The 110,453-nt window shown below is 64.1% G+C and carries 104 protein-coding genes (1 of these 104 cut by a window edge); 54 read left to right on the top strand and 50 right to left on the bottom strand.

Annotation, left to right across the window (positions count from 1 at the left end; translation table 11 throughout):
- Positions 1–110 precede the first annotated feature (110 nt).
- Positions 111–1,016 carry a LysR family transcriptional regulator gene (locus tag AC6H0N_RS03210; protein ID WP_497572610.1) on the bottom strand — a complete coding sequence of 302 codons (906 nt, stop codon included), beginning with the start codon at positions 1,014–1,016 and terminating at the stop codon, positions 111–113.
- Positions 1,017–1,153: 137 nt separating this feature from the next.
- Here AC6H0N_RS03210 and AC6H0N_RS03205 point away from each other — a divergent pair, with 137 nt between their 5' ends.
- The 10 genes from AC6H0N_RS03205 (at position 1,154) to arfB (ending at position 9,572) form a co-directional block, all read left to right on the top strand.
- Positions 1,154–2,044 carry a pirin family protein gene (locus tag AC6H0N_RS03205; protein WP_497572609.1) on the top strand — a complete coding sequence of 297 codons (891 nt, stop codon included), beginning with the start codon at positions 1,154–1,156 and terminating at the stop codon, positions 2,042–2,044.
- A gap of 88 nt (positions 2,045–2,132) precedes the next feature.
- Positions 2,133–2,759, top strand: a complete 627-nt coding sequence (ycaC, locus tag AC6H0N_RS03200) for an isochorismate family cysteine hydrolase YcaC (protein ID WP_497572608.1) — start codon at positions 2,133–2,135, stop codon at positions 2,757–2,759.
- Positions 2,760–2,835: 76 nt separating this feature from the next.
- Positions 2,836–3,387, top strand: a complete 552-nt coding sequence (locus AC6H0N_RS03195) for an antibiotic biosynthesis monooxygenase (RefSeq protein ID WP_497572607.1) — start codon at positions 2,836–2,838, stop codon at positions 3,385–3,387.
- Positions 3,388–3,415: 28 nt separating this feature from the next.
- Entirely contained in the window at positions 3,416–4,330 is a 915-nt protein-coding gene (locus AC6H0N_RS03190) for a pirin family protein (RefSeq protein ID WP_497572606.1), read from the top strand.
- A gap of 73 nt (positions 4,331–4,403) precedes the next feature.
- Positions 4,404–5,300: a hypothetical protein gene (locus AC6H0N_RS03185; RefSeq protein ID WP_497572605.1), complete on the top strand. Its 897-nt coding sequence runs from the start codon at positions 4,404–4,406 to the stop codon at positions 5,298–5,300.
- Between the two features lies 1 nt (position 5,301).
- Complete coding sequence (locus tag AC6H0N_RS03180) at positions 5,302–6,054, top strand: hypothetical protein (protein WP_497572604.1); 753 nt, start codon at positions 5,302–5,304, stop codon at positions 6,052–6,054.
- A 284-nt stretch (positions 6,055–6,338) separates the two neighbouring features.
- A complete protein-coding gene (locus tag AC6H0N_RS03175) occupies positions 6,339–8,024 on the top strand; it encodes a diguanylate cyclase (protein ID WP_497572603.1) in 1,686 nt (561 codons plus the stop codon).
- A gap of 48 nt (positions 8,025–8,072) precedes the next feature.
- The gene (locus tag AC6H0N_RS03170; protein ID WP_497572602.1) at positions 8,073–8,924 is read left to right on the top strand and encodes a putative RNA methyltransferase; all 852 of its coding nucleotides are present in this window, start codon (positions 8,073–8,075) and stop codon (positions 8,922–8,924) included.
- 13 nt (positions 8,925–8,937) lie between these two features.
- Positions 8,938–9,162 (top strand): VF530 family protein, encoded by a 225-nt coding sequence (locus tag AC6H0N_RS03165; protein ID WP_497572601.1) that lies wholly within the window; start codon positions 8,938–8,940, stop codon positions 9,160–9,162.
- Complete coding sequence (arfB, locus tag AC6H0N_RS03160) at positions 9,159–9,572, top strand: alternative ribosome rescue aminoacyl-tRNA hydrolase ArfB (protein WP_497572600.1); 414 nt, start codon at positions 9,159–9,161, stop codon at positions 9,570–9,572. The genes AC6H0N_RS03165 and arfB overlap by 4 nt, the downstream gene beginning before the upstream one ends.
- Before the next feature lie 8 nt (positions 9,573–9,580).
- Here arfB and AC6H0N_RS03155 read toward each other — a convergent pair whose 3' ends face one another.
- The 3 genes from AC6H0N_RS03155 to AC6H0N_RS03145 all read right to left on the bottom strand — a co-directional run bounded on the left by AC6H0N_RS03155 (position 9,581) and on the right by AC6H0N_RS03145 (position 15,055).
- Positions 9,581–11,875 carry a TonB-dependent receptor gene (locus AC6H0N_RS03155; protein ID WP_497572599.1) on the bottom strand — a complete coding sequence of 765 codons (2,295 nt, stop codon included), beginning with the start codon at positions 11,873–11,875 and terminating at the stop codon, positions 9,581–9,583.
- On the bottom strand, positions 11,872–13,971 hold the full coding sequence (locus AC6H0N_RS03150) for a sensor histidine kinase (RefSeq protein ID WP_497572598.1): 2,100 nt from the start codon (positions 13,969–13,971) through the stop codon (positions 11,872–11,874). The genes AC6H0N_RS03155 and AC6H0N_RS03150 overlap by 4 nt, the downstream gene beginning before the upstream one ends.
- Positions 13,972–14,035: 64 nt before the next feature.
- Positions 14,036–15,055 (bottom strand): LysR family transcriptional regulator, encoded by a 1,020-nt coding sequence (locus AC6H0N_RS03145; RefSeq protein WP_497572597.1) that lies wholly within the window; start codon positions 15,053–15,055, stop codon positions 14,036–14,038.
- Positions 15,056–15,601: 546 nt separating this feature from the next.
- Between AC6H0N_RS03145 and AC6H0N_RS03140 the strand changes: the two genes are divergently transcribed.
- The 7 genes from AC6H0N_RS03140 to AC6H0N_RS03110 all read left to right on the top strand — a co-directional run bounded on the left by AC6H0N_RS03140 (position 15,602) and on the right by AC6H0N_RS03110 (position 25,611).
- On the top strand, positions 15,602–16,825 hold the full coding sequence (locus AC6H0N_RS03140) for an efflux RND transporter periplasmic adaptor subunit (protein WP_497572596.1): 1,224 nt from the start codon (positions 15,602–15,604) through the stop codon (positions 16,823–16,825).
- Positions 16,822–20,013, top strand: coding sequence for an efflux RND transporter permease subunit (locus AC6H0N_RS03135; RefSeq protein ID WP_497572595.1), 3,192 nt, complete (start codon positions 16,822–16,824; stop codon positions 20,011–20,013). Before AC6H0N_RS03140 ends, AC6H0N_RS03135 begins: the two co-directional genes overlap by 4 nt.
- A gap of 11 nt (positions 20,014–20,024) precedes the next feature.
- Complete coding sequence (locus AC6H0N_RS03130) at positions 20,025–21,536, top strand: efflux transporter outer membrane subunit (RefSeq protein WP_497572594.1); 1,512 nt, start codon at positions 20,025–20,027, stop codon at positions 21,534–21,536.
- A gap of 467 nt (positions 21,537–22,003) precedes the next feature.
- The gene (locus tag AC6H0N_RS03125) at positions 22,004–23,659 is read left to right on the top strand and encodes a TRIC cation channel family protein (protein WP_497572593.1); all 1,656 of its coding nucleotides are present in this window, start codon (positions 22,004–22,006) and stop codon (positions 23,657–23,659) included.
- A gap of 147 nt (positions 23,660–23,806) precedes the next feature.
- Entirely contained in the window at positions 23,807–24,214 is a 408-nt protein-coding gene (locus AC6H0N_RS03120) for a COG4315 family predicted lipoprotein (protein ID WP_497572592.1), read from the top strand.
- A 111-nt stretch (positions 24,215–24,325) separates the two neighbouring features.
- On the top strand, positions 24,326–24,904 hold the full coding sequence (locus tag AC6H0N_RS03115) for a sigma-70 family RNA polymerase sigma factor (RefSeq protein WP_497572591.1): 579 nt from the start codon (positions 24,326–24,328) through the stop codon (positions 24,902–24,904).
- Positions 24,901–25,611, top strand: a complete 711-nt coding sequence (locus AC6H0N_RS03110; protein ID WP_497572590.1) for an anti-sigma factor — start codon at positions 24,901–24,903, stop codon at positions 25,609–25,611. The genes AC6H0N_RS03115 and AC6H0N_RS03110 overlap by 4 nt, the downstream gene beginning before the upstream one ends.
- A 64-nt stretch (positions 25,612–25,675) precedes the next feature.
- Here the strand turns inward: AC6H0N_RS03110 and AC6H0N_RS03105 are convergent, their stop codons facing one another.
- On the bottom strand, positions 25,676–26,212 hold the full coding sequence (locus AC6H0N_RS03105; RefSeq protein WP_497572589.1) for an NADPH-dependent FMN reductase: 537 nt from the start codon (positions 26,210–26,212) through the stop codon (positions 25,676–25,678).
- Between the two features lie 215 nt (positions 26,213–26,427).
- Here AC6H0N_RS03105 and AC6H0N_RS03100 point away from each other — a divergent pair, with 215 nt between their 5' ends.
- Positions 26,428–28,122 carry a DUF945 family protein gene (locus AC6H0N_RS03100; RefSeq protein WP_497572588.1) on the top strand — a complete coding sequence of 565 codons (1,695 nt, stop codon included), beginning with the start codon at positions 26,428–26,430 and terminating at the stop codon, positions 28,120–28,122.
- 57 nt (positions 28,123–28,179) lie between these two features.
- Here AC6H0N_RS03100 and AC6H0N_RS03095 read toward each other — a convergent pair whose 3' ends face one another.
- A complete protein-coding gene (locus AC6H0N_RS03095; RefSeq protein WP_497572587.1) occupies positions 28,180–28,674 on the bottom strand; it encodes a hypothetical protein in 495 nt (164 codons plus the stop codon).
- Positions 28,675–28,879: 205 nt separating this feature from the next.
- Here AC6H0N_RS03095 and AC6H0N_RS03090 point away from each other — a divergent pair, with 205 nt between their 5' ends.
- The 3 genes from AC6H0N_RS03090 (at position 28,880) to AC6H0N_RS03080 (ending at position 30,245) form a co-directional block, all read left to right on the top strand.
- Positions 28,880–29,482 carry a DUF6498-containing protein gene (locus tag AC6H0N_RS03090; protein WP_497572586.1) on the top strand — a complete coding sequence of 201 codons (603 nt, stop codon included), beginning with the start codon at positions 28,880–28,882 and terminating at the stop codon, positions 29,480–29,482.
- 129 nt (positions 29,483–29,611) lie between these two features.
- Complete coding sequence (locus AC6H0N_RS03085) at positions 29,612–29,902, top strand: nucleotidyltransferase family protein (protein ID WP_497572585.1); 291 nt, start codon at positions 29,612–29,614, stop codon at positions 29,900–29,902.
- Entirely contained in the window at positions 29,895–30,245 is a 351-nt protein-coding gene (locus tag AC6H0N_RS03080) for a HepT-like ribonuclease domain-containing protein (protein ID WP_497572584.1), read from the top strand. The genes AC6H0N_RS03085 and AC6H0N_RS03080 overlap by 8 nt, the downstream gene beginning before the upstream one ends.
- 134 nt (positions 30,246–30,379) lie before the next feature.
- Here the strand turns inward: AC6H0N_RS03080 and AC6H0N_RS03075 are convergent, their stop codons facing one another.
- Positions 30,380–31,384 (bottom strand): alpha/beta fold hydrolase, encoded by a 1,005-nt coding sequence (locus AC6H0N_RS03075; protein WP_497572583.1) that lies wholly within the window; start codon positions 31,382–31,384, stop codon positions 30,380–30,382.
- A gap of 584 nt (positions 31,385–31,968) precedes the next feature.
- Between AC6H0N_RS03075 and AC6H0N_RS03070 the strand changes: the two genes are divergently transcribed.
- A complete protein-coding gene (locus tag AC6H0N_RS03070; protein WP_497572582.1) occupies positions 31,969–32,421 on the top strand; it encodes a PA2169 family four-helix-bundle protein in 453 nt (150 codons plus the stop codon).
- 295 nt (positions 32,422–32,716) lie between these two features.
- Positions 32,717–33,643 carry a 2-dehydropantoate 2-reductase gene (locus AC6H0N_RS03065; RefSeq protein WP_497572581.1) on the top strand — a complete coding sequence of 309 codons (927 nt, stop codon included), beginning with the start codon at positions 32,717–32,719 and terminating at the stop codon, positions 33,641–33,643.
- A 13-nt stretch (positions 33,644–33,656) separates the two neighbouring features.
- Here the strand turns inward: AC6H0N_RS03065 and AC6H0N_RS03060 are convergent, their stop codons facing one another.
- Complete coding sequence (locus tag AC6H0N_RS03060; RefSeq protein ID WP_497572580.1) at positions 33,657–34,562, bottom strand: LysR family transcriptional regulator; 906 nt, start codon at positions 34,560–34,562, stop codon at positions 33,657–33,659.
- Positions 34,563–34,671: 109 nt separating this feature from the next.
- Here AC6H0N_RS03060 and AC6H0N_RS03055 point away from each other — a divergent pair, with 109 nt between their 5' ends.
- Both AC6H0N_RS03055 and AC6H0N_RS03050 read left to right on the top strand, forming a co-directional pair.
- The gene (locus AC6H0N_RS03055; protein ID WP_497572579.1) at positions 34,672–35,313 is read left to right on the top strand and encodes a glutathione S-transferase family protein; all 642 of its coding nucleotides are present in this window, start codon (positions 34,672–34,674) and stop codon (positions 35,311–35,313) included.
- 10 nt (positions 35,314–35,323) lie between these two features.
- Positions 35,324–36,316 carry a pyridoxamine 5'-phosphate oxidase family protein gene (locus AC6H0N_RS03050; protein WP_497572578.1) on the top strand — a complete coding sequence of 331 codons (993 nt, stop codon included), beginning with the start codon at positions 35,324–35,326 and terminating at the stop codon, positions 36,314–36,316.
- 10 nt (positions 36,317–36,326) lie between these two features.
- Here the strand turns inward: AC6H0N_RS03050 and AC6H0N_RS03045 are convergent, their stop codons facing one another.
- The 13 genes from AC6H0N_RS03045 to phnC form a co-directional block, all read right to left on the bottom strand.
- Positions 36,327–38,522, bottom strand: a complete 2,196-nt coding sequence (locus tag AC6H0N_RS03045; protein ID WP_497572577.1) for an OsmC domain/YcaO domain-containing protein — start codon at positions 38,520–38,522, stop codon at positions 36,327–36,329.
- Between the two features lie 244 nt (positions 38,523–38,766).
- A complete protein-coding gene (locus AC6H0N_RS03040) occupies positions 38,767–39,192 on the bottom strand; it encodes a hypothetical protein (protein ID WP_497572576.1) in 426 nt (141 codons plus the stop codon).
- A 221-nt stretch (positions 39,193–39,413) separates the two neighbouring features.
- On the bottom strand, positions 39,414–39,650 hold the full coding sequence (locus AC6H0N_RS03035; protein ID WP_497572575.1) for a hypothetical protein: 237 nt from the start codon (positions 39,648–39,650) through the stop codon (positions 39,414–39,416).
- 74 nt (positions 39,651–39,724) lie between these two features.
- On the bottom strand, positions 39,725–40,489 hold the full coding sequence (locus AC6H0N_RS03030) for a hypothetical protein (RefSeq protein WP_497572574.1): 765 nt from the start codon (positions 40,487–40,489) through the stop codon (positions 39,725–39,727).
- Positions 40,490–40,946: 457 nt separating this feature from the next.
- Positions 40,947–42,827 carry an ATP-dependent nuclease gene (locus AC6H0N_RS03025; protein ID WP_497572573.1) on the bottom strand — a complete coding sequence of 627 codons (1,881 nt, stop codon included), beginning with the start codon at positions 42,825–42,827 and terminating at the stop codon, positions 40,947–40,949.
- A 457-nt stretch (positions 42,828–43,284) separates the two neighbouring features.
- A complete protein-coding gene (locus AC6H0N_RS03020; RefSeq protein ID WP_497572572.1) occupies positions 43,285–43,515 on the bottom strand; it encodes a hypothetical protein in 231 nt (76 codons plus the stop codon).
- A gap of 12 nt (positions 43,516–43,527) precedes the next feature.
- On the bottom strand, positions 43,528–43,731 hold the full coding sequence (yidD, locus tag AC6H0N_RS03015) for a membrane protein insertion efficiency factor YidD (RefSeq protein ID WP_497572571.1): 204 nt from the start codon (positions 43,729–43,731) through the stop codon (positions 43,528–43,530).
- An 83-nt stretch (positions 43,732–43,814) separates the two neighbouring features.
- On the bottom strand, positions 43,815–43,949 hold the full coding sequence (locus AC6H0N_RS03010) for a zinc ribbon-containing protein (RefSeq protein WP_497572570.1): 135 nt from the start codon (positions 43,947–43,949) through the stop codon (positions 43,815–43,817).
- A gap of 111 nt (positions 43,950–44,060) precedes the next feature.
- Entirely contained in the window at positions 44,061–44,621 is a 561-nt protein-coding gene (locus AC6H0N_RS03005) for a peroxiredoxin (protein WP_497572569.1), read from the bottom strand.
- A 272-nt stretch (positions 44,622–44,893) separates the two neighbouring features.
- Positions 44,894–45,886 carry an NAD(P)-dependent oxidoreductase gene (locus AC6H0N_RS03000; RefSeq protein ID WP_497573238.1) on the bottom strand — a complete coding sequence of 331 codons (993 nt, stop codon included), beginning with the start codon at positions 45,884–45,886 and terminating at the stop codon, positions 44,894–44,896.
- A 5-nt stretch (positions 45,887–45,891) separates the two neighbouring features.
- Positions 45,892–46,701, bottom strand: coding sequence for a phosphonate ABC transporter, permease protein PhnE (phnE, locus tag AC6H0N_RS02995; protein ID WP_497572568.1), 810 nt, complete (start codon positions 46,699–46,701; stop codon positions 45,892–45,894).
- The gene (phnD, locus tag AC6H0N_RS02990; RefSeq protein WP_497572567.1) at positions 46,698–47,564 is read right to left on the bottom strand and encodes a phosphate/phosphite/phosphonate ABC transporter substrate-binding protein; all 867 of its coding nucleotides are present in this window, start codon (positions 47,562–47,564) and stop codon (positions 46,698–46,700) included. The genes phnE and phnD overlap by 4 nt, the downstream gene beginning before the upstream one ends.
- The gene (gene phnC, locus AC6H0N_RS02985) at positions 47,561–48,433 is read right to left on the bottom strand and encodes a phosphonate ABC transporter ATP-binding protein (RefSeq protein WP_497572566.1); all 873 of its coding nucleotides are present in this window, start codon (positions 48,431–48,433) and stop codon (positions 47,561–47,563) included. Before phnC ends, phnD begins: the two co-directional genes overlap by 4 nt.
- Positions 48,434–48,544: 111 nt before the next feature.
- Here phnC and AC6H0N_RS02980 point away from each other — a divergent pair, with 111 nt between their 5' ends.
- Positions 48,545–49,420, top strand: coding sequence for a LysR substrate-binding domain-containing protein (locus AC6H0N_RS02980; protein ID WP_497572565.1), 876 nt, complete (start codon positions 48,545–48,547; stop codon positions 49,418–49,420).
- Positions 49,421–49,450: 30 nt separating this feature from the next.
- On the opposite strand, the gene AC6H0N_RS02975 is transcribed toward AC6H0N_RS02980, so the two are convergent.
- The 6 genes from AC6H0N_RS02975 to AC6H0N_RS02950 all read right to left on the bottom strand — a co-directional run bounded on the left by AC6H0N_RS02975 (position 49,451) and on the right by AC6H0N_RS02950 (position 55,074).
- Positions 49,451–50,278: a penicillin-insensitive murein endopeptidase gene (locus AC6H0N_RS02975; RefSeq protein WP_497572564.1), complete on the bottom strand. Its 828-nt coding sequence runs from the start codon at positions 50,276–50,278 to the stop codon at positions 49,451–49,453.
- A gap of 41 nt (positions 50,279–50,319) precedes the next feature.
- The gene (locus AC6H0N_RS02970) at positions 50,320–51,510 is read right to left on the bottom strand and encodes an alpha/beta hydrolase family protein (RefSeq protein WP_497572563.1); all 1,191 of its coding nucleotides are present in this window, start codon (positions 51,508–51,510) and stop codon (positions 50,320–50,322) included.
- Between the two features lie 123 nt (positions 51,511–51,633).
- The gene (locus AC6H0N_RS02965) at positions 51,634–52,188 is read right to left on the bottom strand and encodes a hypothetical protein (protein WP_497572562.1); all 555 of its coding nucleotides are present in this window, start codon (positions 52,186–52,188) and stop codon (positions 51,634–51,636) included.
- Between the two features lie 313 nt (positions 52,189–52,501).
- Positions 52,502–53,458 carry an SdiA-regulated domain-containing protein gene (locus AC6H0N_RS02960; RefSeq protein WP_497572561.1) on the bottom strand — a complete coding sequence of 319 codons (957 nt, stop codon included), beginning with the start codon at positions 53,456–53,458 and terminating at the stop codon, positions 52,502–52,504.
- Between the two features lie 106 nt (positions 53,459–53,564).
- Positions 53,565–54,071: a cupin domain-containing protein gene (locus AC6H0N_RS02955; RefSeq protein WP_497572560.1), complete on the bottom strand. Its 507-nt coding sequence runs from the start codon at positions 54,069–54,071 to the stop codon at positions 53,565–53,567.
- Positions 54,072–54,180: 109 nt separating this feature from the next.
- A complete protein-coding gene (locus AC6H0N_RS02950; RefSeq protein WP_497572559.1) occupies positions 54,181–55,074 on the bottom strand; it encodes a LysR family transcriptional regulator in 894 nt (297 codons plus the stop codon).
- A gap of 17 nt (positions 55,075–55,091) precedes the next feature.
- Between AC6H0N_RS02950 and AC6H0N_RS02945 the strand changes: the two genes are divergently transcribed.
- The gene (locus tag AC6H0N_RS02945) at positions 55,092–55,976 is read left to right on the top strand and encodes a LysR family transcriptional regulator (RefSeq protein WP_497572558.1); all 885 of its coding nucleotides are present in this window, start codon (positions 55,092–55,094) and stop codon (positions 55,974–55,976) included.
- A 1-nt stretch (position 55,977) separates the two neighbouring features.
- On the opposite strand, the gene AC6H0N_RS02940 is transcribed toward AC6H0N_RS02945, so the two are convergent.
- A complete protein-coding gene (locus tag AC6H0N_RS02940) occupies positions 55,978–56,376 on the bottom strand; it encodes a tautomerase family protein (protein WP_497572557.1) in 399 nt (132 codons plus the stop codon).
- Positions 56,377–56,509: 133 nt separating this feature from the next.
- Complete coding sequence (locus AC6H0N_RS02935) at positions 56,510–57,946, bottom strand: aldehyde dehydrogenase family protein (RefSeq protein ID WP_497572556.1); 1,437 nt, start codon at positions 57,944–57,946, stop codon at positions 56,510–56,512.
- Between the two features lie 151 nt (positions 57,947–58,097).
- On the opposite strand from AC6H0N_RS02935, the gene AC6H0N_RS02930 reads away from it, so the two are divergent.
- Complete coding sequence (locus AC6H0N_RS02930; protein ID WP_497572555.1) at positions 58,098–58,718, top strand: LysE family translocator; 621 nt, start codon at positions 58,098–58,100, stop codon at positions 58,716–58,718.
- 35 nt (positions 58,719–58,753) lie between these two features.
- On the opposite strand, the gene AC6H0N_RS02925 is transcribed toward AC6H0N_RS02930, so the two are convergent.
- Positions 58,754–59,509 carry an SDR family NAD(P)-dependent oxidoreductase gene (locus tag AC6H0N_RS02925; protein ID WP_497572554.1) on the bottom strand — a complete coding sequence of 252 codons (756 nt, stop codon included), beginning with the start codon at positions 59,507–59,509 and terminating at the stop codon, positions 58,754–58,756.
- 175 nt (positions 59,510–59,684) lie between these two features.
- On the opposite strand from AC6H0N_RS02925, the gene AC6H0N_RS02920 reads away from it, so the two are divergent.
- Together AC6H0N_RS02920 and AC6H0N_RS02915 are read left to right on the top strand one after the other, a co-directional pair.
- The gene (locus AC6H0N_RS02920; RefSeq protein ID WP_497572553.1) at positions 59,685–60,605 is read left to right on the top strand and encodes a LysR family transcriptional regulator; all 921 of its coding nucleotides are present in this window, start codon (positions 59,685–59,687) and stop codon (positions 60,603–60,605) included.
- A gap of 104 nt (positions 60,606–60,709) precedes the next feature.
- Entirely contained in the window at positions 60,710–61,498 is a 789-nt protein-coding gene (locus AC6H0N_RS02915; RefSeq protein WP_497572552.1) for an enoyl-CoA hydratase/isomerase family protein, read from the top strand.
- 15 nt (positions 61,499–61,513) lie between these two features.
- Here the strand turns inward: AC6H0N_RS02915 and AC6H0N_RS02910 are convergent, their stop codons facing one another.
- Complete coding sequence (locus tag AC6H0N_RS02910) at positions 61,514–61,675, bottom strand: DUF1127 domain-containing protein (RefSeq protein ID WP_497572551.1); 162 nt, start codon at positions 61,673–61,675, stop codon at positions 61,514–61,516.
- 160 nt (positions 61,676–61,835) lie between these two features.
- Here AC6H0N_RS02910 and AC6H0N_RS02905 point away from each other — a divergent pair, with 160 nt between their 5' ends.
- Positions 61,836–62,444, top strand: coding sequence for a carboxymuconolactone decarboxylase family protein (locus AC6H0N_RS02905; RefSeq protein WP_497572550.1), 609 nt, complete (start codon positions 61,836–61,838; stop codon positions 62,442–62,444).
- Between the two features lie 91 nt (positions 62,445–62,535).
- Positions 62,536–62,796, top strand: a complete 261-nt coding sequence (locus AC6H0N_RS02900) for a hypothetical protein (protein WP_497572549.1) — start codon at positions 62,536–62,538, stop codon at positions 62,794–62,796.
- Positions 62,797–62,861: 65 nt separating this feature from the next.
- On the opposite strand, the gene AC6H0N_RS02895 is transcribed toward AC6H0N_RS02900, so the two are convergent.
- Complete coding sequence (locus AC6H0N_RS02895) at positions 62,862–65,111, bottom strand: glycosyltransferase (protein ID WP_497572548.1); 2,250 nt, start codon at positions 65,109–65,111, stop codon at positions 62,862–62,864.
- Positions 65,108–66,172, bottom strand: a complete 1,065-nt coding sequence (locus AC6H0N_RS02890; protein WP_497572547.1) for a lysylphosphatidylglycerol synthase transmembrane domain-containing protein — start codon at positions 66,170–66,172, stop codon at positions 65,108–65,110. The genes AC6H0N_RS02895 and AC6H0N_RS02890 overlap by 4 nt, the downstream gene beginning before the upstream one ends.
- A gap of 74 nt (positions 66,173–66,246) precedes the next feature.
- On the opposite strand from AC6H0N_RS02890, the gene AC6H0N_RS02885 reads away from it, so the two are divergent.
- A complete protein-coding gene (locus AC6H0N_RS02885) occupies positions 66,247–67,359 on the top strand; it encodes an NADH:flavin oxidoreductase/NADH oxidase (RefSeq protein ID WP_497572546.1) in 1,113 nt (370 codons plus the stop codon).
- A gap of 73 nt (positions 67,360–67,432) precedes the next feature.
- Here AC6H0N_RS02885 and AC6H0N_RS02880 read toward each other — a convergent pair whose 3' ends face one another.
- From AC6H0N_RS02880 to AC6H0N_RS02865, 4 genes are all read right to left on the bottom strand, one after another.
- Positions 67,433–68,380 carry a YcjF family protein gene (locus tag AC6H0N_RS02880; RefSeq protein ID WP_497572545.1) on the bottom strand — a complete coding sequence of 316 codons (948 nt, stop codon included), beginning with the start codon at positions 68,378–68,380 and terminating at the stop codon, positions 67,433–67,435.
- Between the two features lie 62 nt (positions 68,381–68,442).
- Positions 68,443–70,944, bottom strand: coding sequence for an ABC transporter permease (locus AC6H0N_RS02875; RefSeq protein ID WP_497573237.1), 2,502 nt, complete (start codon positions 70,942–70,944; stop codon positions 68,443–68,445).
- On the bottom strand, positions 70,934–71,623 hold the full coding sequence (locus AC6H0N_RS02870) for an ABC transporter ATP-binding protein (RefSeq protein ID WP_497572544.1): 690 nt from the start codon (positions 71,621–71,623) through the stop codon (positions 70,934–70,936). Before AC6H0N_RS02870 ends, AC6H0N_RS02875 begins: the two co-directional genes overlap by 11 nt.
- Before the next feature lie 178 nt (positions 71,624–71,801).
- Positions 71,802–72,461 carry an outer membrane protein gene (locus tag AC6H0N_RS02865; RefSeq protein ID WP_497572543.1) on the bottom strand — a complete coding sequence of 220 codons (660 nt, stop codon included), beginning with the start codon at positions 72,459–72,461 and terminating at the stop codon, positions 71,802–71,804.
- A 363-nt stretch (positions 72,462–72,824) separates the two neighbouring features.
- On the opposite strand from AC6H0N_RS02865, the gene glxR reads away from it, so the two are divergent.
- On the top strand, positions 72,825–73,712 hold the full coding sequence (gene glxR / locus AC6H0N_RS02860; RefSeq protein WP_497572542.1) for a 2-hydroxy-3-oxopropionate reductase: 888 nt from the start codon (positions 72,825–72,827) through the stop codon (positions 73,710–73,712).
- Positions 73,713–74,000: 288 nt separating this feature from the next.
- The gene (pyk, locus tag AC6H0N_RS02855; RefSeq protein ID WP_497572541.1) at positions 74,001–75,419 is read left to right on the top strand and encodes a pyruvate kinase; all 1,419 of its coding nucleotides are present in this window, start codon (positions 74,001–74,003) and stop codon (positions 75,417–75,419) included.
- A gap of 64 nt (positions 75,420–75,483) precedes the next feature.
- Here pyk and AC6H0N_RS02850 read toward each other — a convergent pair whose 3' ends face one another.
- Positions 75,484–76,092: a Crp/Fnr family transcriptional regulator gene (locus AC6H0N_RS02850; RefSeq protein WP_497572540.1), complete on the bottom strand. Its 609-nt coding sequence runs from the start codon at positions 76,090–76,092 to the stop codon at positions 75,484–75,486.
- A gap of 333 nt (positions 76,093–76,425) precedes the next feature.
- Between AC6H0N_RS02850 and oxc the strand changes: the two genes are divergently transcribed.
- From oxc to fdhF, 4 genes are all read left to right on the top strand, one after another.
- The gene (oxc, locus tag AC6H0N_RS02845) at positions 76,426–78,144 is read left to right on the top strand and encodes an oxalyl-CoA decarboxylase (RefSeq protein ID WP_497572539.1); all 1,719 of its coding nucleotides are present in this window, start codon (positions 76,426–76,428) and stop codon (positions 78,142–78,144) included.
- A gap of 302 nt (positions 78,145–78,446) precedes the next feature.
- Positions 78,447–79,703 (top strand): formyl-CoA transferase, encoded by a 1,257-nt coding sequence (gene frc, locus AC6H0N_RS02840; protein ID WP_497572538.1) that lies wholly within the window; start codon positions 78,447–78,449, stop codon positions 79,701–79,703.
- A 405-nt stretch (positions 79,704–80,108) separates the two neighbouring features.
- Positions 80,109–81,809: an NAD(P)H-dependent oxidoreductase subunit E gene (locus AC6H0N_RS02835; protein WP_497572537.1), complete on the top strand. Its 1,701-nt coding sequence runs from the start codon at positions 80,109–80,111 to the stop codon at positions 81,807–81,809.
- Between the two features lie 42 nt (positions 81,810–81,851).
- Positions 81,852–84,674, top strand: a complete 2,823-nt coding sequence (fdhF, locus tag AC6H0N_RS02830; protein ID WP_497572536.1) for a formate dehydrogenase subunit alpha — start codon at positions 81,852–81,854, stop codon at positions 84,672–84,674.
- Positions 84,675–84,760: 86 nt separating this feature from the next.
- Here fdhF and AC6H0N_RS02825 read toward each other — a convergent pair whose 3' ends face one another.
- On the bottom strand, positions 84,761–85,747 hold the full coding sequence (locus AC6H0N_RS02825; protein ID WP_497572535.1) for an NAD(P)H-quinone oxidoreductase: 987 nt from the start codon (positions 85,745–85,747) through the stop codon (positions 84,761–84,763).
- A 335-nt stretch (positions 85,748–86,082) separates the two neighbouring features.
- On the opposite strand from AC6H0N_RS02825, the gene frc (AC6H0N_RS02820) reads away from it, so the two are divergent.
- The 8 genes from frc (AC6H0N_RS02820) (at position 86,083) to AC6H0N_RS02785 (ending at position 95,074) form a co-directional block, all read left to right on the top strand.
- Positions 86,083–87,330, top strand: a complete 1,248-nt coding sequence (gene frc, locus AC6H0N_RS02820; RefSeq protein ID WP_497572534.1) for a formyl-CoA transferase — start codon at positions 86,083–86,085, stop codon at positions 87,328–87,330.
- Positions 87,331–87,481: 151 nt separating this feature from the next.
- A complete protein-coding gene (locus AC6H0N_RS02815) occupies positions 87,482–87,793 on the top strand; it encodes a hypothetical protein (protein WP_497572533.1) in 312 nt (103 codons plus the stop codon).
- Entirely contained in the window at positions 87,738–89,639 is a 1,902-nt protein-coding gene (locus AC6H0N_RS02810; protein WP_497572532.1) for a DEAD/DEAH box helicase family protein, read from the top strand. The genes AC6H0N_RS02815 and AC6H0N_RS02810 overlap by 56 nt, the downstream gene beginning before the upstream one ends.
- 53 nt (positions 89,640–89,692) lie before the next feature.
- On the top strand, positions 89,693–90,376 hold the full coding sequence (locus tag AC6H0N_RS02805) for a DsbA family oxidoreductase (RefSeq protein WP_497572531.1): 684 nt from the start codon (positions 89,693–89,695) through the stop codon (positions 90,374–90,376).
- 521 nt (positions 90,377–90,897) lie between these two features.
- Positions 90,898–91,908: a Bug family tripartite tricarboxylate transporter substrate binding protein gene (locus tag AC6H0N_RS02800; protein ID WP_497572530.1), complete on the top strand. Its 1,011-nt coding sequence runs from the start codon at positions 90,898–90,900 to the stop codon at positions 91,906–91,908.
- Positions 91,909–92,051: 143 nt separating this feature from the next.
- Entirely contained in the window at positions 92,052–92,573 is a 522-nt protein-coding gene (locus AC6H0N_RS02795) for a tripartite tricarboxylate transporter TctB family protein (protein WP_497572529.1), read from the top strand.
- A 128-nt stretch (positions 92,574–92,701) separates the two neighbouring features.
- Positions 92,702–94,171, top strand: coding sequence for a tripartite tricarboxylate transporter permease (locus AC6H0N_RS02790; protein ID WP_497572528.1), 1,470 nt, complete (start codon positions 92,702–92,704; stop codon positions 94,169–94,171).
- 81 nt (positions 94,172–94,252) lie between these two features.
- On the top strand, positions 94,253–95,074 hold the full coding sequence (locus AC6H0N_RS02785; RefSeq protein ID WP_497572527.1) for a cytidylate kinase-like family protein: 822 nt from the start codon (positions 94,253–94,255) through the stop codon (positions 95,072–95,074).
- Between the two features lie 39 nt (positions 95,075–95,113).
- On the opposite strand, the gene queC is transcribed toward AC6H0N_RS02785, so the two are convergent.
- The 6 genes from queC to AC6H0N_RS02755 all read right to left on the bottom strand — a co-directional run bounded on the left by queC (position 95,114) and on the right by AC6H0N_RS02755 (position 99,547).
- Complete coding sequence (queC, locus tag AC6H0N_RS02780; protein ID WP_497572526.1) at positions 95,114–95,803, bottom strand: 7-cyano-7-deazaguanine synthase QueC; 690 nt, start codon at positions 95,801–95,803, stop codon at positions 95,114–95,116.
- 12 nt (positions 95,804–95,815) lie between these two features.
- The gene (gene queE / locus AC6H0N_RS02775; protein WP_497572525.1) at positions 95,816–96,481 is read right to left on the bottom strand and encodes a 7-carboxy-7-deazaguanine synthase QueE; all 666 of its coding nucleotides are present in this window, start codon (positions 96,479–96,481) and stop codon (positions 95,816–95,818) included.
- 18 nt (positions 96,482–96,499) lie between these two features.
- Entirely contained in the window at positions 96,500–97,219 is a 720-nt protein-coding gene (ybgF, locus tag AC6H0N_RS02770) for a tol-pal system protein YbgF (protein ID WP_497572524.1), read from the bottom strand.
- Entirely contained in the window at positions 97,219–97,788 is a 570-nt protein-coding gene (pal, locus tag AC6H0N_RS02765) for a peptidoglycan-associated lipoprotein Pal (protein WP_497572523.1), read from the bottom strand. Before pal ends, ybgF begins: the two co-directional genes overlap by 1 nt.
- 38 nt (positions 97,789–97,826) lie before the next feature.
- Positions 97,827–99,095, bottom strand: coding sequence for a Tol-Pal system beta propeller repeat protein TolB (gene tolB, locus AC6H0N_RS02760; protein ID WP_497572522.1), 1,269 nt, complete (start codon positions 99,093–99,095; stop codon positions 97,827–97,829).
- 113 nt (positions 99,096–99,208) lie between these two features.
- Positions 99,209–99,547: an energy transducer TonB gene (locus tag AC6H0N_RS02755; RefSeq protein ID WP_497572521.1), complete on the bottom strand. Its 339-nt coding sequence runs from the start codon at positions 99,545–99,547 to the stop codon at positions 99,209–99,211.
- Here AC6H0N_RS02755 and AC6H0N_RS02750 point away from each other — a divergent pair.
- A complete protein-coding gene (locus AC6H0N_RS02750) occupies positions 99,546–100,151 on the top strand; it encodes a hypothetical protein (RefSeq protein WP_497572520.1) in 606 nt (201 codons plus the stop codon). The two genes, AC6H0N_RS02755 and AC6H0N_RS02750, sit on opposite strands and share 2 nt — an antisense overlap.
- On the opposite strand, the gene AC6H0N_RS02745 is transcribed toward AC6H0N_RS02750, so the two are convergent.
- Genes AC6H0N_RS02745 through ybgC form a run of 3 tightly spaced genes read right to left on the bottom strand, consistent with a single transcriptional unit; the run spans position 100,108 to position 101,655 of the window.
- Entirely contained in the window at positions 100,108–100,515 is a 408-nt protein-coding gene (locus AC6H0N_RS02745; RefSeq protein ID WP_497572519.1) for an ExbD/TolR family protein, read from the bottom strand. The genes AC6H0N_RS02750 and AC6H0N_RS02745 overlap by 44 nt on opposite strands.
- 19 nt (positions 100,516–100,534) lie before the next feature.
- A complete protein-coding gene (gene tolQ, locus AC6H0N_RS02740) occupies positions 100,535–101,209 on the bottom strand; it encodes a protein TolQ (RefSeq protein ID WP_497572518.1) in 675 nt (224 codons plus the stop codon).
- Positions 101,206–101,655, bottom strand: coding sequence for a tol-pal system-associated acyl-CoA thioesterase (gene ybgC, locus AC6H0N_RS02735; protein ID WP_497572517.1), 450 nt, complete (start codon positions 101,653–101,655; stop codon positions 101,206–101,208). The genes tolQ and ybgC overlap by 4 nt, the downstream gene beginning before the upstream one ends.
- 242 nt (positions 101,656–101,897) lie before the next feature.
- Between ybgC and AC6H0N_RS02730 the strand changes: the two genes are divergently transcribed.
- From AC6H0N_RS02730 to AC6H0N_RS02710, 5 genes are all read left to right on the top strand, one after another.
- On the top strand, positions 101,898–102,929 hold the full coding sequence (locus AC6H0N_RS02730; RefSeq protein ID WP_497572516.1) for an STAS domain-containing protein: 1,032 nt from the start codon (positions 101,898–101,900) through the stop codon (positions 102,927–102,929).
- Positions 102,930–102,956: 27 nt separating this feature from the next.
- Positions 102,957–103,496, top strand: a complete 540-nt coding sequence (gene hslV / locus AC6H0N_RS02725) for an ATP-dependent protease subunit HslV (RefSeq protein ID WP_497572515.1) — start codon at positions 102,957–102,959, stop codon at positions 103,494–103,496.
- Entirely contained in the window at positions 103,493–104,821 is a 1,329-nt protein-coding gene (hslU, locus tag AC6H0N_RS02720; protein ID WP_497572514.1) for an ATP-dependent protease ATPase subunit HslU, read from the top strand. Before hslV ends, hslU begins: the two co-directional genes overlap by 4 nt.
- A gap of 93 nt (positions 104,822–104,914) precedes the next feature.
- A complete protein-coding gene (locus tag AC6H0N_RS02715; RefSeq protein ID WP_497573236.1) occupies positions 104,915–105,790 on the top strand; it encodes an AEC family transporter in 876 nt (291 codons plus the stop codon).
- Positions 105,791–105,803: 13 nt separating this feature from the next.
- Positions 105,804–106,115, top strand: coding sequence for a putative signal transducing protein (locus AC6H0N_RS02710; protein WP_497572513.1), 312 nt, complete (start codon positions 105,804–105,806; stop codon positions 106,113–106,115).
- A 6-nt stretch (positions 106,116–106,121) separates the two neighbouring features.
- On the opposite strand, the gene AC6H0N_RS02705 is transcribed toward AC6H0N_RS02710, so the two are convergent.
- Both AC6H0N_RS02705 and AC6H0N_RS02700 read right to left on the bottom strand, forming a co-directional pair.
- A complete protein-coding gene (locus tag AC6H0N_RS02705) occupies positions 106,122–106,898 on the bottom strand; it encodes a slipin family protein (protein WP_497572512.1) in 777 nt (258 codons plus the stop codon).
- The gene (locus AC6H0N_RS02700) at positions 106,895–108,259 is read right to left on the bottom strand and encodes an NfeD family protein (protein WP_497572511.1); all 1,365 of its coding nucleotides are present in this window, start codon (positions 108,257–108,259) and stop codon (positions 106,895–106,897) included. Before AC6H0N_RS02700 ends, AC6H0N_RS02705 begins: the two co-directional genes overlap by 4 nt.
- Before the next feature lie 221 nt (positions 108,260–108,480).
- Here AC6H0N_RS02700 and AC6H0N_RS02695 point away from each other — a divergent pair, with 221 nt between their 5' ends.
- A protein-coding gene (locus AC6H0N_RS02695; protein WP_497572510.1) for an AsmA family protein crosses the window boundary here: on the top strand, positions 108,481–110,453 show its 5' portion. The gene runs 199 nt beyond the window's last position; 1,973 of the gene's 2,172 nt are visible here — the first part of the coding sequence; the start codon lies at positions 108,481–108,483; its stop codon lies off the right edge, out of view.

The raw sequence follows: 110,453 nt of genomic DNA, 5'->3' as shown, positions 1-110,453 counted from the left end.
GTGGCCTTGATGATGATCATGAATCGCATGACGTGCTTCCTTTACGGGTGGGTTCGTTGAGTAGTCGACGCGGCCGCCGCAAGTTCGACATCGACACGCAAAATATTTGCTCAGTCTTCAACCAGCTTTGCGAAGCGTTCGGCCAGATAGTCGATCAGCGTGCGCACCGCCGGCAGCAGGCAGCGTCGCGACGCATACACGGCATGGATGATCTCGCGGCGCGGCGCCCAGTCCGGCAGCAGTCGGATCAGGCTGCCGTTGGCGAGGTCGTCGCGCAGCATCAGGTTTGGCAGCTGCACGATGCCCACGCCGGCGCATGCGGCGCTGCGCAGCGCCACCATGTCGCCGGTAATCAGGCGCGGGCGGTGGTGCAGTACCGCGTCGGCGCCGTCGGGACCGAACAGGGTCCACACGTGTTCGTCCTGCGGCGGGCCGAGCGACAGGCTGGGGAAGGCCCCGAGGTCGGCCGGGCCGGTGGGCTGGCCGTGGGCGGCGATGAGCGCGGGGCTGGCGACCAGGCATTGCGTGCTGTCGGCCAGTACGCGCATTACCAGATCACTATCGGCCAGCGGCGGCGGACGCACGCGGATCGCTAGATCAATCCCTTCGCCTACCGGCGACACCCGGCGGTTGGTGGCTTCCAGCTGCAGCGATACGCGCGGATATTCGGCCAGGAAGTCGGCCAGCATGCTGCCGACGTGCACGTGCAGCAGCGTGATCGGGCAGCTGATGCGCACGGTGCCGGCCGGTTCGGCGCGGGTGGCTTCCACGGCCTCGCGCGCGGCTTCGGCCTCCACCAGCATCGCGCGGCAGTGCTCGTAGAAGGTCTGACCCAGTTCCGTGACCGAAAAGTGGCGCGTCGAGCGCTGCAGCAGGCGCGCGCCCAGGCGATCTTCAAGCAGCGTGATGCGGCGGCTGAGCTTGGACTTGGGGATGCCGGTGGCACGCTCGGCCGGCGCAAAGCCTCGGTTTTCGACGACGCGCGCGAAGTAGTAGAGGTCGTTCAGGTCGTCCATGTGTGTCTCTCGTTTTCCGTTTGCGGCTTATTGTTCCATTTATAGAACACTGATGACGAATTTTGGGGTCTTCTCACCATGTCGTCTCACACCTAAAGTGACAACACGCAACACGAACCGCACACAAGGAGACGAACATGAAGCGAGTCCAGGGCATTTTCAGCGCACCGCGTGGCCATTGGGTCGGCGATGGCTTCCCGGTCCGTTCGCTGTTCGAGTACCGCAGCCAGGGCAAGGCACTGAGCCCCTTCCTGCTGCTCGATCACGCCGGCCCGGCGCATTTCGACGCGACCAACGAGCAACTCGGCGTGGGTCAGCACCCGCACCGTGGTTTCGAGACCGTGACTATCGTGTATGCCGGCGAGGTGTCGCATCGCGATTCCACCGGCCAGGGCGGCCTGATCGGTCCGGGCGACGTGCAGTGGATGACGGCCGGCGCCGGCATCCTGCATGAAGAGTTCCACGGTGAAGGCTTTGCCCGCAAAGGCGGCGAGCTGGAGATGGCGCAACTGTGGGTGAACCTGCCGGCACGCGACAAGCTCACGTCGCCGGGCTACCAGGCCATCCGCTCGGCCGACATTCCGGTGGTGACGCTGCCTGATGGCGCTGGCACGGCCCGCATCATCGCTGGCGAACTCACCGGAAAACGCGGCCCGGCCAATACCTTCACGCCGATCAACGTGTGGGATCTGCGCCTGACGGCTGGCGGCGTGGCGGATCTGCCGCTGCCCGAGGGCTGGACCACCGGCATCGTGGTGTTGCGCGGCACGGTGCTGGTCAACGGCCACGCGGTGGCTCGCACCGATCAAGTGGTCGTGCTTGAGCGGGAGGGAGCAGGCGTAACACTTGAGGCCAACAATGATGCAGTCGTGTTGTTGCTGGCCGGTGAACCGATCGACGAGCCCATCGTCGGCTACGGCCCCTTTGTGATGAACAGCGAGGCTGAAATCAGGCAGGCCATCGAAGACTTCAACAGCGGCCGCTTTGGTGGCATTGCGCAAGCAGAAACCGCTGAGACAGTGAGTTGAACCCGACGCTCGGCCCGAACGGGTCGAGCGTCAAACCCAGCCGCGCTGGCGGCACCCCAACCCCAAGAGAGCAAACAAGGAGAACACCATGAACAAGCCCTACGTAAAACTCGACAAGAACAACGCCGCCGTACTGCTGGTGGACCACCAGGCCGGTCTGTTGTCACTGGTGCGCGACATCGACCCCGACCGCTTCAACAACAACGTGCTGGCACTGGCCGACGCGGCCAAGTACTTCAAGCTGCCGACCATTCTCACGACCAGCTTCGAAGACGGCCCCAACGGCCCGCTGATGCCGGAACTCAAAGAGATGTTCCCGGACGCCCCCTACATTGCCCGCCCCGGCCAGATCAACGCCTGGGACAACGAAGACTTCGTCAAAGCCGTGAAAGCCACCGGCAAGAAGCAGCTGATCATCGCCGGCGTCGTAACCGAGGTATGTGTGGCCTTTCCGGCGCTGTCCGCCATCGAGGAAGGCTTCGAGGTCTTCGTCGTCACCGACGCCTCCGGCACCTTCAACGAACTCACCCGCAACTCCGCGTGGGATCGCATGAGCGCTGCCGGCGTGCAGATGATGACGTGGTTCGGTCTGGCCTGCGAACTGCACCGCGACTGGCGCAATGACGTCGAGGGCCTGGGCACGCTGTTCGCCAACCACATCCCCGACTACAAGAACCTGATGACCAGCTACTTCACGCTCAAGGGCGGCAAGTAAGCTGCAGCAGGCACGGTCGGCGGGATGTTCCGCCGCCCGTGCCAGAATGCGTCGTACCTTTCAGGAGCGTGTCTGCATGAGCACCCCCGCCGATCCCGCCGCCGACGAAACCGTCACCGGCATCATCGTGCATCACCCGCGCGCCGACGCCCGCGACGAGTACGAGCAATGGCTCACCGATATCCGCGAGACCTGCAAGCAGTTTCCCGGCTATCTGTCGACAGACGTGATCCGCCCCGTCGGAAACGTGCCGAACTACACCGTGATCATCCGGTTCGCCGGCGTGAACGCGCTGCGGGCCTGGATGGAGTCGCCCGAGCGGCGTGAGCACCTGCAGCATATTGAGCACGCGTTGGAGCGGGCTGATCGCTACGAAATCCGCAGCGGCCTGGATTTCTGGTTTGCGCCGCCGGCGGTGAAGCCGCCGAAGCGCTGGAAGCAGTATCTGCTGACCCTGTCGGCGATCTTTCCGCTCACCGTCATCGTGCCCTGGGCGCTCGGCCCGCTGATCGCCGGCGTGCCGTTGCTGGCGGCCAAGGCGCTGGTCGCCGTCGTTATCGTGGCGCTGATGGTGTACGCCATCATGCCGCACTACACACGCCTCGTATCCCGATGGCTATACCGTTGAATTCTTGCCCGCTGGAAGGAGCATGCCCATGAGCAACATCACCCAGGAACTGCACGACGATTGCCCCTGCGTCACCGGCTGTGGCGCCATTCAACTCGTGCTCAAGCCGCGCGAGAAGGATCTTGGCGGCTTTTCGGTGCGTCGTCTTCTGCCGACCGCACGCCACAAGATGGTCGGCCCGTGGATCTTCTTCGACCACATGGGTCCGGCCGATTTTCCGGCCGGCGAGGGCATCAACGTGCGCCCGCATCCGCACATCAACCTCGCCACCGTCACCTATCTGTTCGAAGGCGAAATCCTGCACCGCGATTCGCTTGGCAGCCTGCAGGCCATCCGCCCCGGTGACATTAACCTGATGGTGGCTGGCCGCGGCATCGTGCATTCCGAGCGCGAGCGCCCGGAAGTCACCGCTGAGCCACATCGCCTGCACGGCCTGCAGCTGTGGTTTGCGCTGCCCGAGGCCGACGAGGAAGTCGAGCCGGCCTTCCTGCACTACCCGTCAGCTGACATTCCGCGGGTCGACGTCGACGGCGTGTCCGCGCGCGTGATGATGGGGACGGCGTATGGCGTGACGTCGCCGGTGCGCACCTACGCCGGCGCGCTGTATGTTGAGGCTCACCTCAAACCCGGCCAGAAGCTGGTGTTGCCGCAGGCCACCGAGCGCGCCTTGTATGTGGCCCACGGCGAGCTCAAGGCGCGCGACATGGCGTTGCCCGAGCACTCGATGGCGATTCTCGACAACACGCCGGGCGTCGAGGTGGAGGCCGTTGCCGAGTCGCGCATCGCGCTCATCGGCGGCGACCCGGTCGGGCAACGCTTCATCGACTGGAACTTCGTCTCCAGCAGCAAGGCGCGTATCGAGCAGGCGCGCGCCGACTGGAAGGCCGGGCGATTCCCGAGCGTGCACGGCGATACCGAGGAGTTCATCCCTCTGCCGGACTGAGGTTTTTGCGACGGGCGCCCCAGCGGTTATGCTGTTGGGGCTAAAAGGGCGCCTTCGCGTCGGGCGGGAATGGATGTCGAACTGGTTGTCTTCCTTGCTGGCCGCGCGCGGCGGGCGTTCGTCGATGCTTGATCTGTATGTCGATTCGCGTCCGCATTTCCTGCAATCGAAGGGCTACATCCTGCGCCATGCCTTGAGCCGGCTGAACTCATCAGGCCTGCCGCATCGCGTGCTCGACGTTCTCGATCCCCGCTCGCTGGGGCGGGCGGCGGTGCTGCACGTGGACCTCACCGATGTGCCCACGCCGTTTGACCGGGTGCATCAGTTCTACGACCGTTGCCTCAACGGCCGGGCCTTGTCGATCGACCGGCGAACCTATTCGCCGGCGGTGCTCACACGCGAAGACCACTATCGTGGTCCGGTCATCGTCAAGAGCGTGTTCAACCACCGCGGTTTGCCCGAACTGCGTTTTGCGATGCGTCGCGGCTTTCTGCGCAGCGGTTCGTCCTCGGCTCGCAGGCGTCTGCGCGAGCAACTGTGTCCACCCTACGGACTGTACGAGTCTGCCGAGCAAGTGCCGACTGCGGCGTGGGCCGATCCGGCACTGCTCGTCGAGCGCTTCTTGCCTGCGCGACTGCAGACGCCGGTGGTGAAACATCGCTATGACTTCATGCTCGATGCCGAACTCCACACTTGTGCCAGCTTCGACTCGCTGCTGTGCACGCCGGAGAGCATGACCCGCGTCGAGTTCCTGGACTCGGCACCGGACGTGGTGCGCGCGCTGCGCGAGAGGCTTCATCTGGACTTCGGCTCCATCGACTATTTCATGGTGGATGGCCAGGCTTGGCCGATCGATGCCAACAAGACCACCACCTTCACCCGCGATTGGGCCGATCAACAGCCCGAGATCGCTCGCTATCTTGATGCGGTGTCCGACCGGCTCGAGCGGTTTGCGAGAGGGAACGACTGACGTGAACGATGTTATGCACCCGCGCCGCGCACGACAGACCTTCGGCGACGACTTCGTGTTCGAGTTGAGTGCCCGTCGCGGAAGCGGGCAACTTGCCGCCTTCGCTCACCGCAGTGCCTGGCTGATGATCAGCGTCAAGAATCCGGCGTTTTCCAACCGGCTGGTGGACGGTTTCTGTCGGCTTGTAGGTGAAGTTGGCTTTCCTTCAGCCTGCGTGACCATCGTCGACACGCCTTACATCGCCAATATTCGCGCCAACCAGCACGATGAGACACGCGCGGCGGCCGAAGTCGACAAACTACGGCGCATCACAGCGGAACAACTTGCCCGCTGCGAACGGGTTCTGCGCCGCTACCCCGCGTCCGGCATCTCGCTGCGCCCGTGGGCTGAGCTGGAGCCGAGCATCCCGCAGTGGATGAATGACGAAGTGCACGATGCATTCCATTCCGAGACCCGCTTTCGCGCCGACGTACTTGAGCGCACCCGGGCAGCGGTGCCGGCGGAGGTCCCCGACGAGCGACTGCCGCAGTTCGCGCAGTTCCTGGTGCATGAACTGCCGGTGCTGGCGGGCCTTTATTACCTCGATCGCAACAGCATCGTGGATGTCTATCCCGGTGAGAACCCGGATCTCGTCTGGAACATCGAGCACGGACACTACGCACGGGAACTGCCCGGCATCACTGCGCTTGCACAGGCATCCGAGGGGCTGGCCTACGTCGATTTCCGCGAACGGGCAAAGGTGGACCTTCCTTGACGCGGCCCAAATCTCAGGCCTTCCTGCTGTGCAGCCGACCCGCTGCCTCTGCGGGGCACGTGCGAAGGTGATGTGCCGGCGAAACCGCCGGCATCGCCGGCACCATATGCTCCAACACGCCCAACCTCACGTCTGGCTCAATAATCAACGTCGATCGGCGGCCAAGTGAAGAGCACAAGCGGATCCCGCCGCGTGGCCCTGCAACACGGGCTATCAGTTTTGTCCTACGCGTGACGGGGTTCTGGCGTTACCCTTTTGGCAATTCCCTGCCTGTCTCGGTCTTCATGCGCCCACTCCTCGGCTCCTTGCGTTTCCGCCTCACGCTGTTTTTCGGTGCGCTGGTGCCCACCCTGGCGCTGGGGGTCAGTCTGCTGGTCGGGCATCTTGCATCCGGCTACATGACCCGAACCAGCGGCGACGGGCTGCAGACGGTTGCCCGCTCCATCTCCCGCACCATCAGCAGCAGCCTTAACGAACGAACCCGCGAGATCGAATTGCTGGCCGGCTCGCCGTTGCTGGTCAGCGGCGACTGGCAGGACCCGTCGCTGCGCGAAGCGATGGATGACATCACGCGCACCTATCGGCCCTATGCCTGGCTGGGGCTGGCCGATGTCGAGGGTAAGGTGGTGGCGGCGGCCGAAGGCATGCTCGAGGGCGGTGATGTGTCGAAGCGCCCGTGGTTCATCACCGGACGCGAGCGGGTGTTCATCGGCGACGTGCATGAAGCCTTGCTGCTTGCGAGCCTGCTCGACAACGACAGCAGTGAGCCCCTGCGCTTTGTCGATTTCGCCGCACCCGTGCGCGACCGGCAGGGGCAGTTGCGCGGCGTGGTCGCAACCCACCTGCACTGGAGCTGGATCAACGGGGTGGTTGCCGCGGCGCTGCCTCAGGCGGCGGAACGGAGCGGCGTGCAGGTCTTCGTGCGCGACGCTCAGGGCAATGTGCTGTATCCCTTCAATCGTGCCGGCGAACTCCTGATCTCGGCCGACCTGCTGCCGGAGAGCGGCAGCGGGCTGGTGCGTTGGCCCGACGAGGTCTTGTGGCTGACTACCGCGGCGCCGGTGGCCGCGCCGACGGAGGGCGATCTGGAGTGGCAGGTGGTGCTGCGCCAGCCGGTCGAAACCGCGCTGGCCGAAGTGGCCGAGTTGCAGCACATCCTGCTGTGGTTGGCGGTGCCGGTCACCCTGCTGAGCATGCTGCTGGCGTGGCTGCTGGCCGGCAGCTTCAGTCGGCCGATCGAGGAACTTGCAGCGGTGGCGCGGCGCATTGACGACGGCGACGAGACGGCCGACTTTCCCGAGCGCAGCGACATCGACGAAGTGCGTCTGCTGACCGCCTCGCTGCGCGGCATGACGGCGACCCTGATGCGCCGACGTGCGGAACTGATGACGACCAATCTGTGGCTGGAGCAAAAGGTCGAAACCCGCACCGTGGAACTGCAGGACGCCAACCGCCGACTCGAAATGCTGTCCGCCACCGACCCGCTGACGGGCCTGGCCAACCGCCGCCGCTTCGATGAGGTGCTCGAACATGAATGGGCGCGCGCCTGCCGGATCGGCGCGCCGCTGGCCGTCATGCTGCTCGATATCGATTTCTTCAAGCAGTACAACGACACGCTTGGCCATCAGGCGGGCGATGATTGCCTGAGGGAAGTGGCCTCCATCCTCGCGGCCAAGGTGCGTCGCGCCGGCGAACTGGTGGCGCGCTACGGCGGTGAGGAATTCATCGTCATTGCCGCCGGCGCCGACCGTGAGCGCGCCAACGAACTGGCCGAATCGATTCGCGCTGCCATCGAAGAGGCGGCGATGGCGCACGCGGGCAGCGCCGCAGGCGTCGTCACCGTCAGCATCGGCATTGCGGCAGATGTTCCGCAGCGCGATGCGCGCGCCGAGGATTTCGTGGCGCAGGCTGATGCGGCGCTCTACCGCGCCAAGCAGGGCGGCCGCAACCGCATCGAATGCGCCGCCTGAAGATCTGCCGCTGGCACAATGGCGGGCCGCGTCCGCAGTGAACACCCGATGTCCGGCATTCACCCGTTTCCGTTTCTTGCCTGCCCGCTCGACGGCGCTGCGCTGCAGCGCGACGGCGGCGCCTGGCGCTGTCCGTCGGGTCACAGCTTCGACATCGCGGCACACGGCTACACGCATCTGCTGCCGGTGCAGAACAAGCGCTCGCGCGATCCCGGCGACAGCAAGGAAATGGTCGCGGCGCGCCGGCGCTTTCTGGAATCGGGTGCCTACGCGCCGATTGCCGATGTCGTAAATCGCGCCGTTCTGGCCGATGCGCCGCGCGGCGACACCGTGCATTGCCTCGATGCTGGCTGCGGAGAGGGCTATTACCTGCGCAGTCTGTCGGCCGCAGCTACAGGCCACACGCTGTCGCTGCTTGGCCTCGATATCTCCAAATGGGCGGTCCAGGCGGCGGCGAAGCGTGACAAGCAGACCGCCTGGGTGGTCGGCAGCAACGCCCGCCTGCCGGTGCTTTCGGGCACGCTGGATCGCGTGCTGTGCATGTTCGGTTTCCCGGTTTACGCCGAGTTTTCGCGCGTGCTCAAAGCCGGTGGCGAGTTGCTGCAGGTCGATGCCGGGCCGGATCACCTGCGCGAACTGCGCGAAATCATCTACCCCGTACTCAAGCCCGAGCGCGCGGACGAAGCGGTGGTGCCGGCCGGCTTCAGCCACATCGAAACCCGCTCCGTGGGTTTAACACTGGCGCTCGAAGGCGCCGAGCGCATTGCCGATCTGCTGGCCATGACCCCGCATCTTTACCGCGCCAATGCCGAAGGCCGTGCCCGCGCCGCAGCGCTGACCTCCATCACGCTGACCGTCGATGTGCGCATTGCGCGCTTCGCGCGCAGCGCCGCCACATGAGACAGTGCACGCCATGACGACCCAGCCCAACAACCCGCTCCACGGACTTACGCTGGAGACAATCCTGACCGAGCTCGTCGCCCGCTACGGCTGGGACGGGCTCGCCCAGCGCATTGCCGTGCGCTGTTTCATGAACGAGCCGAGCATCGCCTCCAGCCTCAAGTTCCTGCGCCGCACGCCGTGGGCGCGCGAGCAGGTCGAGGCGCTCTATGTGGCTGGCCTGAACGCGCGCAAATGAGCCGCGAGATCCCCTTTTCCGTGCCGCTCGAAGAAGTCGAGATCACCGCCATCCGTGCGCAGGGGGCAGGCGGGCAGAACGTGAACAAGGTGTCGAACGCGGTGCATCTGCGCTTCGACATCCGCGCCTCGTCGCTGCCCGAAGAGCTGCGCGAGCGCCTGCTGGCGCACGACGACCGGCGCATCACGCGCGAAGGCGTGGTGGTCATCAAGGCGCAGAAATTCCGCAGCCTCGAAAAGAACCGCGCCGAAGCCCTGCGCCGCCTCGAAGACCTCATCCGCGCAGCGGGCCATGTGCCGCGAACGCGCGTGGCAACCCGCCCGACGCGCGCCTCGGTGAAACGCCGACTGGAATCAAAAACCCGCCGTGCCGGCATCAAGGCCGGGCGGCGGGCGCGTGGCGACGACTAGCTGGCGGCTTACATGCGCAGGGTCAGGCTCAGGCCGAGCATGCGCGGCTCACCGATCATTACGCCGTAGTCCCCGCCGCCGTTGAGCGCGTAGGTGGCGACGGTGTGCCGGTGGTCGGTGAGGTTGCGTACCCACAGGGTCAGATCCCAGTGGCGGTCGCGCAGCCCGATGTGGGCGTCGACCAGGCCACGCGCATCGACGTAGCTGCCATCGCCTCGCTCGGTCGTGCCGTAATAGCCGCTGCGCCAGTGGTAGTTCAAGCCGGCGTGGAAGGTCTGCCCGTTGCCCAGAGGGTGTTCATGGCTCAGCTTGGCGAAGGCTGTCCAGCGCGGTGCCTGGGCCATCTGCTTGCCACTGAAATCGCAGTACAGCGTGCCCGAGCCGGGCGGGCAGGGCGCGTCATCGAAGTCGACGTAGCGCGCGTCGTTGTAAGCCGCGCCAAGCGCCAGACGCAGGCTTTGCGAGAGGTCGAAAGCCGACTCCACTTCCACGCCGCGCGAGCGCACATGTTCGACGTTGATGAGATTGTTCATCAGCGGAATCAGCGGCGACGACTCCGGGTTGTAGGACAGCGTCTGATAGTCGCGAATGTCGGTCTGGAACAGCGTCATGCGCAGGTGGCCCTGACGCCGCAGCGCGAGCGTGATGCTGGCCTCCAGACTCAGACTGCGTTCGGCGTCGAAGGTCGGGGAGACGGGGCCGCTGACCGGCTCCGAGTTGATGCCGCCGGGCTTGTAGCCGGTGGATGCGCCGAAATCCAATTGCACGCCGTGCCGCGGACGGAAGCTCGCGCGCAGCGCGCCGTCCAGGCTGTTGTCGCGTTGCCCGGAGCGCCCGGCGGTTTCGGCGCCGAGCAGCATGCCGCGCAGCTGCTCGGCCAGCGTGACCAGCGACGGCACCGGCGGGACGGGCTGTAGCCCGCTGATCTGCCGAGCGCGCGTGGCGCTCTTGTGGTCGCGGCTGTAACGCAGGGTGCCGGTCACGTCGAGGTCGTCGCGCGGCGCCCAGTCGAGCTGGCCGAACAGAGAGCGGGTTGTGGCGGTCTGCCGGCCCGGCGAGCTCACCGTGGCGCCGTCGAGAATGTTGGCCAGCACGTCGGGCGGAATCGGCGGCAGCGCGACGCCGACCGTAAACCAGCGCGCGGCGTCCGGGCCGTAGGTCAGGCGGCCATTGCGCGTGCGGGATTCGCGCAGGTAGTAGGCGCCAACGCGGTAGTTCAGCGTCGGCGCCAGTTCGCCCTCCAGACGCAGTTCCTGGCTCCACTGCTCGTGGTCGATGTTCCAGGTGCCGACTGGCGCGATCGCCAGATCGATGCTGTCGAGGTCGTAGCGTGTGCCGTAACGCCAGTTGCGCCAGCCGGTGATGCTAACCAGACGCTGGCCCCCGGGCAGGTCGAATTCCAGCTGCAGGGTGGCAGCGTCCTGATCCATCTGAGCGCGGTTGCTGCCGTCTTGCGCGACCGTGCGCTGGCGCGGATCGGCCGGCGGCAGCGTGTGGCCGAGCGCGGCGGCGCGCGCCAGCGTGGCGGGGCTGTAGCGCGTGGCGATATAGGCGCAGCAGTTCTCGTCGAGCCGGTTGCGCTCGAGCGTCAGCCGCGCACGCACGGGCGCATCGGGCTGCCACAGCAACTGCCCGCGCAGGCCATTGTGGCTTTCGTTGTTGATGTCCTGACCCGAGGCGCGGTTGTGCACCAGGCCCGAGCGGTGCTGTGTGTAGGCCGAGAAGCGCCCGGCGAGCACGCCGTCGATCAACGTGCCGCCGACCACCGTCTCGTAGCTCTCGAAGCCGTGTGTGCCGCGCTGCATGCGCAGTTCGGCTTCGTCATGCCACTGCGGTGCGCGCGTGCGCAGGTGCACGGCGCCGGCGCTGGTCGCCGGGCCGGGGCCGGCCAGTGACGGGGTGCGCTGGATGTCGACGGATTCGATGTCGTACAGCCGCTTCGGGAACATGCCCTGGCGGCCCAGCACAACGCCGTCCATCGTCACGCCGACGCTGCCCGACAGGCCGTCGTTGTACGACGTGGTGCCGAGACCGCGAACGAATACGCCGGTGTTGCGGTTGTCGGGGCGTGTGAGCTGCAGCGATACCGTGTGCGCAGACAGGTCCGCCGCAGAGGGCGCGGGCGAGTCGGCAAACGCTTCGCCGTCGATGCGCGTGGTCGATGGCGCGTCGCTGCTCCGGTCTGCGGTCGGCTGGACGGTAACGGCCGGCAAGGTCGTTTCGACGACGGCGTCTGCGGCGCTCGCGAGCCCGCAGCCCATCAGGCCCATCGCAAGCGCAGCACGGTGCACAGCCGGTTTCATGTAGCGCCTCCGCCGGTATCGGGTGCCGCATCGCGCGGCAGGTACAGCAGAAAGGTCGAGCCGCCGCCTTCGCGCGGAGGCGCCAGCTCTACGTCGCCACCATGCCGGCGCGCGATCTCGCGGGTCAGGTACAGCCCCAGCCCGGTGCCATCCGGCTGCCGCTCGGCATCGACGCGGAAATAGCGATCAAACAGCAACTCGCGCGCGTCGTCGGGAATGCCGGCGCCGCGGTCGCTGACCTCGATGATCACCTCGTCGGCCGACGTGTACAGGTGAAGGTCGACGGGCTGGTCGGACGGCGAGTACTTGAGCGCGTTGCCGACCAGGTTCGACACCGCGATGTCGATCAGCTCCGGGTCCACGGTGACGAGCACCGCTTCGTCCGGCACGTGCACGCGCACGCGCAGCGCGGCCTCACCGGTGGCCATGCGGTTGTTCAACGTGGCGCGCAGGTCATGCGCGCGCAGATACAGCCGCGACGGCGCCGACAGGCGGTCGCGCGTGAGCATGTTGTGCGCCAGGCTGCTCAGCCGCGAAACGCTGTGGCGGATGCGCTCGATACGCTTGGTGAACAGCGGCGGTACTTCGCGCAAACCGCTGGCCAGCGATTGTGCCGCGGTGTCGATAACGGCCAGTGGCGTGCGCAGCTCGTGCGACAGCATCGCCAGCAGCTGGCGCTCGCGGTGTGCGGTGCGGCGCTCGCCCTCCAGCGTTTCACGCACGCGCAGTTGCGCCGCGGTGCGCTCGTCGATCTCGTGCATCAACTGCAGGTTGGCGGTGCGCAGTTCGAGCGTGCGGTCTTCGATGCGCTGCTGCAGTTCACGCTCGTGAGCCTGCGCCGCGCGCAGTGCGGCGGCTTGGGCGCGGTGGCGCAGACGCTCGTTGCGTCGCGCGCGGCGGGCCAGACCGAGGTTGAGCAGAATCAGATGCGCCAGCGCACCCAGATGCGGCAACTGGTCGGAAATCACCGGTGAGAACGCCTGCATGCGTTGGGCCAAAGAATTGGCTAGCAATCCGAGCAGCAGCGGCAGCAACGCCAGGGCATAAATGCGCACGCTGCGGTGGCGCAACAGCGCATGCAGTGTCATCACGCTGCCCAGAACGATGCACACCAGCGACATGCGCAACATCGTGCGATACGGCGAAAAGCCCAGCTCGATATGCATCACTGCGAGCACACCAAGCACGGCGAAGGCCGCGATGGCCAGTTGCCCTACCCGGTACAGCAGCGGGTAATAGAGGCGCATGCGGAAGGCATCGAGCAGAAACAGTGTCAGCAGCGCGCCGCTGGCGGCAAAGCTGCCCGCGGAGAGGGATTCGTGCAGCCACGCGGGCATGCCCGAGAGCCATTGCGGCAGATAGCCTCCGACAGTGGAGCTGTAGGCGGCAATGGCCAGAATCGCGCAGGCATAACGCAGGTGAAGGCGGTCTTGCTGATGCAGCCAGAACAGCAGGTTGACCGTGGCGGCCAGAAACAGCATGCCGAGATACAGCCCGAACAGCGCGTAATCGCGGGCCACAAAGCGTGACCATTCGGTGACGTCGAGCAAAGTGATTTCCGGCGTCAGCGTGCGCACGCTGTGCAGTTCGAGGAACCACGGTGCGCCGGGATTCTGCGTCGGCGACAGCACAAAGGCCGCTGAGCGGTAATCCACAGCGCCTTCTGCGGCGGCGCCGTAGCGCAGACGGGTGTGTGCCTCGAAGCCTTGCGCGGTGGGTGTGTAGAGCGTGATCTGTGGCAGGTAGGTCGGGAGGATGGCGAGCACGTGATCGCGTTCGCCTTCTGGCAGGCAGACACGCAACCACAGCGGGTCGTCGGCGGAGATCCGTGGGCGGTGGCCGGCCAGAGGTTCGAACGCCTCAGGCGGCATCGCTGCGACTTCTTCGATGGAGTGCACGGCAGCGGCGTTCTGCAGCACGAACACCCCGGCCGGCAGTCTGCCGTCGGCGCCCACGCTGCCGGGGCAGGAGGGGGCGGCGCTGGCGGCGGTCATCGCCAGCATCAGCACGAGCGCCAGCAGCGTCGCGATGACGCCGGACCGGACTCCGCTCCGAGTCGGCTTCTTGCAAACCTTGGTTACCGCCGCTTCTGCCATGCCCGGCCTTGCGCGCTGTCCGATCAAGCCGGAATGGTACTGCACCGAAGTCGGCAGCTTCCTCTCAGAGCAGGCTCTCGGCGGTGTTCTGCTGATCAACGAAGTCGCGCACGGTGAAGCCGCCCACCGCTGTCTTGTCGCCAGCGAAGCGGCATTCGCCGCGGTCCAGCGTCGGACTGTTGTTCATCAACGGGCAACTGCTGAACAGTTCGCTGACCCAATCCACGAACGCGCGCACCTTCGGCGACAGATGGCGGTTTTGCAGATAGACGACCGACATCGGCATCGCAACGGGCTTCCACTGCGAAATCACCTCCACCAGCGTGCCCGCCTGAAGGTGCTCCTGCACCATGAAGCCCGGCGCCTGCAGCATGCCGAAGCCCTGCAGGCCGCAGGCGAGATAGGCATCGCTGTCGTTCACCGCCACGGCACCGTTCACCTTCACCGCCACGGCCTTGCCGTCGATGACGAAATCCCAGTCGAAGACCTGGCCGGTGCGCGATGCGAAGTAGTGCACCGCCTTGTGGTTGGCAAGTTCCTCGATGGTTTTGGGTTCGCCATAGGTTTCGAGGTAGCGCGGCGCGGCGCAGGTAATGAACTGCAGCATGCCGATGCGTCGAGCCACCATGTTCGGGTCTTTCAGCTCGCCAATGCGGATCACGCAGTCCACCGCCTCCTGCACCATGTCGACGGGCCGGTCGGTCATGCCGATCACCAGGTCGATATCCGGATAACGCGTGTGGAAATCGCACAACATCGGCATCAGGATCAGCCGGCCAACCGAGGTCGGGACGTCGATGCGCAGCCGGCCCGATGGCCCGCGCGCGCTTTCCGAGAAGGTTGCCTCGGCTTCCTCCACGTCCGCCAGGATGCGCAGGCAGCGTTCGTAATAGGCCGCGCCGTCCGGCGTCAGGCTGATCTTTCGCGTCGTGCGGTTGAGCAGGCGCACCTTCAGCCGGCGCTCCAGCGCCTGAATGGTCGTCGTGACGGTGGCGCGCGGCATGCCCAGGCTGTCGGCGGCCTGCGTGAAGCTGTTCACCTCGACCACCCGCGTGAATACCTGCATGGCCTGGAATCGATCCATGGCTGAACTCCGGAGATTGTTCGTTCTGAGCAAACAGACCGTTCAGTTCGGCCGCGTTCGTTCGTGAATCGCAAATATACGCCGATCAAAGTCCGGCGGGCAGAGCTGCGTCGACGCCGTGTTTCACTCAGCGCCCTCGAGTGCGTGCCCTACGGTTGCGCCGCGCAATTCCTCAGGGCAGATGCGTGCCCTGCGGCGCTTGCCCGACCGGTGAGGGCGGCGAAAACAATGCTGTCACGTGCGCGTGTTCTGCTGCGGATCGAGCGCGCAATTCACCGGCTTGCTGCGGCTTTGGCCGTGGCCGAAATGTCATGGAATCGACCGGTTTGCCTCTCGTGCGGATCGCGTGCGTGCGCGATGCTGCATCGCGACATGGCATTTGGGCGACGGCCGAATTTGGGCCCCATTTTGCATGGATTGTTCGTCATGCACGAACAGTGTTACCAAATTCTCGATATTTATTTATCCGACTAAAAGACTCAACATTGTCGCCGACCCCGCCGTCATGGGCGGCGTATTCCGAATTCATCGACAGGGATTATTGATATGTCACTCACACGCAAGCGTCTTGTCATCGCGCTTTCCGCCGTGACCATTGCGGTGATTGCCGCGGTGGGCGCCTTCCGCGTTCACGCCGTGGCCGACCCCGCGGCCGGCGCCGCACCGCAGGCCACGCCGGTGGACGTGGCCACCGTTGTGCATCGCGGCATCATTGACTGGCAGGACTATTCCGGCCGGCTCGAAGCGGTGGATTACGTGGCCATCCACCCGCAGGTCTCCGGCACCATCACCGAAGTGCATTTCCGCGACGGCAGCCTGGTCGAGGCCGGCGCGCCGCTGTTCACGATCGACCCGCGTCCGTACGAAGCCGCGGCCGAGAGCGCCGAAGCGCGCGTGACGGCAGCCGAGGCGCGTGCCGCCTACACCGCCTCCGAACTGGAGCGCAGCAAGCGCCTGATCGCCGACAACGCCATTGCGCGGCGCGACCACGACCAGCGCGTGAATGCGGCACGCGAAGCGGCCGCCGAACTGCTGGCGGCGCGTGCCGAGCGCACTGCGGCGCGGCTCGATCTGTCACACACGCGCATCACCGCGCCGGTGGCGGGCCGCGTGTCGCGGGCTGAAGTCACGCTGGGCAACCTGGTGTCGGCCGGCACGACTTCGGCGCCGCTGACCACGCTGGTGTCGGTGGCCACGCTGTACGCCTCGTTCGAGGTCGACGAGCAGAGCTACCTGAAGCACATCCACGGTGCCCTAGTGCGCGGCAGCCGCATTCCGGTGCTGCTGGGCCTGGCCGATGAGGAACACTATCCGCGCGTCGGCATCGTCGACTCCGTGGACAACCGCCTTGATCCGGCCTCCGGCACGATCCGCGTGCGCGCCGTGTTCGACAACGCCGACGGTATGTTGCTGCCTGGCCTGTACGCCCGTGTGCGCCTGGGTGGTGCCGAGGAGCGCGTCGCCACGCTGGTCGATGAACGCGCCATCGGCACCGACCAGAACAAGCGCTTCGTGCTGGTCGTCGATGCTGAAGGCCGCGTGCATTACCGCGAAGTGAAGCCCGGTCCGGTGATCGACGGGCTTCGCGTGATCGAAAGCGGCCTGGAAGAGGGCGAGCGCATCGTCGTCAATGGCCTGCACCGCGTGCGCCCCGGCGCACTTGTGGCGCCGCAGGATGTGCCGATGGGCGGCTCGGCTGCCGCACCGGCCGCGCCCAAGTCGGCGAACGGCACGGTGGCCGGCTCGGATGAAGGACGCATCCGCACATGAACATCTCCAAATTCTTCATCGACCGCCCGATCTTCGCGGGCGTGCTGTCGATCCTGATCGTGCTGGCCGGTGCGCTCTCGATGTTCCAGTTGCCGATCTCGGAGTACCCCGAAGTCGTGCCGCCGTCGGTGGTGGTGCGCGCGCAGTTCCCCGGCGCCAACCCCAAGGTCATCGCCGAGACGGTGGCCGCGCCGCTCGAAGAGTCGATCAACGGCGTCGAGAACATGCTGTACATGCAGTCGCAGGCCAACAGCGACGGCAACCTCGCCGTGACCGTGCACTTCAACCTCGGCATGGACCCCGACAAAGCCCAGCAGCTGGTGCAGAACCGCGTCGCGCAGGCCATGCCGCGCCTGCCCGAAGATGTGCAGCGCCTGGGCGTGACCACGGCCAAGAGCTCGCCGACCATGACCATGGTGGTGCACCTCACCTCGCCGGACGACCGCTATGACATGACCTATCTGCGCAACTACGCGGTCATCAACGTCAAGGACCGCCTGGCGCGTCTGGAAGGCGTGGGTGAGGTTCGCCTGTTCGGTTCCGGCGACTACGCCATGCGTGTTTGGCTGGACCCGACCAAGGTCGCGCAGCGCGAGCTGACCGCGGGCGACGTGGTGGCCGCCATCCGCGAGCAAAACGTGCAGGTCGCCGCGGGTGTCATCGGCGCCTCGCCGACCGGCATTGACGTGCCGCTGCAGCTTTCCGTGAACACCCAAGGCCGCCTGCAGACCGAGGAAGAGTTCGCCGAAATCATCCTCAAGACCGCGCCGAATGGCGCTGTCACGCGCCTGGGCGATGTCGCCCGCATCGAGCTGGCGGCGTCCGAATACGGTCTGCGCTCGCTGCTCGACAACAAGCCGGCCGTGGCCATCCCGATCTTCCAGACACCGGATGCCAATGCGCTGGACGTGTCTGACCGCGTCCGTCAGACCATGGATGCGCTGGCACGTGATTTCCCGTCGTCCATCGAATACCGCATCGTCTACGACCCCACGCAGTTCGTGCGCTCGAGCATCAAGGCTGTGATCCTGACGCTGCTCGAAGCCGTGGCGCTGGTGGTGCTGGTCGTCATCATCTTCCTGCAGACCTGGCGCGCTTCGATCATCCCGCTGCTGGCGGTACCGGTGTCCATCATCGGCACCTTCTCGCTGATGCACATGTTCGGCTACTCGATCAACGCGCTGTCGCTGTTCGGCATGGTGCTGGCCATCGGCATCGTGGTGGATGACGCCATCGTTGTGGTCGAGAACGTCGAGCGCAACATCGAGGCCGGGCTGAGTCCGCGCGACGCGACCTACCGCGCCATGCGCGAAGTCAGCGGGCCGATCATCGCGATCAGCCTGACGCTGGTGGCGGTGTTCGTGCCGCTGGCCTTCATGACCGGCCAGTTCTACAAGCAGTTCGCGATGACCATCGCGATCTCGACGGTGATCTCGGCCTTCAACTCGCTGACGCTCTCGCCGGCGCTGTCGGCCATGCTGCTACGCGGCCACGATGCGCCGCCCGACGCACTGACGCGCGGCATGAACCGCGTCTTCGGCGGCTTCTTCGCGCGCTTCAACCGCTTCTTCGGGCGTGCTTCCGAGAGCTACGGCCGCGGCGTCACCAGCGTCATCGCGCGCAAGGGCCGCAGCATGGTCGTGTATGTGCTGTTGCTGGGCGCCACCGCAGGTCTGGCCTACGTCCTGCCGGGCGGCTTTGTGCCGGCGCAGGACAAGCAATACCTGATCGGCTTCGCGCAACTGCCGCCGGGCGCTTCGCTCGAGCGTACCGACGCGGTGATCCGCGAAATGGGCGACATCACGCTCAAGCATCCGGGCGTCGAGAGCGCCGTGGCCTTCCCCGGCCTGTCGATCAACGGCTTCACCAACAGCTCCAGTGCCGGCATCGTGTTCGCCACGCTCAAGCCGTTCTCCGAGCGCAAGGGTGAGGGCATGTCGGCCAACGAGATTGCCGGGGCGCTCAACGCGCAATACGCCGGCATTCAGGAAGCCTTCATCGCCGTGTTCCCGCCGCCGCCGGTGATGGGCCTGGGCACCATGGGCGGCTTCAAGCTGCAGATCCAGGATCGCGCAGCGCTTGGTTATGCCGAACTCGAAGCGGCCACGCAGGCCTTCCTCGCCGCGGCGCAGAAGGCGCCCGAACTGGGGCCGATGTTCACCAACTACCAGGTGAACGTGCCGCAGCTCGACGTCGATCTCGACCGCGTCAAGGCGCGCCAGCTCGGCGTGCCGGTGACCGAGGTGTTCGACACCATGCAGGTGTATCTGGGCTCGCTGTACGTGAACGACTTCAACCGCTTCGGCCGTGTGTATCAGGTGCGCGCCCAGGCGGATGCCGAGTTCCGTGACCGGCCGGAAGACATCGGCCAGCTCAAGACGCGCAACGCCAATGGCGACATGGTGCCCTTGTCGTCGCTGGTGCGCGTCACGCCGGGCTTCGGGCCGGAAATGGTGGTGCGCTACAACGGCTACAACTCGGCCGACATCAACGGCGGGCCGGCACCGGGCTATTCGTCCAGCCAGGCCGAAGCCGCTGCCGAGCGCATTGCCAACGAGACGCTGCCGCGTGGCATCCGTTTCGAATGGACGGACCTCACCTACCAGAAGATCCTCGCCGGCAACGCGGGTATCTGGGTCTTCCCGCTGTCGGTGCTGCTGGTGTTCCTGGTGCTCGCCGCGCAGTACGAGAGCCTGCGCCTGCCGCTGGCGGTGATCCTGATCGTGCCGATGGGCATCCTCGCCGCGCTCGCCGGGGTGTGGGCCACGGGTGGTGACAACAACCTGTTCACGCAGATCGGCCTGATGGTGCTGGTGGGGCTGGCGTGCAAGAACGCCATCCTGATTGTCGAGTTCGCCCGCGAGCTGGAGATGCAGGGCATGCAGCCGATCCCTGCCGCCATCGAGGCCAGCCGCCTGCGTCTGCGTCCCATCCTGATGACGTCCATCGCTTTCATCATGGGCGTGGTGCCGCTGGTGCTGTCGTCCGGCGCGGGCTCCGAGATGCGTCAGGCCATGGGCATTGCGGTGTTCTTCGGCATGATCGGCGTGACCTTCTTCGGCCTGTTCCTCACGCCGGTGTTCTACGCCTTGCTGCGCACGCTGGCCGGCGCCCGCCCGTTGCACTCGGCCGCACCGCATGAGGCTCCGCTGACCGTGCCGCACGTTGCGCCGAACTCCGCGAATTGAAAGGAATCCGCATGACGATTTTTGAATCCCGGCTCCCCGTGGTGTTTGCCAGCGTGCTGGTGCTCGCTGGCTGCTCGCTGGCGCCCAAGTACGAAGTGCCCGAGGTCGCCACGCCCACCGCCTTCCGCCACGCCGAACCGCTGGCGGCCGGCGAGGCCGGCTCGTGGAAAACCGCCGAGCCTTCCGAGGCCGCTGCGCGCGGCGAGTGGTGGAAGATTTTCGACGACGCGGTGCTCGACGCGCTGCAGGCCGAAGCCCTCGACGCCAACCAGGACTTGCGCGCCGCCGCCGCCCGTCTGCAGCAGTCGCGGGCCGTGCAGCGCAGCGCCCGCGCCGACCGTTTCCCCACCGTTGATGGCGGTTTCGGCCCGACGCGTCAGCGTCCGTCGCCGGCCTCGCAAGGCCTGCCTGAAGACGCCGACACCGATCCGAACACACTGTGGCGCGCCCAGCTTGGTCTGTCCTACGAGATCGACGTGTTCGGCCGGGTGGCCAACAGCGTGTCGGCCGCCGGAGCCGAACTGCAGCGCGACGAGGCGCTGTTCCGCTCGGTGCTGCTGGCGCTGCAGGCCGACGTCGCGCACACCTATTTCCAGCTGCGCGAACTCGACGCCGAGCAGGCCATCTTCGCCAACACGGTCGCGCTGCGGGCCGAAGGCCTGCGCCTGATGGAGCGCCGCTTTGCCGAAGGCTTCATCGGCGAGCTGGACGTGGCGCGCAGCCGCACCGAGCTGGCTACCGCGCAGTCCGAATCGCTCGGTGTGCAGCGTCAGCGCGCGGTTGCCGAACACGCGCTGGCCTTGTTGCTCGGCCGCAGCCCGGCGGACTTCCGCTTCGGGCCGCAGCCGCTGCAGCGCATCACGGTCAGCGTGCCGGCCGGTCTGCCGTCGGAACTGCTCGAACGCCGTCCCGACATCGCCGCCGCCGAGCGCGCGATGGCCGCCGCCAATGCCCGCATCGGCGTGGCGCGTGCCGCCTTCTTCCCCAGCCTCACGCTGACCGGCGCGGCTGGTTTTGAGTCCGGCGAGCTGGGCGACCTGTTCCAGTGGAGCAGTCGCACCTTCCTGCTCGGCCCGGTGGCCGGCACCATTCTGTCATTGCCGATCTTCGACGGCGGTCGTCGCCGCGCTGGCGTGGATCGCGCGCTGGCGGTGTGGGAAGAAGACGTCGCCACCTACCGCCAGACCGTGCTCAACGCCTTCCGTGAAGTCGAGGATGGCCTCGCCGGCCTGCGCATCCTGTCCGAGCAGACCCGCGCGCAGGACACCGCCGTGGCCGCCGCCGATCGCGCCGTGGAGTTGTCGCGCGTGCAATACCGTGAAGGCGCCGTGAGCTATCTCGACGTCATCGAGGCCGACCGCAGCGCGCTGACGCAACAACGCGCCCGCGTGCGCCTCGACGCCGAGCGCGCCCGCACCGTGGTGTCGCTGATCCGTGCGCTGGGCGGTGGCTGGAATGCACCGCGCACCGCTGCGGCGGACGGAGGTGTGACGCTCACAGCGTCCGCCAGCGCTTCGCGCTAAGGCGTCGTTCCCAGGGTGCGTGCCGCCGAGGCACTCACCCTGGGCTACGCAGGCCGCGGGCAGCTTCCCGTCGGCGGCCCGATCCATCCCACAGATCCCCCTCAACACCCCATCCGGTTCGCATTGCCGGGTGGGGTGTTATTCCGTCCAGGGGCGGATATCGGTGGTGTCGCCCAAAGCCGTCACGCTGCGCGCCCGAACATCGACACAAGCGGCCGATGAAGCAGTAACCTGCACGCGCGGCTTGGGGCAGAAGCGATTAACGCTGCGACCGGGCGTCACGCGCCGCGTCACAACGGGTGGCCGCCACGAGGGCATCGCGATGGCGATGCAGGAAATTGGAGGTGGGTGTTGCGCTCATGTATGTTCTACAGATCGAGCTCCGCAAAGGCGCTCGCCCGGTGACGCTGAAACAAGCTCTGCGCAACCGATCGTGCCGCGCCGTATTGGCCCTGCTGGCGTGGCTCATGTGTTTCCTTCCCGGTCTCGCGTCCGCCCAGCCCGACACGCTGCGGCTGCAACTCGGCTGGCTGCATCAGAGCCAGTTTGCCGGCGTGTACATGGCGCTCGCGCGGCGTCATTTCGAGGCCGAAGGCCTGAAGCTCGAGCTGATCGAGGGCGGGCCGGGCATCTCGTCCATTCAGTCGCTGCAACGCGGCGACGCCGATCTGGCCATCGCCTGGCTCGACACCGCGCGGGCTGCCGGGCCGGGGCCGCAAGCCGTCAATATCGCGCAGATATTCAGTGGTTCGGCGCTGATTCTGGTGTGCCACATGCGCTCCGGCATCCTCACACCGCAAGACATCGCCGGCCGCGAAATCGGCACCTGGAACATCGGTGACGATGCCTTTGTGCGTCAGCTTCTCGAGCGCCTCGGCGTGCCGGCCGACTCGCTGCGCTTCGTGCAGCAACGGCCGGACGGCGCCGACCTGATCGACGGCACGCTGCCCTGCGCGACGGCCATGACCTACAACGAGTACCTGAAGATCCTCGCCGCCGGCGTCGACCCGTCAGAGCTGCTTGTGCTCGACCCCGACGCCCTCGGCTTGCCGCACATCGAAGACGGTGTTTACGTGCTGCGCGATCGCCTCGCAGACCCCGCCTTCCATGCCGCCGTAACCGGCTTCGTGCGCGCCTTGCGCAAGGGCTGGCACGAGGCGCAAATCGCCCCGACGCTGGCGCTCGAATCGGTGTTGCGCATGAATCCCGAACTGCAGCGCGATCACCAGCAGCAGATGCTCGAAGCCATCCTCAACGTGATTCCCGAGCGCAGCCAGTTCGGCTACTTCGATCTCGCGCGTCTGGATGCTTCCGCGCCGCCCGAAAAGTCAGGGCACGCCGACGCAATGTGGACCCACTCGGTGTGGAACGCGCTGCTGCAGCAAGAGGGCCGCGCCCAGGCGCTGACGCCGGCCACGCGCTACTACGCCCAGAGCGTGCTCGACATGCCGGCATTCAAGGCCTTGTTCCTGATCGGCATACTGACCTTTGCGCTGGCCGCCGCGCTGGAAGGCATCGCGCATGGCTACGATTTCTATGGTCGCCTCGTGCTCGCTTTCCTCGCCAGTCTGGGCGGCGGCACCCTGCGCGACCTGCTCATCGGCGAGGCGCGCCAGCCCCTGTTCTTCGTTGCCGATCCGATCTATCCGGTGGGTGTCCTGCTGATCGTCATGGCCGCCTCGTTCATGACCATGTTGCGGCCCGACATTCACCACACTGCGCGATTCCGCTCGGTGAAGCACTGGGTCGATCTGGTCGGCTTCTCGGTGCTTGCCGTCGGTGGCGCAACCATTGCCATCGCCGCCAACATGCCCTGGTACTGGGCCCCGTTCTGCGCGGCCATGACGTGCGCGGGCGGCGGCGTGTTGCGCGACATCGTCATCAATCGCGAGCCCGGCACGCTGAAAGGGCTGATCTACGAGGAAGTGGCCATCGTCGGCGGTGTGCTGCTGGTGGCCGGCATGTGGCTGGCCAACCACTTCGAGGCCAGCCCGACCGGCGTCTATCTGGCGATCGGCATTTCCACGTTGGCAACCGGCGTGCTGCTGTTTGCCGTCAAACGCTTTGGTCTGCGCTACCCGCAAGGCCTGGGCAACCTCAACGCGCCCGACCGCGCGAACTAGGGCCGTGCGACACGGGCCGCTCCGCGCTCCGTGTCGCCGGCTCACGCCTGCCGAAATATTTTTTCGCTACCCCTGTCTCCAATCGTGGTTCGCCTTCGTATATGTCTTCGAGCGTGTGCTCGTATTCGACATTTCAAGGAGAACATCATGAACCTCAAGACCTTCGCTGCTGTTGCCATGCTGTGCGCCACCCCGTTCGCGTTTGCGCAATCCGTCACCCAGAGCAACGGCATGATGGCCGACGCCGACGGCCGCACCCTCTACACCTTCGACAAGGACAGCGCCGACCAGAGCAACTGCTATGACGGTTGCGCCGCCGTGTGGCCGCCGTTCATGGCCAAAGAAGGCGCAACGGCCAAGGAAGGCTTCAGCATCGTGACGCGCAAGGACGGCGGCAAGCAGTGGGCCTACAAGACCATGCCGCTGTACTACTACACGCCGGACACCAAGCCGGGCGACGCCAACGGCGACGGCAAGGGCGGTGTGTGGCATGTCGTGAACATGGGCAAGCCTGCCGCTGCTGCCTCCAAGAGCAGCTCGAGCTACGGCTACTGATTGCCGCCGGGCGCCGGGGCGTGACGAATGCATTCCCCGGCGCTCCGTGGCTTGACGTATGCATGTGCGCACGTCACATTCGGGCCTCGCCCAGCGGAGCCCGAACCCCCGATGTCCCGATCTTCTGACGCCCCCGACCTGCAGCATTTGCTGTCGCGGGTTTCCCTTGGTGACCGCAAGGCGTTTCGTGAGTTGTACGACGTCTGCGCGCCCACGCTGCTGGGCGTAGCTCTGCGTCTGCTGCGCCGTCGCGACCAGGCCGAGGACGTGTTGCAGGACGCCTTCGTGGCCGTCTGGCACCGCGCCGCCAGCTATTCCCCGCAAGCCAGCCAGCCCATGACCTGGCTCACCGCCATCGTGCGCAACCGCGCGCTCGATCTGCTGCGCGGGCGTGACCGCGACGCCGTTGAAGACGGCTCCAGCGGAGACGCCGACGAACGCCTCGCCGGGCTCGAAGACGACAAGCCCGGCCCCCTCAACCTGCTCGAACAGGCCGCCGATACGCTCCACATCCGCGGTTGCCTGGACGCCATCGACGGCCCGCAACGCCAGTGCCTGGCGCTGGCCTATTACCACGGCCTATCGCACTCCGAACTGGCCGGCCACCTCGGTGCGCCGCTGGGCAGCGTCAAGGTCTGGCTGCGGCGCGGCATCGACCGCCTGCGCCGCTGTCTGGAGGCGCTGGCATGAACTACGACAAGCCCGAACTCCTCGACAAGCTCGCCGCCGCCTATGTTTTCGGCACGCTCTCCAGCCGCGCGCGCCGCCGCTTTGCACGCCTGCGGCGCACCCTGCCGGCCGCCGACGCCGCAGTGCTGGCATGGGAAGCGCGCACTGCAGCGCTCGCTCAGGCGGTCGAGCCGGTCGCGCCCTCGCCGCAGCTGTGGCAGGGCATCGAGCGCCGCCTCGACGGCGCCAAACCCGCCGCTAAGCGCTCGCGCCACTGGTGGCAACCGGCCTTCGGTTTTGCCTTCGGTGTGTTCGCCGTGGTCGCAACGCTGCGGCTGTACCCGCCGGGTATCGACGCCGTGCTGCCGCCACAGGCCGAAGTCCCGACCAAGGGCTACGTCGGCATCCTGCTCGACGAAGCCGGCGTGCCGACCGTGCTGGCCAGCTCATCGCGCCACGGCCGCCACATGTTCGTCAGCATCAAGCGCCCGGTCGCCGTACCGGACGGCAAGGTGCTGCAGCTGTGGGCCGTGCCGAACAACGCCGCGGCCTTCCCGCTCGGCACCGTGCAACCCGAAGGCCAGACCGTGTTCGAGATGGCCGGCACGTCCGAAGAGTTGCTCAAGGACGTCACCCGGCTGGCGGTTTCCATCGAAGACGCGCCGGCCAGCGCCGGTGACGAGCCGTCACCGTTCGTGGTTTCGGGTCACTGCGTAAAGCTCTGGTAACGACTTCCGGCTTGTGGGGAACGGCACCGTCGGTGCGCCCCCGCAAGCCGAAGCAAGGCGTCGTCTACTTGTTGCTCGCCACGCGCTCGGCCAGCACCTTCATTTGCTTGCGGATGAGCTGCGTCAGCTTTTCGTCGGTGAGGTTGCCGTCCTCGTCAAAGGCGCCGGCAAAGGCGTTGGCGAAGATCTCGGGCTTGTTCAGCGGGCGCATGTCGAGGGCGACGCATACCTGGCGTGTGTGGTACTGCGAACGCGAAGTGCCCATGCCGCCGCCGGCACCCATCATCGCCACCGGCAGACCGGCCAGCAGCACGTTGTCCGGCTCGCGCGAAGCCCAGTCGATGATGTTCTTCAGGGCCGGCGCCATCGAATAGTTGTACTCGGTGCACCCGAACACCAGCGCGTCGGCCTCGCGCAGTTGCTCAAACACGCGCTGCACGGCTGCCGGCTTTTCGGGGTGGTCCTGCACATAGAACGGAATGTCGCCCAGCTCGGCGATCTCCATCGTCACGCCTTCCGGCAGGTTGGCCGCTGCTGCGCGCAGCATGCCCTTGTTGGTGGATTTCGGGCGAAGACTGCCTGCGATGCCTAGAAACTTCATGAGGTGCCCCTCCTTGTAAAATGAATTTGCGACGATTCGCCGTGTCACGGGCAGACAAACCCCGCGGCCAAGCGTTCATATCGGGCCGGCGTTGTCATGGCTGGCGAGTCGGCAAATAACTTTACAGCGCGGCGGCACGTGGCCTCACAATTCCGTTGTTATATTTCGTTCGCGCGTCAGTCTGCACGCGCGTTCCCTGACCTGCGGAGTCCCACATGAAGAAAATCCTGCGCATCGCCGCGGCACTGGCCGTGCTGGTGGTGGCGTATGTACTGATCGCGTTCGTAATCGGTCGCGTGATCGTGTCCGAAACCGAGCGTTTTTCCGAGGCGCTTGCGCAGCAGGAAGGCGTGACCGTGCACCGTCTCGACTACGAGGCGGGCCTGTTCGACGGCGTGCTGCGCTACGACTTTGACTACGTTCCGCCGGCCGACGGCATGCTGGCCGCTACCGAGTGGACCGGCGTGCGCAATGCGCGCGGCGAGATGGCGGTGCGTCACGGGCCGTGGGTTGGCAACGGCGTTGCGCTGGCTGCGGGCGATGGTCGTGTCGAAGTGCCGGTCGAGCTGCGTTCTGCGCTGCCGGGGCTGGAGGCCGACAAGTCGCTGGTCGACGTGACGCTGCGCTATCACTTTGATCGCTCGGTGCGCGCCGACTTTGTCTGGCTGGAGCACGAAGGCCCGGTGGTACTCAATGACGGCCTCGATACGCGCGGCACGGCACGCCTCAAGGGGGCTAACGGCTGGGCGCAGTTCGATTCGTCGCTGAGCTGGCTCGACTTCAACTACGGCGTCGAGGCTGCGCTGGTCGAGACCACGGCGCCGGTCGAAGAGGCGGCGCGCATGTCCTTCAACGGCCTGCGCGTGCAGGGCGAGCTGGAGCGCGTCGACGCGAACTGGACCGGCACGCTCAACACCGGGCTGGACGGCTTCGAGTTCGTCAGCCGCGACGGTGTCCTGCGCGTCGAGCAGCTGCTTGGCGATGCCTTGCTGGGCGTTGTCGGCACGGCCGAGGGGCCGCGCCCGAGCGTCAAAGGCAACATGACGCTGCGCTCGTTCAACGTCGAGGCCATGGGCGAGCACCCTGGCAGCCTGCGCGTCGGCAATGTGCGCGCCGAGGCCGATCTGCTCGAAGACTGGCCGCAACTGTGGAGCGGCACTTCCAGCCTGCACGCCAGCAATATCGAAACCGTCAGCGTCGGCGTCGACGTGCGCACCGAGTTCATGAGCCTCGAGTCCGACACCACGCGCCGCGGCCCGCTGCTTGATCAGACTCTCACGTTCAAGCTCGGCCCCATGCTGTGGGGCCAGACGCGACTGGGCGGTGGCCGTCTGGCGCTGTCGCTGAAGGGTATGGATGGTCCGTCGCTGAGCCGTCTCGTCGAAGTTGCCGCGCTCAACGCGCAGGTTCCGCCGCAGGCGACCGATCAGCAGGTCGAACAGGCCATGATGTTGGCCGCCGAGGCGACCTTCGTCGGCACGCCCGTGGTGTCCATCGACCACGCCGGCCTCAGCGTGCTGCAGGAAGACGACATCCGCAGCAATCTGGAGCTGTCGCTCACCGAGTCCACGCTGTCGCCGGTCAACTGGCTCGAACTGCCCGAGCGCCTGAAGGTGCAGGGCGGCCTCACGGCGAAGCTGGATGCGGTCAATCAGCTCTTCCGGCTGGCCGCCGAAGCCGAGCACAAGGGGCAGGGCCTCGACGCCGCAGCCGTGCGCGACATCGCCGACACACGCTACATGGAGTGGCTGCAAGGCATGCGTGACCTGCCTTACGTCACCGTCACCGCCGACGCCGTCACGTCGGATGTCGGCTTCACGGGCGACGTGCTCACCTTCAACGGCCAGCAGGTCGATCCCATGCTGCTTCTGCTGATGCTGGCGATGTTCGGCGAGGCGCTGGGGCAGTAAGCGCAACAAACTTGCAACGCCCCCCGGAGGCAACCGCCTCCGGGGGGCGTTTTCGTTTTATGCCGTGGTCCCGCGAATGGCGCGCAGCTTGCTGTCGGCCATTGGCCGTAGTAACAGCCCTGCGATTGTGCAAAGCGCAAAAACCAAAAGCTCAATCGGGCTGAAAAGCCCAGCGATCGTCAAGTACGCCGGCGGTGCGAGCATGGCCGCCGCATAGACGGTGGACTTGGGTCTTGCTGCAAACGAAACAATCAGCCAGATGGCAAAGGACCCCCAGGCCGGATGGATTGGCTCTGATAGTCGGGGAGGGAGGGGACTTTCCTTGTTGCGGTGTTTTCGATTCAACTCTTCAAGCTCGGCGTGCGCTCGCGCAGTGGCTGCGTCCAGTTCTTCCATCGAGTAGGTCTTTGACAGAAGTTCTTCCTTGGACAAGGTTCTTGGTTGTGCAAGAGAGTGATTGAAGTCGGTCACAACTGTGCTTGTCCAGCCCGACAGCACAGAGCAGGCCAAGCCGATCAGAAAGAACAGTAGTCCTGTTTTCAGTTTTCTCATTCGTCATGACGTTCGATGTGCAGCACGGTGAAGATTCGCGCGAGTTGCGCAGCCGAGGGATTGGATGGCGTTGCGATAATGGTTGAAATCCCATCGTTTTGAAACCGCCGTGCAACCTGACGCCGTTTTATGCCATTCGGCGGCAGGCCGTCGTCATGCCATGGGCACTACAATGCCCGCACCGACCTGTGTGGAATCACCCCGCATGAGCCCGTCCGCCCGCAACCTGATCCTCGCCAACGCTGCCACGCTGCTGCTGGCCATTGCATTTGAGTGGGACGTCGGCTGGCTGATGTGGCCGTACTGGATCCAGAGCGTCATCGTCGGCTACTACGCCTGGCGGCGCATGATGTCGCTGCGCGATTTCAGCACCGAAGGCTTCACCTCCAACGGCCGGCGCGTGTCCGAAGACGAAGCCGGCAAGCGCTCGACCGCGCGCTTCTTCGTCATCCACTATGGTTTTTTCCACGTCGGATATCTGGTGTTTCTGCTGGCCGAACACAGCGTGACGGTGCCGCTCGAAATTGCCGCACTGCTCGGCTGCGGCCTGTCCTTCGTACTGTCGCAACGCGAAACCTGGGCAGCCCAGCACGCCGCCGATCTGCAGGGCCGGCCCAACATCGGTTCCTTGATGTTCCTGCCCTATCTGCGTGTGCTGCCGATGCACCTGGGCATCATCCTCACCGGCTCGCTCAGCGGCGGTGCCGTGGTGCTCACCTTCTTCGTCGTGCTCAAGACACTGTCCGATCTCGGGCTGGACTATGCGGATCGGCGCATGGCGGCGAAGGTGAAGCCGGCCACTTCGTGATCCCATGCGTGAGGTTTGTGCCAGAAGGAATGGTCGGCCTGAAACCTGCCGAGCTCATTTCCGCGCGCTAGAATGCCTCATCGCCAAAGCGCGTGACCGTCTGAGTCTGCGCTTACCGGAGGCCACCCCATGAACAGGCAGCACATCCTCGATTTGTTGGAGCGCTCAAAGCCCGAACTGCAAAGCCGTTTCGGTGTGGAGCGTCTCGCCCTGTTCGGCTCCGCTGCCCGCAACGAGGCTACCGAGGACAGCGACGTCGACGTGCTCGTCGCCTTCGATGGCCCCGCAACTTCCCAACGCTACTTCGGTGTGCAGTTTTACCTGGAAGACCTTCTGGGCCGCTCAGTCGACCTGGTCACGGAAAAGGCTTTGCGGCCGGAACTGCGTCCCTACATTGAACGGGACCAGATCAATGTCTGAAGTGCGGGCCTGGCATTTCTACGCCGAGGACATGATTCGGTTCGCAAACGCCGTACTCAGCTACACCCGCGGCATGGAGCAGAAGGACTTCGTTGCTAATCGTCTGGTGTACGACGCATCGCTGCGTAATCTCGAACTGGTTGGTGAAGCCGCGACACACATCCCGGCGCATATCCGGGAAGCTCACCCGTCGGTCCCATGGCGCATGATCGTTGCCACGCGCAATCGATTGATCCACGGTTATCTCGGGGTAGATGACGACACCTTGTGGAGCATCGTTTGTGATGATCTCCCGTCCTTGGTCGAGCATCTGAATGCTTTGCTTGGTGGAGATGTCGCCTGACGTTCGTCGGTTGGCTGCATGTGCTGGTTTACCGACAGGGCAGTAAGTTGCGCTGAACGTGTGCAGGAAAGAAAAAGGCGCTGACTTCGGCTTGAAGTCAGCGCCTTTTCAATGGCTCCGCTGCAACGAGCCGATCAGTTGCGGCTCAGCAGTTCCAGCAGGTCGGCGTGGAAGCGCTTCGGGTCCTGCACCTGAGGCGAGTGGGCCAGATCCGGGTAGAGCTTGAGCTTCACATCCGGAATGCGCTCGGCCACGTCGCGTGCCATGGCGGGGTAGTCGCCCAGCTTCTTGCGCTGGTCTTCGGGCACCAGGTGTTTGCCGATGGCGGTGTTGTCGTGTTCGCCGATGATCAGCACGGTCGGCACCTGCAGGCGGTGAAACTCGTGATACACGGGCTGCGTCAGGATCATGTCGAAGGTCAGCGCCGAGTGCCAGGCCACCGTCTCCTTGCCCGGCCCGTTGAACATGCCGGCCGACATGTCCACCCAGCGGTCGAACTCCGGCCGCCACTCGCCGTTGTAATAGGTGGTGCGCTGGTAGTTCTTGATGCCTTCGCGCGTGGTCTTGAGCTGGCCGGCGTACCAGTCATCCACGCTGATGTAGGGCACGCCCTTGGCCAGCCAGTCTTCCAGCCCGATCGGGTTCACCAGCACCAGTTGCTCCACGCGCTGCGGATACAGCAGCGCATAGCGGGTGGCCAGCATGCCGCCCATCGAATGCCCCATCACCACGTGTTCCTTCACGCCCAGGTGATCGAGCAGTGCGGCCGTGTTGTGCGCGAGTTGGTGGAAGCTGTACTGATAGCCGTCGGGCTTGGTCGAGCGGCAGAAGCCGATCTGGTCCGGCGCCACCACGCGGTAGCCGGCCTCGGTCAGTGCCTCGATGCTGTCTTCCCAGCTTGCTCCGCAAAAGTTCTTGCCGTGCAGCGCCACCACGGTGCGGCCATTGGCCTTGCCGGTGGGCTTCACGTCCATGTAGTTCATCTGCACGTCCTTGCCTTGGGACGTGAAGGCAAAGCTGCCCACCGGATGCGGGTAGTCGAAGCCTTCCAGGTTGGGGCCGTAGGACGGCGCGTTGGCCAGCGCCATGGCCGGGGCGCAGAGCAGGGCGGGGATGAGCGGGCGAAGCCAGCGATGCATGGGGAGCCTCCGTGTTGTTGTGTGAATGCCGCGCCACTACACGCGGCCTTGCTCTGGCAGCGTGGCGCGGCAAATGTTCCGGATGCGCGCACCTGATCTGGCATGACGGATGCGACAGCAAGCCACGTCGCCGGGCAAATGAAAGAGCATGTTTTGCGGCGCCGGCCGATTCCCCGCTTTCTCCCACGCCGGCTCGTCGAGCCGTCGGCTGCGGTCGCATCGCGGCGCTGCCTTGGGCATGGCCCGCAACGCCGCTTTTCAGCGCCTGCAGCTCCCTCCGCGGGTGCCGCGCGGCCCGCGGAAACCTCAGCCGTGGCCGACTGCGGTGCCCTTAATAACTTTGTTTCATCTGCCTCCGCCCACGCCTTTCGGATCGTCGCGGCTGCATGTTTGAATGATTTCAGGCGCTCAAGACCATATCTGCCAGCACTTGCAGTCTGGACCGAGCGACCGGACGGGCAATCGAATCCAGATTGGTCGGCGGCCGATGGTGTTGGCCTCCAACCCATCGGAAACGGGTAGTCGAGCTCACGGCAAGGCTGCCGCGCCCCGCGCCATTTCCATCATTCCCAAGGAGAACCTGAATGGATACGAAAGGCACGATTTCTGTACTCAACGACCTGATCGAAACCAGCAAGGACGGCCAGGCCGGCTTCATCGAATGCGCCAAGGACGTGGAATCCGCGCGCCTCAAGTCGGTAATGACCGCCCGCGCTCGCGAATGCGCCGACGCCGCCGAGGAACTGCAGCGGCTGGTACGTGCCCTGGGCGGCGAACCCGAAACGGACACCAGCCTGAGCGGTGACATCCATCGCCGCTGGGTCGGCCTCAAGGAGCTCGTCACCGGCAAGGACGACACCGCCATCCTGAACGAATGCGAGCGCGGTGAAGACGTTGCCAAGAAGAGCTACAAGGAAGCCCTTGAGAAGGATTTGGCGCCCGATATCCGCGCAGTGGTGGAGAAGCAATACCAGGGCGTGCTGCGCAACCACGACCAGATCAAGGCGCTGCGTGACGCAGCGCGCGCAACCAGCTGAGGGCTAAGCCCTCGCGCTGAAGTGCCGGTCAGACGCGACTCCGCGTGTCTGACCATGCGTCAGCAGCAGTGCAGCGCAACAGAAAGGGCGCGGACTCCATTGCGGACTCCGCGCCCTTTCTCCGTCTGGTCGTCACGGCCTGCTTCGGGCCGCCGGCTTCAGCTGATGTCGAGCAGAACAAATGCGCGCCTGAATCAGGCTGCCCGCCGCTCCAGCAGCTTTCAGTCCGCGCCGCGCCCTACCGGCCACAATGCCCCGCATGCGCCACATCCGGCGGAGCAAGGGCGGGCCTCACATGAAAATACTGATCCTGGGCGCTGGCGGCATCGGCGGTTATTTCGGCTTGCGGCTGATCCAGTCCGGCGCCGACGTCGACTTTCTCGTCCGCCCCGCGCGCGCCGAGGCGCTGCGCCGCAACGGCCTGGTGCTCAAGAGCCCGCTCGGCGACGCGCATTGCCCGGCCAACGCCGTGACCTCCGTCACCGATGCGCCCGGCACCTACGGTCTCGTGCTGCTCTCGTGCAAGGCCTACGACCTGGATGCCGCGATGGACGCCATCGCCCCGGCGATGCAAGGCGGCGCGCTGGTGCTGCCGCTGCTCAACGGCTTCGCGCATCTGGCGCAGCTCGATGCACGCTTCGGCCGATCGGCCGTGCTGGGCGGTGTCGCGCACATCTCGGCCACCCTCACGCCCGACGGCGAAATCCACCACCTCAACACCCTGCATCGCATCTACGCCGGCCCGCGCGACCCCGCCACCGCCGATACGGCCCATGCGCGTCTGCAGCCGCTTGCCCATTGCGGCATTGCCTTCACCGAGTCGCCCGACATCGAAGCGCGCATGTGGGACAAGTGGATCTTCCTCGCTACGCTTGCCGCGGCCACCGGCGCGCTGCGCGCCAGCATCGGCAGCATCCTCGAAACCGGGCAGGGCAAACACATCGTGCTTGCGCTGCTGGACGAATGCCTTGCTGTGGCGGCCACCACCGGCCACCGCCCTGAGGCCGCTCAGTTAAACACCTACCGCGATACGCTCACGGAGGCCGGCTCGCCGCTCAAGGCGTCGATGCTGCGCGATCTCGAAAGCGGCGGGCGCACCGAGGGCGAGCATGTGATCGGCGAGTTGGTGAAGCGCGCCGAGGCGGCGGGTGTCGAAGTGCCGCTGCTGCGCTTTGCGCTGGCGCATCTGCAGGCATACGAAGTGCAGCGCGAGCGGGCCTGAGGCCGCTCTGCCTTCAGCGGACCGCGCCGCCATGCTGCTGTTCGCGCAGCTCGCGGGTGATCCAGTCGATGAAGGCACGCGTGCGCGCCGGCAGCAGCCGCGCATGCGGATACACCACATGCACCGGCATCGGCGGCAGTTCGAAGTCTTCCAGCAACACGCGCAGTTCGCCGCGTGCGAGGGCATCCGCCACCTGATACGAGATGAACATGCCCGGCCCCTGGCCGGTCACGCAGGCGTCGACGGCCGGCGCGATCTGGTTGAATTCGAGCCGGCCGGCCGCAGGCACCGAGAACGTCTCGCCGCCCTCGGTGAAGTGCCACCACGACGCGGTGCTGCGCGTGAAGCACACGCAGGAATGGGCGAGCAGATCGCGTGGATGCGCGGGCACGCCGTGGCGGCGCAGATAGTCGGGTGACGCGACCACCAGCCGACGCAAGCTGCCGACCTCCCGCGCCACCAGCGACTGATCCTCCAGCGCGCCGATGCGCACGCCCACATCAATGTGCTCGTCGAGCAGGTTCACCACCCGGTCGTGCAGTTGCAGGCTAACGCGCATCTTCTCGAACTGCTGCACAAAGCGCGTCACCGCCGGCGCGACATGCAGCGTGCCGAACATCACCGGCGCGGTGACGGTGATCGAACCGCTCGGCTCGATCGCGCCGCTCACCAGCAGGGTTTCCACCTCCGCAATGTCGGCCAGGATGCGCCGGCCGTTCTCGACGTATTGCCGGCCTTCGTCGGTCATCGACAAGCGCCGCGTCGTGCGGTTGAACAGCCGCACGCCGAGTTGCGCCTCCAGTGCGGCCAGCGTGCGCACCACGGCGGGCAGCGACAGGTCGAGGCGGTCGGCCGCGGCGGTCAGGCTGCCGCCGTCGGCAATCTCCACCGCAATCTGCATGGCCTTGAGCTTGTCCATTGCGCGCTCCTGCGATTCATCCGGTTATTGCAAGAGTGTAGTCATTCCGCGGCATTTATTTACCGATCGTGCTGGAAAACAATGGGCCACCTCAACCAGGGAGCACACCATGACCGCCGCCAACACCCTTCGCGCCACTCCGGCCCTCACGTTGCACGGCTTTGCATTGTCTGGCCATGCGCATCGCATCGAGCTGTTCCTGTCGCTGCTCGGCTTGCCCTTCGAGCGCATCGACGTTGATCTGGCCGGCGGCGCACACAAGCGCCCCGAATTTCTTGCCATGAATGCCTTCGGCCAGGTGCCGGTGCTGCAGGACGGCCCGCACACCCTCGCCGACGCCAACGCGATCCTGGTCTATCTCGCGCGCCAGTACGGCGCCGGCCACGCCATCGACTGGCTGCCCGAAGCCCCGCATGCCATGGCCGAGGTGCAGCGCTGGTTGTCGGTTGCGGCCGGGCAGCTCGCCTTCGGCCCAGCGCGTGCGCGCCTCAAGGTGGTGTTCAAGGCAGATGTGGATGCGGAGGACGCCCGCAACCGCGCCGCACAATTGCTGACGGTGATGGACAGCGAACTGGCCCGGCGCCCGTGGCTCGTGGGCAATACGCCGACGCTCGCCGACGTGGCCAACTACAGCTATGTCGCCCACGCGCCCGAAGGCCACGTTTCGCTCGATCCCTACCCGAACGTGTGTGCATGGCTGGCCCGAATCGAAGCGCTGCCGGGCTTCGTGCCGATGCGCAGCGCCGCCTGAGGAGACTGCAATGGACACGCAACCGGACACCAACCCCGCCGGCCTCGCCCGCGGCTTTCATGCCGGCGAAATCGCGGTGCAGGCCCGCACCGGTGCGGCCGCCAAGATGGCCGAGCTTGGCCCGCGGCTCATTCGCGACCACATGCCCGAGCAGCACCGCGAGTTCTTCGCGCAACTGCCGTTCATGCTCGCGGGCGGGCTGGACGCGGCCCGTCAGCCCTGGGCCACGCTGCTCGCCGGCCCGCCCGGTTTCGTCGATACGCCGGATGCGCAAACCCTGCGCATCGCCGCGCAACCCGGCCCGCAAGACGCGCTGGCCGGCGCATTCACCCGCGGCGCGCCCATTGGCCTGCTTGGCCTGCAGGCGCACACCCGCCGGCGCAACCGTGTGAACGGCGTCGTCGCTCAGTCGGGCGATTCGGGTTTCGACATCGGCGTGCTGGAGAGCTTCGGCAACTGCCCCAAGTACATCCAGGCGCGCGAAGCGCAGCACGTAGCGCAAGCGCAGCCGCAGGGCAGCGTTGTTGAGTCAGCGCGGCTGGACTTTGAAGCCCGCCGCATCGTGGCCGGGGCGGACACCTTCTTCATCGCCACCGCCCACCCGGATGCCGGCACGGATGCTTCCATTGCCTACGGCGTGGATGTCTCGCACCGCGGCGGCAAGCCGGGCTTCGTCCGCATCTCGCTGGATGCCGATGCCGACCTGCTGACCATTCCGGATTTCACCGGCAACGCCTTCTTCAACACGCTGGGCAACATCCAGCTCAACCCGCGAGTCGGTCTGCTGTTTGTGGATTTCGATGGCGGTCAGCTGGTGCAGATCGCCGGCACCGCGACCATCGACCACGACAGCCCCGAGCTTGCGCACTACGCCGGGGCCTTGCGCCTGCTGCGCGTGCGCATCCACGCCGTGCGCCGGCTGGCCGGCGCCATGCCGCTGCGCTGGAGCAAGCCGGCCGAGTTGTCGCCGCATCTGGCGGCGACCGGGGAATGGCCGGGCTGAGGTCGTTGCCTCAGCCGGCCGCCGCCGTGCGCGCCGCGTGCAGCTTCTTGTAGCTGTCGATGCGGCGCTGGTGGCGGTCAAGGCCTTCGAGCTTCATGCTGGTCGGCGTCAGGCCGAAGAAGCGCACGCTGCCGTCCACCGAGCCCATGGCCGCGTCCATCTTCTCGTCGCCGAACATGCGGCGGAAGTTGGGCTCGAAATCGGCCAGTTCCAGCTCGTCGTCCAGCACCACTTCCAGCACCACGTTCAGCGCCTGGTAGAACAGCCCGCGCTCCGCCGTGTTCTCGTTGTACTGCAGGTAGGCTTCCACCAACTCCTTGGCCTCTTCGAGCTGCCGCAGCGCGAGGTGCACGAGCAGCTTGAGTTCCAGAATCGTCAGCTGGCCCCACGCCGTGTTCTCGTCAAAGTCGATGCCGATCAGCGTGATGATGTCGGTGTAGTCGTCCAGCTCGGCCTCTTCCAGGCGCTGCAGCAGCGCTTCCAGTTGGGCGTCGTTCAAGCGGTGCAGGTTGAGGATGTCTTCGCGGAACAGCAGCGCCTTGTTGGTGTTGTCCCAGATCAGGTCTTCGACCGGATACACCTCGGAATAGCCCGGCACCAGAATGCGGCAGGCCGTGGCACCGAGCGTGTCGTACACCGCCATGTACACCTCGTGGCCCAGGCCTTCGAGAATGCCCAGCAGCGTGGCGGCTTCCTGCGCGTTGCTCTCCTCGCCGTGGCCCGAGAAATCCCACTCCACAAATTCGTAATCGGCCCGGGCACTGAAAAAGCGCCACGACACGACGCCGCTCGAATCGATGAAGTGCTCGACGAAGTTGTTGGGCTCGGTCACCGCGTTGCTCTCGAAGGTCGGCCGCGGCAGGTCGTTCAGGCCCTCGAAGCTGCGGCCCTGCAGCAGTTCGGTGAGGCTGCGCTCCAGCGCCACTTCCAGGCTCGGGTGCGCGCCGAAGGACGCAAACACCCCGCCCGTGCGCGGGTTCATCAGCGTCACGCACATCACCGGGTATTGCCCGCCTAGCGATGCATCCTTCACCAGAACCGGAAAGCCCTGCTTCTCCAGCGCGTCGATGCCGGCCTGAATGCTCGGGTACTTGGCCAGCACCTCGGCCGGCACGTCGGGCAGGGCGATTTCGCCTTCCAGAATCTCGCGCTTCACCGCCCGCTCGAAAATCTCGGACAGGCACTGCACCTGCGCTTCGGCCAGCGTGTTACCGGCGCTCATGCCGTTGCTCAAATACAGGTTGTCGATCAAGTTGGTGGGGAAGTACACCACCTCGCCGTCCGACTGGCGCACATACGGCAGCGCGCAGATGCCGCGCGCCACGTTGCCCGAGTTGGTGTCGTACAGGTGCGAGCCGCGCAGCTCGCCGTCGGGGTCGAACACGCTTAGGCAGTGTTCATCCAGCAAATCATCCGGCACGGCATCGTCCGCGCCCGGCGCAAACCAGCGCTCGTCCGGGTAATGCACGAAGGCCGCGTTGGCAATCTCCTCGCCCCAGTACTGGTCGTTGTAGAAGTGATTGCAGTTGGCCCGCTCGATGAACTCGCCCAGGGCCGACGCCAGCGCACTCTCCTTGGTGGCGCCCTTGCCGTTGGTGAAGCACATCGGCGAGTGCGCATCGCGAATGTGCAGCGACCACACGTTGGGCACGATGTTGCGCCACGACGCAATCTCGATCTTCATGCCCAGCGCCGCCAGGTTGGCCGACATATTGGCAATGGTCTGCTCCAGCGGCAGATCCTTGCCGGCAATGAAGGTGCTCGCGTCCGTATCCGGCGTGAGCGTGAGCAGCGCCTGCGCGTCGGCGTCGAGGTTCTCCACCTCCTCGATGATGAAGTCCGGCCCCACCTGCACCGCCCGCTTCACCGTGCACCGGTCGATGGACCGCAGAATGCCCACGCGATCCTTCTCCGACACATCCGCCGGCAGCTCCACCTGAATCTTGATGGTCTGTTTGTAGCGGTTCTCGGGGTCGACAATGTTGTTCTGCGACAGGCGAATGTGCTCGGTCGGGATGTCGCGCGCATCGCAGTACAGCTTCACGAAGTACGCCGCACACAAGGCGGAAGAGGCGAGGAAGTAATCAAACGGCCCCGGCGCCGAGCCATCTCCCTTGTAGCGGATGGGCTGGTCGGCGATTACCGTGAAGTCGTCGAACTTGGCTTCGAGGCGAAGCTTGTCGAGGAAGTTAACCTTGATTTCCATGCGGGGGAGTCCTGAGAGGCGGGTGGGGCGAAGGGGCCATTATCGAGCGGTTGGAAGAAACGTCTCGGTACTTCGCTTAAGACGCACATGGGTTTGACGGAGCGAAAAAGGGGCGACTCCGAGTCGGAAGTGGCGCGGACAGGATAAACGACACCGGCTCGCTGAGAGGGTTGATGCTCATTCTGAGACGAAAACTCCGAAGATATCGTTTAACTTCAAACGGACTCGGGAGCGGAGGGTTGCCTCACTCTCCTCTATTTAGCTCTTTCTTCAATTGCTGCGCACGATCGGCCCATCGCTCCTTCTCCTCAAGAAATTTGGCTGCACCGGCCGCATTGGTCAATTCCGCGCGACGCAAAAATTCGCCATACATCGCTTCCAGACGCGAAGCAGCGCGCAAGAGCTTCCGTGAGTCTTTACCACGCATGACATGAACTACCGTTGGGGTATTCCGACCGAAAGGCCCCCTACCTTCCCACTCGTCACGGAGTACTTGGAGAGTTTCGTCGTGCATGCTGACCATATTAGAGTCCCAGAGAAACCAGTTCGTGTACGCCCAAAGCGATGTCCAAAAGTACACCGTGGCTCCAATGCCAAGCCAGCGACCGGCAGCGCCTACTTCAAATGCAAACCAGATTGCGATGAGTATCGAAATCCCATTTGCGATCATGAATTTTCCAGGAGTCATAAACTTCCAGCTAAGCGAAAGTTGACGCACACGGATTGCGCCTAGAGTCTCGAACCGGAGCCCTCGAAAGCCGACATAGGTGAGGCATGCGTAGCGAATCAATGGGGTCAGTGTCGTTGATCTCTTGCAGGACGGCTGTGCGGGATAGGGCGCAAAATCAACCACTCTGACCCCATTGGTCTTGGCTCTGTGGATTTCAATCCTTACCTTGGCACAATCAATCGTCGTTCGATGAATTCGCCGACCGACATCTGCGGATCTGTCGAGGCGGCCAGTCGCGCTTGGCTGTAGACGCTTTGCGTGACTTCGATTTCCTTTGCTTGCAAGCAGCGCTCAAAATTCAGTCGAGCGACTCCTTGGTACGAAGCGTCGCCCTGGAAGAGTTGTCCGAGCTTTGTCGATGCACGCGTTTTGTACGCAAGACGTTCGAAGAGATTCATTACGATGTTTCCAAAAAAGCTCAACCTTCAAGATCAATAGGGTCAGTGTCATTGATCCCACTGCTCGTTAGATTCTAATTTGCGGAGATGCAAAGTCCGATGTCATCTGTCAAGCGTCCAATAGCCACCTTAAGTCGCTCAAACTCTTCGGCGCTAATTTTTGGGGCATCCACTTCGGAGTTTAGGGTCAAGGTATTTCCTTCTGGTATTTGAACCGAATCGGATTGCCCGGCTGGTTGGCTCTTTATACTATTCTGCAAATGACTCTGAAACTGTTCAAAGTTTGGTGCGGTGCTTACAGCTCTTTTTCTAAGCCTGTCAAACAAAACAAACTCAATCCTATTCAGGGCTGAGTTAAGCACGGATACTGCGAAGTCATGTGCCGTGCCACTCCCTGATGGAGGTCTGATATATTGCAGTGCTGTTTGATGGTTAATCCCCTCTGCAAGCCCATGTATGCAATATGTCGCACCAAACGCTTTCAGGTATGCGTCGTTCTGCTTCTCCGTGCCGTAGTAACTTGAGAGAAGAGCGGATACTCCAGCCGTTAGCGCGCCGAGCCCCGCGGCAGGAAGCGAGTGAGCTACTGCGCCAATGGTGCCAACGGTCCCGGCTGCAAGATTGACTTCTCCAAAAGTCCACTCTTGCTTTTCCATTCCTGCGACATTGTCTAGTTTCTCGGCCGTTCGCCTACGGCTCAAATCAACGAACTCTTGAATGGTCTTGGCGCCTGATATTTCAGTTGGATTGTTCAGAGTCGGTCGTAAGGTGGAGCAGGCGCTTAGAAAAATAGCAGATGATAGTGTGGTCGCAATGGCAAATACTTTTGTCATTTTCATCTTGATCTCCGCATAGTGACTGAGCCGAAGCTGTTTCCTTTCTTGCGCGTTCTGGCTAGAGGCAAGTGTCGCAGACCTATCTCTCCTGAATTCTGTCGAATTGCAATGTCTGACACCAGATTGCTGAGTACAACTTCAAGACCTGATTCTGCGCACGGAGCTGATCAATGCGCCACGGTATAAATTCAAGACCTGACCCCAGTTCCTTCTGAGAACTTGCCGAGAACTTCTCGCATGTCCATTTGCTGACTTTTTGCTTGGTCTAGTTGGGGCAGCACCGAATAATTTCTGGTGCACGCAGTTGCTAACGCGGAGAGCGCTAAAAGCCAGAGCAGTCGTGTTACTCGACTTCGCATCTCAGTTCCTCAATGCAAGATCAATAGGGTCAGTGTCATTGATCCCTGGCCGCAGGGTTAAGCAGCGAAGAACGCAAAATCAATGACTCTGACCCTATTGATCACCGACCTTTTGCTTTGGCCAGAATTTTCAAGAGAAACTCAGGTGTTGTACCTTCAGATTCAAGCGTTGCTGTCCGGTAGGCGAGCTGATTCTTCGCGAGACTGACGCCTGATGAAGTTTCAATTCTTTCGCAAGAAACGCCCCACTCTATCCAGTTGTTTGACAAAAAGTCTTCAAGGTGATCATTAAAAATTGCGGTCTCTTGAGCAATGATCGCAGACGGGAAGTCTTCCTCTTCTAAGCTGAAGTACTTGAGCAGAAGCCGATTGGCTGCCACATGATTTCTCCGCTCTTCATCTATCTTGTCCATAGTCTTCCCATTGGCGGTCGCCCTTGCTTCAAATCCACTATCAGCGTCGAAGAGCGCATAGACCGGGATGCCGATTAGAACAAGGATTGCATGCACGAGCGGGATCGATGTTTTGCCTCCGACTGGGACGATGGCGACGCCCGCTGCCTCCAGTGAGCCAAGAGAGGACCTATCCTCAATGCCGTAGAAAACCGAAGCCTCAGTTGTGCCTTCGACGAGGAATGCGCGATGTGCGAAGAGTGCCACGGAAAGTTGATTCGCCACGACGCCATCGAGCTGGCGGCTGACCATTTCTGCGTTTAAGACTCCATGCAGCTTTTCCTTTACGTCAGCTACTGTGGCTAGGTGAACAGTAACTACGGGACTGTCGTCAGACGATCGTGTCAGCCGCCTGACTTGGTCGAAGTGCCGAGCCTCAAGAAAGTACGGGCTATGTGTCGCATAGGTTACTTGTATGCGTTTATCGGCATTCTCGGCGAGTGACCGAAGCACCTTAGCAAAGGTCTGGGCTTGGATTGGGTGTTGAAAAAGTTCCGGCTCCTCTATCGCTAGGCAAATCACTCCATCTTCCGATGCCGCGCCAGACTGAGCCAATAGTTGGAGTGCGGAGATTAAAAGCGTGCGCTGAAATCCATGGCCCTGACGTTCGACCGCCGTTTCGGTTGCGCCATCAAGAACTGCTACGTCGAATGTAGTTCGGGGTGCCTTCAGTTCTACCTCAGCGGGTGTGACAGTGACCGCCCTGCCCGGCGAGTAAGATGCGACAACCTCATTGAGTTGAGTTGTGATGGCATCGAGTTGTCCCTTGAATTTTTCTTTATAGACTTGCTGTTGTCTCGTGCGAGACTCTTCGACAATTCGCGAAATTTCCTCATCGGCAGCGGCGCGATTTACCGACCGCTCGAGGATTCTGCCAATGATGCTCGACTTTCCATCGATTGATTCTTCGCTTGCGCGAAGGTCTGCAGTTACGAGGACGAAGTCGAAGAGGCCGCTCATCTTGCCACCGCTATTAAAACCGAAAAAATTGGTTTGCAATGCTTCGGGGGCATCCACAAGCTGGTCCGTGTGAGCAGCTTCCCATGTAGTTATTGCTTGCTCAATAGCCGCAGCAGTATTGGCGGCAGGCAAACCCAAGCCGGGATGGCATGTGCGCAGAGCGGTATAGAGTTCCTTCTTCGCGGCCGCGCTGCTTGCTTCTTTGAGTGCGTTGAACTCCGGGAAACTCTTCGCATTGGCTGAGAGAATATCGGCGCCAGCGGGTGACCGACGCTTCCAGGCGGTAAATGAGGCGACCCCTTCTGGTACATATTTCCCAAGAGCTTCACGATCCCTATCCGTCAGGTCAGCGAATGTGATCTGAACCTCGATGTCTTCGTCAATCGCGCCCGAAGAGCAATCCTTGTCAGTCAGCGATCCAGGTCTTCCGTTGAAAAACCAGTCGAGTGCGCGAAGCACGGTGGACTTCCCTGCACCGTTGGGTCCAATGAAGGTGGTGACGGAGTCGAAAGGAATCTGGACGTCCTTCAAGGCGCGAAAGTTTTTGATTCGGACGGTTTGGATTTTCATCTTTTTCTACAGCTTGTGAGGTGGGCCGACATACATGCCGCTGGAAGTCTGTTGGGTATAGGATTTTGCCGGCCCCTATCGCACATGGAGCCCGTTAGCCTTTAGACGACCAGCCATCCCTTACTTCTGGGTTCCGCATAATGTATGCATTTAAGCCGTCGCCGGCGTCTGCAAGCGATTTCATTTTGTTGATGTGAGTCTGTCCAACTTTGGAAGCGCGGTATTCATAAATCAGCGGCCCCGAAAACCTTACCGTTATCCAGTCGTCGCCATAATCATAGGCTGTGACTCCAGAATCTCCGTTTACGTCGCGATATGGTTTCATAGCTAATTCCTTTCTGAGTTTAAGCGACAACATTGACTCGATTTGTCGGTTAGCGATTATGTTTGGTTCTGAATTTAGACGCGGATGGGGCTTTGCGCGTATTGACGATTTAGTAGTTGTATTTTCTGGATCCTATTCTGATTTTCGGAAGATGGCCATGTCGTATCGAACGTAACTGGCTTTTCCGCCAAGCAAGGCGGATAGGCATCCCGGTTGAACTTCAATGTTCACATTGTTGATCTGAACGAACTCCCAGCCGTTCTGAGCCCCTTGATTAATCAACTTCTCAAGTTGGTTGCTGACGTCCGTGGCAGTTTGACTGTTTTTTATCTTTCCGATGAACGGAATTACGCGATACGTCATTGAGGTTCGCTCCTAAGGGTGGTCAATGCCGCCATTTGGTGGGCGGCAGCGAATAAGGCGCTTTATTCCTTTTGAAATGCCAGATCTTATGCCATGTTTGTCAATGGAAATAAGCATGTACTGTGAGCAAGATGGTTCAAATCGACAGCAGCGGCGAAGCCTCTTCGGAGCTGTGCGCTGATACAGTCGGATTGCCAAAATGGCAAGTTTCTTCATGAAGAGGAGGTCCCGCTTCTGTGGTGGCGTCTTAAGGGCGGTTAGTGCCGTACTTTGCTCTAACCGCCCTTGATACGGCTGACTTATGGGCGGTACTGAGTGCCATTGCATCGGGGGCAGGGTGGCAGTGTGTCCGTGTGGTCATCTAGAACGACCGTCTGCCCGCACTTGGTGCAAACGTACCGTCCCTTTCCAGGCTTTTCTCCAGTTGAAGACATCGTGTTCTCCTGTGGTTATGCCCCGTGCTTGCGATTCGCCACAGGGGGACATTTCTGTGACGTTTGTGCATGAAGACGTTGAGGTTTACACGTACCTCGCCTCCAACCGGCTTAGCGACTTTGGCGTAGCCACTCCACCGTCTCCTCCGCGCTCCTATCCGGCGGAAACACCGGATAAAACACCTTCACGATATTCCCGCCGTCGATCACCAGCGTCAGCCGCTTGTACAGCTCCACGCCTTCCACCTCAAACGTCGGCAACCCCAACGCCGCCTTCAGCTTCAACCCCTCATCCGACAGCAACTGAAACGGCAGATGCAGCCGCTCGCGGGCTTCTTGCTGGTCGTCGGTGGTTTGCGTGCTGAGGCCGAATACGCCGGTGTTGAGTGCCTGGAGTTCGGCGTAGTGGTCGCGGAAGCTGCAGGACTGCGGGGTGCAGCCGCGGGCGCCGGGGATTTCGTTCCAGCCGTCGGGCAATGTGCGGTCGGGGCGGCCGGTCATGGGGTAGATGTAGACCACGTGCCGGCCGGGGAGGCGGGCGAGGTTCACCAGCGTGCCGTCGGTGACGGGCAGGGTGAGGTCGGGCAGGGTCATGCCGGTGAGGTGCGCGGCGGCGCCGTCGTCTTGCGGCACGGGCAGGTCGTCGGGCAGGGTGGTGAGGCCGCTGGTCATGGCGCGTTCCGCTCAGGCAGGCCTCAACCTTAGCGCAGCTTTCAAAATTAATCAGATATGCATTGCGTGTGGGGGTGACATCGTTCCGGGTTGGGGGCGGCGGTGGGGAGCGGCGTGCAGTTCGTAGGGGGATTGGCGCAGCGTCATCTGCCGGATGGTGGTGCTTCGGCGGAAGCTTCATCCGGCGCAATGCGCTGCGCTTATTGCGCCCTACCTGGGGTGGGGTGCGGGTTGCGATCCGACGTCCGCGGGGCGGGCCCGCGGACGGTGGATCAGGCGGCCAAGGGATGCGGCAGGTTGATTGCGTCGCAGGGGTGCTCGCCGTTGAGCACGGCGATGATGCTGTCGGCGGTGCGGTGCTCGATGGCGAGGCGTACGTCGCGCACGGCGGAGCCGAGATGGGGCGTGAAGAGGGTGTTGGGCTGTTGCAGGAGCAGCTGCGGAATTTCGGTCGGCCGGTCCTGCACGCCCCAGTCTTCGCACTCGAACACGTCGGCCGCATAGCCGCCGAGCTGTCCGGCGGCGAGCGCGGCGGCAACCGCCGCTTCGTCGACGACCGAGCCGCGCCCGATGTTAATGAGCAGTTGCCCGCGTTTGCCGTGGCGCAGTGCCGCGGCGTCTACAAGGTGGCGCGTGGAAGGCGTGAGCGGCAGGGCGACGAAGACGAAATCGGCGGCTGCCATGGCGGCTTCGAGCTTCGCAGGCTCGGCTGCGCGGTGACGTGCGGTGGCATCCACGGAGAGGATGCGCGCGCATTCGAAGCCCTGCAGCCGATCGATGATGGCGCTGCCCACACGGCCGGCGCCAAGCACGGCCACGGTGGAACCCCTCAGGCCCATGCCGTAAAGATGGGCGCGCCAGCCCGTGTAGACGTCGCGGCGCACGTAGGCGTCGCCCTGCTTGACGTGGCGGGCCAGCGACAGTGCGAGCCCCACTGCCAGTTCGGCCGTGGGTTCGGTGAGGAGGTCCGGCACGATGGTCAGCCACACGCCGTGGCGCGTGCAGGCTTCGACGTCGTAGGCGTCGTAGCCCTTCAGCGCGCAGGCGACGATCTCCAGTTCGGGGGCACCGGCAAGCAGCGCCTCGTCGACGCTGTCGGTCATGAAGCCCATCAGCGCATGGGCAGAGCGAAGCTTGGTGGCGAGCACGTCCGGCGCCCAGGGCTCCACGGATTCGTTCATGTCGACATGGGCATGCGCTTCCAGGCGGCGACGCACTTCGTCGTACAGCGGGTTGGTTACGACGATTCTTTTCTTGGTGTTCATTGCGTTCACTTGAGCTTTTTCCTCAGGGTTGAGCCGATGCCGTCTACGACGATGACGCAGGCCAGGATGGTGAGCAGGATGGCGGCGACTTCGTCGTACTTGATGAGGCGCAGTGCAGCCATCAACTCGAAACCGATGCCCCCGGCGCCGACGATGCCGAGGACTGCGGATGCACGGAAGTGGTATTCCCACCGGTAGATCGTGATGTCCGCGAGCTGGGGCAGCACCTGCGGCAGCACGGCGTGGGTGATGACCTGGAAGCGCGTTGCGCCCGCCGCGTGGGCGGCTTCGAGCGGCTTGGGGTCGACGTGCTCGATGGCCTCGGCATAGAACTTGGCGACCATGCCGACCGAGTGGAAGGCGAGCGCCAGCACGCCCGGCAGCGCGCCAAACCCCACTGCCGCCACGAACAGGATGCCGAGGATGATCTCGGGCACCGAGCGCAACGCGGCCAGCACCGTGCGCGTGATGCGATACAGCAGCGCGTTGGGCGTGGTGTTGGGCGCCGCGAGAAGCGCCAGCGGCAGCGATGCGATCATTGCCAGCGCGGTGCCGGCGATCGACATCGCCAGCGTATCGACCAGCGGGCGGATCCAGTGGTGCCAGCGTGTGAAGTCCGGCGGCACCATTTCGGAGGCGAGCTGCGCGATGGCCGGCGCGCCTTCGATGAAGCGGCGGGCGTCGAAGAAGCCAGTGATGGCGAGCGCGACGAGACACGTGACGACGATGCTCGCCACGAGCCCCAGCGTGCGCCACGACCGTGACCGCGCCGCAGCCAGGATGTCCGAATAGGAGGCGGCTGCGGTCGTCATCATTTCACCTTCGCCAGATCCATCTTCAGCACCGTGGCGGTGTCGCGCAGGATGTCGTAGGCGCTGTCGTCGGTGGCGTGGAAGGCTTCGACGCGGAAGGCTTTGAGCACCGCCTCGTCCTTCATGTTCAGGAAAGCCGCGCGCAGCGCCTGCTTCAGCTCGGGGTCCAGGTCGCCCTGCATCACGATGGGGTAGTTGGGAATGGGCGCGGACAGGTCGAGTTGCACGACCTTGGCCGGGTCGATGGTGCCGCGGGCCACGAGGGTGTCGAAGATGGCTTTCGACAGCGCCCCGGCGGGCACCTGCCCGGCCTGCACCGCCCGCGCTACCGCATCGTGCGTGCCCAGATGAACCGGCTTGTAGTCCTTTTCGCCGTCGAGCCCGGCCTTCTTGAGCAGGTGCGCGCGCGGGGCGAGATGGCTGGACGTGGATGCCTGGTCGCCGAATGCAAAGGGCTTGCCGCGAACATCTTCGAGCGACTTCACCGGACCGCCCGCGGTGGCGATGAGGACCGAGTTGTAGGTGGGCGAGCCGCGCTCGACACCCACCGCGAAGGGCTCGATGGCGGACGCCCGCGATTTGGCGAGCACGTAGGAGAACGGCCCGAAGTAGGCCACGTCGATGCGGCCGAAGCGCATCGCCTCGATCATCGACGAGTAATCCGTCGTGACGATGATCTCGATCTCTTTCTTCAAGGTCGTTTCAAGGTAGGACTTCAGCGGCTGGGCGTTCTGGATCAGCGTGGCGGCGTTCTCGTCGGGCAGCAGCGCGACGCGCAGCCGGGAAGGGTCCTTGGCATGGGTCAGCGAAACCCCTGCGAGCATCGAGAAGGCCAGGGCGGCGGCAACAAAATTGCGGCGGTTCATGTGGAAGCTCCTGCAGTGAGAAAGAAGGGATGGGCGGGCGCGGGGCTTGCGCTCCGGCTGGATGAATTCGGCTCGTAGAGCGCGATGGCGGCTTCGGAACTGAGCTCGGCGGGCGCGCTGTCGAAACAGATCGCCCCGCCTTTGAGCCCGATGATCCGGTCGGCAAACCTGCGCGCGAGGTCGACCTGATGCAGGCTCACGACGGCAGTGAGCCCGTCGCGGCGGCAGATGTCGTGCATCAGGGTGAGGAGGTGTTCGGCGGTGGCCGGGTCCAGGCTGGCGACCGGCTCGTCGGCGAGCAGGATGCGCGGTTGCTGCACCAGCGCCCGCGCCACCCCGACGCGTTGCTGCTGTCCGCCCGAGAGCTGGTCGGCGCGATCAAGTGCGCGGTCGAGCAGGCCCACCCGCTCGATGGCGGCCAGCGCCCGCTCCTTATCCTCACGCGACCACGGACGCAGCGTGGCCAACGCGTGGTGGTAGCCGAGACGGCCCATCAACACGTTGGTCAGTACGCTGAGGCGGCCGATGAGATGGTGTTGCTGGAACACCATGCCGGTGCGCCGGCGGTGCAGGCGCAAGGCGCTTCGGTTGGCGAGCGTGCCGATGCCATCCACGTGGACGCTGCCGCCGGTGGGCGTGACCAGGCCGTTGAGGCAGCGCAGCAGCGTTGATTTGCCCGCGCCCGAGGCGCCGAGTAGCACGTTGAATGAGCCGGTTTCAAACGCCACGCTGCTGCGCAGCAAGGCACGCGTGCCGTTGGGGTAGCTGACTTCGAGGTCTGCAGTGCTCAGGGCAACGGACGGCGGCCGGGGGGACGGCTGAAATCCGGGGCCCCGCGTGTCTGCAGTGGTCTTCAAGAGTGCTTGCATCGCATCCGACTCCTCTTCGAGGTGGTGGGGATGCATGCATTGTCGGGAGCGCATGTGACAGAGGTATCAATCAAACCGTCACATCGGCCGACTAACCTATCGACCAGATCTATGAGTGCACCGACCTCCTCCGAACTCAAGGCATTTGCCGCAACCGCCCGCACCGGCAGCATGTCTGCCGCGGCACGGCTGCTGGGTATTCGCCAGCCGACCGTCTCCGCCCACATCGCGAGCCTTGAGCAGCTATGCGGACTGGAGCTTTTTCATCGACGCGGCCGCGGTGTTGTGCTGACCGAGTTCGGCACCCTGCTGCAGGAAGCAACCAGCCGCATCTACCGCGCCGAGGAGCAGGCGGCGCAGCTGTTGCTGAGTGCGCGCGTGCATTTCCAGGGCCACCTGCGCATCGGCGCGATTGGCCCGTACAACGTCACGCCGATCATCAAGACCTTTCGCGCGGCCTATCCGGGTGTGCGGGTGAGCGTGCGCATGGGCGATTCGCGCACCATCGTCCAGCGCCTGCTCGACTACGCCGACGACGTCAGCGTGCTGTTGCAGAACATCGACGACGCCCGCGTGGTCTGCGTGCCGTTCCGGCGCCAGCCGCTGGTGGTGTTCGCGCCGCGCAACCACCCGCTCACGGATATCCCCGACCTGAGCATCGGGCATCTTGCAGGGCAGGAATTCGTGCTGCGCGAAGAGGGCTCGCGCACGCGCGCCGTGTTCGAGGCCGGCATGGCGGACGCGGGCGTGAACATCCGCTGCTCGCTGGAAATGGGAAGCCGCGAGGGCGTCAAGGAGGCTGTCGCCCAAGGCCTCGGGTTGGGCGTGGTGGCGGCTACCGCGTTTGCGCCGGATGACCGGGTGGTCGTCCTTCGGGTGAAGGGACTCGACCTGTCGACCCACGTGCATGTGGCCTGTCTGCGCGAGCGGCACGCGTCTCCGCTCATTGCGCGCTTTCTTGAAGCGGCGGAGGCGGTGCAGAACTGAGGTGTCGTCGGCGCGTGGCGGGCCAGGCGCTCAAGGCGCCCTGAACACGGCGTGGCAGGCGGGTGGCAGCTCTCGGATCGGCAGCACTTCGGATGCCTTGCGTGGTGTCGGGGCGATGTTCTCGCAGCCGTCACCGGGGGGCGGCTCGGGCTGGTCGATGCATTCGTGGGCCCCGGGCGGGCAGCGCAGGCGCACGTGCAGGTGTTCGTCGTGCGCGGGCCAGGGGCGGAGCTTGCGCAGCCAGCTGCGATCGGGCCAGTCGCGCTCGCAGGCGTCGCGCTTGATGGCGGCGTCGACAAAAACGCGGGCAACGCGCGGGTCGTCGGTGGCGAGGTAGATGAGCTGCGCGTGTTCGTTGGTCCAGCGCTCGTCGAGACGGCCGTCTGCGTTCACGAGGATGGGCTGGCCGATGGCTTCGCGCTGCTCGGGCGGCAGGCGCGGCAGGTCGAGCCGGAACCAGACGTCGACGTCGAGCCCGCTCTGGTGGCTGACGTGGCCGTATGACATGGGGCCGCCGCGCGGCTGCGCCATGTCGCCGACCAGGATCGGGCCGAAACCGACTGCATTCACGCGACGGCCAAGATCCTGCACGTACTCGATGAGGATGGGGTGGCCGAAGTGGCGGCGACGTTCGAGATCGACAGCCTGGTAGCCGGTGCCTTCAAGTGGCAATTGTTCGGCGCCGAGCAGGCAGGCCGCGCCGTGCGCGCCGATGATGCGCGGCGGGCCGGGGATGGGGCTGCTCACCGTAGACCAGTCGTCGAAAGCCTGCGCGGCCGAGGCGCCCAGAAAGGCAGTGGCGAGGACGAGTGCGGGCACGAACGCTCGCGCCCGCACCGAAGTGCGGGTGGAGGGCATGGGTCAGGCTTCCTGCTTTGAGTGGTGAATGGCGCGAGCGCTCATTGCTGCTGCGCTGCGAGCCATTCGAGGCCCGGGCGGTAGAGCATGTCGTGCTCGCCGTCGAACAGCACCAGTTCGGCCGGGCCGGAGCGCAGGTACAGCAGCACTTTGGCGTCGGCTTCGGCGAAATGCGCGAAGTCGCGCTCGCCATGCGTGGAGCGTGCGAGCAGTTCCTGGGGGACCTCGCGTTGCTCGAGGACGTGCTGGATGTGTTCCGGCGCAATGCGATCGGCCTCGTCGGCAAGGTCGTTGAAGGCATGCAGCGCGTGATCGGGCGGCACGTTCGGGTCGTTGATGCCGTGGGCGATCAGGATGCGCAGTTCGCCCGCCACGTCGGACATGTGCGCGCTCGGGCTGCGCTTCACGCATTCCTCATACGCCGGCGTGCCTTGTTGCGGGGCGCCGCCGCAGGCGTCAGCGATTTCGCCAGCGTACTTCTCGCCGCGTTCGTCGTTCCACTTGTGCCACGAGGGCAGGTCGTACACCGGCACCCATGCGGCGATGCCGGCGAACTCTGCGGGGTTGCGGGCGGCCAGGTGCAAGGCATTCATCGCGCCGCCCGAGTAGCCGAGCAGATAGACGCGGGAAGCGTCGACGTTGGCGTTTTCGCGGGCGTACTCAAGCGCGTCCTCCATGTCAGAAATGGCCAGATCCGACGCGGTTGATTCCGGGCGCCCGTCGTTCTGTCCGCGGAAGTCCGGGTGCATGAACACCCAGTCGTTGGCGACGGCAAACTGCGCAAGCGGGATGTCGATGTTCTGCTGGTAGTCGGCGCTCCAGCTGTGCAAAACCAGCAACAGCGGCTTTTCTGCTTCCGAACCGGAGTTGTAGAACAAGGCGGGCTGCGAGGCATCGTCAGCCGAGGAGGAGATCTCGATTTCCTTGATTTCGGGGACTTCGTCGCGCCAGGTGGCGACGTCGGCGGCCGTGAAGCCACCCGGGTAATTGGTTACACGCAGATGCTCGGAGGGATGCTGGAGATCGGCTGTGCCTGCATCGGGCGATGCGGCTGCCGGCGGCGCGGCTGGCGCGGCCGCGTCAGTCGAGGGAAGGCCGCTCTGTTCAACGCGAGGCGACGATTCGTCGCAACCGGCGACCAGGAATGCGCTCAACGCGAAGGTGAGTATCAGGGCGGGGGAGAAGCGCGAATTTGTCGCGCCTGGAGGTGGGGAAGGCTGACGAATGTTCATGTGGATGTCTCCTTTTCCGTCGGGAATGCCGGCGGCTACCGCCGGACGGGTCTGCGAGGGCTGCGGAGGTGGGGTGATGCGAAGCCCGGCGCGCCGTGGGGTGGCGCGGCCGGGCTGGGTGGATCAGAGGCTGCGGACGACGCGGTCGCTACCGGCTTCGAGCACCCGCAGTGCTTCGTCGGTTTGTTCGGCGTTGCGGGGGTGGGCGATGACGGCCCATTGACCGTGTTCCAGCGCTTCGCGCACGACCATGATGACGCGGCCGTGATCGGGCCGGATCGACACGGCACCCCCGATCAGCAGGCCGAAGGTGAGGCCGAAGCCGGCAAAAATCGCAAAGCTCAGGAGCGGCGAACTGACGATGGCCTGGACGCTGATGACCAGCATCACGCCGAACAGGATGATGCCCAGAAACATGCCCAGCAGGCCGGCGGCAAGGTGCGACTTGATCAGCGTGCGCCAGATGCCTTGCGACTCGGGCTCAAGTGCGCGCCCGACGCCCGATGCATAGCTTTCAGCACTGTCGGAAGGGCCCAGCACGCGCACCTGGGAGGGCTGCAACGGTGATTGTTCGACCAGACTTTGCGCTGCCCGGCGCGCCACCTCGTTGGAACTGAACAAGCCGGCAACCTTGGTCACCGAGCGCTCGCCAAAGAACACAGATTTGAGATTGAACATGATGTCCCCCCGTCCAATGCTGAATGAGGATGCCGGCGGCCGCGATTGCGTTACACCGAACCTCAGAACAGGCGAAATCGGCACCTGCTCATGCGCTGTTCGCCATGAGTACACCTTGGGACTTGCCCGACCCCGAATCAAGCACAGGGGCGGCTTCAAGGGTTACGTATTGTGTTTGCCGCGGCAGGATGCGGAGCGCGCGTGAAGAAGTGCCGGTTTGCGTAGGCCAGATAAGCGCAGCGCAGCTGCCGTTGGGCGTTTGGGGATGTGTTGCAGTGGGACGTCAGGTGCGCCGCCGGGCGGCTTACCTGACCTACGGGGAGGGCGCGGTATTCGCCTGTTTTGCCCAGCGCGCCGGCACGCTGCGCTCGAAGCGGTAGAACAGGTTGGGCTCGGACATGACGTAGATCGTGCCGTCGGGGCCGACGGCGAGGCCTTCGGCCTGGGGCACGCGCTGCTTGAGGCCATGGAAGCCGCGCCACATCGGCAGCATGCTGACCGGGTTGCCGGCGGGGTCGTATTCGACGATGAGGGCGGATTCGTCGCTGAGCAGCAGCAGGTTGCCGGTGGGCTCGTGCATGGTGAGCGAGGAGAGGTCGGTGACGAACAGGCCGCTGGCGTTGGCGGGGCGCCATTCCTTGATCTGCAGGTTGAAGTTGGCGCCGCTGAGCACGTCGGGCAGGCCGGAGACGGCGAGTACGCGCATCGGCGCCTTCTCCTGGCTGATGAAGAGGCGCTGCCCGGCGCTGTCCCACGAGATGCCCTCGAAGCCGAGGTTGTTGCTGGCGCTCAGCGAGAGGCCGAGTCGGGCGGTGTCGCCGACGTCGACGCGGGTGGTGTCGGGGCTGATTTCGACGCGGAAAACGGCCTGGTCGCGCTCATCGGCAATGGCAAAGATGCCGTCGCGAATGTGCGTGATGCCTTCGGGATCTTTGGTGCCGACCAGCTCGATGCTGCGCAGCAAGCGTCCGTCGGTGTCGAGTTCGAGGATGGCTTTGGGGTTCTTGTTGGTGATCGAGAACAGCGTGCCGGTGTGCTCGCTATAGGTCAGGCCCGAGGCGTTTTCATCGACGCCCTCGACCGGCAGGCCATCGATGGTGACGCGGTAGTGCGGCAGCCACACGCCGGCGTCCTGCCACTTTTCGGCCTGCGATTGCATGGCAAACCAGTGCCAGGCGATGCCGGGCAGCCGGTAGTGCCACGCGGCCACCGCAGAGAGGGTGAGTACCAGCGCGGCGAGGCCGAGCGTCCATTGTTTCTTGCGTCGCATTCGGGAATCCGGTTCGCGGGAGAGGCCGCATCTTGCGACAGCGAACGTCAAGGAAAGGTCACGAGGTGTTCGAGGAAATGTCAGCCGCCATGGTGACGCGCCGATGTTACGGTTTTGGACGGGAGGGACCCGTCCAGTAATCCTGCGCGCCGGAGGCGTCGCCGAAGTAATCAAAGCTGCGCGCGGCCTTGTCGCCGCCGGGCGCGCTGCCGGCAATTACGCCGAAGCAGCCGCGCTCGGGGTAGAGCAGCACATCGGGCTCGATCATGGTGCTGACCACGAGGTATTCCAGCGCGCAGTCGCCGTTGTTGATGAGCTGATGCGCATGCGCGGCGCCGGCCGGAGCACCCAGACAGTCGCCGGGGCCGACGTCGAAGGCTTCATTGGCGATGCGGTAACGGCCCGTGCCGGAGAGGATGAAAAGCAGCTCGTCGTTGGCCAGGTGAGCGTGCAATGGCCACGCGGCCTTGCCCGGCGGCACGCTTACGCGGCGTGCGCCGAGGCGGGTGAGGCCGAGCGGCGCGGCGAGTGCGGCGTGGCGTGCGGCGTGGGTGTGGCCGTCGTTGTGGCTGTGCCAGTCGAGGTCGGCGGGGTGCAGTATGGGCGTGGTCATGCGGTGACTCCATGGGCTCACCACGAGCATGCCCGCTCGCTGGCGGCATGCGCCGCAAATATGCTTGCCGCAATGTCAGCGGAATTCAGCCCGCGTGGCGCCGGGCGTGTCAGGCTGCCGAGAATTCCTGCCCGAAGGCCAGCAGGTGGTCGAGCGTGCGGCGCGCCAGCGGCTTCAATTGCCCGCGCGGGGTGAGCTCGATGGTGTAGTTGCCGGCCGCCAGGCGGCCGGGGTGGGCCGGGCGCAGCAGGCCGGCCTCGACATAGGCCTGTGCGGCGAGCGTGCCGACCAGCACCGGGCCTTGCCCGGCGAGGCAGGCTTCGACCGCGCTGACCGGATCGTCGAAAGTGACGGCGTAGCGGTGATCGGGCACTTCGCCAAACACCGACTCCATCCACTGCAGCCAGCACGCCGAGGTGTGGCGCACCAGCGGACGGCGGGTGATCTCTTCGGGTGTGAGGTCGCCGTGGCGCACCTCGGAGGCCGCCACGAAGGCGCCGACCGTGCCGTGATGCAGCAGCTGGGCGTTGGCGCCGGGTGGGGCGACACCGAAGTCGATGAACAGATCGGCGTCGGGGTTGGCGGTGACGCCGGGCACGCGGTTGGTGCTCAGCTCGAAACGCAGGCCGGGCACGCCAAGGCGCGCGCGCAGACGCGGCAGCAGCGGCGTGATCCAGGTGGCGCCGATCACCGGCGGCACGTCGAGGTGCACGCGCTGCAGGCTGTGCGTGCGCAGTGCGCTGGTGGTGTCGCGAAAGTCGGCAATCAGGCGCGCGAGTTCGGCATGGCAGGCTTCGCCTGTGGCGGTGGCGGCAATGCCGCGCCCGCGCCGCTCGATCAACGGCACGCCCAGCGCCCGCTCGATCTGGCGCAGGCGGTGGCTGACCGCCGACGGCGTGACCGACAGTTCGTCTGCCGCGGCGGCGACGCTGCCGAGACGGATCACGGCTTCCACGGCCACCAACTCCAGCAGGGGGAGATCGCGCAATAATGAGTGCTTCATCGAGCCAGGTCCTCCGGATGACGAATGTACCTCTTCCGCCCTTGCATGCGCTCGTCGCGTTCGAGGCGCTGGTGCGCAACGGCACGGTCGCGCAGGCGCTGACCGAATTGGGCGTGACGCGCGCGGCGCTGGCCAGTTCGCTGACGCTGCTTGAAGAGCGCACCGGCCTGCGCCTGCTGGTGCGCCACACGCCGTCGGTCGAGCTCACTGCCGAGGGTGCGGCCTATTACCAGGCGGTGTCGGTGTTTGCGCGCGGCGCGGCCGATACGTTGCACGCGCTCGACTGCGGCCGCGAAACCGAAATCCGCCTGGCGGCGAGTCCCGGCGTGGCACGGCTGTGGCTGGCGCCGCGGCTGGAACGACTGCGCGAGGCCTGCCCCGAGGTGGCTTTCAATGTTGGCGTCAGCGAGGCGCTGTCGGATCTCGACCGCAACCAGTGCGACATCGCGATCCGCTACTGCAGCTTCGATCCGCACGAGCCCGAGGCGCGCGAGTTGTGGGCCGAAGAGCTGGCGGTGATCGCGCCGGCCGCGCAGGTGACGGCGCTGGGCATGGCCACGCCCGCCGAACTGGTGTCGGACCACGCGCTGCTCGAACACCCGGCCTTCTCGTGGCGCGGTCTGACCGAGCGCTTCGGCCCCGTGCGCCGCATGCGCGAGCCCGACATGGTGTGCCACGACATGTACGCCATCCTGATGGCCTGCGCACGCGGCGAAGGCCTCGCCCTGCTGCCGCAGCGGCTTACCCGCAGCATGCGCCAGCGTCTGGGTCTGGCCGTGGCGCATCCGCTGCGCGTGCCGGCCAAGAGCTATGTGCTGCTGCTGTCGACTGCCGGACGCGAACGCCCGGTGGTGCGTGCCTGTGCCGACGTGCTGGCGGCGCTGGCCGATACGGCCGGCTGACTCACAAGGCCTCGGCCGCAGCGCGGCGTTCGGCCTGCGTTCGCCCGTCGTAGCCCCAGTCGGTGGCCGCGAATTCATGCACCACCACATAGGTCGCCTCGGGCAATGCGCCAAGCGCTTCGCCCAGCGCCGCGTGCATGGCGCGGATCATCGCCACCTTCTCCGCGACGCTATTGGTGCCTGCAGTGATGTGGATGTCGCAGTGCGCCGCGCATTGCCCGGCCGGAATCGGCGCGGCGCCGATGGTCCAGCCGGCAGACGGCACGGACTGGAACAGCACCGAGGTGACCTCGTGGCGCTTGCCCATCAGCTCGAAGATCAGGTCGGTGGCGCGGGCGCACAACTGCTGTTGCAGCGCGGCCGACGGCGTGGCGGTGGTGGTGATGCGGATGAAAGGCATGGCGGCTTTCCTGTTGTTGGTGCGGCGGTTGAAAGGATTTTCGTAGGGCAGGTAAGCGCAGCGCACCTGCCGTTGGGCGTGTGAGCTTGTGCCGCGGCCGATGTCCGATGCGCGCCTGCGGCATTTGCCTGACCTACGTGGCGTGAACGGGCATCTGAAAGGATCGCGTCTCCAGAAACTCCTCGATGCCGTAGCGGCCGAGCTCGCGGCCGAGGCCGGACTGGCGGAAGCCGCCCATTGGTGCGGCGACGTTGAAGGCGCCACCGTTGATGTCGATCTGCCCCGCCACCAGACGCGCGCCGAAGGCTTCGGCGTATTCGTCGTCACCGGCCCACACCGCTGCAGCCAGCCCGTAGCGCGTGCCGTTGGCAATGCGTGCGGCGGCGTCTTCGTCGCCATCCGGGTAGGTGAGGATGGCCAGCACCGGGCCGAACACCTCGTCCTGCGCCAGCGCGCTTTCAGGCGCGACGCGGCCGAACACGGTGGGCTGCACGTAGTTGCCGCCCAGACCCGGTGGCGGTTCCAGGCCGCCGCACAACAACTCGGCGCCGTCGGCCAGTGCGCCGCCGATGTACTGCCGCACGCGCGCCGCCTGCGCGGCTGACACCAGTGGCCCGAGCTTGCTGGCTTCATCCGCCGGGTCGCCGACGGTGAGCGTGGCGGCGGTGGCCACGGCGATGCGCGCGGCCTCGGTGTACAGCGATTGCGGCACCAGCAGGCGCGTGAGCGCATTGCAGGTCTGGCCGGAATTGAGCATGCAGCGATTGACCGTGGCGCGCACCGCTGCGGCCAGATCGGCTCCGGCCAGCACCACCGAAGCCGACTTGCCGCCCAGTTCCAGCGACACGCGCTTGATGCCGCGCGCGGCACTGCCGGCCACCAGCTTGCCGGCGGCGGTCGAGCCGGTGAAGGAGATCGCGTCGACGTCCGGGTGCGCGACCAGCGCTGCGCCGGTGCTGCGCCCCAGGCCGGTGACGAGGTTGAACACGCCGGCCGGCAGCCCGGCGGCGTCGACCACTTCGGCAAAGATGCGCGCATTGAGCGGGGCCAGCTCGGAGGGCTTGAGCACCACCGTGGAGCCGGCCGCCAGGGCCGGCGCGACCTTGGCCGCGATCTGGTGCAGCGGGTAATTCCACGGCGTGATGCAAGCCACCACGCCGACCGCCGTGCGCGCAACGCGCGAGTGATCGATGCGTTCCTCGAACGCGAAATCATCCAGCGCGGCCGCCGTGGCCTCGAACACCTCGACCGGCAGCGTGGCCTGGATGCGCCGTGCCATGCGTATCGGCATGCCCATTTCGGCGCTGATGCACTGCGCAATGTCTTCGGCGCGTTCGCGCAGCCCGTCGGCGATCCGTCGCAGTGCGGCGGCACGTTCGGCCGGCGCGGTGCCGCACCAGCCCGGCAGCGCTTCGCGGGCGGCGGCAACGGCGGCGTCGACGTCGAAGTAAATTGCCGCCGGTACGCTGCCGAGCGCCTGGCCGGTAGCCGGGTTGAGTACCTCGATGCGCTCCGGGCCGACGGTGTCGCGCCAGCGTCCGTCGATGTAATGGGTGGTGTGCTGTTGCATGCGCAGCCTCGTGCTCGTGAAGTGCAGACCATGCTGCGCGCATGAAGTGGGGTGCGCCTGAATCCTGCGGCCGCGCAAAAAACCGGATTTCAGCAGTGCGCCAGGGCCTGCGCGTTAGCCTGCAAGCTGGCCTTCTCCGCCCGTGATTCCGATGACCGTCGCCGGCCTTGCCTCGCTGTTCCTGACGCTCGCCACGCTCGCTGCCGTTCCCAGTGTGAGCGTGCTGACGGTGGTCGCCCGCGCCGCTGCGGGCGGATTGACGCATGGCGCGTTGGCCGCGCTCGGTGTGGTGGTGGGCGACGTGATCTACATCCTGATTGCGCTGTTTGGCCTCACCGCGCTGATGGAACTGATCGGCCCGTGGGTGCACGTTCTGCGTTGGGCCGCTGTGTTGTTGCTCGGCCTGTTCGCGTGGTCGCTGTGGCGCGCGCCGCCCGTCGCCGGCGTCGAAACTGCGCCGGCCGGACGCGGCGCCAGCTTCGCCGCCGGGCTGCTGGTGACGCTGGCCGACGCCAAGGCCATCGTGTTCTATCTGGTGCTGTTTCCGGCCTTCGTCGAGGTCGGCTCATTGGCTGCGGATGACATGCTGGCGGTGCTGCTGGTGGCGGTCCTGGCGGTGTTTGGCGCGAAGATGGTCTGGGCATTCGCCGCGCAGGAGGCCGTGCAGCGCATCGGCGCCGGCCGCACCCGCTGGATCAACCGCGGCGCGGCGCTGGTGCTGGCGGGGGTTGCGGTGTTGGTATTGCTGGGCGGTGTGACCATGCTCATGTGATGACGCCGCCGGACGCGCGCCCGGCGGCGGTGGGCTTACAGCTTGACACCGCCCGAGGCTTCGATGCGTTGACCATTGATCCAGCGGTTGTCGTCGGCCAGCAATGAGGCCACGACTCCGCCGATGTCGTCCGGCAGTCCGACGCGTCCCAGCGCGGTCTCGCCCGCGATGGCGTTCTTCACCTCCGGGGTGTCGCGCACCAGACCGCCGCCGAAGTCGGTTTCGATGGCGCCCGGTGCGAGCGTGTTGACCGTGATGCCACGCGCGCCCAGTTCCTGCGCCATGTAGCGCGTGAGCACCTCGACGCCACCTTTCATCACGGCGTAGGCGGCAAAGCCCGGCATCGAAAAGCGCGTGAGCCCCGACGAGACATTGAGAATGCGTCCGCCGTCGTTGAGCAGCGGCAGCAGCGTCTGCGTGAGGAAGAACGGGCCCTTGAGATGCACGCGCATCAGCTCGTCGAACTGCGCCTCGGTGGTGTCGGCATAGCTGGTGTAGGTGCCCATGCCGGCGTTGTTCACCAGAAAGTCGAAGCGTTCGCGCTGCCAGTGCTGCTGCAGCGCCTGGCGCACATCGGCTGCAAAGCGGGTAAAGCTGCTGCTGTCGCCCGCGTCGAGTTGCAGCACGGCAGCCTGTGCGCCGAGCGTGTTTACTTCGGCGGCGGTGGCTTCGGCCTCGGCGCGCTGGCTGCGGTAGGTGATGATCGAGTGCACGCCGCGTCGGGCAAGGTGCAATGCCATGCTGCGGCCAAGGCCGCGGCTGCTGCCGGTGATGAGGGCGATCGGGTTCATGTCGGGCTCCGTGAGTCGTTGAACGAAAGGCGCTGGAACAAGGCAGAGGAGGCTCGTCCAGCCACGGGGCCAGTGTATTGATGCGTTTAAAGCAGATAAATCGTCTGAATGTTGAAATTCTGTTCGCAAAAAATGGACAATTGCGCCTCGGACCATCAACGAAAGGAGCTGGCCCATGGACCAGATCGAATCCATGCGCATCTATGTGCGGGTCGCCGAGCTGGGCGGCTTCACCGCCGCGGCAGACGATCTGGGGCTGCTCAAGACCTCGGTCTCGAACGCCATCCGGCAGCTTGAGGGAAAGATCGGCACGCGCCTGCTGCACCGGACAACGCGCAAGGTACAGATGACGCAGGACGGTCAGCTCTACTACGAGCGGTGCAAGGATCTGCTGGCGGATCTCGACGAGTTGCACACGCTGGTGGGTTCGAGCGGGCCGTCGGACGTGCGCGGGCGCTTGCGGGTGGACTTGCCGCTGGCCGCGGCGCGCGATGTCGTCATTCCGCAGTTGCCGGCTTTTCTGCAGCGCCACCCGGAGCTTGATCTGGAACTGAGCAGCACCGATCGGCGCGTGGACATCGTGCGTGAAGGTTTTGACTGCGTGCTGCGGGTGGGCGCCATCGGTGAGCAGAACGTGGTGGCCGTGCCGCTGGGCGAACTGCACCAGATCAACTGCGCCAGCCGCGAATACCTCGCCACTCATGGCGTGCCGCAGTCGCTGGACGACCTCGCCGGGCATCGCCTGATCGAGTACGCGCAGACGTTGGGCAGCCGGGCTGCGGGCTTCGAATATGTACCGGCGCCGGGCGAGGCTTCGGTGTTCGTGCCGATGTCAAGCGCGCTGACGGTGAACAACTCCGACGCCTACCGCCAGGCCTGCCTGGCCGGGCTGGGTATCGTGCAGATGCCCAGCTACGGCGTGGTGCAGCAACTGGCCGACGGCACGCTGGTCGAAATCCTGCCCGAATATCAGCCCCCGCCGTTGCCGGTAACGCTGATCTATGCCCACCGCCGCCACCTGCCACTGCGCGTACGCGCCTTCATCGACTGGCTGCGCCCGATTCTGACCGAGCGACTGGGTACGCGCGCTGCGTGAATTTCCCTGTGCCGGCAGCCATCACCTCTCAGGCTTGCGCCATGCCAGGCGCCTAGAGTCCTTGCGACGCCCAGTGGAGGCGTGACACTGCAAGGAGGTTTGCCATGACCGGTACGAATTCTCTGCTGTTCGAACTCAATGCGCATGGCGTTGCGCTGGTGACGCTCAATCGCCCGGCGGTGCATAACGCCATCGACCCCGACATGCTCGAACGGCTGTCGAACGTGCTGGCCGATGTCGCGGCCGACGACGCGGTGCGGGCCGTGATCCTGACGGGTGCCGGGGAGACGGTGTTCTCGGCCGGCGCCGACATCCGCTACCTGAATCACGCCTCGCCGCTGGCCGTGCGCGAACTGGCGATGCAGGCGGTGCGCGTTACCGGCCAGCTTGAGAATCTCGGAAAACCGACGGTGGCGGCGCTCAATGGCCACACCTTTGGCGGCGGGCTGGAGATTGCCGAAGCGTGCATGTTGCGCGTGGCGGTGGAAGGCGCGCGGCTCGGGCACCCGGAGGTGCGCATCGGCGCTGTGGCCGGCTTCGGCGGCACGACGCGACTGGCGCGGCTGGTCGGCAAGGGGCGCGCGGCGGAGATGCTGCTGACCGGCCGCGCGATCGACGCCGACGAGGCCTTGCGCATCGGGCTGGTCACTGCCGTGGTGCCGCCTGCTGCGCTGATGCATGAGGTCGGCACCTTGCTCGACAGCGTGCTGGCGCAATACCCGACCGCCGTGCGCCTGACCTGGGAGGCGCTGCACCGCGGCCTCAACCTGTCGCTGGAAGAATCCGCCATGCTCGGCGCCGACTACTTCGGGCTGGCCGCCACCACCACCGAATTCCGCCAGGGCACGCGACGTTTTCTGGACAAGGGCGCGGTGCGCGAGCCCGCACATTGAGGTCACAGGCGTGGCTCAGGCACGCCAGAATGGCTTGTCGGCCTCGCGCAGCGCGTCTTCGCGGCGGATACCGATGTCGCGCAGCATGCGTTCATCCAGCCGCGCGAGCACGGCGCGGCAGCGGGCGCGGTGGCGCATTCTGCGCAATGCGTGGAGGAGGCGGCGCAAGGCGGGCATGCTGGTTTCCGGACGAAGTGGACTTCATGTTCCGGTCGCGCTGGCGGGCTTGCGTGAAATCCCTTGTCGCGGCGCCTAGCGCGCCTCAACCCGCGGACGGCGGCGTCTGCGATGCTTGTGCCGGGCGGCATACTTGCCTGGATCGAACGGGAGAAATTTGATGACGACGCACAACACGATCGCGCAGGGGTTTGGCGCCGACACCGACGAGCGCATGCCGATGTTGCCGCTGGACACGCTGGATGCGGCGCAGCGCGTGGCGGCCGACGCGTTGATGGCCGGGCCGCGCAAGGGGGTGAAGGGGCCGTTCATTCCGCTGCTGCGCAGCCCGAAACTGCTCGACGGGCTGGCCCGTACCGGCGAGACCTTGCGATTCGGCTCGGTGCTGCCCAAACGCGTGACCGAGTTCGTGACGCTGGTCGTGGCGCGCCACACGGCCAACCAGTTCGAGTGGGCGATCCACCACCCGCTGGCGTTGGAGGCCGGCACGGCACGCGAGACGCTGGACGATCTGGCGGTGGGGCGTTGGCCGTGTTCGATGTCGGCGGATGAATCGGCCGCGTGGGATTTCACGCGCGAAGTGCTCGATCACCATGGCGTGTGTGACGCCACTTACGCCGATGCCTTGGGCCGCTGGGGAGAGCAGGGCGTGGTCGAGCTGACCGCGTTGATCGGCTATTTCGTGTGCGTGTGCTGGGTCATGAACGTGGCGCGCACGCCGGCGCCGAGTGTGCCGGCGGGCGGGGCGCTCAAACCGTTTCCGGGCTGAGCGCGGACGGCGCAGTGCTGCCTTCTCGGGCGGAGTTAGTATGTCAGCTCGCTTCCGGTGTCTGGAAGAGGTGCAGGGCAGGAGGTGTGCGATGAAGTTTTCGCGTGGTTTGATGGGTTTTGCAGCGTGTGGGGCACTGATCGTGCTGACGGGCTGTGTGGTGCAGGGCGACACGGTGTCCGCAAAGGGGCCGGGCCAGCAGGGCGTCGGGATTCCGCCGGGGCACATGCCGCCGCCGGGTAAGTGCCGCATCTGGCATCCCGGCATGCCGCCGGGTCAACAACCTCCGCCGGGGGATTGCCGTGATCTGATGCATCGGGTTCCCCCCGGTGCGGAACTGGTGCGGGGCTAAGCGTTTCCAGACCGGCGGTGATACCGCCGGTTTTCATTTCAGGGGTGTGTGATGTGCCGCGGCCGTCACGGCCGGGCTTCCGTGTCCGGCGATTCCGGCGCGTCGCGCTTGGCCCGCTGCGCCAGGGTTTCGGCGTAGAAGCCGCGGATGCGCGTGGCGAAAGCCTCGATCGAGTGATCGGCGGCAAATGTCAGTGCGTTGTCGGCCAGCTCGCGGCGCAGCTCTTCATCGGTGAGCAGTTCAGCCACGCGTTCTCCCCAGCGCGCGTGGCTTTCGGGCGTCTTGAAGCCGTTGTGGCCGTCGCGCACGACGTCGTCAATGCCGCTTGAACGCACCGCGACCACCGGCAGGCCGGCGGCCATGGCTTCGAGAATGACCATGCCCTGGGTTTCGGACTTTGACGCGAACACGAACACGTCACCCAGCGCGTACCACTTTGACATGTCTTCGGGCGGCACCGCGCCGACCAGCGTGAAGCACGTCTGCAGACCGAGGCGGTCGATGCGCGCCTGCAGGCGCTGGCGGTCGTGGCCGTCGCCGATCATCAGCATGCGGAAGGGCTGCTTGCAGCTGCGGCGCAGGCGCTGAATCGCGTCGATCAGGAAGTCGATGTTCTTCTCGTCGGACAGACGCGACACGCTGACCAGCACGCGCTCGTCACCGATGCCGAGTTCGCTGCGCAGGCGCTCGACTGCGGCGGGGTCGACGTCGCGCAGGCGCTCGTATTCGATGCCGGTGGGCTGCACCAGGGTGGGCGTGGTCACGCCGATCATGCGCAGGTATTCCTCGGTCGAGTCGGTCGGCACCACGATGCCGTCGCAGCGGTTGGCAAAGCGCCGGATCAGCACGTGCGAGATCAGGTTGCGAAACAGCGCGCCGGGCAGCGGCACGAAGTGGGCGTAGTGCTCGAGCCGCGTGTGATACGTGTAGATCACCGGCACCTTGAGGCGCCGTGCGACGAAGACGCCGAGCCAGCCGAGCCAGAACGGGTGGTGTACGTGAATGATGTCCGGCGCGAATTCGCGCACGCGGCGGCGAATGAACGGCAGGAAGGGATTGGCGATGCGGAATTCGCGCCGCTCGCCGAGCGCGAGCAGTGACGGCACGCGCAGCACGTCGGCCTCGCGCTCGGGCTGGCGGCGGTAGCGCGGCGCGATGACCATTACCGCGTCGCCGAGAGCGCTCAAGCCGGCCTTCAGGCGCGCAATGGAGATCGGCACGCCGCCGATGAAGGGCAGGTAGTTGTTGGTGAACATCGCCACGCGCAGTGGCCGCGTGAGCCACGGCGTGGCGTCGACGTCGTAGTCCGGGTAGTAATTGCGGCCGACGAAGATCGCGCTGTGCAGCTTGAGCGCGATCAGCGCAAAGGCGGCGACGATCAGGAAGAAGTTGACGAAGCCCACGTAGAACAGCGAGTAGACGAAGAACCACAGGCTTTCGAGCTGTTTGAGGATGGGGTGCTCACCCACTTCGACGCGTTCGACCTGATGGGTCACCGAGCCGTCGGCGCGCTTGTCGACGCGCACGAAGTGGTAGTAGCTCTCTTCATCATTGAGCACCAGACCGCCGGCGCCGCCGGTGACGATGAACAGCGTATCGCCGATGCGCTGCTCGTCGTAGAGCGCGAGGTTGGTGGAGAACACCATGTCGATGCGGTGGCGCTCGACGGCGGCGAGCAGCGCATCGCGGAAATCGTCGGGCAGGTAGTCGTCGTCGGTGGCGAGCAGCGGCTCGTCGGCCGGCCGCAGCACCGGCTTGCCGATGAAGATCAGGCGCGCGGCGCTGGTGTCGTTCTCGAGCAGGTCGTCCATCCAGCGCAACTGCCAGCCCCACGGCGTCTTGCCGGTGCCGTCGAGGAAGATCATCCGCGTGTCGCCGAAGCGCAGCGTGTAGAAGTGCGGGCCGAAATGCTCGTAGAAACGGAAGCTGCCGAAGTTGCTGAACTCGTTTTCGCCAAAGGTCAGCAGCCACGGCACGGACAGCCGCCCCAGCGTGCCCTCGAGCGCGCGGTACTTGTCTTCGCCGCCGCCGCTGACGGCATTGCCGGCCGACACCACGAAATCCACTCCGGCGTTGCGGATCATCGGCACGAAGCGCCGCTCGAAGATGCTGACGGAATTTTCGATGTTGCCGACTACCGCAAAGCTGAACGACTCGCGCTCGCCCAGGGCATCGCGGATGTGCTCGACCTGCTGGGTGTGCAGGGCCCGCAGATCGGGCAGCATGAAGTTCAGATAGGCCTTGTAGCCGAGCATCGCGGCGATGATCAGCAGGCAGGCGTAGTAGGTCAGGCGGCGTCGCAGCGGGCGGCTCATGCGTTCTCCGTTGCGCTGCGCGCAAGCCGGCGGCCGAGCAGCACCAGGCCGATCAGCATGCCGATGTGAATGGTCAGAAAGCGCCACGCCAGCGTCACCAGAACCAGCTCGCCCGGGCCCAGCACGTTGGAAAAGAAGGCACCGAACACGCCTTCGGAAATGCCTGCCGCGCCGGGTGTCGGAGCAAAGTACATGACGAAGGTGGTGACCAGCGCCAGCCCGGCCGTGGTCAGCCAGGCAGTGTCGTGGCCGAGCGCGCCGACCAGCAGCGCCGGAAAGCTGAACAGGCAGGCGAGGAACAGCAAGGTGCTGCCCACCGACAAGGCGACCAGATGCGGCGGGCCGGAAAGGTACTCGCCAAAGCCGGCGGCAAAGCGTCGCATCTCGCGCCGCAGCGCAAACTGCAGCCGCCAGTGACGATGCGCGCCCACCAGCCCGGCGCGGCGCAGGCCGCCCAAAATGCTGCTCACGGGTACGATCAGCCAGCGCGTGCGCAGCACCACAACGGCGAAGAACAGCACGTAAAGAGCGACCAATGTGGCGAGTATCGGCGCGATGCGCGCCAGCAGCGCCTCGCCGTCCGACGGCGCGCCGAAGACCAGGAACAGCGGCGTTCCGACGAAGATGACGGCGGTGGCGAGCACCGTGCGCAGCGTGGTTGCGGCGGTGGCGTGGCCTACCGGTACACCGTGTTCGCGCAGCATCCACACCTGCGCGACGCCACCCCCGGTGGCCATTGGCGTGACGTTGGAGAAGAACAGGTTCACGAACACCAGGCGCGCCATCGCCGCGGGCGGAATGCTGTGCCCGAGCGCGCGCAGCGTGTAGTGCAGGCGCAGCCCGTCGGACACGAAATACAGCGCCAGCAAGCCGGCCGTAGCGGCGAGCACCGACGGTGCGAGCAGGCGGCTATCGAAGCTGAATTCGCGCCCGGCGAATTGGTCGAACACCGCCCACGCGCCGGCAACGGAGAACGCCACGAAGAGCGCCCCGAACAGGATCAGGCGACGTCGTGGCGAAGAGTCGGCAGGGCGGCTTTGCGGCGTTTCCATTGCGGGCATGATACCGGCGCGGATGGCGCCATCCGGGGTAGAGTGCGCATCGCTCTGCCACTGTTTTGTATGAGAGGGTTTCGATGAGTCCGTTGTTCACTCCGCTGCGCCTCGACGGCTTGCAGCTTGCCAACCGCATTGTGGTGGCGCCGATGTGCCAGTACTCCGCCGAAGACGGCTGCGCGACCGACTGGCATCTGATGCATCTGGGTCAGATGGCCATGTCGGGTGCCGGCATGCTGATTCTGGAAGCCACCGCGGTGCGCGCCGAGGGGCGTATCTCGCCGCAGGATCTGGGCCTGTATTGCGATGCCAACGAGGCCGCGCTGGCGCGCGTGGTCGGCGCCGTGCGCAGGTACGCCGATCTGCCGCTGTGCGTGCAGCTCGCGCATGCCGGACGCAAGGCCTCGAGCCGCGCACCGTGGCTGGGAGGCTCGATGGTGCCGGCGGACGAGGGCGGCTGGCAGCCGCTGGCGCCGTCGCCGCTGGCGCATGGCAAGGAAGAGCCGCCGCCGGCCGAGTTGGACGGCGCCGGCTTGCGTGAGATTCGTGATGCCTTTGTTGCCGCTGCGCAGCGTGCCGCGCGGCTGGGCCTGGACGCCATCGAGCTGCACGCGGCGCATGGCTATCTGCTGCACCAGTTCCTGTCGCCGCTCTCGAATCAGCGCACGGACAGCTATGGCGGCTCGCTGGAGAACCGCATGCGCTTTCCGCTGGAAGTGTTCGACGCGGTGCGCGCGGTGTTCCCTGCGGGCAAGCCGGTCGGCGTGCGCATCTCGGCCAGCGACTGGGTGGACGGCGGATGGGACGTGACGCAGAGCCTGGAGTTTGCCGCGGCACTGGAGGCGCGCGGCTGCGCCTTCATCCATGTATCCAGCGGCGGTCTGTCGGTGGAGCAGAAGATTCCGCTCGGGCCGGGCTATCAGGTGCCGTTCGCGAAGCAGGTTCGGCAACAGGTGAAGATGCCGGTGATCGCGGTCGGCCTGCTGACCGAGCCGGAGCAGGCCGAGGCGATTATTGCAAACGGCGAGGCCGACATGGTGGCGCTGGCGCGCGGCATGCTGTGGGACCCACGCTGGCCGTGGCACGCGGCAGCCAAGTTGAGCGGCACGGTGAAGGCGCCCCCGCAGTACTGGCGCTGCGAGCCACGCGAGTTCAAGGGTGTGTTCGGCGACACCACGACTGGCCAAAGGTAAAAGCAAAAGCCCCGGATTCCGGGGCTTTTGCTTCGTATGTTAGTGCTTCGCTGCGCTCGCAATGACAGGCATATCAGCCACGCAGGCTCGACGTGATCTGCGCCAGATCGACGGTGCGCGCCTTCTCGGCGATCTGGCCGGCATATTGTTGTTGCAGGCCTTTTGCCTGGCCGAACCATTCGGTGAACTCGGCCTTCAGCGCGGCGGTGTCGAGCTTGCGACCACCGCCGTAGTAGCTGACCGCGATCTTGCCGATGGCGTAGGTGGTGGCGAACGAGAAGGCGGCGCCCGTGGCGGTGCCGCCGACGCCGCGACCCAGCCCGCCGAAGACCTTGCCAAGCAGGCCGCCGACCAGCTTGCGGCCGATCTGCTCGACGTACTGGCCGGTCATGCCGACGCCGGCTGCGGCGAGGAAGTCGGTGATGTGACCGCGGTCCAGCTCGTAGCCGTGGTTCTTGCCGATGCGATACACCAGCCGCAACTGCAGCGGAATGATGGCCATCGAGGCCATGGACTGCGGCAGCAGCTCGAGTGCGCCGTTGAGGATGGACGCGTTGAGGATCATGCGGTCGAGTTCGGCACGATCCGGCCCGCTGGCCGCAGCGGCGACCGGCGCGACTTCGGTCGGCAGGCTGCCGGCGACCGGCGCTTCGGCGACCTCTTCGGCCTGATGCACGGTGGCTTCGGCCTGGCCGTGGTCGAGCTTCAGCGCGGTTTCCAGGCGCTGCAGGAAAACGGTTTCGGCGGCGTCATGGCGGCCGTCGGCCTCGACCACGCCGACCGCCATTTCGAAGGCCAGCTGGCGCAGTTCGACGCTGTCGAGCGCAGCGGCGGCGTCTTCGAGGCTGGCGCGGCCGAGCAGCACGTCCTGGTAGAGCTTCATGAAATCGATGTCGGCTGCGTCCCCGAGCGATTCGGTTACGCGGCGCACGTGTTCGCGCTCGGCGCTGTCCTTGCGTCCGTCGGCGAAGGCGGCCATCAGGCTGATGGTGACGATGGCGCGGGCGTGTTGCGGGTTCATCGGGTGTCCTCGTGAGGTGGGTGTTCAAAGCCTAAACAAGACTGCATCAGGAATTCATTTGTTCAACTGCTGCGCAACAGCGTGGCGGGTGTCAGGCGCAGCTGGCGCATCAGCCAGTGCGCCCCCAGTGTCAGTGACACGCTGGCGACGGTGAAGGCCACGGCTGCGCCGGGCCACCAGGTGATGGGGGTTTCGAGCCCGATGCGCCAGTGCAATAGCATGGCTGCCAGCGCGCCACCGGCCAGCGACGCGAAGGCCGAAGTGACCAACGCGAGCAGCAGATACTCGAGGTGCAGACTGGCGCGAATGGCCGACAGGCGCGCGCCGAGCGTATGCAGCAGGGTGGCCAGATAGACCTGCCGAACGCGGTTGGCGGTGACCACGCTGACCAGCACCAGCAGGCTCGCCAGCAGCGTCACGCCACCGATGGCGGCCAGACCCGCGGCGGCACCGCCGAGCAGCGAGCGCGCTTCGGCCAGCAATGCGCCGGTGCGCACGGTGACGACGTTGGGTTGCTCGGCGGCGATGCGGTTTTGGGCGGCGAGCGCTTCACCCGCGTCCATCCAGGCCATGCCGACGTAGCGGGTGATGAAGGGGTCGAGCGCGCCGTCGGAGAAGATGGCCTCCAGCCACAGCCGCGACTGAAAACGTCGCTGACCGTAGATGGCAACCAGTTCGGCCTCAAGCGGCTGACCGCCGATGTTGAATGTCAGCCGGTCGCCGACCTGCAGGCCGAGCTGGTCAGCCTCGCGGTCTTCCATTGCCACCACCGGCGGGCCGGCGTAATCGGCCGGCCACCAGGCGCCGCTGCGCAGCACGACATCGTCGAAGTTGTCCTGCAGGTGGCTCATCTTGTGTTCGTCGCGCGCTTCGCGGCGGCGCTGCGGATCACTGCTGTCGGCCAGCGCTTCGTCGCCGACACGCGCCAGACGGCCGAGCACCAGCGGCGCGACGGACAGGCGTTCGAGGCTGGGCGACTCGCGCAACAGGGCTTCGAAATCGGCTCGCTGGGTGGGCGAGACGTCGTAGAACACCAGCGCCGGCGCGTTCTCGGGCACCGTGTCGTCGATGGTCTGCAGCAGCGCCAGCACGACCAGCGTCGAGGCCACCAGCAGCGTCATGGCCGAACCGAGCGAGAGCAGCGTCGGGCGCAGCGGCGAGTCGTTGCGATACAGGCCGGACAGCGCAAGCCGCAGCGCGAAACGGCCCGACAGACGCGGGTCGTCGGCAAAGCGTCGGGCCAGCGCGCGAAGGCCGCGCACGACGCCTTCGAGCAGACCCAGCAGCGCCAGCAAGGCGACGACAAAGGCCGCACCGAACAGCGGGTCGGGCATGGCGAAGATGACCAGCAGCGCGACCGCGGCGGCGCCGGCCAGCGTGGCGTTGCGCCAGCGCGCGGGCAGATGCGTTTTCACGCCTGAAAGCCCGCGGAACAGCGCGGCGGGGCTGACCGACAGCGCTCGCCCGAGTGCCGGCAGCGCGAACACCAGCGCGGTGAGCACGCCGAACAGCCAGGCCACGGCAAGCGGCGCGGCCAGCGCGGCCCAGGTCGATTGCAGCGGCAGGCGCTCGGCCATCAGGCTGCCGCCGGCCAGCGCGAGGGCGCCGCCGGCCATTACGCCGACCAGACTTGCCGCGGCGGCGAGCATGCCGATCTGCAGCAGCACGAGGGCCGTGAGGCGGCCGTCGCGCAGGCCGACCGCGCGCAAGGTGGCGAGCGTGCCGAGCTTGCCCTGCAGCCAGGCCTGCACGCTGTTGAACACGCCCAGCCCGCCGATGAACAGCGCGGAAAAGCCGATCAGCAATACGCCCGAACCGATCTGGCCGAGCACTTCGCCGAGGCGCGCGTTGCGTTCGGTGAAGGTACGAATTTCGGCTTCGGACTGCGGATGCGCGTCCATGAAGGCTTCGCGCCAGTCGCCCGGTGCGATGTCGCTGCGCGCACGGTAGCGGAACTCCGGCCGCGCGCCGGGCGCGAGCAGACCGGTGGCCTCCAGCGCCTCGGCGCCGATCAGCACCGGCGGGCCGCGCCAGTCGGCATTGAGGCTGCGGTCGGGCTGGCGCAGTGTGATGGCGCGCACTTCCATCTCGGTAAAGCCCACTTCGATGCGGTCGCCCACCGTGAGATCCAGCCGCGAGGCCACCGCCGGATCGATGGCGAGGCCGTGCACGCCGTCGCGCGGCGCCAGCACTTCAGTCAGGCTGGCGGCGGGTTCGAGCACGAGCTCACCGACGAGCGGATAGGCCTGATCAACGGCCTGCAGCTCGACGAGCTGGGCGTCGCCGGCTTCGCTCATCAGCATGGTGCGGAATTCGACCAGACGCGAGACCGTGCCGCGCTCGCTCATCCACGTGACGATGTCGTCGTTCAGCGGCGCGCGGCTGCGTACTTCGACGTCGCCGCCAAACAGCGCGCGGGTATTGGCGAGCAGCGTGTCGCCGACCTGGCGGTAGATGCCGCCGCTGGCGGCGATCAGCGCCACGCCCAGCGCCAGGCAGGCGCAGAACACCCACAGCGTGCGGCTGGCGCCGCGCAGGTCGCGCCAGGCCAGCTCAAGCAACATGCGCACGGGCGCCTCCGGCGTCTTCGACCAGGCGGCCGTCGGTGAGCCGCAGCACGCGGTCGCAGCGGCGCGCGAAGTTCATGTCATGCGTAACCAGCACCAGCGTCGTGCCGGCCTCGCGGTGCAGATCGAGCAGCAGTTCGCCAATGGCGCCGCCGGTGCGGTCGTCGAGGTTGCCGGTGGGTTCGTCGGCGAGCAGCAGCTTCGGCGCATGCACCAGTGCGCGGGCGATGGCGACGCGCTGCTGCTCACCGCCGGAGAGTTCGGTGGGGTGGTGATGCAGGCGGGCGCCGAGGCCGACCTGTTCGAGCATGGCGCGGGCGCGTTCGCGGGCGTCGCGCCGGCCGGCGATCTCCAGCGGCAGGGCGGCGTTGTCGAGCGCGGTGAGGCTGGGTACGAGATGGAAGGACTGGAACACGATGCCCATGCGGTCGCGCCGCAGGTCGGCCAGCGCGTCGGAATCGAGACTGTCGAGCGCTACATCATCGAAGAACACGCGACCGGCGGCGGGGCGTTCGAGCCCGGCGAGCAACAGCAGTAGCGAGGTTTTGCCCGAGCCGGACGGGCCGGCGATGGCAATGCGCTCGCCTGCGGCGATGTCGATATTCACGCCGCGCAGGATGTCGATGCGCGTGGATTCGAGCGTGTAGTGCATGGAGAGATCTTGCAGTCGGATCATCGGGCGCTCTTGTGAGGGGACGCGGTACGGACTGCGGGATGCTGCTTTGGTTCGGCGCGGCCGCACGCGGAAGCGGCGTGCGAGGCCGTTTCGCGGGCATGCGGGGGCGGGGTGTAGCGCGCCGCGATGGCACTCGACCAGCCTGCTCGGCAGGCTGATGGCGGCGCTCAAAGAGTGGTCAGAAGTCGCGCATGAGGCCCAGATACCAGGCCGCTTGCCGGGGCTTGTCGCGGATGCGTTCGATGACTGCCCCGCCCGCGTCGCGCGCTTCGTAGCGCAGTTCGCGATAACGCGTTTCACGGTAGCCCATACGCGCACTCCAGGCGTCGCCCAGCCGCAGGCTGACACCGGCACCCAGCACTACGCCGGGGCGCCAGCGCTTTTCGTCGTAGGTGCTGTCGGGGCTGGACCATTTGCGCTCGTGGATTCGCCCCACGGCAATGCCGGCCTCGGCAAACACGGCGAATCGATCCGACAGGTGATAGGCCGGTTGCAGCGTGAAGCTAGCGGAATAGGGGATGTCGTAGCGCAGGGACGCCGGTTCGCTCGGGATGCGTAGCCGCCACCGCGTGTCGCTGACCGCGAGGCGGGCTTCGACCGCGAGCGAGAAATCCGGCGAGAGGCCCCAGCGGTGGCCGGCGAACACCGCGCCCGCGCTGCCGCGGGCGCGGTTGACGAAGCTGCTGCCGGGCGTGCCGTCCGGTTCGTAGTAGTGCGGCTCGAAGCGCAGGCGCTCGCGTGCCACCTCGATACCGCCATAAAAGCCTTCCGCACTGGCATTGGCTGACATCAGCATGCCGGCCGCCAAGCTGCCGATGAGTATGGTTGGGAATCGCATCGAGGGACCTTCCGTTCGTGACCTGACGCGATGATAGGCGTGGCCTGGAGTGGGTGTCCATGCATGGTTTGAAGGGCTGTCGATACCTGGGGTATCGGATCAAGCGATATTTTGTGTTCTTATCAAAGCCGCCATTTGCCTTTAACATGCATGCCACACAATTCCCTGCGCCGTTTACGGCTAGGCTGCGGAATGATTGCCTGCGGGGGGTTTTCCGCATGGCTACCGGAAAGCGCCGTCGTCTGGTGCGCTCCGGCAAGGTGTTCGCCGTCCGGGGCGCGTCACATGACACGCCGCGGACTGATCCGGAAGCCCTTCGGCTGGCCGGATCCGGTATTGAACTGAACGTTTATGGAGAATGACATGGCTAAAGTTGGATTCATTGGTCTCGGCATCATGGGCGCCCCGATGGCGGGCCACCTGCAGGCAGGCGGTCATCAGCTGTTCGTGCACGACGTCAAGGCCCCGCCGGCCGACCTGATCAGCGGCGGTGCGACGGCTTGCGCCAGCGGCGCCGAAGTGGCCAAGAACGCTGACATCATCATCACGATGGTGCCGGATACTCCCCATGTCGAAGCCGTGTTGTTCGGCGAAAACGGCGTGGCCGCCGGTCTGTCCAAGGGCAAGATCGTGGTCGACATGAGCTCGATCTCGCCGATCGCCACCAAGCAGTTTGCCAAGCGCATCAACGAGCTGGGCTGCGAGTACATGGACGCCCCGGTGTCGGGTGGTGAAGTCGGTGCGAAAGCCGCTTCGCTGACGATCATGGTTGGTGGTTCCGACGCGACCTTCGCAACGGTCAAGCCGCTGTTCGAAATGATGGGCAAGAACATCACTCTGGTCGGCGGCAACGGCGACGGTCAGACCACCAAGGTGGCCAACCAGATCATCGTGGCGCTGAACATCCAGGCTGTTGCCGAGGCGCTGCTGTTCGCCTCCAAGGCCGGTGCAGACCCCGCGAAGGTGCGTCAGGCGCTGATGGGTGGCTTCGCCAACTCGCGCATCCTGGAAGTGCACGGTGAGCGCATGGTCAAGCGCACGTTCAACCCGGGCTTCCGCATCGAGCTGCACCAGAAAGACCTGAACCTGGCCCTGCAAGGCGCCAAGTCCATGGGCGTTTCGCTGCCGAACACGGCCATGGCCCAGGAGTTGATGAACACCTGCGCCGCCAACGGCATGTCTGGCCTGGATCACTCGGCGCTGTGCCGTGCGGTCGAGCTGATGGCGAACCATCAGATCGCCCAGGGCTGATCGACCTATCGGGGCGGGCAGCCTGCGCCGCCCGCCCCGACGGCCGCATTCGATGAATGCGGCCGTTTGTATTTCGGGCTTCGTACGCGCGGAGTCCGGGTGCCGGACGATAGGTCTGGGTGCCAAAGAAAGGGAGGAAGTGGTTGGTCGAGGGCATCGCGGGCCGCGACCAGGTGTGATCCGGCGCGTGGCGTCGGCAACGTGGTCGTCATGATGACGGCGTATGTTGCGCGAGGTCATGCAGCCGATCCAGCAATGAACAACAACGTATTCATCAGGACAACAACAATGCGACGCGAACGTAATGCCCGAATCATCGCCACACTGGGCCCGGCGAGTTCCAGCCCGGAAACCATCGAAAAGCTGTTTGAAGCCGGTGCGGACGTGTTCCGCTTCAACTTCAGCCACGGCACCCACGAAGACCACAAGGCGCGCTACGACGTAGTGCGCGAGGTCGAGCGCAAGGTCGGTCGTCCGATCGGCATCCTGGCCGACCTGCAGGGCCCGAAACTGCGCATCGGCACCTTTTCGGCTGGCCGCGTCGTGCTGCAGTCCGACGCCGAGTTCACCCTCGACCGCGACACCACGCCGGGCGACGAGACCCGTGTCTGCCTGCCCCACCCGGAACTGTTCGAAGCGGTCGCGGCAGGTCAGTCGCTGCTGCTCGACGACGGCAAGCTGCGCCTGCAGGTGCTCGACAGCAACGGCACGCAGATTCGCACGCGCGTGGTCACCGGCGGCCCGCTGTCGGACCGCAAGGGCGTGAACGTGCCCGACGCCGTGCTGCCGATTCCGGTCCTGACCGAAAAAGACCGTCGCGACCTCGATTTCGCGCTGTCGCTGGGCGTGGAATTCGTGGCGCTGTCTTTCGTTCAGCGTCCGGAAGATCTGCACGAGGCCCGCGAGATCATCGGTGGCCGTGCGCTGCTGATGACCAAGCTCGAGAAGCCGCAAGCGCTTGATCACCTCGACGAGATCGTGCGTCTGTCCGACTCCGTCATGGTTGCGCGTGGCGACCTCGGCGTTGAGCTGCCGCCGGAGCAGGTGCCGAGCGCTTCCAAGCGCATCCTGCGTGCCTGCCGCGAACACGGCAAGCCGAGCATCGTGGCAACGCAGATGCTGGAATCGATGATTTCGGCGCCGACGCCGACGCGTGCCGAAGCTTCGGACGTGGCCGGTGCCGTGTATGACGGTGCTGACTCGGTGATGCTGTCTGCCGAATCGGCCAGCGGCGCGTTCCCGGTGCAGGCGGTGGCGATGATGGACCGCATCATCCGCGAGGTCGAAAGTGATCCGCTGTATCGCACCCTGATCGACGCGCAGCATCCTGAGCCCCTGTCGACCCCGGGCGACGCGATCTGCTCCGCGCTGCGTGGCGTGACCAAGACCATTGGCGCAGCCGCGACCGTGACCTACACGACCTCGGGTACGAGCGCCATGCGCGCTGCGCGCGAGCGTCCGACGGCGCCGATCGTCGGCGTCACGCCGAGTCTTGATACGGCTCGGCGTCTGGCCTTTGTATGGGGTGTGCATGCCAAGGTGGTTGATGACGTGAGCTCGGTAACCGACATGGTGACCGTCGCGTGCAAGGTTGCGCACGAGGAAGGTTTTGCCAAGCCGGGCCAGAGCATCGTCATTGCAGCCGGTATGCCGTTCGGTATCTCGGGCAGCACCAACCTGCTGCGCATCGCGACTGTCGAAAGCTGATCTTCGACAGGGCTAACGACAAAGGGGCCGCAAGGCCCCTTTTCATTTGGTGCTGGCAAACGCTTCAGATTTTTCCCTGGTGCTTCAGGCGACTCAGCGTTTCGGAAGAAATGTTGAGGTAGGACGCCAGTTCCTTTTTGGGGATGCGGTCGAATAGCTCGGGTTGTTTGCGCAGAAAGCGGTGTACGCGCCCGGGGGCGTCGAGCAGGTGAAGCGTAATGGTGTGCGCCATGATCTCGCTCATCAGGCGCATCACTTCATATTCGAAGTGATGTTTGAGGTGCGGAATGTTGTCGATCAATGTGACCCACTGCTGCATCGGCAATTTTGCGACGCGCGCTTTGGTAACCGAGACTATGCTGTAAGGCGTGGGGGTTTTGAGGCGCCAGGCTGCGTAGCTTGTTTCCATGCTGCGCTCTTCGGTGAAGCGCAGAATCATGCGTTTGCCTTGCTGATTGGTGACGACGCGCTTGAGTACGCCGTCGAGCACGAAATACTGTTCCATTTCGTGCACGCCCTGGTGAAGCAGGAAGTCGCCCTTCTGGCAGTCCACCACCGTGAGGTGGGGCTCGAATACCGCCATTTCGGCTTCGCCCAGTTCGCGAAGAACGGCGTTTTGCCGAAGCTGGACGCGGATGATGTTTTTTTCGGGGTGCTTATCGACTGACGACATATAGGTGGCTTCGCCTGTGTCCGTCGCTCATACGACTAACGGCGTATTCTCCCGTTAAAGTTGACCGGGGTCAATGATGGCCGCTTGTGCCCCTCGCTATGATTCGCCCCGCTCGATAGGTCAGGTCTTTCAACAACCTATCGTCGGAAGTAGCTGGTATCAGGCGCCATTTCCCCGGCAACCGAAATCGGTATGTTTCGCCGCTGAATGGCTTGGTGGCCGGGAAATCCAGGTTCGCCGATGTCAGCCGCATTGCTCAACCTTAATCGACGTATCAACGAGAGAGCATTCACAATGAATACGACTACCGACACTCAATCCGAGGGTTTTCACATGCAATCCCAGGAAATGACCGACGGCTTCAATCTGCTGATTGACGCCCTGAAGGCCAACGATCTGAACACCATTTACGGTCTGGTCGGCATTCCCGTTACCGACCTCGCTCGTCTGGCGCAGTCGCGTGGCATGAAGTTCATCGGCTTCCGTCACGAAGCCAACGCCGTCAACGCCGCTGCTATCGCCGGCTACATGACCCAGAAGCCGGGTGTTGCCCTGACCGTTTCCGCTCCGGGCTTCCTGAACGGCCTCGTCGCGCTGGCCAACGCCACCGTGAACTGCTTCCCGATGATCATGATCTCGGGTTCTTCCGAGCGTGAAATCGTCGACCTGCAGCAGGGCGACTACGAAGAGCTGGATCAGCTCAACGCCGCCAAGCCGTACGTCAAGGCCGCTTACCGTATCAACCACGCTGAAGACATCGGCATCGCCGTTGCCCGCTCGATCCGCGCTGCCGTTTCCGGCCGCCCGGGTGGTGTGTACCTCGACGTTCCGGCCGAGCTGCTCGGCCAGACCATCGACGCCGTGCGCGGCGCTGAGTCCATCGTCAAGGTTGTTGACGCTGCCCCGGCTCACCTGCCGTCGCCGGCCGCCATCGACCGCGCGCTGGAAGTGCTGAAGTCCGCCAAGAAGCCGATCATCATGCTGGGCAAGGGCGCTGCTTACGCTCGTGCCGAAAGCCAAATCAAGGAATTCGTCGAGAAGACCGGCATTCCTTACCTCGCCATGTCGATGGCCAAGGGCATCCTGCCGGACAGCCACCCGTCGTCCGCGATGGCCGCTCGTTCGCTGGCCCTGAAAGAAGCCGATACCGTGCTGCTGATCGGTGCCCGCCTGAACTGGCTGCTGGCTCACGGTAAAGGCAAGACCTGGGGCGGCGATCCGGATCGCGAGTTCCCGAACAAGAAGTTCATCCAGATCGACATTTCCGCCATGGAAATGGACAGCAACGTGCCTATCGACGCCCCGATCGTCGGCGACATCGTCAGCACGATGGAACTGCTCAACGCCAAGATCGACGCCAAGTTCCCGAAAGCTCCGGCTGACTGGGTCAACCTGCTGATGAGCAAGCGTGAGCAGAACGTTGCCAAGATGGCTTCGATGCTGACCAAAGAAACCAACCCGATGAACTTCCACAACGCGCTCGGCACCATCGGCGCTGCGATCAAGGGTCGTGACATCCACCTGGTGAACGAAGGCGCCAACGCGCTGGATTACGCTCGCGCCATCATCGACATGGAAAAGCCGCGTCGTCGTTTCGACACCGGTACCTGGGGCGTGATGGGCGTTGGCATGGGCTACGCCATCGGCGCAGCGGTCGAGTCCGGTGGCCAGGTCGTCGCGATCGAGGGTGACTCGGCGTTCGGCTTCAGTGGCATGGAACTCGAAACCATCTGCCGTTACAACCTGCCGGTTTGCACCATCATCATGAACAACAGCGGTGTGTACCGTGGTTGCGACCCCAACCTCAACCCGGACAACGCCAACGACGTGCCGGTGACCTCGTTCGTCAAGAACGCGCGTTACGACATGCTGATCGAAGCGTTCGGTGGCAAGGGCTACAACGTCACGACCGTTCCGGAGCTGAAGGCTGCTCTGGAAGAGGCTCTGGCCTCGGGCAAGCCGACCGTCATCAACGCCATCATCGACGAAACGGCTGGTACCGAGAGCGGTCGTCTGACCAGCCTCAACCCGCAGTCGGGCGTCAAGAAGTAATCGGCCGTTGCGCGGCGCGAGTCGCGCACGCCGATGAGACAACGAAATTCGGGCGGTTCGGGGTTACCCGACCGCCCGGTTTTCGAAGGTCTTCATGGTTCTCCGCTTTGGGTGTAGCTACGGGGTTGTCTTGACTTCCCCGGTGGCAAGCCAATAGTATTGAAGATCGAAATGAACGCCCGCCGCTGTCGGGTGCGTTTCTTACGATCCACAGATCGCAACTCGTGCGCCCCATTCGAGGCGCATCCCAAGAAGCCCCACAGGGCATCAACTAACCTGTTTCATAAGGAAGATCATCCGTCATGAGCAAGCCGCTTGAAGGAATCAAGATCATCGACTTTACCCACGTTCAGGCCGGTCCGGCGTGCACCCAGCTGCTCGCATGGTTTGGTGCCGACGTGATCAAGGTCGAGCGTCCGGGCGCCGGTGATGTCACCCGCAGCCAACTCCGTCACGTCAAAGATGCTGACGCGCTGTACTTCACGATGCTGAACAGCAACAAGCGTTCGCTGACTCTCGACACCAAGACCCCGCAGGGTAAGGAAGTGCTTGAGAAGCTGATCAAGGAATCCGACGTCCTCGTCGAAAACTTTGGTCCGGGCGCGCTCGATCGTATGGGCTTCTCGTGGGCACGCATGCAGGAACTGAACCCGAAGCTGATCGTTGCTTCGGTCAAGGGCTTCAGCGAAGGTCACCACTACGAAGACCTGAAGGTCTACGAGAACGTTGCTCAGTGTGCTGGCGGCGCCGCTTCCACCACGGGTTTCTGGGATGGTCCGCCGACCGTTTCGGCCGCTGCGCTGGGTGACTCGAACACCGGCATGCACCTCGCCATCGGTATCCTCACGGCCCTGATGGGTCGCGAGAAGACCGGCAAGGGCCAGAAGGTCGCTTGCTCGATGCAGGATGCCGTGCTGAACCTGTGCCGCGTCAAGCTGCGCGACCAGCAGCGCCTCGACGCGCTTGGCTACCTGGAAGAGTATCCGCAGTACCCGCACGGCGAGTTCTCCGACGTCGTGCCGCGTGGCGGTAACGCCGGCGGCGGCGGTCAGCCGGGCTGGGTTCTGAAGTGTAAGGGCTGGGAAACCGACCCGAACGCATACATCTACTTCACCATCCAGGGTCATGCCTGGGCTCCGATCTGCAAGGCTCTGGGCAAGGAAGAGTGGATCGACGATCCGGCGTACAACACCGCTGAAGCTCGTCAGGACAAGATTTTCGACATCTTCGGTTTCATCGAAGAGTGGCTGAAGGACAAGACCAAGTACGAAGCGGTCGACATCCTGCGCAAGTTCGACATCCCCTGCGCTCCGGTGCTGTCGATGAAAGAGCTTTCCGAAGACAAGTCGCTGCGTGCAAGCGGCTCGATCGTCGAAGTCGCGCATCCGAAGCTGGGCAAGTACCTGACCGTTGGTAGCCCGATCAAGTTCTCGGATCTGAAGGTCGACATCACTGCTTCGCCGCTGCTGGGCGAGCACACCGACCAGGTTCTGGCCGAGCTGGGTTACAGCGCTGACCAGATCAAGCAGATGCGCGAGAGCAAAGTTACCTCGCTCTGATCGCAGATCTGCTGCAGCAGAAACGGCGCCTTCGGGCGCCGTTTTTGCTTTTTTCGGGCAGGATGCTTTTGGCCCGTGGCGCCTAATGGCTTGTGTCGCGGTGCTATAGTTGAACGGTTAGGCCGGATCTGGTTCATCGTGCGCGATGGGCTGAGCGGCAGCGCTGGGGCCGTGGGCAAACCGATATCCCTGAATTTTCGGGAGTCGTTGACTGCCGTCAATTAGTCGGCCGTGGCCGATGTGTCACAATTTGATTGTTTAGGTCGTCCGTCGCCATCCAGTGCACTTCGCCTCGAACGCTATCCAGGGGATTTTGCGTGCGAGCGTGTCGTCTGAACCTATGCACGGCGGGGCTTATTGCAGAACCTCGAATCCTGTGTTGCGTTAGCTGATTAGGAATCCAACATGAACCAGAAAGTCATCCCGATTACGGTGCAAGGGCCCTCAAAGGAACATCGGCGTAAGACGCCGAAAGGTCGTCGTGTCGATCCGAAGGCGCTGGTGGAAGTTCAGGCGCTGCTCGGTCACGAGTCCCGCCAGCGTGATCTGCTCATCGAGCACCTGCACAAGCTGCAGGATCATTTCGGCCATCTGTCGGCTGGGCACCTTGCGGCACTCGCGCAGGAAATGAAGCTGTCGCAGACCGAAGTCTATGAGGTCGCCACCTTCTATCACCACTTTGACGTCGTCCGCGAAGGCGAGCAGACCCCGGCTGCGCTGACCGTGCGCGTCTGCGACGGTCTGTCGTGTGAGATGGCCGGCGCCCAGGATCTGCTGGCTAAGCTGCCGGCCATTCTTGGCAAGGACGTTCGCGTTCTTCACGCTCCCTGTGTCGGCCGTTGCGAGCAGGCACCGGTTGCCGTGGTCCACCAGAATCCGGTGCCCAACGCCACGATCGAATCCATTCAGGCCAAAGTCGAGGCTAAGGACGTTTGGCATCACCCGGATGGTTATGCCGACTACGAGGCCTACAAGGAGCAAGGCGGCTACAGCCTGGCGCAGGAGTGCTACGGCGGTCTGCGCGACGTCGAGTCGATCATCAAGACCATGGAAGACTCCGGTCTGCGCGGTCTCGGCGGCGCCGGCTTCCCGGCGGGGCGCAAGTGGCGCATCGTGAAGGGCTTTGACGGCCCGCGTCTGATGGCAATCAACATCGACGAAGGCGAGCCCGGCACCTTCAAGGATCGCTATTACCTCGAGCGCGACCCGCACCGTTTCCTCGAAGGCGCGATGATCGCGGCGTGGGCGGTAGGCATTGAAGACGTCTACGTCTATCTGCGCGATGAGTATCACGCCTGTCGTTCGATTCTGACCGCCGAGCTCGAGAAGCTCCTGATGGAGCCGCCGGTGCCGAACATGCCGCGTTTCCACCTGCGTCGCGGTGCCGGTGCCTACATCTGCGGCGAAGAGTCCGCGATGATCGAGTCGATCGAAGGCAAGCGCGGCATGCCGCGTCTGCGTCCGCCGTACGTCGCCCAGGTGGGCCTGTTCGGTCGCCCGACGCTTGAGCACAACATGGAAACCCTGCACTGGGTGCGCGACATCGTGCAGAAGGGTGCGGACTGGTTCAGCTCGCACGGTGCCAATGGCCGCAAAGGTCTGCGTTCGTACTCGGTTTCCGGTCGCGTCAAGAACCCGGGCGTCAAGCTTGCTCCGGCCGGCACCTCGCTGCGTGAGCTGGTCGAGAATTTCTGCGGCGGCATGCTTGATGGTCAAAAGCTCTACGGTTATCTGCCGGGTGGCGCTTCGGGCGGCATCCTGCCGGAGTCGCTGGCCGACGTGCCGCTCGACTTCGATACGCTGCAGGAATACGGCTGCTTCATCGGCTCGGCGTCCGTCATCGTGCTGTCCGACAAGGACACCGCGGTCGATGCCGCGCGCAACATGATGCGCTTCTTCGAAGACGAGTCCTGCGGTCAGTGCACGCCCTGCCGCGTCGGCACCTCGAAGACGGTCAAGTTGATCGAGGGTGACAACAAGTGGGACGTTGATGCTCTGGCCGACCTGTCGCTCGTGATGCGCGATGCGTCGATTTGCGGTCTGGGTCAGGCTGCCCCGAACCCGGTCGACTGCGTGATCAAGTATTTCCCGCAGGAGCTGTCCTGACTTGGTCAGGCTGGCTCCGGAACTGATGCAGAGGAATAAACAATGAACGCGATTACCAAGAACGAAGTGATGCAATCCGACGCGCCGATGGTCACCTTCACGCTGAACGGCCGTGAAGTGAGTGGCCGTTCGGACGAGACGATTCTCGACGTTGCCAAGCGTGAGGGCATCCCCGTCCCGCACCTGTGCTACATGGATGGTCTGGAAGCCGCAGGCAACTGCCGCGCCTGTGTCGTCGAGATCGACGGCGAGCGTGTGTTGGCGCCGTCGTGCTGCCGTCACCCGTCGAACAACATGAAGGTCACGACCGACAGTGAGCGCGCCGTCAAGTCGCAGAAGATGGTGCTTGAGCTGCTGCAGTCGGACATGCCGGAGACGGAATACACCCGTCACAACGAGGTCGACTTCTGGTCCGAGAAGCTGGGTCTGGGCAAGCCGCGCTTTGCGCCGCGTGAACAGCCGGTCTTCGACTTGTCGCACCCGGCCATTGCGGTCAACCTTGATGCCTGCATCCAGTGCACGCGCTGCCTGCGCGCCTGCCGTGACGAGCAGGTCAACGACGTTATCGGTCTGTCCTTCCGCGGCGCCCACACCAAGATCGTGTTCGACATGGACGATCCGATGGGCGCTTCCACGTGCGTGGCCTGCGGCGAGTGCGTGCAAGCCTGCCCGACCGGCGCGCTGATGCCGGCGCGTGATGTCGCGCTGACGGTGCCCGACAAGCAGATCGATTCGGTCTGCCCGTTCTGCGGCATCGGTTGCCAGCTGACCTACAACGTCAAGGACAATAAGATTCTCTACGTCGAAGGCCGTGATGGTCCGGCGAACGAGAAGCGCCTGTGCGTGAAGGGCCGCTACGGCTTTGACTACGCACACCACCCGCAGCGCCTGACCAAGCCGCTGATTCGCCGCGCCGACGCGCCCAAGAGCGGTGACTTCGAGATGGATCCGGACAACGTCATGGACGTGTTCCGCGAAGCCACCTGGGAAGAGGCGCTGGAGATGGCTGGCGGCGGTCTGCGCAGGATTCGTGATGAACACGGCAAGCTGGCGCTGGCTGGTTTCGGCTCCGCCAAGGGTTCGAACGAAGAGGCTTACCTGTTCCAGAAGCTGGTGCGTGTCGGTTTCGGCAACAACAACGTCGACCACTGCACGCGTCTTTGCCACGCCTCGTCGGTTGTGGCGCTGCTTGAGGGCATCGGCTCCGGCGCAGTGTCGAACCCGGTGATGGACGTGGCCAAGGCCGAGGTCGTGATCCTGATTGGCGCCAACCCGATCGTGAACCACCCGGTCGGCGCGAGCTGGATCAAGAACGCGGTCAAGGGCGGCACCAAGCTGATCGTCATGGACCCGCGTCGTACCGACATTGCACGTCACGCTCACCGCGTGCTGCAGTTCAAGCCGGACATGGACGTGCCGCTGCTGAACTCGATGATGAACGTCATCGTCAGCGAAGGCCTGGTCGACAAGGACTTCATCGCCAGCCGCACCAGCGGTTACGAAGAGCTCGAGAAGAACGTTGCCCAGTACTCGCCGGAGAAAATGGCGCCGATCTGCGGCATCGACGCAGAGACCATCCGCTACGTTGCGCGTCTGTACGCCACCTCCAAGGCCTCCATGATCCTGTGGGGCATGGGTGTGTCGCAACACGTGCATGGCACCGACAACGCCCGTTGCCTGATCGCGCTGTCGCTGATGACCGGCCAGATCGGCAAGCCGGGTTCGGGCCTGCACCCGCTGCGCGGCCAGAACAACGTGCAGGGCGCGTCCGACGCGGGCCTGATCCCGATGGTGTACCCGGACTACCAGAGCGTCGTCGATCCGGCGATCCGCTCGAAGTTCGCCAAGGCCTGGAGCGTGACGGAAGAGTCGCTTGATCCGAAGCCGGGCCTGACCGTGGTTGAGATCATGCACGCCATCGATCGCGGCGAAATCCGCGGTATGTACGTGCAGGGTGAGAACCCGGCAATGTCCGACCCGGATGCCAACCACGCACGTCACAGTCTTGCGTCGCTGGATCTGCTGGTCGTGCAGGACATCTTCCTGACCGAAACCGCTTATCTGGCTGACGTGATCCTGCCGGCGAGTGCTTTCCCCGAGAAGGACGGCACCTTCACCAACACCGACCGTCTGGTGCAGATGGGTCGCGCGGCGATCAAGCCGCCGGGCGATGCGCGTCAGGATCTGTGGATCATCCAGGACATGGCCAACAAGCTGGATTGCGGCTGGGACTACAAGCACGTCTCCGAAGTGTTTGACGAGATGCGCAAGACCATGCCGAGCATCGGTGGCATTACCTGGGAGCGTCTGGAGCGTGAGGATGCCGTTGTGTATCCGTGCGAGAAGGAAGGTGATCCGGGTCAGCCGGTGGTCTTCGTCGACAGCTTCCCGACCAAGAGTGGCCGCGCACGCTTCGTGCCCGCGGACATCATCCCGGCGGCGGAACAGCCGGATGCCGAGTTCCCGATGGTGCTGATCACTGGGCGTCAGCTTGAGCACTGGCATACGGGGTCGATGACCCGCCGCGCTTCGATGCTGGATGCGATCGAGCCGGATCCGACGGCCCAGCTGCACCCGCTGGACATGGCCCAGTTGGGCGTTGCTCCGGGCGATCTGGTCACGATCGAGTCGCGTCGCGGCAAGGTCTCGCTTTGGGCGCGTGCCGAAGAAGGTACGCCGCGCGGTGCAGTGTTCGTGGCCTTCGCTTTCTACGAGGCGGCCATCAACACGCTGACCAACGCTGCGCTGGACCCGGCTGCCAAGATTCCGGAGTTCAAGTACTGCGCAGTGCGTGTCTCGAGCGGAGGCACCGAGCCGAAGCAGTCGAGCTACGGTGGTGGCAAGGCGCTGGAGCTCATGCACTGAGTGATTCATCCGTGGCCGGGGAAACCCGGCCAGCCATGAAAAAGCCCGGACAGATGTCCGGGCTTTTTTTTATGCCGTAAGGCCCGTCAGGCGTCAGCGACTTGCAGCACGATCTTGCCGATGTGCTGGCTCGACTCCATCAGCGCATGAGCCTTGCCGGCGTCTTCCAGGGCAAAAGTCTGATAGACCACCGGCTTGATCTTGCCACCGTCCATCAGCGGCCACACGTGCTCTTGCAGCTTGGCTGCAATGGCTGCCTTGAACTCGTCCGAGCGGGGGCGCAGCGTTGATCCGGTTACCGTCAGACGGCGGATCAGAATCTGCCCCAGCGGTACCTCGGCCTTGCCGCCGCCGAGCAGCGCGATGAACACCAGCCGGCCATCGTTGGCGAGCGCCTTGATCTCGCGGGGCACGTAGTCGCCGCCGACCATGTCGAGGATCACGTCCACACCTTTGCCCTTGGTGGCTTCCTTGACCACTTCAACAAAGTCCTGACTCTTGTAGTTGATACCGATCTCGGCGCCAAGCGACTCGCAAGCACGACATTTCTCGTCCGAGCCGGCGGTGGCGAAAACGCGATGACCCATGGCCGTGGCGATCTGGATGGCAGTTACGCCAATGCCCGACGTGCCGCCCTGCACGAGCAGGGACTCGCCCGTGCTCAGCTCGCCGCGGTCAAAAACGTTGCTCCAGACGGTGAAGCAGGTCTCCGGCAAGGAAGCGGCCTCGGTCGGCGTGTAGCCCTTCGGAATCGGCAGGCATTGCCCGGCGTGTGCGACGCAGTATTCGGCGTAGCCTCCGCCGTGCACGAGCGCACACACCATGTCGCCCTTCTTCAAATCGGTATTGCTGAAGTCGCCGTCGACGATCTCGCCTGCGACTTCCAGGCCGGGCAGGTCGGATGCTCCGGGGGGAACCGGGTAGCTGCCGGTACGCTGCAGCACGTCCGGGCGGTTCACGCCGGCAGCGAGCACACGGATCAGCACCTCACCAGGCTTGCATTGCGGCACCGGCCGTTCGCACAGTTGCAGGACCTCAGGGCCACCCGGCTGAGTGATTTCGATTGCGCGCATGATTGCGGGGCTCCTCTTAGCATGTTGGGCGCAGCGCAAGACCTTCGAGGGTCGCGTGCTGCGTCGAAAACGGCCATTATATCCGGTCGTCCGAATTGGCCCGGCGGGGGCGCTTCGTTATCCGCCGCACCTTTGCGTGATAATCCGGATTGTCAGGCTTGTCGTGCAGTGATCCGGAAATGTTGACCGGCGTCATTGATGGTCTTTTCGGCGCATGACTAAGATGCCCGCTCAAAATTTTTCGCCGCCGGTTGCCATTTTTGATGGCGCGCACGCCGGCAGGACCCGAACAAGTATTTGCGATCCCGCAAGTTTGGTATTGGAGGAGAAACCTGATGACTAAGGCGCTAGATGGCGTTCGCGTTCTTGATTTCACTCACGTGCAGTCCGGCCCGAGCTGTACTCAGCTCCTGGCCTGGTTCGGCGCTGACGTGATCAAGGTTGAACGTCCCGGTGTAGGCGATGCAACTCGCGCTCAGCTGCGCGACATTCCTGGTGTAGACAGCCTGTACTTCACGATGTTGAACCACAACAAGCGCTCGGTGACCCTGGATACCAAGAACCAGAAGGGCAAGGAAGTACTCGAGCGTCTGATCAAGCAGTGCGACATCATGGTCGAGAACTTCGCTCCGGGCGCGCTGGATCGCATGGGTTTTACCTGGGAGCGTATCCAGGAACTGAACCCCAAGATGATCCTGGCTTCGGTCAAGGGTTTCGGTCCCGGCCCTTACGAAGACTGCAAGGTCTATGAGAACGTCGCGCAGTGCACCGGCGGCTCGGCTTCCACCACTGGTTTCGAGGACGGCCCCCCGATGGTGACCGGCGCTCAGATCGGTGACAGCGGTACCGGCCTGCACCTCGCTTTGGGCGTGGTTACGGCGCTGTACCAGGCCAAGGTCACCGGCAAGGGTCAGAAAGTACTGGCCCCGATGCAGGATGCCGTGCTGAACCTTTGTCGCGTCAAACTGCGTGACCAGCAGCGCCTCGAGCGCACCGGCACCATGAAGGAATACCCGCAGTACCCGAACGGCACCTTCGGCGACGCCGTGCCGCGCGCCGGCAATGCGTCCGGCGGCGGTCAGCCGGGCTGGATTCTGAAGTGCAAGGGCTGGGAAACCGACAACAACGCCTACATTTACTTCATTACCCAGGCTGCGGTGTGGGAGTCGGTGTGCAAGGTCATCGGCAAGGACGAGTGGATCGGTGATCCGGAGTACGCCACGCCGGAAATTCGCCTGCCCAAGCTCGTGTCGATCTTTGCGACGATCGAGGAATGGACCAAGACCAAGACCAAGTTCGAGGCCATGGACATTCTGAACAAGTACGACATCCCTTGCGGCCCGATTCTGTCGATGAAGGAAATCGCCTACGAACCGTCGCTGCGTGCCTCGGGCACCATCGTCGAAGTCGACCATCCGGAGCGCGGCAAGTACCTGACGGTCGGTAACCCGATCAAGCTGTCCGGCAGCCCGACCGAGGTGACCCGTTCGCCGTTGCTGGGTGAGCACACCGATGAGGTGCTGGCGCAGCTTGGTTACGCCGCCGATGAAATCGCGGCGATGCGCACCGAGAAGACAATCTGACCGGTACGCCTGCATGCTGTCGAGAACGACCCGGCACAGGTGCTTCCTGCGCCGGGTCGTTTGCCATCAGCGTGCCATGCAATAATGAGCGCCGCTGCACGCTGGCTACAGGCGTGGGCGGTTTCAAACCTAACGGATCAGTGGAAGCAATATGAACCATCAGGAGTTTGTCGACGCCTACCAGAACGGCACCTTGAACGCGTTCATCCCGCAGGCTACGGCTGAAAACTATCTCAAGCAGCGGCTGTGGTTGCCGCTGTTCACGTTGCCGGTGCTCGGTGCGGGCGTTGGCCTGGTGCTGATTGGCTGGTACATCACGGGCGTTCTGGTGTTTCTTGCGGGCTATCTCGTGCCGCGCATGATCAAGCGCAATGCCGTTTCCATTCTGATGTACCAAGCCTTGCACGATGGCGGCGTATACGAGGATTTGCGCGAAGCCGGCGTGCTTGAGGTTCGTGAGTAATACTCACTCGCCTGCCGATGAACCGGGTGCTGCCGGCGATCCCGTCGGCGCTACGGTGGTAGCGGACGGGTTTGGGCCGTGGAACCCAGGGCTGGGGCCAGAGGTTCCGCGCCAGTTTCTGCCGCTGTCGACCATTTTTCGTCCCGAGAACGTCTTCACCAGCACTGAGCATGCTCACGAGTTCCGTGACTTCACCGGGCTGGAGCTTCAGGAATTGGTGGTATTCCGTCCCGAAAGGCTGGTGCTCCACGAGCTGCTGATCCGCATCACCGCCGACCTCTCCGTGCCTGCCGGTAGCCGCTACGAAGAGTTGGGCATCAACTTTCGCGAGATGGCTGATCGCATTCGCGAAGGCTGGATCACTCCGCGGATGGCTGAGCTCGTCGCTGAGTACGACCGACTCAGACTCGAAATCGAAACCTTTATCTGTCACGTGCTGGACGAGACGCTGTTCCGTTCGGAGACGCAAGAGGTCAAGCCGGTCGGTGTGTTTTCTCGACTTGGGCGATTTTTTGGCAAGGAGCGAGAGGCGCTCCCCGATCAGGCCGACCATGGCCCCGAGCATGAGGAGCGTGTTCGGCGCGAGTGGGCCAGGATGGCCGGTGAAGACGGTGATGCCTTGCATCGCTCGGTGTACCGTTCGCTGTCGCGTGCTGTTTCAGCCATGCATATCAAGCATGGACGGATGTGGGCGGACCGTGAGGTGCTGTCTTCGCTGGCCGCTGGCATGGCTGCCAACGATTACGGCAGTGAGGCCATCGGGCGGATGATCGAGCCCTTGGTGCACGAGGCCGCACGTGAGCTGGGGTACACCTTGCTGCCGGCGCAGGCCCAACCCGTCGTGTTGAACACCAAGGGAGCTTCCGCGTCCGGGAAAAGCACCTTGCGGCCGATGCAGGAGCGACTGGTGCAGCGGGTTGGCGCCCAGTGGTCAGACTTCGCGCTGATCAGCCCTGACATCTGGCGCAAATATCTCCTGGATTACTCGTCGCTTGGTCCTGCCCAGAAATACGCCGGCGCTCTGTCAGGAGTCGAGCTCGAGATCATCGATCATAAGCTCGACCGCTACATGGCGCGAAAGGCCGAGGGCGGCAATATGTCGCACCTGCTGATCGACCGTTTCCGCTTTGACAGCTTTGCGCTCGATTCGGACAAGGCCGGAAGCAACTTGCTGACGCGGTTTGGCCACCTGATCTACATCTTCTTCATGCTCACTCCGCCTCAGGAGACGGTAGAGCGTGCCTGGTTGCGAGGCTTGCAGTTCGGGCGCTTCAAGTCGGTCGAAGACCTGCTGGCGCACAACGTCGAAGCGTTTTCGGGTATGCCCGAAATCTTCTTCACCTGGGCATTGCGCACCACAAAATCGGTGCACTACGAATTTCTCGACAACAGCGTGCCCAAGGGCGAAACGCCGCTGACCGTGGCCTTCGGCTGGAATGGCGGTATGAACATCCTTGATGTCAAAGGGCTCATCGATGTAGAGCGTTTTCGCAAGATCAACGTCCACGCAGATTGCCCCGACGCCGTCTATCCTGCGGCGGAGCAGATGGCCGTAGAGCACAACGCCTTGTTCCTGTTGCAGTGCATCCGGCGCATTCCGTGCGTCAATTTCGTCCTGCGCGAAAGTGGTCGAGTGTATGCGCGCTTCGAATCGGCCAAGCTGGAATGGGTTGATCCGGAGGGCCTTGCCGAAGCGTTGGACGACGCGGAAACCCGAGCGGCGTTGCAGGTCGTGGCTCCCGAGATATTCGCCGCACCGCGCGTCGATCCGCAGGCAGCGCAGCACCAATGTGAAGTGCTCGCCGGTGCGCGCTTCCATACATTGGGTCGCTGGGGCGGGGCCTAGAACTTTTTCCGGTAAAGATGTCCTAAGACCACTTTACGAATCGTGGAGCTTCAATGAAACCGTTTTCCGTCGATATCTACTCCGACGTCGTCTGCCCCTGGTGCTATGTAGGCAAGCGCTACATCGACAAGGCCTTTGAGTACTACGCGAGTGCATATGAGGGAGAGCGTCAGCCTGAGGTGCGCTGGCTGCCCTTCATGCTCAATGCGTCGCTGCCGCGCGAAGGTGTCGATCGCGAAAGCTACCTGAAGCACAAGTACCCTGGTCGTGCAAATGACCCGGGGTTGTTTGCCGACTCCATCAAGGCCGCGCAGCGGCAGGGGATCCAGGCACGCTTTGATTTGATCCAGGTTCAGCCCAACACGCTGGATGCACATCGCCTGATGCGGTTTGCCGAACAGCGTGGGCGGCGTGCCGCTGTGGCTGAGCCGCTCTATCGCGCGTACTTTGTCGAGGGCGGGAACCTCTCGAGCCACGACGTGCTGACCGACATCGGCGCCGCCTGTGGTCTGGACGCGAGTGAACTGCGGGCATACCTTGCCAGCGACGTCGACGTCGACTGGGTAAAGGGCGTGGACCAGGAGGCCAAGCGGCTTGGGATCACGACGGTTCCGTTCCTCGTGCTCAACGGCAGAAAGGGCTTCTCGGGAAATCAGGCTCCGGACAAAATTCTCGACGCCTTGAAGTGGGCGCGCAGGGATGCGGCGCGTCCCGAGTGGCTCCCGTCATTTATTTGAAGCCGCGAAGATTTGTCGTAACGCGACATCCGAGGTTGCGTTCGGGTACTGCCGAGATCTTGTGCAAGGTTTTACGGTGGGTTGTGTAAGATTCCCGTAAGCCCTGTTGTTGCGAGGGTTTCGACGAAAATCAGGAATCCCGAATGGCATTTACGAATGCCATTCGGGATTTTTTTGCGCTTGTAGAAAATGACAAATTAATCTCGTTCAGGCTGTCGTCCACAAGCTCCTAGCGTTTACCCCAATTTTTCTTCCGGACGATGCGTGCGACCTTGAATCCCGCGTCGTTGCTGAACCAAGTACTGTGAGCAAATGTTGACGAGCGTCAAGATTTTGCCGACGAAACGCTTGCTTCGACTGCAGCATCCTTTATCCTTTTATCAACGAGGTTTATCGCTGCCTCAGAAAAAGTACTAAGACAAGCCGTCGTCCAGACTGTTCCGGTCTGGGTAGCGGAAAGCGAATCGGAAGCCCGGAAAAGCGTCCGGAACGTCCGGTAATCACCTAAGGAGGATCATCATATGAAGTCTATCAACAAGACCATCCCCGTCCTGACCACTCTCGCCGCAGCAATTGCTTTCGGCGCGCCGATCGCTGCTAGCGCAGCCTGGGAACCGACCAAGCCGGTCGAGTTCATCATCCCGGCAGGTACTGGTGGTGGTGCTGACCAGATGGCCCGCTTCATTCAGGGCGTCGTGGTCAAGCATGACCTGATGAAGCAGCCGCTCGTGGTGGTGAACAAGTCGGGTGGTGCGGGTGCCGAAGGCTTCCTGTACGTCAAGAACGCCAAGAACGATGCTCACAAGATGATCATCACGCTGTCGAACGTGTTCACCACGCCGATGGCCACGGGTATCCCGTTCAATTGGTCCGACCTGACGCCGGTCAAAATGCTGGCGCTTGACCAGTTCATCCTGTGGGTGAATGCCGACACGCCGTACAAGACCGCGCAGGAATACACCAGCGCCGTCAAGGAAGCCGGCCCGGGCAAGTTCCGCATGGGTGGTACCGGTTCCAAGCAGGAAGACCAGATCATCACGGTCGCACTGCAGGAATCCACTGGCGCCCAGTGGACCTACGTGCCGTACAAGGGCGGTGGCGCTGTAGCGACCCAAGTGGTCGGCAAGCACGTCGATTCCTCGGTCAACAACCCGCTGGAAGCCGTTTCCCAGTGGCGTGGTGGCGCGCTGCGTCCGCTGTGCCTGTTTGATGCCAAGCGCAGCACCTACACTAAGAAGGTTACGGAAACGACGGCCTGGTCCGACATCCCGACCTGCAAGGAAAGTGGTGTTGACGTGGTCTACCAGATGCTTCGCGGCATCATGGCTGCCCCGGGCGTGTCGCAGGACGTGGTTGACTACTACGTCGGCGTGCTCGACAAAGTCATGGAAACGGAAGACTGGAAGAAGTTCATGGAAACCGGTGGCTTCAACCAGACGTCCATGACGGGTGCTGAATTCACGGCTTGGCTGAAAGAAGCTGAAGCGACCCACCGCAAGCTGATGGAAACTGCAGGCTTCCTCGCGAAGTAAGCAAAGTCCACGCCCGGCCTCCTCCGGCCGGGCGTATTGTTCTTTGGTAAAAACGCGTGCGCTCCGGTGAAAGCCGTTGCGCACGTAATATTGTTAGGCCGTCCTCCCGGTTTGAGCCTTTTACGTATTTGAGGTAACAACGAATGGAACAAGATCAGGCCACGCATGGCGATGACAAGTCCCTGGTTTCGACCCGGGCCATGGACATCGCAACTGCGTTGTTCTTTATCCTGCTAGGCGCAGTCGTCATGTATGACTCCATGCGTCTTGGCAACTCCTGGGGCGACATGGGCCCCGAATCCGGCTACTTCCCGTTCTACATTGGCTGCTTGCTGATCTTCGGTGCTGTACTGATCATCATTTCTGCCGTCGCACCGGGTAACAAGGCAACGGGCGACTCGACGTTCGTCACCCGCGGTCAGATGAAGTCGGTCATCAAGGTGTACATCCCGACCGTGATCTACGTACTCCTGATGAACTACATCGGGCTGTACGCCGCTGCAGCGTTGTACATCATCGGCTTCATGATGGTTAACGGAGGGTATTCGTTTATTCGCGCGCTGCCCTTCGCGCTCATCGTTCCGGTTCTCATCTTTGCGATGTTCGAAATCTGGTTCCTGGTTCCGCTTCCGAAAGGTCCGATCGAGGCTGCTTTCGGCCTCTGATTCCGCCAGGTTAACTGTTCAACCAGCTATGACACCGTGGAGCAACACGGTGGAGAAGACTAAAAAGGAGTAGGGAAGTGGAAGAATTAGGACTTCTTTTGGGGGGGATGCAGACCGTCCTGACCCCCATGAACGTATTGCTGATGTTCGTCGGCATTTTCCTCGGGGTGCTGATGGGCGTGCTGCCGGGTCTCGGCGGCGCCAACGGCATCGCGATTCTGCTGCCGCTGACGTTCAGCATGGAGCCGGTTTCGGCCATCATCATGCTGTCGTGCATCTACTGGGGTTCGCTGTTCGGCGGCGCCATCACGGCAATCATCTTCAACATTCCGGGATGTTCGTACTCGGTTGCGACAACCTTCGACGGCTATCCGCTCGCCAAGCGCGGCATGGCCGGTGAAGCGCTGACGACGTCGTTTACTGCGTCGTTCATCGGTGCGTTCTTCGCGATCCTGCTGATCACGTTCTTGGCTCCGATCATCGCTGAGTACGCTCTGCGCTTCGGTCCGCCGGAATACTTCGCGATCATGTGCGTGACCTTTGCAGCCTTCATGTCGATGGGCAAGGAAGCTGCTTCCAAGGTGCTCGTCGCCGCGATGTTCGGCTTTGCGCTGGCCTGCGTCGGTATGGACGTCGTGACCGGTGCGCTGCGCATGACCTTCGGTACGTCCGAGCTGATGCGTGGTTTTGAGTTCCTGATCGCCGTTATCGGTATGTTCGGCCTCGGCGAGATTCTCGTTTCGATGGAAGAGGGCCTTTCCTTCAAGGGTGTGGCCGCCAAGATCGACCCGAAGATCGTGCTCAAGACCTGGGGCATGCTCGGTAAGCACTGGGCCAACTTCCTGCGTTCGATGATCCTGGGCTCCTGCCTTGGTATCGCTCCGGCGGGTGCTACCCCGGCCTCCTTCATGGCCTACGGTATCGCCAAGAAGTTCTCGAAGAACGGCGACAAGTTCGGTACGGGTGAGCTCGACGGCCTGATCGGTCCTGAAACCGCCAACAACGCTGCCGGTACGGCCGCACTGCTGCCGATGTTGACCCTTGGTATTCCGGGTTCGCCGACTGCTGCTGTGCTGCTGGGTGGTCTGATGATCTGGGGTCTTCAGCCGGGTCCGCTGCTCTTCACCGAGCAAAAGGACTTCGTTTGGGGCCTGATCGCTTCGATGTACCTCGGTAACCTGGCCGGCCTGATCGTCTGCCTGACCACCGTGCCGCTGTTTGCCGCAATCCTGCGCGTGCCGTTCTCGATCATTGCTCCGATCATCCTGATCGCGTGCTCGATCGGTGCTTACACCGTGGCTAACGCCATGGGCGACGTGTGGTACATGCTGGTGTTCGGTGTGCTCGGCTACGTCATGAAGAAGCTCAAGTACCCGCTGGCTCCGATCGTTCTGGCGCTGGTTCTGGGTGGCGGCACGGAGAACGCCTTCCGTCAGGCCATGCTGATGTCCAACGGTGAAATGGGTATCTTCTTCGCCAACGGGATCGTTTCGACGATCATGACCATCGCCATCATTCTGGCGGTGCTGCCGATCTTCACGGCGCTGTATCAGAAGTTCTATGTGTCGAAGAAGATGGCTGCGGACTCAGCTTCCTGATTGAGTCCCCGAGTCAAAACGACCCGCTACGGCGGGTCGTTTTTTTTGTAGTGATGGAATTTTCACCTTCGGAGGTCTGAAATGCCCGTTATTGCAATGAACCAGGAAATGGGTTCGCTTGGAAAGGATGTCGCCCAGGCGCTCGCCGAAGAGCTGGGGCTGGCACAGGTCACACACGAAGTCGTGGATCATGTTGCCGAGAAGATGCACAAGCGCAAGAGCTTGATCCGCCGGGTCATGGAGGGCAAGGCGGGCATGCTCGATCGCATGTCGACCAACTCTCGCAACGTATCGACGTATGTCGCAGAGGAAGTGTACGAGCTCGCTGCCCGGGGCAACATCGTGATCCGGGGCTGGGGCGCCACCTACCTGTTGCGAAGCATCCCGCACATCCCCTGCATTCGCGTATGCGCCTCAATGGACAGTCGCATTGCCTGGATGATGAAGAGGCTCGATACGGACGACGAGGAGTTGGTGCGTCAAGAGTTGAAGCGTAGCGATTCAGCCCACACGCACAACATGGATGTGCGTTTCGGGGTCAGATGGGGCGACCCCTTGCTGTACGACATGGTGCTCAACACCGACCGGATTTCGGTGCCGACTTGTGTAGACCAGATCAGAAGTTTTCTGCAGAAGGGCTTTCAGGAGACCGAGCACTCTCGCAAGATGCTTGCGAACGCCGCGATGGAAGCCCACGTTCGGGCGGCATTACGCAGTGATGACGATACCGACCACGTGAATATCGCTATTGCAGCCTGTGATGGACACATCAAACTTGACGGGGTCGTCGTCAATGAAGCTGAGCGCATTGCTGCGGAGCGTGTCGTGCGCGAAGTTGTTGGCGTGCTGTCGGTAGAGGCCGACTTGAAACTGATTACCGCCCGAATGCGGGACGGCGAATGAATGCAAAGCGGAACTGAAGCGGCCCTTGCGGGCCGCATTTCATTTGTACAGAGTCGGGTCGACGATGCCGGCTGAATCAAACCCCTCGCGTCGCAGACGGCAGGCGTCGCATGAGCCGCAAGCGAGGCCCTCATCAGTGGACTGATAGCAGGAAACGGTCATGGCGTAGTCTATGCCCAGTGCCGTGCCTCGCCGGATGATCTCAGCCTTGGACAGGTGCATCAAAGGCGCATGAATGCGCAAGCGTGCGCCTTCAACAGCGCTGCGCGTAGCGAGGTTGGCCATCGCTTCAAAGGCCCGTATGTACTCGGGGCGGCAATCGGGGTAGCCGGAGTAATCGACGGCATTAACGCCGATGAACAGATCATTTGCTCCGACAACCTCTGCCCAAGCCAGCGCCATCGACAGCATTACGGTATTACGTGCCGGAACGTAGGTGATCGGGATGCCGGAATTTGACTCTCCATTCACAGGCACTTTGATGCTGGGGTCGGTGAGCGCGGAACCGCCGAACTGTCCAAGGCTGACGTTGGCGAGTCGATGCTCGCGTGCATTGAAATGTTGGGCAATGCGTCGCGAAGCTGACAGCTCAGCGGAGTGGCGTTGGCCGTAGGCCACCGAAAGGGCATAGCAGTCGTACCCTGCATCGCGAGCGATGGCGAGGCAGGTGGTGGAATCGAGTCCGCCGGACAGCAGGATGACGGCGGAGCGGTTGCTGCTTTCGTTCATAGGGCGGTTTGACTAGCGGCCCCGGGCGTCATGCCAGAGGATCTTGTGCAGTTGAAGCTGGAAGCGTACGGGAAGGCGATCGCGTACGATCCATTCGGCAAGTGTTGCTGCGGACAGTGCTCCCTCGACCGGGGAAAACAGTACCGAGCATTTCTGATGCAGAGCGTGGCTTGAAAGCATCTCGCTCGCCCATTGGTAATCCCGCTCGTCTGCCAGCACGAACTTGATCTCATCACGTTCGTCCAGCTCGGCAAGATTCTCCAGCCGGTTCCGTGCCATCTCGCCGGAGCCAGGGGCCTTGAGATCCATGATGCAGGACACTCGAGGATCCACGCCGGCGATGTCGAGTGCGCCACTGGTTTCAAGAGAAACCGACAGGCCAGCATCGCACAGCCGACTAAGCAGTGTCAGGCAGGCCTTCTGCGCGAGGGGTTCGCCACCGGTGACGCATACGTTTCGAAGTCCACAGGCCACAACATCTGACACGATGTCATCGATCTTGCGGCTGCTGCCACCCTGGAAGGCGTACTCGGTGTCACACCATGTGCAGCGCAAAGGGCAGCCGGTAAGCCTTACGAAGACGGTGGGCAAGCCCACGCGTGAAGACTCACCCTGAACGGACGAAAAGATCTCGGTAATGCGCAGCGAATCGTCGCGTTGCGCGGCACGTGCATTCATCCGTTGTCAGCACAAGGCTTATGGCTGGACGCGCTGACGCGCTACTTGAGCCGCAGAGCTCTCGGGATGGCGCGAGATGATCTGCGCCAAAGTGTCTTGCGCAGCACGGCGCTCACCGAGCAACAACTGACTGTTGGCGAGACCAAGCATGGCATCCGGAACAATGTCGTCCTTCGGCCAGGTCTTGACGATGGTGTCGAACAGCGAGCGCGCTGCAGCGACGTCCTTCGCCTGAAGCGCGGCGTTGCCCGCCCAGAAATGGGCGTTTGGCGAGAAAGTACTGTTCGGGTAATCGGCAATGAATGCCCGGAACGCATTGAGCGATTCCGCATGCTTGCCGTTCTTGAGCAACTCAAGCGCAGCCTCATAGGCTGCAGACTCGACGGCCGGATTGACCGAGTTGGTGGCAGCGCCGGGCGCGCCCTTCACTCCGCCAGTCTCGAGCTTCAGGATTCGGGCGTCGAGGTCTACGTAGAAGTCCTGCTGTCGGGAACGAAGTGACTCAATCTCGTGGGTGAGCAACTCGACCTGACCGCGGAGCTTGGCGATTTCCTCGCGAAGCGCCGCGTTCTGGTTAAGAAGGTCGAAATGCGCCCGGCTCGTGGTGTTGAACCGGGCGTTCATCTCTTCCCGCAAGGCTGTGACCTGCTTCGACTCAGATGATCCGAAAACTTGCGCCTGCACGGAGCCCGCGCACGCGAGCGTGAGCAGTAGCGCGGAGGTGAGGCGCTTTGTCATCAGAACTCGCCGGAGTAGAGGATGTCGGAGCGGCGGTTCTCACCCCAGCAGCTTTCAGACTGCTCGGTGCAACGCGGCTTTTCTTCGCCGAGGCTGACGGATTCGACCTGAGCGTCATTCACGCCGAGCAGAACCAGGGCGCGTTTGACAGCTTCGGCACGCTTCTGGCCCAGAGCAACGTTGTACTCACGGCTGCCGCGCTCGTCGGTGTTGCCCTGAATCAGCATGCGCATTTGACCGTTGGCCTTGAGGAAGGCTGCGTGCGCTTCGATCAGGGAGGCAAACTCGGACTTGATGACGAAGCTATCGAAGTCGAAATACACGGTGCGGCTGGACAGAATGTGGTTCGGGTCCGTCAGTGCAGCAATGCCGCCGGTGGCGCCGGCAGTGGCGGCATCAACGCCGCTACCCAGTGCGCCCATTTGATTGCGCGAGACAGAAGCGTCGGAAACCGCTGCGCTCGAGGTGCCGTTGCCCGAGGCGCCAGCTGATCCGGTGGCCTTGTCCCCGGTTCCACTGCAAGCGATCAGCAGGGATGCGAGAAGTGCCGGCAGGAGAACTTTTTTCATGTTTATTCCCTTGTGTTTGCAAAACCGAAGACTTCATGTCATCGGGAAATGGGGCCCCAGGCGGGTTCTCTGATTTCTGCCGCCTGAATCGTCAGTCGCTGCCGCACGCGACCGTCTGAAGATACTGCCGAAAGAACACCGCGGCTTGCGTTCCCCGAAGCATAAAGGATCATGCGTCCATTGGGGGAGAAGCTGGGAGATTCTACACCTTCCTCGTTGGTCAGGATCACACTGCGGCCGCTAGAAATATCAAGTAGTGCGACCTGCGAACGCCCGTCACGGCGTGCCGTGTACGCGAGCTGACGTCCGTCCGGCGAGAGTCGCGGCGTAACGTTATATGGACCGTCAAAAGTCACGCGTTGCAGCGGACCGCCATCCACGCCGACGCGGTAGATCTGCGGGCTGCCGCCGCGGTCGGAAGTGAAGTAGATCGACTTGCCGTCTGGTGACCATGCCGGTTCCGTGTCGATGCTCTGCGAGGTCAGCAGGCGGCGCAGGCCGGAGCCATCCGCATTGATGACATAAATCTGCGACGGGCCGTCTTTGGTCAGCACGATGGCCAGACGGCGGCCGTCGGGCGACCACGCGGGGGCTGAGTTCGAGCCCCGGAAGTTTGCAATCTGCTGGCGCCGCCCCGTCGGGAGGTCATGGATATAGATGATCGGCTTTTTGGCCTCGAAGGAAACATAGGCCAGCCGCTTGCCGTCCGGCGACCAGGTCGGCGAGATGATTGGTTCGCGCGAAATCAGGGCAGGCTGCGGATTGGCACCATCTGCGTCGGCAATCTGCAGCTCGTGGCGCTGGCCCTTCACGACAACGTAGGCAATGCGGGTCGAGAAGTAGCCGGGCTCACCGATCAGCTTCTCGTAGACGAAGTCCGCGATGCGATGCGCCGTGATGCGATTCTGGCGAGCGTTCATATGCAGCGACAGCGCGCCGATCTCGGTGCGCCGGTGCGTGTCGAACAGGCGCACGCGGATGCTGAAGCGTCCGTCATTGAGTCGAATGACCGAGCCCGTGAGGACCGCGTCGGCACCCTTGTTCTTCAGGCCGGGCAGGTCGGGGATGGCGGATTCGGGGAAGCTCGCCAGGCCAGTGTCGATCAGGCCGAACAATCCGCTTCGCTCAAGGTCGGCGCGCACGATGTCACTTACGCTGTCCGGCAGGACGCCTTCGTTCTCAAGAAGCGGAATGGCAACCGGGTAGCGGGTGGAGCTCGAGCCGGTAATCTCGATCGAGAGTTGAGCGTGCGCCAGCGCTGACATCATCAGCAGGGCGGCGCACATCAGGTTGCGGATCGAAGACATGGTTGTCCTGTGGGGTAACGGGTTTCGAAAAGTATATCCAAGCATGTGCATTCCCCCTGTGTCCCGATGTTTCGGCGTCTGCCCTCAGTCCGCTGTGCGGGGGCTCGATCCGTTCATTCGACCAGTGGCTTGAAGGTCAGATCAAGTTCGCGGTCGAACAGCGCGCGATTGTTTGGCAGCGGTAACGGGCTGGCGTTGCGTATCGCTCGTTCGATTGCAGCATCCAGCGCGGGGTTGCCCGAGCTGCGTGTCAGTTCGATGGCGGCTACCGATCCGTCCGGTCGCTGGATGACCCGGAAGCGCGCTTCCGGGTTCCCGACTAGTCCGGGCGGAATGATGATCTGACTGCGTACATGCAGACGGATCATGTTGATGTATTCGCCCATTTCGGCGCTTGATCGGGCGCTCGCCGCCTGGGCGCGACGCATCTCCTGGTCGAGCATGCGCGACATGTCGGGCATCATCGGCTCAGGTGTAGGCGCCGGCTTCGGCGGCGGTTCGGGCTTCGGCTCAGGCTTCGGCTCCGGTTTGGGCTCAGGCTTCGGCTCGGGCTTCGGCTCAGGCTTCGGCTCAGGCTTCGGCTCAGGCTTCGGCTCAGGCTTCGGCTCAGGCTTCGGCTCAGGCTCAGGCTTCGGCGCCGGTTTTGGTTCCGGTTTGGGCTCGGGCTTCGGAGCCGGCTTTGGTTCCGGTTCCGGTTGGGGCTTTGGCTCAGGCTTCGGCTCGGGCTTCGGCTCAGGTTTCGGCTCAGGTTTCGGCTCAGGTTTCGGCTCAGGTTTCGGCTCAGGTTTCGGCTCAGGTTTCGGCTCAGCGGGGCGTGGCACAGGGGCCGCCGGCCGGGTTTCCGGTTGGGGGGCTCCGATGAGGTCTACTTCCAGTGCAGGGGGAGGCTTCAGCTCCCAGCTCACGCCCACAAACAGGAAGATGGCCAGCGCCGCATGGACGATGATCGCCAGAACCATCGACCACAGTTTGTCGGCCGTGGCCGCAGGCGCGGAGGGCAGCCGCTCGTCGATCATCTTCCGTTGCCGAACTGCGTTTGCAGGCTCGCCTTGGTGAACCCGATGGTGCGCAGAGTGTCGAGCGTCGTAATGACGCGGTCGTACTCGATCTTCTTCTCCGCTGCGACGATGATCGGTTGCTCCGGATTGGCGGCATGCATCTCGGTCAGGGCGCGCTGTAGCTGACTGTCGCCCATCTTCTCGAACTGCACGTTCGGGGTACGTTGCAGCTCCAGGCCTTCACGCGTGACCCGCACGGTGGCTGCTTCGGGCGGCGGTGTCGAAACATTGGACGCATTCGGCACATCGATCGAGCCGGTCTGGACCATCGGGGCCGTGACCATGAAGATCACGAGCAGGACCAGCATCACGTCGATGTACGGAACGACGTTGATCTGGTTCATTAGACGACGCTGGCGCATGGGCGACTCCTTGCCGTGCTCAGCGCAGGTGGCGTTGCAGGATGTTCGAGAATTCTTCCATGAAGCTCTCGAAGCGGATGCCGATGCGGTCGATGTCGTGGGTGAAGCGGTTATACGCGACGACGGCCGGAATGGCGGCGAACAGGCCGATGGCGGTAGCTACCAACGCCTCTGCAATGCCTGGTGCGACCAGCGAGAGTGACGCGCTGCTGACGTTGGCCAGCCCGCGGAAGGCATTCATGATCCCCCACACGGTGCCGAGCAGACCGATGTACGGAGCCACGGAGCCGACCGATGCGAGAAACGCCAGGTGGGCTTCGAGATCGTCCATTTCACGCTGCTGGGTCGCTCGCATGGCACGCCGCGAGCCGTCGAGAATGGCTGCGTGATCGTGACTCTTGGCACGCAGCTTCGTGAACTCGCGGTAGCCAGCTTCGAAAATGCGCTCCATGCCTGAACTTCCGTGGCGCGCGGACGAGGCGGTCTGGAATAGCGAGTTGAGATCTCCGCCACTCCAGAACTCGCGTTCGAACTTCGCCGTGCGCGAGCGCATCGCCCGGATCTGGAACCACTTTCGGAAGATCCAGTACCAGGACATGACCGACAGCAAGGCCAGCAGCAGCATGACGAGCTGGACAAGCAGGCTTGCCTCGCCGATCAGATACAGGATGGAGAGAGTCTCGTTAGGGTTCATTTTGGATTGGCTGTATCGGGCAACAGGGCGCGGAGCGCCGTGGGGATGGCAGTGGGGCGGCCGCGCAGGGTGTCAATGCTGGCCACAGAGATGCGGGAGTCGAACAGAAGTTCCTCGCCACGCAATACGCTTTGGGCAAACCCGATGCTGACGCGACCGATGTCAGAGATGCGTGTGGCGATGGTCAGCATGTCGTCGAGCCGAGCCGGGGCCAGATACTGCGCTTCAACCGAGCGCACTACGAAAGCCACCTTGTGTGCGCTCAGCATGTCATGCTGCTCGAAGCCCAGCCCGCGCAGCCATTCGGTACGCGCACGCTCGCAAAAGCGAAGATAGTTCGCGTAATAAACGACGCCGGCCGCATCGGTGTCCTCGTAGTAGACCCGGGCAGATATGGTGAATGAGCCGTCCCCGGGGACGGGTTGCAACCTGACTCTGGTGCGCATTCACGCATTCTATCCGGGGCGGCCCTGGTCGTGTGTGTGTGCAAGGCACAATCCGTTTCCAACGGTAACGGATTGCCCGGATCACCCCCCTTTTCATGGGTGAGGTGCTATTCTTTGGCACTTTTTTACAAAACGCGTGTTCATTTCCGACAGAACCAAGCGTGGCAGTCAATCCAAAGCGAAAATCCCCCAGTCCTTCGATCGATTCGGAGCCGCCATCCAGCATCCTGGATGAGGGCCAGTTGTCCCTGAACGAATGTGCAGGGCTGGTCGAAGTACAGGAAGTCAGTACCGGCATCGGCTCCGTTTGCGAGGAGGTCGCGGTTCTGTACGCCAACGGCAATGTCCGCGAAGCGGAGGCACTGCTGGACGCGCTATTGCGCGACGAGACGCATGCCGGCAACGAGTGGCCGTGGACGATGCTGCTCGATCTCTATCGGCTGACTGGCCAGCGCGAGCGTTTCGAAGCGCGCGTCATCGAGTACGCTACGCGTTTCGAGCGCTCTCCGCCGCCCTGGAAAGACCTGTCGGCGGCGGCTGCGCCGAAGGCAAAGGCCTCGGGTGCCACGGCTGTGAACCTGAGCGGCAATCTTGCCGCCGGTGTGTCCCGTCAGCTCGCTCCCTACCTTGTGATTGGCCAGCGCAACGGCGCCGTGCGTATTGATTTGCAGACCGTGCGCGGCGCCGACGACGACGGCTGTCGAGAGGTGCTCGACGCCATTGCGCAAATGCGTCGGGATCGCGTCAAAGTCTCGCTGGCCAACGTAGGCAAGCTGGCCGATGCATTGTCGGCGCGGATCGCGGTTGGCACGCCCGAGCAGCAGCCGGCGTGGCAGTTGCTGCTCGAATTGCTGCAGCACGGCGGAGACCAGGAGCGGTTCGAGCAGTACGCGCTCGACTACGCGATCACCTTTGAAGAGTCACCGCCCTCGTGGGCGCCGGTGGCGGCAGTGGCCGAACCGGCTCCTCAGGTGGAGGCCGTGGTCAGTGCGCCGGCGGCAGATACGGTGAGTTTCGACGGTGAGGTCATCGGTGGTGGCAGCGGCGTATTCGGACGTCTCGTCGAGCTTTCCGAAAAGCGCAACGACCTCGTCATCGACTGCGCGCGCCTGCGGCGTATGGATTTCGTCAGCGCCGGCACCTTGTTCAACGTATTGTCGACCCTGCAAGCCAAGGGGCGACAGGTAAGCCTGCGCAACGTCAACGCCATGGTGTTGGCGCTGTTGCATGTAATGGGCGTCGGTCAGGTCGCCAAGATCATTCCGCGCCCCTGAGCGCATCCGGATTATTCAAGGTAGTACATGGAGCAATATCACGGCACGACCATTCTGTCCGTGCGGCGCGGGCGCCACGTAGCGCTTGGCGGCGACGGTCAGGTCACCCTCGGCAACATCGTCATCAAGGCCAGTGCCCGCAAGGTGCGTGCCATATACGATGGTCGCATTCTCGTGGGCTTTGCCGGCGGCACGGCCGACGCGTTCACTCTGGTCGAGCGCTTCGAGGCCAAGCTTGAGAAGCATCAGGGCAATCTGTTGCGCAGCGCTGTCGAGCTGGCCAAGGATTGGCGCACCGATCGCATGTTGCGTCGGCTCGAAGCCATGCTTGCCGTGGCAGACGCGGAGCACTCTCTGGTAATCACCGGCAATGGCGATGTGCTCGAGCCCGAGCAGGGGATTGTCGCCATCGGTAGCGGTGGCGCCTATGCCCAGGCAGCGGCGCGTGCGCTGCTGGAGAACACCGAGCTGCCACCGGATGAAATCGTGCGCCGCGCGCTGTCGATTGCCGGTGACCTGTGCATCTATACCAATCACAACCACGTCGTGGAGGAGTTGAAGCCATGACCTGGATGACACCACCCGAAATCGTCTCCGAGCTCGACAAGCACATCGTCGGACAGGGCCAGGCCAAGCGCGCCGTGGCCATCGCGCTGCGCAATCGCTGGCGCAGGGCGCAGGTCGATGAGCCGCTGCGCAGCGAGATCACGCCCAAGAACATCCTGATGATCGGCCCCACCGGCGTGGGCAAGACCGAGATCGCGCGCCGGCTGGCGCGGCTGGCGAACGCGCCCTTCATCAAGGTCGAGGCCACCAAGTTCACCGAAGTCGGCTACGTCGGCCGCGATGTGGAAACCATCATTCGCGACCTGGTCGAGATTGCCATCAAGGGCGCACGCGAAACGGCGATGCGCCAGGTGCGCACGCGAGCCGAAGATGCGGCCGAAGACCGCGTGCTCGACGCACTGCTGCCACCGGCTCGTCAGACCGGTTATGCCGACGCGGAGCCGACCGATTCGGCGACCCGCCAGAAATTCCGCAAGAAGCTGCGTGAGGGCGAACTCGACGACAAGGAGATCGAGATCGACGTCGCGCAAATGCCGATGAGCGCCGAGATCTTCGCGCCGCCGGGCATGGAGGATCTCACCCAGCAGATTCAGGGCATGTTCCAGAACCTCGGGCAGGGAAGGACCAAGCTGCGCAAGATGAAGATCGCCGAAGCGCTCAAGGTGCTGACGGACGAGGAGGCTGCGCGCCTGATCAACGACGAAGAGGTCAAGGCCGACGCGTTGCGCTCGGTCGAGCAGGACGGCATCGTCTTCCTCGACGAAATCGACAAGGTTGCGGCCCGTTCTGATGTGGGCGGCGCCGATGTTTCCCGTCAGGGCGTGCAGCGCGATCTGCTGCCGCTGGTCGAGGGCACGACGGTGTCTACCAAGTACGGCATGGTGCGCACCGATCACATCCTGTTCATCGCCAGCGGCGCTTTCCATCTCTCGAAGCCGAGTGACCTGATTCCGGAGCTGCAGGGCCGCTTCCCGATTCGCGTCGAGCTCGAAAGCCTGTCGGTGGAAGACTTCGAGTGCATCCTGACGCAGACCGACGCCTGCCTGACGCGCCAGTACGAAGCCTTGCTCGCCACCGATGGTGTGCGGCTCGAGTTTGCGGCCGACGGCATCCGGCGTCTCGCCGAGATCGCCTGCCAGGTCAACGACAAGACCGAGAACATCGGCGCACGCCGCTTGTACACGGTGATGGAGCGCCTGCTCGAAGAGGTTTCCTTCAGCGCCGGCAAGCCTGGTGTAGACGCGCTCGTCGTCGATGCTGCCTTTGTCGATAGCCGGCTTGAAACCCTGTCGCAGCGTGAGGATCTCGCGCGCTACGTGCTGTGACGCTGATCGCGTAAGATCGTGACCGAGGCCGGCATCGAGCCGGCCTCTTTCGTTTGTGCGGCAAGACTTGCCCGGAGCGCCTGAAGCATGGACATCGCCGTCCGCATCGTCGAAATCCTCTTTCCGCTGTTTTCCATCGCCGCGCTGGGTTATTTCGTCGGACGGCGCATGAAGCCCGATCTGTCGCAGGCCAACAAGCTCAACATGGATGTCTTCGTGCCCGCGCTGGTCTTCGCGGCACTGGCCAATCGCGAGTTCGAGATCGGCGGCTTCCTGTGGCTTGGTAGCGCCACGCTGATCGTGGTGATCGGCTCCGGCCTCGCCGCCTGGGGGCTCGCGCGCGCGCTGAAGATCGATCTGCGCACGCTGGTTCCGCCAATCATGTTCAATAACTGCGGCAACCTTGGCTTGCCATTGGCCGTGCTGGCCTTTGGCGATGCGGCTCTGGCGCCGGCGGTGGTCATGTTCATGATCTCCAACCTGCTGCATTTCTCCTACGGCGCCTGGCTGCTGGATCACAGCATCCGCATCTGGACAGTCTGGCGTGTGCCGTCCGTGCTGGCGACCTTCGCCGGTCTGGCTGTTGCCATTGCCGGTATCGAGATCTGGCAGCCGCTGCTCACGTCGATCCGCATGCTCGGCGAAATCTCGATTCCGTTGATGCTGTTCGCGCTGGGCGTGCGACTGGCTGATTCGACCATCGAGTCGGTCGGGCGCGGCGTGCTGGTCGCCGCGGCGCGCCCCCTCATCGGCGTGGCGCTAGCCTTCGCAGTGATGCTGTTCATTGACCTGCCGCCGCAGGAGCGCGCGCTGCTGATCGTGTTCGGCGCCTTGCCGCCGGCGGTGCTCAACTACATCTTTGCCGAGCGTTACGGCCAGGAGCCGGCGACCGTGGCGTCCATGGTGCTGGTCGGCAACATCGCCGCCTTGCTGACCTTGCCTGTTGCGCTGGTGATCGCGCTGCCCTGAGGCGCGTATGGCGATGAAGTTGCTGCTGCGCTGTCTGGATGTGATCGACGCGCATCACCGTGCCAACCTGCTGCGCTCAGCCGGGATTCGCGCGGAGGTGCGCAACACCTTTCTTGGCGGCGCGATGGGCGACATTCCCTTCATTGAGGCGGGTCCACAGGTGTGGATCGAAAGCGGCGCGAGCGCCGAGCACGCGCACAACGTGCTTGCCCAAGCGGAGGCCGCGCCGCCCCAGCCGCCCTGGTGTTGCGAGTGCGGCGAAGCGATCGAGGGGCAGTTCGCACAATGCTGGAATTGCGGCCGTCCCCGCCCCCTCGACGACTGAGGCGGGTCACTTTTCGGCGCCGGCCCGGCCCTTGCCACCCATCAGCGAACTGAGCAGGTCGACCGGAACCGGAAACACCAGGGTCGAGCTCTTGTCGCCGGCCACCTGGGTCAGCGTCTGCAGATAGCGCAGCTGCATGGCTGCCGGCTGGCGCGACAGCATTTCGGCCGCTTCCATCAGGGCTTGCGCAGCCTGCTTTTCGCCGTCGGCGTGAATCACCTTGGCGCGTCGTTCGCGCTCCGCTTCCGCCTGACGGGCGATGGCCCGGACCATGGTTTCGTTCAGGTCGATGTGCTTGATCTCGACGTTGGTTACCTTGATGCCCCAGGTGTCGGTCTGGGCGTCGAGAATCTGCTGCACGTCGCTATTGAGCTTGTCGCGCTCGGACAGCATCTCGTCGAGCTCGTGTTTGCCCAGTACGGCGCGCAAGGTGGTCTGCGCGAGCTGGCTGGTTGCCTCGAAATAGTTCTCGACCTGGATGATGGCGCGTTCGGGGTCCATCACGCGGAAGTACAGCACCGCGTTGACCTTGACGGAGACGTTGTCACGCGAGATGACGTCCTGGCTCGGTACGTCCATCGTCACCACCCGCAAGTCCACCTTGACCATCTGCTGGATGCCCGGGATCACGATGATCAGGCCGGGCCCTTTTACTTTCCAGAAGCGGCCCAGCATGAAGATCACGCCGCGCTCGTATTCGCGCAGGATGCGAAAGGTACTCAGGATCAACGCGACCACGATGATCGCGATGAGCCAAAGGCCGAAGTCGAAGTTAAAAATCATGGTGCAGTCCTCCCTTGGTCGGATTCAGTCGTTGCCGGCTCCACCACCAGGATCAGGCCGTCCCGCGCGATCACCCGCACGGTGACACCCACGGATATCGGCATCGTGCTGTGCACCCGCCAGCGTTCGCCATGGACCAGGGCGTGGTAGCCATCCTCGTTGCAATCGGTGATTTCGCCGATGGCCCCGAGCATCTCCTCGGCGCCGCTGACAACGCGTCGTCGACGCGCTTTGAGCGCGAACGCGCCGGTGGCGAAGAGCGCGGCGGCGCTGAGCGCAGCCATGCCGATCAGGAAGCTCAGCGGGATGCCAAAGCCAGGCGCCGCGGTATCGATCAGAAACAGGCCGCCGACGATGAAGGCAGCTATCCCGCCCACGCCGAGGACACCAAAGCTGGGCAGGAAGGCCTCGCCCAGCATCAGGATGGCGCCAAAGGCGACCAAGGCCACGCCGGCCCAGTTGACCGGGAGCAGCTGGAATGAATAGGTCGCGACGACGAGGCAAATCGCGCCGGCCACACCAGGCACGCCGAAGCCCGGGCTGGTGAACTCGAAGAACAGCCCATAGATGCCGATCATCATCAGTACCAGTGCGATCTGCGGGTTCGACAGCAGCGCGAGCACGCGCTGTTTCCAGTCCGGCTGCCGGTCTTCGACGCTTGCGCCGGCGGTGGCAAGCGTCACCGCGTCGCCCGTGTCGAGCTTGATTTCGCGGCCGTCGACGGCTTGCAGCAGCTCACCCATATTCTTCGCGACGAACTCGATCACGCCGGCTTCGAGCGCTTCGCTGGCGGACAGGCTGGCCGCTTCGCGCACTGCGCTCTCGGCAAAATCCGCGTCGCGTCCCCGCAGCTGCGCGAGGCTGCGGATGTAGGCGGCCGCGTCGTTGGTGGCCTTGTCCTTGAGGGTGTCGCCGCTGCTGGGGCCACTGCCAGGCGCCGGGCTGGAGGTGTCCGCGTCGTCTGCCGGCTTTTCGTCCGGTGCGTTTGCGGGGCTGCCGCCGGGTGCCCCGATGGCCACCGGTGAGGCTGCCCCGAGGTTGCTCGCAGGCGCCATTGCCGCAATGTGTGAGGCGTACAGGATGAACGTTCCGGCGCTGGCAGCGCGTGCTCCATCCGGGCCGACCCAGCTCGCAACCGGCACAGGGGAGGCCAGGATCGCGCGAATGATGGTGCGCATCGAGGTGTCGAGTCCGCCTGGGGTGTCCATGCGGATCACCACCAGCTCGGAGCGTGAGCTCGCCGCGCGCTCGAGTTGTTCGACAATGAAATCCGCGCTGGCTGGTCCGATGGGCCCCTCAAGGGCCAGGGTCAGCACGCGCGGCGCCTGCGGTTGATCCTGCGCGCTCGAAGCGCCGAACATGATCAGGGCGATTGTCATCAGCAGAAAGGCGCGTCCGCGCCGCAATGCGATAGGCATTGTTACTCCGGCTTGGTGTGGGTGGCGGGAAATGCTGTTCTCGTTGTTCTGAGTGTGGCCGTCGCCAGATGTTCCCGCCGCAAAGCCGCTTCAACGTTGCATCCGCAGACTGCGGATGCTCTACTTGCGGGAGTGACCCGATGTCTTCGGGCAAGGAGCCTGTCATGAGAACCGCTGTCCGCATCATTGCCATTGTCCTGGGTGTCGTCGTTGTCGTGCTGGGTGCCCTTGCGGCCTACCTGACCTTCGTTTTCGATCCCAATGACTACCGCGAACGCATTGCGCAGGAAGTCGAGAAGGCGACCGGGCGCACGCTGGTCATCGATGGCGAGATCGGGCTGTCGGTGTTCCCGTGGATCGGTGTCGAGATCGGTCAGGCCAGTCTCGGCAACGCGGCGGGTTTCGGCGAGAAGCCGTTCGCCAGTGTCGGTGAAGTCGAGGTGCGTGCGCGCTTGATGCCTTTGCTGCGCAAGGAGATCGAGGTCGACCGCATCGTGTTGCGCGATCTGAATCTTGATCTGGTCATCGACGAGCAGGGCAAAAGCAACTGGGCCGATCTCGCCGGCGCGGGTGGCGAAGATGCACCGGCCAGCACCGGCTCGCCGGCTGCCGACGGCGGCGCAGCGGTGGCCGGGTTGGTGATTTCCGGTGTGCAGATCGATTCGGCCCGCGTGTCCTATGTCGACCGACAGGCCAAGGCCGAGTACCTCATCGACAAGCTCGACCTGAAGACCGGTGAGGTCAGCCCCGGCAAACGCTTCCCGCTGGAATTGGGCTTCGATGTCGCGGTGAGCGAGCCCGAGGTGTCGGGCCGTGTGGATATCGCCGGCGACGTGCTGTTCGACCTGGAAGGTCCTTCGGCCGACATCGAGGGTTTCACGCTGCGCTTTGACGGCACGGGCGCCGGCTTGCCCGGAGGCAAGGCCGAGCTCGAACTCAAGAGCAAGCTGGCAATGGACCTCGCGGCCGGCACGGCCACGATCGACGGCATGGAGTTTTCCGGTTACGGCGTGAAGGCGCTGGGCAGCTTTGCTGCAAAGAACCTCAATTCAGCGCCGGCCGTAAGCGGCACGCTGGAAGTGCCGGAATTTGACCCGGGCAAGACAATGACCGCCTTGGGCATCGAGGCGCCCAAAGTGTCCGACTCGAGCGTGCTCAAGCGCGTGAGCCTGAAGACCCGCGTCGACGCAACCACCACCTCAGCTGCGTTGCGCGACCTGGTTGCTGTGCTGGACGACAGCAATCTGACCGGTGAAGTCACCGTGGCCGATTTCGCGAAGCAGGCGCTGCGCTTCGATCTGGCGCTGGACGCCATCAACGTTGACCGCTATCTGCCGCCGGCCGACCCGGAGAAGCCGGCCTCTGGCGGTGGCTCTGGGGGCGGCAACGCTGACAGTGGCAAGAAGGATGCTTCGGCCGATTCCGAGCCGATCATCGATCCGGCCGTGCTGCGTGGGCTCAACATCATCGGCAAGCTGCGCGTCGGCAAGCTGGTAGCCAGTGGCATGACCGTTACCGACATCAGCATCGACGTGAATGCGCAGAACGGTGTGGTGCGCGTGTCGCCGCTGTCGGCGGCGCTGTATGAGGGTCGCTACGCCGGCAACATCACGCTCGATGGCCGTGGCCAGGCGCTGGTGGTGTCGCTCGACGAATCGCTCAAGGGCGTGCAGGTCGGGCCGCTGTTGCGTGATCTTTCCGGCGCTGAGGAGCGCCTGACAGGCAACACCAATCTCACCGCCAAACTGCAGCTGCGCGGCAATGACATCAATTCAATGAAGCGCACGCTGGGCGGTGACGTGGCCTTCAGCTTCCTCAACGGCGCGGTCAAGGGCATCAACATTGCTCAGTACCTGCGCCAGGCACAGGCGCGCATGACCGGCAAGCCGGCGCCCGAGAGCAAAGAGCCCAACCAGACCGACTTCTCGCAACTGAGCGGTACCGTGCAGCTCGCCAATGGCGTGGCACGCAACGAAGATCTGGATGTGCGCTCGCCGCTGCTGCGGGTTGGCGGCAAGGGCAGTGCGAACATTCCCGAGGAAACCATCGACTACACGGTCCGCGCCAGTGTGGTGGCGAGCCTGTCCGGGCAGGGCGGCGACGGGATGGAGAATCTCAAGGGCGTGACCGTGCCGAT

This window comes from Pseudazoarcus sp. NS34 (genome assembly GCF_059703725.1).
This window is presented reverse-complemented; position numbering and strand designations above follow the sequence as displayed.

What these genes read in the sequence shown, in the direction of transcription:
- AC6H0N_RS03210 (WP_497572610.1), bottom strand. Translation starts at nt 1,016, where the DNA reads ATGGACGACCTGAACGACCTCTACTACTTCGCGCGCGTCGTCGAAAAC.
- AC6H0N_RS03205 (WP_497572609.1), top strand. Translation starts at nt 1,154, where the DNA reads ATGAAGCGAGTCCAGGGCATTTTCAGCGCACCGCGTGGCCATTGGGTC.
- ycaC (WP_497572608.1), top strand. Translation starts at nt 2,133, where the DNA reads ATGAACAAGCCCTACGTAAAACTCGACAAGAACAACGCCGCCGTACTG.
- AC6H0N_RS03195 (WP_497572607.1), top strand. Translation starts at nt 2,836, where the DNA reads ATGAGCACCCCCGCCGATCCCGCCGCCGACGAAACCGTCACCGGCATC.
- AC6H0N_RS03190 (WP_497572606.1), top strand. Translation starts at nt 3,416, where the DNA reads ATGAGCAACATCACCCAGGAACTGCACGACGATTGCCCCTGCGTCACC.
- AC6H0N_RS03185 (WP_497572605.1), top strand. Translation starts at nt 4,404, where the DNA reads ATGTCGAACTGGTTGTCTTCCTTGCTGGCCGCGCGCGGCGGGCGTTCG.
- AC6H0N_RS03175 (WP_497572603.1), top strand. Translation starts at nt 6,339, where the DNA reads ATGCGCCCACTCCTCGGCTCCTTGCGTTTCCGCCTCACGCTGTTTTTC.
- AC6H0N_RS03170 (WP_497572602.1), top strand. Translation starts at nt 8,073, where the DNA reads ATGTCCGGCATTCACCCGTTTCCGTTTCTTGCCTGCCCGCTCGACGGC.
- AC6H0N_RS03165 (WP_497572601.1), top strand. Translation starts at nt 8,938, where the DNA reads ATGACGACCCAGCCCAACAACCCGCTCCACGGACTTACGCTGGAGACA.
- arfB (WP_497572600.1), top strand. Translation starts at nt 9,159, where the DNA reads ATGAGCCGCGAGATCCCCTTTTCCGTGCCGCTCGAAGAAGTCGAGATC.
- AC6H0N_RS03155 (WP_497572599.1), bottom strand. Translation starts at nt 11,875, where the DNA reads ATGAAACCGGCTGTGCACCGTGCTGCGCTTGCGATGGGCCTGATGGGC.
- AC6H0N_RS03150 (WP_497572598.1), bottom strand. Translation starts at nt 13,971, where the DNA reads ATGGCAGAAGCGGCGGTAACCAAGGTTTGCAAGAAGCCGACTCGGAGC.
- AC6H0N_RS03145 (WP_497572597.1), bottom strand. Translation starts at nt 15,055, where the DNA reads ATGGATCGATTCCAGGCCATGCAGGTATTCACGCGGGTGGTCGAGGTG.
- AC6H0N_RS03140 (WP_497572596.1), top strand. Translation starts at nt 15,602, where the DNA reads ATGTCACTCACACGCAAGCGTCTTGTCATCGCGCTTTCCGCCGTGACC.
- AC6H0N_RS03135 (WP_497572595.1), top strand. Translation starts at nt 16,822, where the DNA reads ATGAACATCTCCAAATTCTTCATCGACCGCCCGATCTTCGCGGGCGTG.
- AC6H0N_RS03130 (WP_497572594.1), top strand. Translation starts at nt 20,025, where the DNA reads ATGACGATTTTTGAATCCCGGCTCCCCGTGGTGTTTGCCAGCGTGCTG.
- AC6H0N_RS03125 (WP_497572593.1), top strand. Translation starts at nt 22,004, where the DNA reads ATGTGTTTCCTTCCCGGTCTCGCGTCCGCCCAGCCCGACACGCTGCGG.
- AC6H0N_RS03120 (WP_497572592.1), top strand. Translation starts at nt 23,807, where the DNA reads ATGAACCTCAAGACCTTCGCTGCTGTTGCCATGCTGTGCGCCACCCCG.
- AC6H0N_RS03115 (WP_497572591.1), top strand. Translation starts at nt 24,326, where the DNA reads ATGTCCCGATCTTCTGACGCCCCCGACCTGCAGCATTTGCTGTCGCGG.
- AC6H0N_RS03110 (WP_497572590.1), top strand. Translation starts at nt 24,901, where the DNA reads ATGAACTACGACAAGCCCGAACTCCTCGACAAGCTCGCCGCCGCCTAT.
- AC6H0N_RS03105 (WP_497572589.1), bottom strand. Translation starts at nt 26,212, where the DNA reads ATGAAGTTTCTAGGCATCGCAGGCAGTCTTCGCCCGAAATCCACCAAC.
- AC6H0N_RS03100 (WP_497572588.1), top strand. Translation starts at nt 26,428, where the DNA reads ATGAAGAAAATCCTGCGCATCGCCGCGGCACTGGCCGTGCTGGTGGTG.
- AC6H0N_RS03095 (WP_497572587.1), bottom strand. Translation starts at nt 28,674, where the DNA reads ATGAGAAAACTGAAAACAGGACTACTGTTCTTTCTGATCGGCTTGGCC.
- AC6H0N_RS03090 (WP_497572586.1), top strand. Translation starts at nt 28,880, where the DNA reads ATGAGCCCGTCCGCCCGCAACCTGATCCTCGCCAACGCTGCCACGCTG.
- AC6H0N_RS03085 (WP_497572585.1), top strand. Translation starts at nt 29,612, where the DNA reads ATGAACAGGCAGCACATCCTCGATTTGTTGGAGCGCTCAAAGCCCGAA.
- AC6H0N_RS03080 (WP_497572584.1), top strand. Translation starts at nt 29,895, where the DNA reads ATGTCTGAAGTGCGGGCCTGGCATTTCTACGCCGAGGACATGATTCGG.
- AC6H0N_RS03075 (WP_497572583.1), bottom strand. Translation starts at nt 31,384, where the DNA reads ATGCATCGCTGGCTTCGCCCGCTCATCCCCGCCCTGCTCTGCGCCCCG.
- AC6H0N_RS03070 (WP_497572582.1), top strand. Translation starts at nt 31,969, where the DNA reads ATGGATACGAAAGGCACGATTTCTGTACTCAACGACCTGATCGAAACC.
- AC6H0N_RS03065 (WP_497572581.1), top strand. Translation starts at nt 32,717, where the DNA reads ATGAAAATACTGATCCTGGGCGCTGGCGGCATCGGCGGTTATTTCGGC.
- AC6H0N_RS03060 (WP_497572580.1), bottom strand. Translation starts at nt 34,562, where the DNA reads ATGGACAAGCTCAAGGCCATGCAGATTGCGGTGGAGATTGCCGACGGC.
- AC6H0N_RS03055 (WP_497572579.1), top strand. Translation starts at nt 34,672, where the DNA reads ATGACCGCCGCCAACACCCTTCGCGCCACTCCGGCCCTCACGTTGCAC.
- AC6H0N_RS03050 (WP_497572578.1), top strand. Translation starts at nt 35,324, where the DNA reads ATGGACACGCAACCGGACACCAACCCCGCCGGCCTCGCCCGCGGCTTT.
- AC6H0N_RS03045 (WP_497572577.1), bottom strand. Translation starts at nt 38,522, where the DNA reads ATGGAAATCAAGGTTAACTTCCTCGACAAGCTTCGCCTCGAAGCCAAG.
- AC6H0N_RS03040 (WP_497572576.1), bottom strand. Translation starts at nt 39,192, where the DNA reads ATGATCGCAAATGGGATTTCGATACTCATCGCAATCTGGTTTGCATTT.
- AC6H0N_RS03035 (WP_497572575.1), bottom strand. Translation starts at nt 39,650, where the DNA reads ATGAATCTCTTCGAACGTCTTGCGTACAAAACGCGTGCATCGACAAAG.
- AC6H0N_RS03030 (WP_497572574.1), bottom strand. Translation starts at nt 40,489, where the DNA reads ATGAAAATGACAAAAGTATTTGCCATTGCGACCACACTATCATCTGCT.
- AC6H0N_RS03025 (WP_497572573.1), bottom strand. Translation starts at nt 42,827, where the DNA reads ATGAAAATCCAAACCGTCCGAATCAAAAACTTTCGCGCCTTGAAGGAC.
- AC6H0N_RS03020 (WP_497572572.1), bottom strand. Translation starts at nt 43,515, where the DNA reads ATGACGTATCGCGTAATTCCGTTCATCGGAAAGATAAAAAACAGTCAA.
- yidD (WP_497572571.1), bottom strand. Translation starts at nt 43,731, where the DNA reads ATGAAGAAACTTGCCATTTTGGCAATCCGACTGTATCAGCGCACAGCT.
- AC6H0N_RS03010 (WP_497572570.1), bottom strand. Translation starts at nt 43,949, where the DNA reads ATGTCTTCAACTGGAGAAAAGCCTGGAAAGGGACGGTACGTTTGCACC.
- AC6H0N_RS03005 (WP_497572569.1), bottom strand. Translation starts at nt 44,621, where the DNA reads ATGACCAGCGGCCTCACCACCCTGCCCGACGACCTGCCCGTGCCGCAA.
- AC6H0N_RS03000 (WP_497573238.1), bottom strand. Translation starts at nt 45,886, where the DNA reads ATGAACACCAAGAAAAGAATCGTCGTAACCAACCCGCTGTACGACGAA.
- phnE (WP_497572568.1), bottom strand. Translation starts at nt 46,701, where the DNA reads ATGATGACGACCGCAGCCGCCTCCTATTCGGACATCCTGGCTGCGGCG.
- phnD (WP_497572567.1), bottom strand. Translation starts at nt 47,564, where the DNA reads ATGAACCGCCGCAATTTTGTTGCCGCCGCCCTGGCCTTCTCGATGCTC.
- phnC (WP_497572566.1), bottom strand. Translation starts at nt 48,433, where the DNA reads ATGCAAGCACTCTTGAAGACCACTGCAGACACGCGGGGCCCCGGATTT.
- AC6H0N_RS02980 (WP_497572565.1), top strand. Translation starts at nt 48,545, where the DNA reads ATGAGTGCACCGACCTCCTCCGAACTCAAGGCATTTGCCGCAACCGCC.
- AC6H0N_RS02975 (WP_497572564.1), bottom strand. Translation starts at nt 50,278, where the DNA reads ATGCCCTCCACCCGCACTTCGGTGCGGGCGCGAGCGTTCGTGCCCGCA.
- AC6H0N_RS02970 (WP_497572563.1), bottom strand. Translation starts at nt 51,510, where the DNA reads ATGAACATTCGTCAGCCTTCCCCACCTCCAGGCGCGACAAATTCGCGC.
- AC6H0N_RS02965 (WP_497572562.1), bottom strand. Translation starts at nt 52,188, where the DNA reads ATGTTCAATCTCAAATCTGTGTTCTTTGGCGAGCGCTCGGTGACCAAG.
- AC6H0N_RS02960 (WP_497572561.1), bottom strand. Translation starts at nt 53,458, where the DNA reads ATGCGACGCAAGAAACAATGGACGCTCGGCCTCGCCGCGCTGGTACTC.
- AC6H0N_RS02955 (WP_497572560.1), bottom strand. Translation starts at nt 54,071, where the DNA reads ATGACCACGCCCATACTGCACCCCGCCGACCTCGACTGGCACAGCCAC.
- AC6H0N_RS02950 (WP_497572559.1), bottom strand. Translation starts at nt 55,074, where the DNA reads ATGAAGCACTCATTATTGCGCGATCTCCCCCTGCTGGAGTTGGTGGCC.
- AC6H0N_RS02945 (WP_497572558.1), top strand. Translation starts at nt 55,092, where the DNA reads ATGACGAATGTACCTCTTCCGCCCTTGCATGCGCTCGTCGCGTTCGAG.
- AC6H0N_RS02940 (WP_497572557.1), bottom strand. Translation starts at nt 56,376, where the DNA reads ATGCCTTTCATCCGCATCACCACCACCGCCACGCCGTCGGCCGCGCTG.
- AC6H0N_RS02935 (WP_497572556.1), bottom strand. Translation starts at nt 57,946, where the DNA reads ATGCAACAGCACACCACCCATTACATCGACGGACGCTGGCGCGACACC.
- AC6H0N_RS02930 (WP_497572555.1), top strand. Translation starts at nt 58,098, where the DNA reads ATGACCGTCGCCGGCCTTGCCTCGCTGTTCCTGACGCTCGCCACGCTC.
- AC6H0N_RS02925 (WP_497572554.1), bottom strand. Translation starts at nt 59,509, where the DNA reads ATGAACCCGATCGCCCTCATCACCGGCAGCAGCCGCGGCCTTGGCCGC.
- AC6H0N_RS02920 (WP_497572553.1), top strand. Translation starts at nt 59,685, where the DNA reads ATGGACCAGATCGAATCCATGCGCATCTATGTGCGGGTCGCCGAGCTG.
- AC6H0N_RS02915 (WP_497572552.1), top strand. Translation starts at nt 60,710, where the DNA reads ATGACCGGTACGAATTCTCTGCTGTTCGAACTCAATGCGCATGGCGTT.
- AC6H0N_RS02910 (WP_497572551.1), bottom strand. Translation starts at nt 61,675, where the DNA reads ATGCCCGCCTTGCGCCGCCTCCTCCACGCATTGCGCAGAATGCGCCAC.
- AC6H0N_RS02905 (WP_497572550.1), top strand. Translation starts at nt 61,836, where the DNA reads ATGACGACGCACAACACGATCGCGCAGGGGTTTGGCGCCGACACCGAC.
- AC6H0N_RS02900 (WP_497572549.1), top strand. Translation starts at nt 62,536, where the DNA reads ATGAAGTTTTCGCGTGGTTTGATGGGTTTTGCAGCGTGTGGGGCACTG.
- AC6H0N_RS02895 (WP_497572548.1), bottom strand. Translation starts at nt 65,111, where the DNA reads ATGAGCCGCCCGCTGCGACGCCGCCTGACCTACTACGCCTGCCTGCTG.
- AC6H0N_RS02890 (WP_497572547.1), bottom strand. Translation starts at nt 66,172, where the DNA reads ATGCCCGCAATGGAAACGCCGCAAAGCCGCCCTGCCGACTCTTCGCCA.
- AC6H0N_RS02885 (WP_497572546.1), top strand. Translation starts at nt 66,247, where the DNA reads ATGAGTCCGTTGTTCACTCCGCTGCGCCTCGACGGCTTGCAGCTTGCC.
- AC6H0N_RS02880 (WP_497572545.1), bottom strand. Translation starts at nt 68,380, where the DNA reads ATGAACCCGCAACACGCCCGCGCCATCGTCACCATCAGCCTGATGGCC.
- AC6H0N_RS02875 (WP_497573237.1), bottom strand. Translation starts at nt 70,944, where the DNA reads ATGTTGCTTGAGCTGGCCTGGCGCGACCTGCGCGGCGCCAGCCGCACG.
- AC6H0N_RS02870 (WP_497572544.1), bottom strand. Translation starts at nt 71,623, where the DNA reads ATGATCCGACTGCAAGATCTCTCCATGCACTACACGCTCGAATCCACG.
- AC6H0N_RS02865 (WP_497572543.1), bottom strand. Translation starts at nt 72,461, where the DNA reads ATGCGATTCCCAACCATACTCATCGGCAGCTTGGCGGCCGGCATGCTG.
- glxR (WP_497572542.1), top strand. Translation starts at nt 72,825, where the DNA reads ATGGCTAAAGTTGGATTCATTGGTCTCGGCATCATGGGCGCCCCGATG.
- pyk (WP_497572541.1), top strand. Translation starts at nt 74,001, where the DNA reads ATGCGACGCGAACGTAATGCCCGAATCATCGCCACACTGGGCCCGGCG.
- AC6H0N_RS02850 (WP_497572540.1), bottom strand. Translation starts at nt 76,092, where the DNA reads ATGTCGTCAGTCGATAAGCACCCCGAAAAAAACATCATCCGCGTCCAG.
- oxc (WP_497572539.1), top strand. Translation starts at nt 76,426, where the DNA reads ATGCAATCCCAGGAAATGACCGACGGCTTCAATCTGCTGATTGACGCC.
- frc (WP_497572538.1), top strand. Translation starts at nt 78,447, where the DNA reads ATGAGCAAGCCGCTTGAAGGAATCAAGATCATCGACTTTACCCACGTT.
- AC6H0N_RS02835 (WP_497572537.1), top strand. Translation starts at nt 80,109, where the DNA reads ATGAACCAGAAAGTCATCCCGATTACGGTGCAAGGGCCCTCAAAGGAA.
- fdhF (WP_497572536.1), top strand. Translation starts at nt 81,852, where the DNA reads ATGAACGCGATTACCAAGAACGAAGTGATGCAATCCGACGCGCCGATG.
- AC6H0N_RS02825 (WP_497572535.1), bottom strand. Translation starts at nt 85,747, where the DNA reads ATGCGCGCAATCGAAATCACTCAGCCGGGTGGCCCTGAGGTCCTGCAA.
- frc (WP_497572534.1), top strand. Translation starts at nt 86,083, where the DNA reads ATGACTAAGGCGCTAGATGGCGTTCGCGTTCTTGATTTCACTCACGTG.
- AC6H0N_RS02815 (WP_497572533.1), top strand. Translation starts at nt 87,482, where the DNA reads ATGAACCATCAGGAGTTTGTCGACGCCTACCAGAACGGCACCTTGAAC.
- AC6H0N_RS02810 (WP_497572532.1), top strand. Translation starts at nt 87,738, where the DNA reads ATGGCGGCGTATACGAGGATTTGCGCGAAGCCGGCGTGCTTGAGGTTC.
- AC6H0N_RS02805 (WP_497572531.1), top strand. Translation starts at nt 89,693, where the DNA reads ATGAAACCGTTTTCCGTCGATATCTACTCCGACGTCGTCTGCCCCTGG.
- AC6H0N_RS02800 (WP_497572530.1), top strand. Translation starts at nt 90,898, where the DNA reads ATGAAGTCTATCAACAAGACCATCCCCGTCCTGACCACTCTCGCCGCA.
- AC6H0N_RS02795 (WP_497572529.1), top strand. Translation starts at nt 92,052, where the DNA reads ATGGAACAAGATCAGGCCACGCATGGCGATGACAAGTCCCTGGTTTCG.
- AC6H0N_RS02790 (WP_497572528.1), top strand. Translation starts at nt 92,702, where the DNA reads ATGAACGTATTGCTGATGTTCGTCGGCATTTTCCTCGGGGTGCTGATG.
- AC6H0N_RS02785 (WP_497572527.1), top strand. Translation starts at nt 94,253, where the DNA reads ATGCCCGTTATTGCAATGAACCAGGAAATGGGTTCGCTTGGAAAGGAT.
- queC (WP_497572526.1), bottom strand. Translation starts at nt 95,803, where the DNA reads ATGAACGAAAGCAGCAACCGCTCCGCCGTCATCCTGCTGTCCGGCGGA.
- queE (WP_497572525.1), bottom strand. Translation starts at nt 96,481, where the DNA reads ATGAATGCACGTGCCGCGCAACGCGACGATTCGCTGCGCATTACCGAG.
- ybgF (WP_497572524.1), bottom strand. Translation starts at nt 97,219, where the DNA reads ATGACAAAGCGCCTCACCTCCGCGCTACTGCTCACGCTCGCGTGCGCG.
- pal (WP_497572523.1), bottom strand. Translation starts at nt 97,788, where the DNA reads ATGAAAAAAGTTCTCCTGCCGGCACTTCTCGCATCCCTGCTGATCGCT.
- tolB (WP_497572522.1), bottom strand. Translation starts at nt 99,095, where the DNA reads ATGTCTTCGATCCGCAACCTGATGTGCGCCGCCCTGCTGATGATGTCA.
- AC6H0N_RS02750 (WP_497572520.1), top strand. Translation starts at nt 99,546, where the DNA reads ATGTCGGGCATCATCGGCTCAGGTGTAGGCGCCGGCTTCGGCGGCGGT.
- AC6H0N_RS02755 (WP_497572521.1), bottom strand. Translation starts at nt 99,547, where the DNA reads ATGTCGCGCATGCTCGACCAGGAGATGCGTCGCGCCCAGGCGGCGAGC.
- AC6H0N_RS02745 (WP_497572519.1), bottom strand. Translation starts at nt 100,515, where the DNA reads ATGCGCCAGCGTCGTCTAATGAACCAGATCAACGTCGTTCCGTACATC.
- tolQ (WP_497572518.1), bottom strand. Translation starts at nt 101,209, where the DNA reads ATGAACCCTAACGAGACTCTCTCCATCCTGTATCTGATCGGCGAGGCA.
- ybgC (WP_497572517.1), bottom strand. Translation starts at nt 101,655, where the DNA reads ATGCGCACCAGAGTCAGGTTGCAACCCGTCCCCGGGGACGGCTCATTC.
- hslV (WP_497572515.1), top strand. Translation starts at nt 102,957, where the DNA reads ATGGAGCAATATCACGGCACGACCATTCTGTCCGTGCGGCGCGGGCGC.
- hslU (WP_497572514.1), top strand. Translation starts at nt 103,493, where the DNA reads ATGACCTGGATGACACCACCCGAAATCGTCTCCGAGCTCGACAAGCAC.
- AC6H0N_RS02710 (WP_497572513.1), top strand. Translation starts at nt 105,804, where the DNA reads ATGAAGTTGCTGCTGCGCTGTCTGGATGTGATCGACGCGCATCACCGT.
- AC6H0N_RS02705 (WP_497572512.1), bottom strand. Translation starts at nt 106,898, where the DNA reads ATGATTTTTAACTTCGACTTCGGCCTTTGGCTCATCGCGATCATCGTG.
- AC6H0N_RS02700 (WP_497572511.1), bottom strand. Translation starts at nt 108,259, where the DNA reads ATGTTCGGCGCTTCGAGCGCGCAGGATCAACCGCAGGCGCCGCGCGTG.